The sequence below is a fragment of the Mycobacterium sp. SMC-4 genome (assembly GCF_050205565.1).
GTDB lineage: Bacteria > Actinomycetota > Actinomycetes > Mycobacteriales > Mycobacteriaceae > Mycobacterium.
Genome location: NZ_JBNMQU010000011.1, coordinates 113,962 through 221,870, shown reverse-complemented (window position 1 = coordinate 221,870; position 107,909 = coordinate 113,962). Strand labels below are relative to the sequence as shown.

Here is a 107,909-nt window from a genome sequence, read left to right as displayed (position 1 = left end):
CGTTGTTCCTCGAGAGCACGCCCATGTTGTTGTACGCCACCAGGGGTACCGGCTCGATCTTGGACTCCACGCCGCCGCAGATCGCGACGTCGGCCTCGCCGAGGGTGATCAGGCGCCAGGCCTCGGCGACCGCGGAGGCACCCGACGCGTCGCCGGTGGTCGGCGAGATCACGCCGGCCTTGGCCATCCGGTCCAGCCCGACCGCGGCGGCCGGCGCATTGGGCATGTGCATCTGCACCGCCAGCGGTGAAACCGCGCGCAGGCCCCGGGATTTGAACTCCTCGTAGCCGGTCCACAGATCGCGGGTGCTGCCGAACGCGTGGCTGATCGAGACCAGCAGGCGCCGCGTCTCGACCTCCGGCTCACCGGCGTTCTTCCACAGTTTCCGGCTGAGCACCAGCGCCATCTTCTGCATGTAGGACAGCCGACGGATTTCCACGCGGTTGAGTTCGGTGTCGAAATCCTCGGTGACGCGGCCGCCGATGCGTACCGGCAGCTCCACGTCGCCGGGCAGGAACTCGCCGATATGACCGATGCCGCTTTTCCCCGCCAACAGCTGCGACCAGGTGTTCTCGGCGTCGGTCGCCAGCGGCGTTGTGGAAGCGACAGCAGTCACCACGACGGCGGGCCGCACACCCTCCGATTCGGCCACGTTGGTCCCTCTCCGTGTCGTCTCCCGATCACTCCATCACGGAACTCTCTAATCGGCGGCTCGACACTTCGTCAAGGGATCTCCTTCCCGGCAACGAATGCGCGCGAACGCGGCAGTGCTGCTCTACAGCGCCTTCCACCATCCGACCGGCGCCGACGGCTCGTTGCGCCAGTCAGACGGGGCGGCTTGTGGTTCGCGCCGCAACGTACCGGCCAGATGCCGAACATGGTTCATCATTGCGGTGACGGCGCTGGGCAGGGCGTGCCCAGCGACACTGGACCGAGGGGCAGTCACTTCGCCTCCTGATGCCGGGGACCGGTCTCGCACCGGCCGGAGGTAAGGCGAGTACCCGCAAAAGTGGTGAGCAAACACACAAACCGGTGCGAGCCCCGTGAGGCTCGCACCGGTCCGCAGTGCGTGGAGCGCGTCAGCTGATGCCGACGACTTCCTGAGCGATCGCGGCGAGGCGCGTCTGCGCCGCCGAGACGACTCGTTGACGGTTCTTGTGCGCCTCCTCGTAGGCGATGATGACCCGGATGTCGGACGGATCGGTCAACTCCTTGACGGCGTTGCCCGCCTCGGTGACCGTCAGTTCGTCGTAGCCGGGAATCGGCAGCTCGCCGGCATCCAGGACGCCGGTCGCGCCGCGGGCGTTGTGGATCGCGTCGGCCGCATTGTCGGCGCCTTCCTCACGGGTGATCCGCTCGGCCTCCTCGAGGGCCGAATTGCGGGCCCCGGCGAGCGCCTTGGCGGCGATGTCGCCGGTCCGCGAGGTGCGCTCGGCCAGCTCATTGATCGCCGGTCGCACCGAACGCAGCGCCTCGGCGGCGCGGTCGGCGCCGCGGGTCGACAGAGTCAGCGGCAGGTTCACCAGCTTGATCGCCATTCCGGCCGCGGCCTGCATCGGTGTGCGCTGCAGGGCAGCGGGACCGCCCAGGGCGTCCTCGGCCAGTACGGTGGTCAGCCACTCGACGGTTGCCGAGTGCGCCGTGATCAGCTTGGTGGCCAGGTCCTCGACCTCGGAGTTCTTGGCCCCGACCGCGAGCGCCTTGAGGTAACGCGAGCGGTCGAGCAGCTGACCCTCGAGCGCGAGGTCGCCGAGCAACGCCTCGTCGAACGGCTCGGCCTGCTCGGTGAGGGCCTTGACCGCGGCTGCGGCGCGCCCCAGGAACGGGCCGATGACGTCGGGGAATCCCCCGAGGTTGCGAATGGCCTGCTCGATGGACTCGGCGCGGAGGCGTGCATTCTCCGCGTTCTCGGTCAACTCGCGCCGCACCGCGTCGGTGCGGGCCTGGCTGATTCGGGTTTCGGCGACCTGGATCTCGGTGTGCGTGAGATCGAGCAGGGTCCGGAGTTGGGCGATCAGCGTCGCCGTTTCATTGGTTCGGGCCTGGTTCTTGGTTGTGGTGGCCATAAGTGTGTTTCACCCCTTCGAAGTGATATTCACCTGTTCGGTGAGCACATTTCTCGTCTGCGCCTGCCTAGCGGTTACCCGTCCCGGTGCCGTCCGACGAGTGATAAGCCGAGTTGTGAGATTCCCTGCAGAATGTGTAGGGCGCCGGGGGAAGTGGGTACTGCTGCGCAACTCTTCGAAACTGTGTTTGCATTCGGTACCACTGGGTACTTAGCCCCCCGTGATGCCGACTTTGGTTCAACCTCTGCTGCCTGAGCCCCGTGGACCGATCTCGATGTCCGTGGTGGAGTTGCTGGCCGAACGCGCCCCGCTGCGTTACCTGACCCGTGTGGAGACCTCGCTGGCCGACGCCGATCCGGCGGGCATCGACGTGCAGCTGGCGCTGTACATCTGCTACGAGCTGCATTACCGGGGTTTCGCCGGGGTGGATTCCGGCTGGGAGTGGAATCCGGGACTGCTGTATCTGCGCGGACAGTTGGAGCAACTGTTCCTCGAGGAGTTGCGCCGCGGCATCGGCGATATCGACCCGGACGTCAGTGCGCTGGCCGAACTCGACGCGCTGTGTGTCGAGCCGGTGCAGGGCAACGGACCCTCGTACTTCCTGCGCGACGAGGGCAGCTGGGAGCAGATGCGCGAGTACTTCGTCCACCGCTCGGTGTACCACCTCAAAGAAGGTGACCCGCACGCCTTCGCGATTCCGCGGCTGACGGGTCAGGCCAAGGCGTCGTTCGTGGCCGTCGAGTTCGACGAGTTCGGCGCCGGCAAGGGGCCCCAGCTGCATCAGCAGCTGTTCGCCGACCTGATGGCCGCCGCCGACCTGGACACCACCTACCTGGGTTATCTGAACTCCGTGTCCGCCGAGTCGCTGGCGGTGGTCAACGTGATGTCGATGTTCGGTCTGCACCGGCGGTGGCGCGGCGCGGCGGTCGGGCACTTCGCCGCGACTGAGGTGACGTCGCCGCCCGGGTCACGGCGCATGGTGCAGGCCTTGGAGCGCCTCGGTGCGCCCGACGAGTGTGCGGGGTTCTACCGCGAGCACGTCGAGGCCGACGCCGTGCACGAACAGGTGGTACGCACCGATGTCGTGGGCGATCTCGTGGCACGCGAACCCGAACTCAATCAGGACGTGGTGTTCGGGATTCGGGCTTTCGGCCTGGTGGAGGACCGGCTGGCCGAGCACCTGATGAAGTGCTGGGTCGACGGCCGGTCGTCTCTGCGTCGCCCCCTGGAGTGAGCCGCGCATGAGGCGGGGATGACGCGCGAGTGACGCGCCACGCGGGCGGTGCCGGTCAGGCCCCGCCCGCGTTCGCTTTCTGGTCGTCGGCGCTGGTGTCGGTGCGCTGCCGGCGGCGGTGGCTGGTGTCGCACAACGGGTAGGTCTTCGACCGCCGGCAGGCGCAGATCGCCACCATGAACCGGTCGGACTCCACGGTCGTACCGTCGGGAAGCTCGACGCAGACCGGCCCCTCGACGAGCACCGGCCCGCCCGGCACGACACGTACCAGGCGGGCGGGTTGGTCGCTCATGGCGCGTCCGCGCGGACCACCACGATGCGCTCGCACCGAGCGCCGGGAGCCAGCAGCCCGGCGGCGGTCAGCCATTGCGCGCGGGCCGTCATCACCGGACCGAACGGAATCAGCTGCTGGGCAACGACTTCGGCGCGCATACCGTGGGCACGCAGCAGGCTGAGTGTCTTCCGGACGTTTGAGCACTCCGATTGCACGATCAACATGGTGCCGCCCTCGTCGAGCAGCAGGGGCGCCGCCGCGCACAACGGGTCGAGTACCAGGCGGCCGTCGGTGCCGGCGTTCCAAGCCTGCGCGGGGCCGGCGGCGGGTGGGATGTCGGTGGTGTCGTCAGCGGGGCTCTGCGGCACATATGGCGGGTTGGCCAGCACGACGTCGAACGGTCCGAATTCCACTGCGCGCGCCCACGAACCCCGGTGCACCGAGACTTTCGCTCCGGCAGCCGATGCGGAAGCGCGGGCATGCTGCACGGCCTTCGGACAGATGTCGAAGGCGGTCACCTCGTCGGCACCGGCGGTGGCGGCCGCCACCGCGACGACACCGCTGCCCGTGCAGAGGTCCGCAACCCGTGCACCCGGGGCCAGACCCGCCTGGTTCATCGCGTCGACGAGTAGGTACGAATCCTCTTGGGGCGGATACACGTCGAGTGGCGTCGCGACGGCGTCGAAATCGGTGTATGCAGTTGTCACGTGTGCTGCTCCTCGCTGAAAGTCTCGGCGACGCCTGTGCAACGTCGCTTTTCCTTTGTGCCCCATTCGTCGCAGGTCAAACCACTCGCTTGCGGAATCAAACGGACTCGAGGCCCAACCGGTGACGTTTGTCGATGGTGGGGACGGGAAACCGACCCTGCGACACCCGAGGCGAAAGGAACTCTCATGGCCATCTGCGATACGTGCGGTAACGATTACGACAAGGCGTTCACCGTCACGTGGCATGACGGTCGCTCAGCGACGTTCGACAGCGTGGAATGCGCTGCCGTGCAGCTGGCGCCGGAGTGCCGGCACTGTGGTTGCCGCATCCTCGGTCACGGGATCGAGACCGACGAAGGCATCTTCTGCTGCGCTCATTGCGCCCGCAAGGACACCAACGCTGACGTCAACGACCGCTACCCGGTGCCGGCAGGGGCCTGATCCCCTGCCGGCCTTCGGGCCTTCACAGACGCTCGACCGCGTACCGGGCACCGTCGTTGGTCATCCCGTTGATCGAGTACAGCGCGTGCGCCAGGGTCGGTCCGCCGTCGGGGGCACCGTCGCAGATCGTGTCCCCCGCGGCGCACAACTGCAGGGTCTTGCCGACGTATGCGGGTCCGATCGTGATCGCCGGCGCCTGGTACCTGCTCAGGAAGGGGCCCGACGGCGTGCCGAACAGCACCACCGCGGCAACGTGTTCGGCGATGTCGGCGGGCATCGGCTGCGGGGCGACGGCGGCCGGCACGCTCGACGGCACGACATCGGAGGTGACGAACCCGCTGACGACCGCGCCCTGCGAGTAGCCGCCGAGGATCAGGCGGGTGTCGGGGCAGTTGGCGGCCATGGCTTGGACGTGGTTGGCCTCGTCGCGGATGCCGTCGATGACGGTGAGGGCGAACGCTTCCCGCGCCGAGAAGTTGTCGCCGGCAGGGTAATTCACCGCATAGACGCCGACCGTGCGGGGCGCGGCCTGCGCGCGGACCGCGTCGACGAAGGCCTGCCCCACCCCGCCGACACCGGGCGCCTCGTTGGTGCCGCGCGCGAAGACCACTTCGACGTCGGGGCAGGTCTGCGCGTTCGCGACGGGGGACGTCCCCACCATCGCCGTCGCCATGGCCGTCCATACAGCGAACATCGCTGCGGTGGCGGCCCGGGCCCATTTTCGTCCTGCCATCTCGACTCCTTATGCCGGCATGCGCGGGGTTGACGCGCAGACCAGCAATACCCGGCGCGGCCCAGGCGAAACGAGTCGCGGGGTTGTGTATTCGAGTTGCCCGGTTCGGCGCCGGGCTATCCGGTCAGCTCGCGCAGGAACTCATGGCATCTGTGCGCCCGGGCGGCGTCCTGCGACATCACTTCCTCGAAGAAGGACGCGATGTCCTCGCGGCCGGCGTTGCGGGCGTCGCGGACGTACTGGCCGTAGTCGTGGCCGGCCTTCAACGAGTGGTACTGCACCGAGATCAAGTCGAAACTGACGTCGTCGAATCCGGTTTCTCCGCTGGGCATGAGGGCCCCCTGTGGGTGTGTATGGGTCGGACGTGGGACGAACCCCGCGATACCCGGACGCGTCACTGTGAAACGGCTTTCGTCAGATTCCTGCAGCTGGGGCCAAAGCGCGCTGCTGACAACGCAATTGCCACACCGACCCCGCAGAGGGACCTCGTTGCACACAGGTGCGCTGATGTCGGCTACGGTGCAACGATGTCCAACGTTTCGGCCAACGACCGCATCGAAGACGTCGCACCCGGAGATCTTCTCCTCGTCGACCGTGGCTCCGGTGAACGGCCGTGCAAGGTGGTTCACGTGGACCGCGTGGACCCGAACGACTCGGCTGAGGCCGTTTTCCGGATCACCTTCGAAGACGAGAACGCCGAGACCTTCCAACTGGATCTGGCGGCCGGCACCCGCGTCACCAGGTCCCTGGAATCCAAGTGGGAGTCGACGCAGAGCCCCACCCCGCACGCCGAGGGCTAGGGGTTCGTTCGGCCCGCAGCGGGTAACCGGCAGCAGACCCTCGAAAGACCTTGACAGGTCACGAAAGGAGTGCCATGCCGAACGAACTGCAAGGCCGGAAGATCGCCTTTCTCGCCGCCGACGGTGTCGAGAAGGTCGAACTCGAACAACCCCGCGACGCAGTGCGCAACGCCGGCGGCCAGGTCGAGTTGCTGTCGGTGAAATCAGGTGAGATCGACGCCCGCAACCACGACCTCGAACCGGCGGGCACCTTCCCGGTGGATCGCGAGGTCGCCGACGCCCGCGTCGACGAATTCGACGGGCTGGTGCTGCCCGGCGGGACCGTCAACGGCGACAAGCTGCGACTCGACGAGTCCGCGGTGTCGTTCGTGCGGGACTTCGTGCAATCCGGTAAACCCGTGGCGGCGATCTGCCACGGCCCGTGGGCGCTGGTGGAGGCCGATGTGGTCAAAGACCGCACGGTGACGTCGTATCCGAGCCTGCGCACCGATCTGCGCAACGCGGGCGCCACCGTGGTCGACCAGCAGGTGTGCATCGACGGCAACCTGATCACCAGCCGTTCCCCGAAGGATCTGCCGGCGTTCTGTCAGGCCATCACCGATCAGTTCGCCAACACCCCGGCCCACACCTAGACCCCGGTGTTGCCGCCGTCGGGATGCTCTCGGCCCCTGGTGAAGCCGATCAGCTTCACCAGGGGTGCGGCCACCCGGTCGGCAACAGCCGGTAGCCGACCAGCAGTGGCGCGTTCACCACGCCGACGTGCCGTTCGGCGGAGCGTTCCCGCTGCGCCGCGTCGACGATGACGGCGGCGACCTTCTCGGGCGGATCGGCCAGCGGCGGTACCCGCGGCACGCGGGCCAGATAGTTCGCGGCGTGCCGGTAGATGCCGGTCTTCACCCCGCCCGGGTGTATTCCGGTCACCGTGATTCCCGGCTGGTCGCGCAATTCCTGACGCAGGACGCGGATCAGCGCGGTGACGGCGAACTTGCTGATCACATACGGCCCGAGTAGCGGTACCGCGACGTGCCCGAACAGCGAGCCGACGATGATCAGCGCGCCGGATCCGTGCTTCTGGAACTGCTGGACCGCGGCGCGGGCGACGTAGACGGCCCCGAGCACGTCGGTCCGGATGACGGCGTCGATGACGTCGAGTGGGATCTCGGTGAGCCGGCCGACCGCCGCCACCGACGCGTTCTGCACCACGACGTCCGGCGGTCCCAGTTCGCTGACGACGCGGTCGAAAAGCCGTGCGACGTCATCGCGGTCGGCGATGTCCGTCGGCTGCGCCACCACCTGGGCAGCGCCCCGGTCCAGGCATTCGGCGGCCACCGCCGCCAATGCGTCGGCGCCGCGGGCGGCCAGGGCCAGGCGTGCGCCCTCGGCGGCGAACCGCAGCGCCACCTGCCGACCGATGCCGTCGCTGGCGCCGGTGACGACGACGATGCGCGGCGGGGTGTCGGGCACGTGCCAGCGATACCCCGGGCGTCCGCGCACAAACCGGGGCTAGGTGTGCCGGCGGTCGTGCGCGACGCCGGTGGTGCGCCCCCAGATCAGCAGCAGCGTCGCCATGCCGAGAGCCAGGACCAGGTGCAGCCAGTTGTCGGCGGTGTTCACCGGGACGACGTTGGCCGCCGAGTCCTCCGGAACGACGAACCCGTAGACGGTGAGCAGTCCGTAGACCACCACCCCGAACAGGAGATAGCCGCGGGCACCGTTGTAGGTGCCCGACAGCGCCACGCCGAGCACGCCGAAGACCAGGTGGACGACGTTGTGCAGCGCCGAGACCGCGAAGACGCCGAACAGCGCGGCGCCCGAGTGATGGCCGGCGAAGGTGAGCGCGTCGTAGTTGGTCGTGATCCCGGGGACGAAGCCCAGGATGCCGACGACGAGGAAGAGCGCCCCGACGGCGACGGACGCGTGCTGAATGGGGGCGCGCAGCGCGGTCGGGGCTGCAACCGGGGTGCCTTGGGTTCCTGGGGTGGCCATAGGTCGTTTGATAGCCGCTGCCGGGAACTCGAAACCGGGCCTGCAGCGAATTTGAGCCAACAGTTATGTGTGCTATGCATATTTGGTGCCGCCGTCCCCCTACGATGACCTCGACGACCTGTTGACGCGCATCCACATCGCGCGTCAACGGCCCACGTGGCGGCGCCGGCTGCTGGATCCGTCGGGGCCACTCGGCTCGGTCTCGACACTGCGGGTGCTGCGCGCGGTGGAACAGTGCGAACTCTCCGGCCGCGGCGCATGCGTCCGCGACGTCGCCGACTACCTGGCCGTCGAACAATCCACCGCCAGCCGCACCGTCACGGCCGTCGTCAACGCCGGTCTGCTCAGCAAGACCACCTCCCCCGACGACCAGCGCCGCTGCACCCTGCTGCTCACCGACGAGGGTCGCGCGGCGCTGTCCGCGGTCACCCGGCGACGGCGCGAACTGGTCGCCGAGGCCGTGGCCGACTGGCCACACGACGACGTCGAATCCCTGGTGTCGCTGCTCGACCGGCTGACCGAACGCTTCGAATCGGCGGCGAGCCGATGACCTCCGAGACCAGACCGGCGACCACGCCGACCACGCCCGTGCTGCGCAGCCGCGGCGCGCTGGGCCTGATGTTCGACCCGGTGTTCGGGGCACTGTTCTGGGGCAAGATGTTCTCCGTCGCCGCGGTCTGGACGCACGGCATCGTCGCCGCGATCGTGATGTACGACGCCACCCGCTCGGCGATGATGGTCGGGCTCGTCGGCGTGGTGCAGTTCGCGCCGCAGCTGATCCTGAGCCCGATGAGCGGCAAATGGGCCGACACCGGAAACCCCGCCCGCCAGATCCTGCTCGGCCGGGTGCTGTGTGTGGCCGGTTCGGGCGCCACCGCCGCCTGGTTCTTCGCCGTTCCCGACATCGCCGGGATGTCGGCCGCGGTGCCCATCCTGCTCGGTTCGGCGCTGGTCGGCTTCGGCTTCGTCGTCGGCGGGCCCGCGATGCAGTCGATCGTGCCGAACCTGATCCGCGACGGTGAACTGCCCACGGCGATGGCGCTGAACAGCATTCCGATGACCATCGGCCGCATCGTGGGACCGGCCACCGGCGCCTACCTGGCCGCGCACCTCGGTCCCGCCGTGGCGTTCGGGGTCAGCGCCGTCCTGCATCTGGTGTTCGCGGTGCTGCTCGTGATGGTGCGCTTCCCGGCGCGACCGGAACGCCGGTCCGGCGCCGACTACCGCGTGCGGGTCGCGGTGCGCTACGTGCTGCGCGACCGTCCACTGCTGCTGGCGCTGGCCGCGGTGACCACCGTCGGCGTCGCGTCGGATTCCTCGATCACGCTGACGCCGTCGCTGGCCGACCATCTCGGCGGTGACGCGGGACTGGTCGGAACGTTGTCGGCGGTGTTCGGTGTGGGGGCCGCGCTCGGCATGGGCGCGCTGGCTCTGCTGCGCGGACGCATCGCCTCGGCGATGGTGTCCTCGATCGGGCTGGTCGTGCTCGGCGTGGGTCTCGCGGTGCTCGGCGTCGGGTCCGCGGTGCCCGTGGCGATGGCCGGGCTGGCGGTCGCCGGATTCGGGTTCGGCTGCGCGATGACGGGGTTGAGCACCGTGGTGCAGGAGCGGGCGCCGGAGGAGCTGCGCGGCCGCATCATGGCGCTGTGGCTGGTCGGGTTCCTCGGGTCGAGACCCATCGCCGCGGCGGTGCTCGGCGGCACCGCGGACCTCCTCGGGGTGACGGCCGGTTTCGCGGTCGCCGCCGCGTTGACCGCGATCGTGGCGGTCCTGTGTCTGCCGCGCCGGCTCAGCGGCCCGCTGCCGGCCCTCTAGCCCAGCCGGCGCCGGCCCGTCAGCTTCTGGATGGTGTGCACCTCGGCCGGCCGGTACGGCCGCCCGCCGGGTTGCAACAGGTCGTGAAACCACAGGCCCGGCGTCCCGGTGACCGGCTTCTCCCACGAATCCCAGGGCAGGTACGTCTGCGTCTTCCCGGCCACCAGACCCCAGGTGTAGGCGCCCACCCGGCGGCGTTTGGTGATCGGCAGGATCGTCTCGACGGTGCTGTCCAGCGAGCGCGCCATGAACTCGGTGCACATCATCGGACGCCCCAGCGGGGCGAGCTCGGCGATGCGGGACTCGAACTCGCCGGGGCCGGCATAGCTGTGGAAGGTGACGACGTCGGAGTTGTCCAGCTGGATCGAGTTGATGACACCGCGGCGGGCCGGGTCACCCCAGACGCCGTCCCACACACCGCTGGTCAACGGCTGGATCGGATCCACGGCGCGGGCCCAGCCGAACGCCTGCGGCAACAGGTCGGCGACCAACTCGACCTTGTCGGCACGTTCGACCTCGGAGTACACGTCGGCGGGATTGTCCGGCTCGTTCCACAGATCCCAGGCGAGCACCCGGTCGTCGGTGCGGAACTGGCGCAGCACCCCGGTCACGTAATCGCGCAACAGCGTGCGGTAGCGCCGGTCGTCGAGGAAGTGCGCCCCGGGGCTCTGCACCCAGCCGGAGTTGTGCACCCCCGGTCGCGGCGCGCGCTGCCGGCCCAGGCGCGGCTCGGGATCCCAGCACGAGTCGAACAGCACCAGCAGCGGCTTGATGCGGTGGCGGGCGGCGATGTCGACGAACTGGCCCAGCCGCCGCTGGAAACCCGTGCGGTCCTGCAACCACAGCTGGTCGTGCAGGAACACGCGCACCGTGTTGAAGCCGAGCCACCGGGCCATGTGCAGCTCGGCGTCGATCCGTCGCGGGTCGTAGGTGCCCGGTTGGAACATCTCGAGCTGGTTGATCGCGTTGGAGGTGATGAAGTTCGCGCCGACGAGCCAGCCCTGCGCCTGATACCAGCGGTGTGCCCGGTCGGCGGGCCACCGCTGCGCCGCACCGTGCGCCGGTGCGGCCAGCGCCACACCGGCAGTGGCCAGCAACGGCAACTTGAGCGCGGTCCGACGGCCCAGAAGGTGTCGCCCGGCGACGCCACGCTGGGGTTCACGCATAGATTGCAGCATTCCTTCGGCTTGGGGGATCTCCGTCTGCGATACGGCGACGGGGTGTGTGCGGCGGCGGTGCGGCCGCGAGACCTTTCGGAGAGTGTATCGACGTGCACCCGGGTCGCTGTTACCTCTCGCACCGAGCGCCAGAAGGCCGACGCTCGAACAGGATTCGCTGCCGCCGGTGACCGACCACGCCGGAAAGCTTCAGGACTTTGCTCGGATTGCGGTCGCAAACAGGTTCTGCGCGTTGGTGATTCACGCCATGATCGGGCCGGGCCGGGCCGCGTGCGGACGGGATATCGATACCGAGTCGAAAATCGGGCTGATTTCCGTCACTATAGGTGGCGGATTCAGGCCACCGGCCGATCCGTCGGGCAGCAACGAAGCCGGCTACGGTCCACATCGAGAAGCAGGCGGTCGACAATGAACAGAATTCGTCGTTGGGGTGTCGCACTGGCGCCAGTGGTCGCGCTGGCCGGATGGCCGCTGGCCACCGCCGCGCCGGCATCCGCGGCCCCGTGCCCGGACGTCGAGGTGGTGTTCGCGCGCGGCACCTTCGAGGCACCGGGTGTCGGGTCCACCGGTCAGGCGTTCGTCGACGCACTGCGGGCGCGCACCGGCCCACGCTCGGTCGACGTCTACGCGGTCAACTACCCCGCCTCACTCGACTTCGCCACGGCCGCAACGGGTGTCATCGACGCCAGCAACCGGGTGATGGACATGGCCAACCGCTGCCCGGACACCGAGATGGTGATCGGAGGCTTCTCACAGGGCGCCGCGGTCGCGGCCTACATCACCGAGGACGCCATCCCGGAGGGCTACGTCCCGCCGCCGGGCATGACCGGCCCGATGCCGCCGGAGGTGGCCGACCGGGTCGCCGCGGTGGCGTTGTTCGGCAAGCCGTCGAGTGGGTTCCTGCAGTCCATCTACACCGGCGCCCCGCCCATCACGGTGGGGTCGCGGTATGTGGACAAGACGCTGGACTCCTGCATCCCGGAAGACCCGGTGTGTTCGCCGACCGGGGGCGACCACGGCTCGCACGGCGCCTACGTGGTGCGCGGTCTGACCGACCAGGCGGCCGACTACGTGGTGGGCAAGCTGAACGCCGAAACCACTGACGAGCCGCCCACGATCACCGTCGATGCCGCGGGCGGCTGACGCGCCTCACCCCTCGGCGTCGGGAATGCCCTCCGGAGGCGGAGTGGCGTAGGCCGGGTTCGCCGGGGGCACGTCGGTCTGCGCGTCGGTGGTGTCCGGTTCGGTCTCGGGGGCGCGATCCTGCGGTGACATGGTGACGGCGTACCCGTTCCACGGCGGCCTATTCGCCAGCCCGGTCAGAAGCCGCTGCACGCTGCGGCTCAACGATTCCGGCACCCGGTCGGGGTCCATCAGGTCGTTCTCGGCCAGCGGGCCCGCTTCGCCGGCGATGGTATCGGCCGTGAACGGGCGCAGCGTGCGTCCGTGCCCGGCCAGCGCCTGGATCGCGGCGAGGAACGATCCTTCGCGGGACACCGCCGCCACGAACTCGCCCACGGGCACCCCGAGGTGTTCGGCGAGCAGGCGGTCCCGCACCGCGGCGATGGTGCGGCGCAACTGTTCGTCGTCCGGGTCGAGTGGATCGGCCTCGACGGCCAGGTCGCATTCGCTGTCGAAACCCAGCGACCGGTTGTTCAGGTTCGACGACCCGATGCGCAGTAACCGCTGGTCGGCCACCAGCACCTTGGAATGCACGTAGATGGGGGTGCCGCCGTCGGTCACCGGCCAGAAGGCCGCGAACCGGGCGTGTTCGTCGGCAGCCCACAGCAGTCGGAGCATCTCGTAGCGGGCAGTGTCCATCGCGGTGCGTTCCAACGGGCTCTCCGAGGAGCGCGGCAGCACCACCACGATCTCGGGCCCGTCGGGTTCGCGCAGTCGGGCGGCGAGCGCCTCGGCCAGCGATCGCGACGCCAGGTACTGGTTTTCCAGGTAGAGCACGTCGCGGGCGGCTCCGATCGCGGCGAAGTTCAGCGCTTCGACCTCCCGCGCCTCGTGCGTCGGCGGCAGCGCCGGCAGGGTGCGCGCGATCGCGACGTCGACCGCGGACAGCGTCGGTTCCAAGCTGCGCGGCCAGAGATTTCCGGCGGCGGCCACCGGCGCGAGGAACTGGCCGGTGGCCGCGCGCCACCGGTTCCGGGCCAGCTCGGAAAGTGTGCGGGCGGCGGCGCCGTCCACCGCGACCGCGACCTCGTGGCGAGGTCCGTAATGCTCGTCCCCGATGCGTCGAAACGTGCTGTCGTCCGGGTGGTCCGGGGTGTCCCAGCGCTCGACGGTCAGGTCGATGCCACCGCAGAACGCCACCGCGTCGTCGACCACCACGATCTTCTGGTGGTGTACGGCGCCGGTGGGGTGGGCCCCGTCGACGGCGAACTGCATCCGCTCGCTGCTGACCCGGTTGAGCAGCGACACCGGCAACACGCCGCGCCAGATCGTCTGAAAGGTCGGCAACAGTCCCAGGTTGGACTTGAGCATGCAGATCTCCAGGCCGGAGCGCCGCCGCACGAGCCACCTCAGGAACGCGCCGAGCTGGTTCGGCCCGGCCAGCGTCTTGCCGTCGCGTTCGAACGTCATCCGGTAGTCGAAGTCCCAGCCCACCAGGATGATCCGTCGCCGCGCCCGCAGCATCGCTGCTTTGACGTGGTGGAAGTAGTCGGCGGCATCGACGATGACAGCCAGCCGGTCGGCGGTCGCGGTGCGCCAGCAGGTCTGTCCGGCGACCAGTAACCGTCCTTCGCCCATCTCACCCGCCCAGGTCCTCGATCCGACGCTCGGCGCCGGCACGTCACGCATTCGTCTGATCTCTGTGCGGTACCCGCGTTCGCGCTGGCCATCACACGGGTTTCGGGATGCGCGACAGCGCTGGACGCCTAGAGTGGCAGCACGAAGATTTCCCCTGAGCCGGTCAAGCTGCGATGCTCGGAACACGACGTGGGTGACGTCCGTGTGTGGTGCCGTGTCCCGGCTGCTGCGCGGTGTCGCCTGCATGAGGAGGTGGCATGAGGGACAACGCACCCTCGGGCACCGGCGCAGGGCTCGACGATCCGTGGACTGATGTGACCCATCCCGTTCTGGTGGTGGATTCCACGGGTGTGGTCCGCGCGGTGAGCGCCGCAGCGCAGTTGGTGTTTCCGGACGCGGCGCCCGGCCGCACCCTTGCAGACTGCGTCCCGGACTGGTTGATGCGGGCGCACGGCGAGGAGCCGATGCCGACCTCGGGTGTGGTGGACGGAGTGGGGTACCACGCGCAGCCGACGACGCTGCCGATGGACGACGTCGCTTGGTGGCTGGTGGCCGACACCGCGCCGGATGTGCTGGAGATGCGCGCGGAGTTGACGCGGGAGCGCGAACGCGCGGCCTTCCTCGACGAGGCGTCAGCGGTGCTGATGGCGTCGCTGAACATCGACCGGTGCATGGAGGCCACCGCGCGGATGGCCGCGCGTCACCTCGCCGATGCGGCCGTGGTGGTGGCTCCGGGGACCGGTGGCCGGATGCCCCTGGTGTACTGCGACGACGAGGGCGTGGTCGAGCACCGCGAGGTCGCCTCGGAGCCGACTGCGGTGGCCGGTCTCAGTGAGGCGCTGCGCGGCTTCCCGCCCGTGCCGTCGCGCTGGATCGACCCGGCTGCGGTCCCGGATTGGCTTGTGCCACAGGGTTTCACAGAGTCACTCGGGTCGGTGGTGATCACGCCGCTGCCTGGTCACGGGGTGCCGGCCGGGGCGCTGGTGTTGCTGCGCAAGAGCTCGCAGACGGTGTTCACCGCCGGCGAGGAGCTGTTCGCCCGGTTGTTCGCCGCGCGTGCCGGCGCTGCGCTGTCGGCTGCCCGGCTCTACGCCGAACAGTCCGCGATCACCCGCACGCTGATGCGGGATCTGCTGCCGCCGCAGCTGGACCGCATCGACGGCATCGAGCTGGCCGGCGGTTACCGCGCCTCCGAAGACCACGAAGCCGTTGGCGGGGACTTCTACGACGTGCACACCGGCGCCGGCGACAACGGCGAGACGCTGATCGTGCTGGGCGATGTGTGTGGCAAGGGCCTCGAAGCGGCCGTGATGTCCGGCAAGATCCGCAACACGCTGCAGGCGCTGGCGCCGCTGGCCGGTGACCACCGGTCGGTGCTCAGCCTGCTCAACAGCGCGCTGCTGTCCCCGCGCGACACCCGGTTCGCCACGCTGGTGCTGGCGTCGGTGGCCTGCCGTGACGGGCTGGTCTCGTTGCGGCTGACCAGCGCGGGGCACATGGCGCCGCTGATCGTGCGCAACGACGGGGTCGTCGAGGAGGCCGACACCAGCGGCACCCTGGTGGGGGTGCTGCCCGAGATCAAGGCCGAGTCCTTCGAGACCACGCTGGCTCCCGGCGAGACCTGCCTGCTCTACACCGACGGCGTCACCGAGGCGCACGGCGGACCGCTGGGCCGCGACATGTTCGGCGAGCACCGCCTGACCACCGCGTTGGCCAAGTGCGCGGGCCTTCCGGCCGAGGCGGTGGTCGAGCACGTGATGATGCTGACCTCGGAGTGGTTGAGCGAGCGGAGCCACGACGACATCGCTGTGGTGGCCATCACAGCGCCGCGACGAACGCATCTCAGCGCGGTCGACGGTCACACAGCGGGTAGATACATCGCATGACTTCCGACGGCGACGACCGACAAACCTGTGACGGGCTGCGCGAGCGGCTCTGGGCGGCCGCGATCGACGGCGACGAATTCACCGCGGTCGACGTCGTCTTCGGCGCGCTCGAGCAGGGGACACCCGCCGAAGACGTGCTGCTCGACGTGATCGCGCGGGTCCAGCAGCGGGTCGGCACGGAGTGGGCCGCCAACCGCATCACCGTCGCCCAGGAACACGCGGCCACGGCGATCAACGACCGGGTCATCGCCGCGCTGGCGCATCACCCAAGCGTGCGGCGACCCGCGTCGGTGGGCCGCGTGACGGTGGCCTGCGTGGACGGCGAGTGGCACGCGATGCCGGCGCGGCTGCTCGCCGAGACCCTGCGGCTGCACGGCTGGCAGGTCGACTTCCTCGGCGCGCAGGTGCCGACGCCGCATCTGGTCGCCCACATCAACCAGCACGGCCCCGGTGTGGTGGCGCTGTCGTGTTCCATCGCGACGCGGCTACCCACGGCGCACGCCGCGATCACCGCCTGCCAGTCCGCCGGGGTACCGGTGCTCGTCGGCGGGGCGGCGTTCGGGGCCGACGGTCGGTTGGCCAAGCTGCTCGGCGCCGACGCCTGGGCACCGGACGCCCGCTCGGCGGCGGCGCGGCTCGCGCAGGGGTTCGAGCCGCTGTCGGTCACCCGGGCCCATCACGTCGTCGACGACCTGCCGCACCTGGCCGACCAGGAGTACACGTTGGTCCGCGACTCGTCGACGCGACTGGTGCAGGCCACGATGGTCGCCCTCGGGGAACGTCTGCCGGACATGGCCGGATACACCGACCTGCAGCGCCAGCACACCTCCGCCGACATCGCCCACATCGTCGACTTCCTGGCCACCGCGCTCTACACCGACGACGACGACCTGTTCGCCCAGTTCATCGGCTGGACCGCCGACATCCTCGAGGCCCGCGGCGTACCCGCCGCGACGTTGGTGCCTACGCTGGACTCCCTGGCCGACCAGCTCACCGAGTTCCCCCGCGCCCGCCGGTTGTTGCACAATGCCCGTGCCGGCCTGCCCGACCCGTTGACCGCCGACCCCAAGCTTCCCGCATGAATCTCACCGTCACCGTCACCTCCGCTTCCCCGGACGCCCGCATCCGGGTCGCCGGCGACCTCACCTACGGGTCGACCGCCGCGCTGGTCGACACGATCACCTCGCTGTGCGATGCGCGTGCCGCCGTCTCGGGCGTGCACCTGGATTTCGCCGACCTGACGTTCTGCGACTCCGCGGGGCTGTCCGCGCTGCTGCTCATCCATCGCCGCGCCAGCGCCGCAGGCATCCCCCTGCATTTCCACCACCGGCCCGACCACCTGAACCGCATCCTCGACATCACCGGCCTTCTCGACCATCTGACCGCGACGCGCGCCAAGACCCCGGACGAGACCGGGATCGGCTGACGGCGCGCCGTTTTCCTCCGCGGCAGACGGGGAACAGCACGCGTATGTCTGTGCGCGTGGCGGTCACCGGGCCCACCGGGGAGATCGGCCTGTCGACCATCAGCGCCCTGGAAGCCCACCCCGAGGTGACCGAGATCGTCGGCATGGCCCGGCGCCCGTTCGACCCGTCCGAGCACGGATGGACCAAGACGACCTACCGACAGGGCGACATCCTCGACCGCGACGCCGTCGACGCCCTGGTCGCCGATGCCGACGTGGTCGTCCACCTGGCGTTCATCGTCCTGGGCTCCCGCGAGGAGAGCGCGCGCGTCAACCTCGCCGGCACCCGCAACGTGTTCGAGGCGACGGTGGCGGCCGCCCGGCCCCGCCGACTCGTGTACACCTCCTCGGTGGCCGCCTACGGCTATCACTCCGACAATCCGATCCCGATCACCGAGGACGTCCCGCCGCGCGGGTCGCCCGAGCACTACTACTCCGAGCAGAAGGCGGCCTGCGAAGCCGCGCTGGCCGACATCACCGCCGGGTCGTCACTGGAGGTGTTCGTGCTGCGACCGTGCATCGTCGCCGGCCCGAACGCCACGGCGCTGGCCGACGCCATGCCGTGGAACCAGCTGCCCGGCCCGGTGCGCCGCGTCTCCCAGGCGCTGCCGCTGCTCAAACCGCCGTTCCCGGACCCGGGCACACCGCTGCAGCTGGTCCACCACGACGACGTCGCCACCGCCATCGAACTGGCCGTCACCACGACGACCGCTCCCCCGGGCGCCTACAACATCGCCGGCGACGGAGTGCTGTCGATGTCGGCGATCGGTGACGCGCTGGGCGCCCGCCCGTTGAAGGTGCCGCGCGCCGCGGCGGTGGCCACCTCCGAGGTGATCGCGCGCCTGCCGTTCGTACCGTCGAGCCTCGAGTGGCTGCATGCCGGGCGCACGTCCGTGGTGATGGACACGAGCAAGGCGCGGGAACAGCTCGGGTGGCGACCGAAATTCACTGCGGCGGAGACGCTTTCCGCACTCGCAGCCTACGTCGGCCAGGTTTCGTGACATCAACATCGGGAGGATGCGAGCGATGACGTCTGTCGTGATCGTCGGCAGCGGGTTCACCGGCTTCGAGTGCGCGCGTCGCCTGATGCGGATCCTGCGCAAGCACGACTCCGACGTCGAGGTGACCGTGGTGTCACCGGTCGACTACATGCTCTACACGCCGTTGCTGCCCGACGTGGCCGGCGGCGTGGTCGACGGCCGGTTCGTCACCATCCCGCTCGCGAATGCGCTCAGCGGAGTCCGGCTGGTGCGCGGCCGCGCCACCGACGTCGACTTCGCCGCCAAGACGCTGTCCTACACCGACCCCGAGGACCGCGTCCGGGAACTGAGCTGGGACCGGTTGGTGTTGGCCCCGGGATCGGTGACCCGGTTGTTCGACATCCCCGGGTTGGCCGACCACGCGCGCGGCCTGAAGTCCACCGCCGAGGCGCTGTATCTGCGCGATCACGTCCTCGAGCAACTCGAGCTGGCCCATGTCGACGACGACGCGGGCCGGATCCGCGCGCGTCGCACCATCGTCATCGTCGGCGCCTCCTATTCGGGCACCGAGTTGGCGGTGCAGCTGCGGGCGCTGGCCGACGCCGCGGCACGGCAGCTGGGTTTCGACGGCTCGGACGTCCGGTTCGTGCTGCTCGACATGGCCAAGCAGGTGATGCCCGAGGTCGGCGAGAAACTCGGCGCCGCCGCGATGCGCGTGTTGCGCGAGCGCGGCATCGACGTACGGCTGGAGACGACGCTCAAGGCGGTGCATCCCGACCACGTGATCCTCAGCGACGACAGCCGCGTCGACACCCAGACCGTCGCGTGGGTCACCGGTGTCACCGGCGCTCCGCTGATCGACGGGCTGGGCCTCGACACCGAACGGGGCCGGCTGAAGGTCGGCGCCGATCTGCAGGTGCCCGGTCACCCGGATGTGTTCGCCGGTGGGGACGCCGCGGCGGTTCCCGACCTGACCAAGCCGGGCAAGCTCACCCCACCGACCGCCCAGCACGCCACCCGACAGGGAAAGGTGTTGGCGCGCAACGTCGCTGCCAGCCTGGGCTACGGCACACGCAAGCACTACAAGCACCGCGACATGGGTCTGGTGGTGGATCTGGGACCGCGCTACGCGGTGGCCAATCCCTTGAACATCCAGTTGTCCGGCCTGCCTGCCAAACTGGTCACCCGTGCCTACCACCTGTACGCGATCCCCCGGTTCGTGAACCGGTGGGCGGTGTCGCTGGCCTATCTGACCGACGCGGTGTTCGACCGGTCGGTGGTCTCGATGGGGCTCTCGACCAGTGAGGACGCGAATTTTTCCGCCGCTGAGGGCATTCCGCTGCCGAAGGCGAACTGATCCCGGGGCGCACCGCGTGATAGGCACTGGAGTGTGACTGACCCACCGCCGCTGCTGTACGTGCTGGATCTGACCGGCACCTTCGCGTTCGGGTTGAACGGCGCGCTGACGGCGGTGCGCGCGACTCGTCTGGACGTGGTCGGTGTGGTGACGCTGGGGATGATGACCGCTCTCGGCGGCGGGGTGATCCGGGACGTGCTGATCGGGGCGATCCCGCCTGCCACCTTCGTCGACTGGCGCTATTTCGCGTTGGCGGTGGCCGGCGGGGTGATCGCGTTCCTGCTCAGCCAGCGGTTGGACCGGTTGGAGACACCGATCGTGGTGCTCGACGCGATCGGGCTGAGCGTGTTCGCGGTGATCGGGGCGGCCAAAGCGGTGGAGTACGGGCTGGGCGTCGCGCCCGCGGCATTGTTGGGCGTCGTCACCGCGGTGGGCGGCGGCACGATCCGCGATGCGCTCGTCGGACAGGTGCCGACCGTGTTGCGTACCGAGCTGTACGCGATCCCCGCGTTGGTGGCGGCTGCGGCGACGGTGGCCGCGATATCGCTGGACCTCTACAGCCTGCCGGTGGCGTTGGCGGCCGCCGGGGCGTGCTTCGTGATCCGCATGGTCGGGGTGCGGTTCAACCTGCATGCGCCGCGCCCGCCGGGGAGCGCGTTGGAGAGCTAGGCGCCCACCGTGATCCGGGCCAGGGCTGCGCGGACGGAATCGGGGATCGGCACCGCGGCGCGATCCTTGCGGTCGACGAAGACATGGACGAAATGACCGTGGGCGACGGCCCGGTGGTCGTCTCGGCCGTCGCCGGTGCGGAAGATCGCGATGCCGTACCTCACCGAGCGGTTGCCGAGTTTGTCGACCCGCAACCCGGCGCGCAGCTCGTCGGGGTAGGCCACCGGCGCGCGGTAGGTGCAAGCTGACTCCACGACCAGGCCGATGACCGGTCCGGCGTGGATGTCCAGACCGCCCTCGGTGATCAGGAAGTGATTGGCGACGGTGTCGAAGTAGCTGTAGTAGGTGACGTTGTTGACGTGGCCATAGATGTCGTTGTCCATCCAGCGCGTCGTGATCGGCAGAACATAGGGGTACTCCGCCGGCGTGTGCGGGTCGGTCATCACCAGTACCGCATCGCGTGACGGAACGTGTCGGTCAGCAGCGTCTCGTCGACGTTCAGCGGCGCGTTGCTCAGCAGACGCTGTTGCGGCAGTGCGCCTTCGGCCAGTGCGCCGGCGTCGGCGCTGCTGTACCCGACACCGGACAGGCCGTTGGGCATCTTGACCGCGCGCATGATCTCGACGAGGCGGTCGGACAGGATGTCGCCCGCGTCGTCGGCGGCCACGGCGTCCATCACGTCGGCACCGAGGATGCGGGCCGCCTCGAGGTGGCGGTCCGGGTCGCTGGCCGCGGTCGCGCTGAACGCCGCGGGCGCGTTGAGGATCACCGCCATGCCGTGCGGGACAAGGGGTTCGGCGCCGGGATAGCCGGCCGGACGGTAGCGACGGACCTGGCCGGCCACGGCGTAGGACATGGCGTGCGGAAGGTGCACGCCGGCGTTGCCGAACGCGATGCCGGCCAGCGTGGCGGCCCACATCACCTGTTCTCGCGCTTCGTGGTCCGACGCGTCGGTGACCGCGCGGAGCAGATACGTGCCGAGCAGATGCATCGCTTCCTGGCTGCCGAGGTCGCTCCAGGGGTTGGCGCCCTGGCTCATCGGGCGGCGGCTGGGTTGGGGCGGTGCGCTGCGCCGGTGGTACGGCCGCGCAGTGTAGGACTCCAGTGCGTGCGACAGCACGTCGAGTCCGCTGCACGCCACCACCTGACCCGGCAGGGTGTCGGTGCTGTCGGGGTCGATGAGTGCTTCGGTGGGTCGCAGTGCGGGCGCGGCGATCCCGGTCTTGGCGTGTGCGGCGAGCAGGTCGAAGATCGCGATGCCGGTGACCTCGCTGCCGGTGCCCGACGTGGTCGGGCACGCGATGTGGGGGCGCAGCGGTCCCGGCACCGGTTTCCCGGCGCCCAGGGGGGCGTTGACGTAGTCCAGGAAATCCGCGGGGTGGGTGGCGTAGAGGTTGGCGGCCTTGGCCGTGTCGATGACCGACCCGCCGCCGACCGACACGTAGCCGTCGACCTGCGCTTCGGTGGCGAATTCAATTGCTCGACAGAAGGATTCGTCGGTGGGTTCGATGTGGACGTCGGTGTAGGTGACGGTGTCGATGCCCGCCGCGTGCAGCGACTTCAGCGCGGTGTCGAAGACGGCCAGTTGCGCCACTCCGGGATCGGAGAACAGCGCGACCCGGGTCATGCCGAGCGTGGCGGCCCGCTCGCCCACCTCGCGCAAACAGCCCCGGCCGAATGTGACGCGCGAAGCGTCGACGGTGAACGCGGTATCGCAGGAGTCGGTGACGACGTCGTGAGCGCAGCCCATGCCTCGATTCTGCCCCTCCTGGCGCGGTGCACACCCGATTCGGCACTCTGGAGCGATGGACACCGTGGAATATGCGCCTGCACGCAAGGCCGACGTGTTCGGCGATCCGGCCGATCCGGCGATCCTGGTGTGGCACGGCACGCAGACCGATGCCCGCGCCACCGTCGGCGGGCTGTGCGAGCTGCTGGCGCAGCGCGGATTCGGGGTGGTGGCCGCGGACTGGAACTCCCACGCCGACGACCGGGGACGCGCCGATCTGCTGGCCTCGGCCGAGTTCGCCCGCACCTGGTCGGCCGGTCCGGACGGTTTGGCGGTGGTCGGGTGGTCACTGGGCGCGGTGGCCGCGGCCGGACTGACCTTCAAAGCCGCCGACTACGGCGTGCCGATCACCCACACGGTGTGTCTGGCCGGGGCGTTCATGGTGCCCGACCCGATCTCCGGGGAGCCGCTGTCGACTCTGCTGGCGGCCGCACCGGTCGGCGGCGGATTCACTCTGCTGCACGGCACCGGCGACGATGTGGTGCCCGCCGAGGCGAGCCGCTCGTTCGGCGCCGACCTGCAACGCGCGGGCTGGCCGGTGAAGGTCGTGGAGTTGCCCACCGACCACGGCGCGATCGCCGGCGCCCGCTACGACGCCGCCGTCGACCGCTATTTCCCGGCGACCGACGAGCACACCCGCACGGTGGCCACCGACGTCGCCGACCAGATCCGCGACCACATCGCCGCGGCGCTGTCTTGACCGCCGAACTTGCATTCCACGCGCGTCAAACCTGCAGTTGACGCGCGTGGAATGCGAGTTCGGCGTTGGGTGCCGGGTACGTTCGGTGGAGTGGACCAACAGCAGGACAGAATCGACGCCAGCGCTCTGACCGGTGTATCGGAGACAGCGCTGCTGACGCTCAACGGCCGCGCATTCCAGGCCCGTCATCCGCAGGCCATCATCGACGACCCGATGGCGATCCGGCTGGTCGATGCCATCGACTTCGACTTCGACAAGTTCGGTCGCAAGGGCCAGGAGATGGCGCTGCGTTCGCTGGCCTTCGACCGCGCTGCCCGGCACTACCTGAGGGCCCATCCGCGCGCGACGGTCGTCGCGCTGGCCGAGGGATTCCAGACCAGCTTCTGGCGGCTCAGCGACAGCATCCCCGACCCCCAGTTTCGTTGGCTGACCGTTGATCTCGAGCCCGTCATCAGGCTGCGCGAGCGTCTGCTGCCCGCGTCGGACCGGATCACCACCCTGGCCCAGTCGGCGCTGGACTACAGCTGGATGGACCACGTCGACACCTCGGAGGGGGTGTTCATCACCGCCGAGGGTCTGCTGATGTACCTGCAGCCCGACGAGTCGATGAGCCTGATCAGCGCCTGCGCCGGCCGGTTCCCGGGCGCGCAGATGATCTTCGACCTGCCGCCGGTGCTGGTGAAGAAGATCGCCCCCAACGGCATGCGCTCGTCGGCGAGCTATCGGGTACCGCCGATGCCGTTCAGCCTGACCCCGGCGCAGCTGGCCGATCTGGCGCACACGATGCCCGGCGTCAACGCCGTGCACGACCTGCCGATGCCACGGGGACGGGGCTTCTTCTTCGAGAAGATCTTCCCCGCGTTCTGGCGGTTCAAGCCCACCAGGCAGATTCGCGGCGCCTACACGCTGCTGGAGTTCGGCACCGACGCGTCCTCGACGAACCGCGCGCGGTAGCCCGCGAGCCGCTGCGCGACCTCGCGCGGGTCCAGACCGACGTCGGCGGCGTCGTAGGTGACGCTGCCGTGTTTCCCGCGGGGATGGTCGCGGCGGAACGTCGCCATCGCGTCGCGGGCACGCTCCCCGAACGGCTGTCCCGCCAGGTCGTAGATCCGCGCGATGGTGCCTTCCTCGTCGGCCATGAAGTCGTCGAAGCGCACGTCGATGGACTGGTCGGCGGGCAACACGTCACGGTCACGGAGGCACCCGTTGAACAGGTCCTCGACGCGGCCCAGCCAGTACCGGCCGAGTTTCTCCGGGTCCGGGCGCGCCGAGGCCATGCGCGCGGCGTAGGCGATCATCGTGACCATCGACTGCGTCACCTCCACCGGGTCGCGGTGCGTGACAACGAACGTCGCGTCCGGGAACGTCTCGGCCAGCGCGGGGAACTGCTCGAGGTGCTGCGGAGACTTCAGGATCCAGCGGGTGCCGCCGCGCAACCACTGCAGTGCCTGCAGGCTGCGTTTGAGGTAGGCGTATGACGGCCGCTGGTCGTGCGCCTTGTAGTGCGCAGCGAAACTCGGTACGTGGTAGGTGGTTTCGAACAGCATCCCGGAGATGTCGTTGGCCAGCAGTTGGATTTCCTCGTGCGCGTGGTCGACGGTCATCTCGTGCATGCGTTTGAAGTCGGGCATCGACGCGTCGATGAGGTCCAGCCCGGCCGCGCAGCGCTCGCGGCGCGGCGCTTCGGTGTCCTCGTCGGCAGCGGGGAATGGTTCCAGGCTCTCCCAGTACGGCAGGTGCCGCAGATCCGGGTCCGCGGCGATCAGGTTGTGCAGGTGGGTGGTCCCCGTGCGGGGCAGTCCGCAGATGACGATCGGCCGCGTGACCGGCACGTTGGTGATCTCCGGGTGCGCGGCGATCAGCGCCTCCAGCCGCAACCGGTTGACCAGGTTGCCCACCAATTGTTCGAAGACCACCGCGACACCGACGTCGGACAGCCCGGCTTCGTCACGCAGCGCCGCGCACAGCACGTCGAGACGTTCCCGGAAACCGTTGTCACCCCAGTCGTCGAGGCCCGTGCGGGCACCGGCGGCGGCAAGCAGACCCGCCGGGGTGAGATCGAGGGTCTGGCCGTAGGCGGCCAAGGCTTCGCGCATCGGTTGTGCCGCAGGCGGATACACCGGATCCCGCAGATCGGTGAACCGCACCGGGGCCGGGCGCGTCACCGCGACACCTCGTCCAGCGCGACGACCGTGCACCGCGGACGCGCCGGTGTCTGGTCGGGCAGGAACCACCGCAGCCAGATCAGCCCGGTGGTGCGTCCCGCGGTGGACACCCAGTTCGGGTGTCCGGGGTCGCGATCGCTGATCACGATCCGCCACGACCCGTCGGGCTCGTAGGTGACCTGCGCCCCGTTGATCGTCACCCGTTCGTAGGTGTAGTCGTAGGTGTGCAGGAACGGATTCCACAGGCACAGGTTCCAGAACACGCACTCCGGCGAGGTGCCTTCGACGACGAGCGCCTGATCCGGTTGCAGCGCATAGGAACCCATGGCGTAGGCCGCGTCGGCGGCCGACCATCCGTAGGCGTGCTCGGGCACCGGGAACGGTTCGTGGATCTCGTTGGGCGGGTCGACGCGGGTGGGCAGGAACGACAGCTGTTCGCCGATCCAGGTGCGTGCGGCACGCAGCCGCCGGATCAGGTCGTCGGTGCTGTCGTGCCGGCGGGCGGGCGGGTCGACGGCCTCGATCTTCCACTGTGGCCGCCGATCGGTGCGCGGGTCCACCAGATAGTCGCGGGTCAGCGCGACGACGGCGTCGGCGTCCAACTTCAGCCAGGCACCCGGTTGCGGTGTCGGGCTCAGGTGGAACTCGAAGTTGCCGTCGGCGTCGAACTCCAGCGAGCGATCGTTCATCGTGCCCACGATGCGGTTGCTGTAGTGACCGTCGTCCGGTCCACCGTAGACGGTCATCGACAGGTACACCGCGTCGCCGCGGTTCCCGGTCACCCGGTAGGTGCGGGCCGGATCCACCGGCGCCAGTTGGTAATACGCATCCGAGTTGTCACCACCCCATTTCAGGTAGGGGCTGATGACGTCGACGAGGATCGGGTTGTCCTTGTCACCCCACACGTAGGCGTCGACGGCGACGCGCAGCAGGCTGAACGCCAGGCGGTAGCCGTCGAGCAGATCGGGTTCGGACAGCGGCGGATCGGCGTCGAGCAGTTTGCGTTCGACGGCGCGCAGTTCGTCGAGCAGCTCGCCGAAGGCCTGTGACAGTTCGCCTTTCGAGGTGTCTGCCATGGGATTCTCAGCTCTGCGCGGCCACGCGGGCACGTTCGCGCATCGAGGCGACCACTCCGCCGTCGTTGAGGATGTCGGTCCCGGTCAGGTAGCCGGCTTTGTCACCGGCGCAGAACGCGAACAGCTCGGCCATCTCCTCGGGTCGGCCCCAGCGCGGCACCGCGGCGTCGGTGACCATCGCGCCGGCGCCGGCCTGCCCCTCGAGCCGGCCCATCTCGGTGTCGATGGAACCCGGTGAGACCGACAGGATGCGCAGCGATCTGGTGTTGAACCGTTCGGCCTGAGCGCTGCTGTACCACTTCACGAACGCCTTGCTGAACGCGTAGGCGATGCCCGACCGCATCTCGTCGGGCACGATCTCGCACGCTGTGAGCATCTCGGCCAGGAACACCGCGTCGTCGTCGAGAGCGAGCGCGAACTTCGGCGTCGGGATCATCTCCTCGGGCACCAGATGGGCGGCCATCGAGGCCACGTTGACGATGGCGCTTCCCGGTTCCGCGCGGCTCAAGAATGCCTCGTTGACGTAGAGGGTGCCGAGTGCGTTGGTGCGCATCACGTAGTCGGCGTCACCCATGCTGGGGCTGACCCCGGCGGTGTGGATGACGGCGCGCACCGTGCCCAGAGCGGCTGCGCAGTCGAGCATCTCGTCGACAGCCGTGCGGTCGGTGACGTCGCAGTGCACGGTCGTCGCGGTGATCCCCGCGTCGGCGAGTTCCGCCGCGGCGGTGTCGAGGCGTTCTTTGCGGACGTCGGCCAGCACCACGCTGTGGTCGCGTCCGACGACTCGGGCCGTCGCGACACCCATGCCGCCGGCGCCTCCGGTGATCACCGTCACGTTCTGCATACCGAGACGGTATACCGAACCGGTTACCGGAGGGTCGTTCAGGTTCGCGCGGCGGCGCGGCGCGTCGCCGCGGCCAGCCCGGTGGCGCCGGCCAGTGCGGCCAGCGCGACGCCGGCCGCGCGGCGCCCCGGCTTGCGCAGTCCGCCGTCGATGACGGCGGCGTCGGGGACCGGCTCGAAGATGCTGCCGTCGCTTGTCCCGACCCACTCGGCACGCCGGAAGTAGATGTCCATCAATCGGGCCATCGCGCGGGTCATCGCGGCCGGAGCCACGACATGGGTGGCGCGGGTCAGCACTGCACTGACCCCGATCGTGGTGGTGGGTTTGGGCTTGTCGGCGAGCCGCACGATCGCGGCGGCGACACGGCGGGCGTCGAGCACCGGTGGCGGAGCGCTGATCCGGCGTCCGACGTAGTTGGCGCCGTGGCGCAGACCCGGGGTGTCGACGAAGCCGGGGTAGACGTCGCAGATGTGGATGTGCGGGTGGGCGGCGAGTTCAGCGCGCAGCGCTTCGGCGAAGCCCCGCAGCCCGAACTTCGCGGCGCTGTACGCGGCGGCGAACGGTGCTGCGGCGAAACCGCCCAGCGAGATCATGTTGATGAACACGCCGTGTCCCTGCTCGATGAAGATCGGCACCGCGGCGTGAGCGTCGTTCATGTGGCCCAGCAGGCTCGACTCGACCACCCGGTGGTGGGCGGCGATCGGCGTGTCCAGGTAGCGCCCGACCGCGCCGACACCGACGTTGGAGAACCAGACGTCGACGCCGCCGAGTTCGGTGACGGCGCGCTGCGCCAACTCCTGCACGGCACCGGAGTCGGTGACGTCGGTCGGTACCGCCGTGGCCCGCCCGCCGGCGGCGCGGCAGGCGTCGGCGACCTGCTCGAGCGCCTCGGCGTTGCGGGCGGCCAGCATCAGATGCGCGCCGTGGGCAGCGAACAGCTCGGCGGTGGCCTGGCCGATGCCGCTGGAGGCGCCGGTGATGACGACGCGCAGAGGACCGCCGGAGTTGCTCATCCCTCGACCAGCTGTTTCAGGCGATCGAGTGTCTGGTTCATGATGCGGCCGACCTGGTTGGCCGCGACCCGGTCTGCGATCAGTCCCAGGAGACCGCCGGGGGCTTCGTAGGACAGCCGGAACGTCACCTTCGTCCGCCCGTCATCGGTGGGGCGCAGGCGGAACCGGCCTCGCAGGGTGACCCCGGTGATGCCCACCCAGGCCAGGTCGCGGGCCTCGTCGAATTCCACCACTTCGACGACGCCGCCGATCGGAACCGACCCGACCTTCCAGTGCACGGTGTAGCGCGACCCGATCCCGGCCTCGTCTTCGGTGACGATCTCCCAGCGCTCCAGGCTGGCCATGAACTCCGGATAGCACCCCGGATCGCTGACGTGCTTCCACACGGCGTCGGGGTCGGCGTCGATGACGACGTTGCGTTGCAGCCTCATCCGAGCACCGGGAATCGACGTTCGGCGGCGAGTCGGTCGACGGCGGCCTGCAGTACGCCCTCCACCTTGTCGTGGACGACGTCGTCGTCACCGGCGTCGATCTCCTCGGCGGAGATCGGCTCCTGCGCTTCGACGACGATCTTCGACGGCAGCGGGAGGTGCCCGGCCAGATCGCTGATCACCAGGCCCCACGGCGGGGCGATCGCGATCGGAACGCTCTTGAGCCGAAGCAGCTTGTCGACACCGAGCAGCTTGGCCAGACCCTGCCCGCGGCTGAGGAAGAACACACTCTCCTGGCCGCCGACACTGGCGATCGGGACGATCGGCACCCCGGCCTCGCGGGCCAGGCGCACGTAGCCCTTGCGTCCCCCGAAGTCGACTTTGTTGCGTTCCCAGAAGGGACGGAACACCTCGTAGTCGCCGCCCGGATAGACCAGCAGCGCGGCCCCGGACTCGAGCGCCAGGCGGGCGTTCTCGGGGTTGGCGGCGACGGTGCCGAACTTGCGCAGCGACGCCAGCGGCGGCGCGGAGACGACGAGGTTGTGGGCGAGTTGGTAGAACGGCCGTTCGACACCGAAGTACGAGCAGAACGCCAGCGTGAACACGAAGGTGTCCGGCGGAACGTTGCCGCCGCTGTGGTTGCCGACGAGCAGAACGGGACCTTCGGCCGGGATCCGGTCCAGGCCGCGGACGTCGGCGCGGAAGTACAGCGAGGCCAGCAGCCACAGGCCCGGTAGTTGCTCGCGGATGTAGTCGGCGTCGCGTTGGTCGAGGTTTGCTTTGGGTACGCGGGCGGCCACCTGGTGTTTGACCCACTCCAGCGCGTCGTCGATGCCCGCCATGCAGGGCTTTATTGACAGCCTTCCGGTTGGGCAAACCTGTCGGCCGCACGCCCAGATCGTTGGCCGCGGCGCTGTTGGAGTTGCTCGCGGCAGGCAAATGAGGACGGAGGCTTTCAGTTCTCCCCGCGTGGCGGCTGCCACATGTACCGTGAGCAAACAACGGAAGATGCGTCGTGTCGTAGGCGCAACGTTTCTCAGGAGAAACGGCTAATGCACTGGATCAGCAGGTGGTGGCGCCAGCCCGACCACTTCGATTGGCTCAGTGGCTATCTGCAGGCGCGTGGTATGGCTCGGCCGATGCGCCGGATGATGGCGGTGGTCGCTGCGTCCTTGACCCTGGTGCCGATCAACGCGCTGTGGGGTCCGGCCTCGGTGGACAACTGGTTCACCGTCGCCCTCGCACTGGTGGCGGCCGCGGCCGGTCTCACGTTGGCGGCGCTGTGGACGAAGCGCTGGCCCAATCGGCTGGAGTCGATCATCTTCGCCGCCATCGGCAGCATCACGATCACGGTGGGTTGCCTGTGGCAGGCCGAGCCGCTGATCGGGCTGATGTCCTGCACCGCACTTGCGGTGTCGGGCGGCTATATCGCGTTCTTCCACACCCCGCGCTACATGCTGGTGAACTTCGTGGTGGCGGTGGCCGCCGGGTCCTGGCTGGCCTACCGGGTGGCGGAGACCGGTGGTGCGGTCCTGGCGCTCACGGGCTTCTTCCTGGTGCTCGAACTCAACATCGGGGTGCCGTTCGCGATTCAGGTCGTGGTGCGCGCGTTGGGGACCGACCTGCTGCGCTCGGACCGGGATCCCCTGACCGGGCTGTTGAATCGGCGAGCCTTCACCGACGCGGTCGTGGGTCGATTGCTGGCACACGGCGGCAGGTCTTACCTGGCCGTGGCGCTGCTGGATCTTGACCGGTTCAAGTCGATCAACGACGTGTACGGCCACGCCGGCGGCGACGAAGCGTTGGTGGAGGTCGCCGCCGCGTTGACCTCAGCGTGTCCGGAGACCGCGCTGGTGTGCCGGATGGGCGGCGAGGAGTTCTTGGTCGCCGACATCGTGAAGACCGAGGAGCCCACCCTCTGGGCGCAGCGGCTGTGTGCCGCCGTGGAGTCAATCTCCTACAGCGTGACGGCCAGCGTCGGGACCGCGACGGCGGCGCTGCACAACGTCAGCGTCGACGACGCCCAGCAGACGTTCCACCGGCTGGTCCGCGAAGCGGACATCGCCATGTACTCGGCCAAGCGGCGCGGCGGAAATCGGGTCCAGCACGCGAGTAGTGAAGCGGCCTGAGTCGACGCGCCGGTAACCGCCTGCCGCCAAACCCGGTGTTTTTCAATCGTTACGAAGGTTTGTCCCATTTGCCACATGGGTAACTCCAGTCACAGGTTCGGCGAGCGTACGCCGTGCTCACACCCAGAAAAGAGTCGAATGGATCCCCACCATGAACACAGTCCTCTACTTCAGCACCAACGGCGCCGTCTATGAGACCCGGGCCTACACCAAGGCCGACATCGACACCCTGATCGCCGACCAGTCGCTGCAGTCCCTGACCAGCGGTGACCGGCAGTTCGATTTCTGGTTCAGCCCCACCACCGCCCGGTGCCAGCGGCGGATCAACCGGCGCGCCACCGAACTCCTGCTCGCCACAACCACTTTCACCCCCAAGGACGTTCCGCTGCTGCGCGGCTGCGTCGTCATCGCCACCCACGACGAGGACGGCGACCTCGACGGGCTCAGCTGGCAGCAGCTCGACCTGCTCATCGAGCGCAGCCGTTCGCTGACCGCCCGCGACCAGCGTGCCCTGACCCGCCGGATCAACCGCGAGGACGCCCGCACCCGGCGCACGGTTGAGCGGGTGGCCGCCGCCCCGGTCAGCTGCGCCCGTCCGCGCACTCCCGTCCGGCACTGACCCTCACCCCGCCGCGGCCGTTACGTACGGTCGAACGGTGGACTTCGACGAATACCGTGCACACGACGCCGTCGGTCTGGCCGAGCTGGTCGCCGACAAAGCGGTGACCGCCGCCGAACTGCTCGAGCTGGCCCGGCAGCGGGCCGCGACGGTCAATCCCCGCCTCAACGCGATCGTGCGCGACGTACCCGCCGATCCCGAGGCGCCCCGCTCGGGCCCGTTCGCCGGGGTGCCGTTCCTGATCAAGGATCTCGCCCAGGATTACGCGGGCCTGCCCACATCGGCCGGATCGCGTGCGCTGGCGTCGTTGCCTGCCCCCGAGCACGCGACCGTCGTGCAGCGCTGGCTCGACGCCGGGCTGGTGATCTTCGGCAAGACCAACACACCGGAGTTCGGCGCCAAGGGCATCACCGAACCCGAGTTGTGGGGTGCCACGCACAACCCGTGGGACCTCACCCGCTCCCCCGGCGGCTCGTCGGGCGGGTCGGCCGCGGCCGTCGCCGCCGGCATCGTGCCGTGCGCCGGCGCCAACGACGGCGGTGGATCGATCCGCATCCCCGCAGCCTGTTGCGGTCTGGTGGGCCTCAAACCCGGTCGCGGGCTCACCCCGTCGGGACCGGCGGTCGGCGAGTCGATGCACGGTGCGGCCGTGCAGGGCGTCGTCTCCCGCACGGTCCGCGACACCGCGGCGATGCTCGACGTCCTCCGTGGCGGTGAACCCGGCGGACCGTATGAGCCGGGCATGCCGGCATCGACGTTCGCCGGATGCGTCGGCGCATCTCCGGGTCGGCTGCGCATCGGTGTGCGGGTCCCGTCGGCGATCAACCCGAACCCGCATCCCGAGGCCCGCGCCGCGGTGGACAGGACCGTCGCGGCGCTGACCGACCTGGGCCACGACGTCGAGGAGCTGACGACGGCCCCGTTCGACGACGCCGCGTTGGCCCGCGACTTCCTGCTGACCTGGTTCGTCTACACCGCTTGGGAACTCGCCGACGCCAAACGACGCAGCGGCGCCGGTGACGACGCGTTCGAACGCGACACCGTCCTGCTGGCCGCGCTGGGACGCGCCACCAGCAGCGTCGACTACGTCGACGCCGTGCAGCGACGCCACCACCACACCCGTCGTCTGACCACGTTCTTCGAGTCCTATGACCTGCTGCTGACGCCGGCGCTGGCCACCCCGCCGCCCCGGCTCGGCGAGTTCGACCTGCCGATCCTGCTGCAGCGCGGCTCCGATGTGCTGATCAAGACCCGCACCGCGGGCCTGTTGCGGTACACGAAGCTCGTCGACGACATCATCGACAAGAACCTCAACTGGGTGCCGTACACCCAGTTGGCGAATCTCACTGGGCGCCCGGCCATTTCGCTGCCCCTGCATTGGACCGCCGACGGCTTGCCGCTCGGTGTGCAGTTCGTCGCGCCCCTGGCCGGAGAATCCGTGCTGATCCGACTGGCTGCCCAGCTCGAAGAGGCCCTGCCCTGGGCGGACCGGTTTCCGCCGATCTGAGCGCGACCCGCTGTCAGATCGCCCACCATTTGTTGCCGGGACATGACCCGGCCGAGTCGCGTGGGTAACCTGGCCGGTGGGCCCGGTGATCGACCGGGGTCGGCGGACGAGGGAGCAGTACCCGCACAAGCCAAGACTGCCTTTTACGGAGGTGTTGTCGTGGCGTGGCTGGTTCTCGTCGGTTCCGGTCTGTTGGAAGCGGTGTGGGCGATCGCCCTGGGGGCGTCCCGCAGTTTCCGTCGGCTGATCCCCACGCTGGTCTTCGCGCTCGCGATGCCCGCGAGCATGGCCGGTCTGGCGTTGGCGATGAATTCCCTGCCGACCGGCACCGCGTACGCCGTGTGGGTCGGCGTCGGGGCGTCGGTGACGGTGCTGTGGGCCATGCTCACCCGCCAGGAGTCGGCGTCGGTGCCGCGTGTCGCGTTGCTGGCACTGCTCATCGCGTCGGTGGTCGGCCTCAAGGTGGTGAGCTAGCCATGGCGTGGCTCGTCCTGATCGTCAGCGCGGTCTTCGAAGCGGTCTGGGCCACCGCGCTGGGCCAGAGCGACATGTTCTCCGAACCGGTGCCGACCGTCGTGTTCGCAGTGGCCGCGGTCGCCAGCTTCGCCGGCCTGGGCATTGCGGCCCGGTCCATTCCGATCGGGACGGCCTATGCGGTGTGGACCGGGATCGGTGCGGCGCTGACCGTCGGCTACGCGATGGCCACCGGCGAAGAGTCGGTGTCGTTGGCCAAACTCGTGTTCCTGACGGGCATCATCGTTGCCGTCGCGGGACTGCGCATGATGTCCCGCCGTAACGGCGCCGACATCGCCCCCGAGGAATCCCGGCGGTTCGCCCACACCGCGAAGTGACGTGACGTGGTTACTGTCAGCCGCCTCCGGGTAAGGACTCAACCATGACATCATCCAACGAGAATGTAACGCCCGAGCCCCCGTCGCAGGAGGAGGAGGTGCTGGCTCCGGCCACTCCCGGCGCTGAAGGCCTGCCCCTTCCCGACGACGCGGTGGAGAAGCCCTCGGAGACCTGACCTCCGGCACGAACACTCACCCGGGCCCGGATGCAGCAGCTGCTGTAGCCGGGCTCGGTTGTGCGGGGCGCACAATCACGGCGCCTCTGATTGTCGCTTCTGCGCAAGCCCGTGGGCGGTCGTCTGCGCGACCATGAAGGAGCGCTGCTTGCGCCGCCGTCCTCCGGTGTGCGCGCGAGCACCCCTTGGACCTGTCCGCCGGTACGCCTTGGGCGACCGGACGGCTCCGACGGAGGAGAGGAGACCACCGTGCGCTCCCACGGAGCGAGAGATCAGCACGCGGCCGCTCGGCAACCGCGTGAGACCGCCGAGGTGACGACGTTCGAGCTGGGTTGGCCGCGGTGGCCCGCCGTGGTCCGGTTGCGGGGTCGCGATCCCCTGGTGCGCCGCATCGACCGAATCGAAGCTGTCGTGATGACGGTGATCGTCGCGCTGGCACTGTGTGCCCTGCCGGTCATCGGCGCCATCGGCACGGCCGTCTACGACGCGCGTCAGGACCGTTATGCGCAGGAGACCGACACGGTCTCGCAGATCGAAGCCACCGTGACCGCGGCGCCGGAACGCACCACCCTGCCTCCGCGTACCTCGGTGGTGACCGTGCCGGTGGCGTGGACCGTCGGCGGCTACGAGCATTCCGGCGAGGTACAGGTGTCCTCGGCGACCGCGCCGGGCGACGTGGTGCCGGTGTGGGTCGACGAGAACGGCGAACAGACGAAGGCACCGGGATCGACCCCGCACGCGGCCGTGGAAGGCGTCACCATCGCCGCGGTACTCATCGGGCTGACGCTCGCCGTTGCCGTGGCCGCGTCCGTGGCCACCCGTCTGGTGTGTAACCGGCTGCGCTTCGCCCGTTGGGACCACGGGCTGCGCTCGCTCGACACCGCCGGCAAGTGAGGGCGAGTACGCGCGGTGACGTCCGTTGTCACACCCGTCCTTTGAGGATCTGGTGCCAGTACGTCTGAGGCAGCACGTAGCGGTCGAACAACCACGCCGAGCGACGCGGCTTGGTGGAATCGATGAACGACGGCAGCGACGAGGCGAGTGTCCCGGAGCGGTCGAACTCGCCGGCGATGAGGTGCCGCCCGTCGGTGGCCACCGGAGCGACGGTGTAGCCGTCGTAGCCGGTCAGCTCGTGACCGCTGCGTGCTGCCAGCAGGTTGTCGGTCAGGACGGACACCTGGCGCCGCAGCGCCCCGCCGGAGGGATCGGTGTCGACCGCGGCCCCGTCTCCGGCCGCCCAGATGTTGCCGTGGGTGCGGTGACGCAGCGTCGTCGCGTCGATGTCGACCAGCCCGTACGGATCGGTGCCGGCCAGTCCGGAGTCGGCCACCCAGCCCGGCCCACGGAACGGCGGCACCAGGTGCAGCAGGTCGAAGCCCAACTGCTCGCGGGTGGCACCGCCCACCACCGTCACCGACTGCCCCTCCGGATCGACCGCCGCGACACGCGTCGCGGGCAGCACGCGAACCCCGATGTGCTGCAATGCTTCTGCGAGTCTCGCATCGAGGTCCGGCACACCCAGCAGCCGCGGCCGGTCGATCACGAGCGTCAGGTCCAGACTTGCCAGGCACCCGGCCCGGCGCCAGTGGTCGGCGGCCAGGAACAGCGGCTTGAGCGTCGTGCCCGTGCAGCTCACCGGGGCGCGGGGCACGGTGAACACCGCGCGCCCACCGGGCGGCAACCGTTGCACCAGCTTCCACGTCTTCTGCGCATGGTCGAGGTAGTTGCTCGCCACGGCAGGAGCGGCGATGGCGGCTCTGATGCCGGGGAGTTCGTCCTCGTCGGGAACCAGACCGGTCCCGACGATCAGGTCGGTGTAGCGGTAGCTGCGCCCCGAAGCGCACCGCACCGTCGACTGCTCGGGTTCCACGGCCACCGCCCGGTCCTGGATCCAGGTGCATCCGCGCGGGGTGACCGACCGCTGCGTGCGCTGTGCGGTGTACAGCTCGGCCTGTCCGCCGCCGACGTAGGACAACAGGGGCCGGTACGTGTGGACGCTCTGCGGTTCGATGACCGCGATGTCGTGCACGCCTTTGCGGATCAGCCGGGCCGCGGCGGACAGACCCGCATTGCCTCCGCCGAGGACGAGAATGTCAAAGTGGCGGTCGGCGTGAGACATTCCTTGGCGTTACCCCGGCAGGTGACCGGGTAACCGAGACCGAACTGACGAACACGTGACGGGATGGGTATGACGAACGGCAATGGGCCGGTGGGACGGGTGTCGGTGTTGCGCCGGTACCCGGTCAAGTCGATGTTGGGTGAACGGTGCGCGTCGTTGGACGTGGGCCCGATGGGCGTGGTCGGCGACCGGCGTTACGCGTTGATCGACGACGAGTCGGGCCGGGTCGCGACCGCGAAGAACCCGCGGCTGTGGCGACGGCTGCTGGAGTGCACCGCCACCACGGGTGACGGCGGCGTCGTGGTGACGCTGCCGGACGGCAGCTCCGTGCCGGTCACCGAAGCGGCATCTGCACTGACGGATCTGCTCGGCCGCACCGTGCACATGGCCGACGAGCGCTCTGCCGGGGCGGTGCTCGAACGCCCGGATCCCGACGACGTGCTCGCTCAGGGCTTGGATGCCGAAACCGAGATCGTGCTGCTCGAACTCGCACAGGGCGCGCCGGGCGGCGCGTTCGTCGACCATTCCGCGGTGCACCTGATCGCCACGTCCACGCTCGACGCCATTGGCTTCGACCTCGAGGAGTCGGTGCGCTACCGCCCCAACATCGTGATCGAAACCGTAGACGGCACACCGCCTTTCGTGGAGAACGACTGGGTGGGCACCACGGTGCACCTGGGCGAGGTGGTGCTGCGCGGCGCGCTTCCGACCCCGCGCTGCTCGGTGCCCACTCTCGAGCACGGCGACCTGCCCCGCTCCCCGCACTCGGTGCGGTATCCGCAGGAGCACAACCGTGTGCAGGCCGGTGAGTTCGGCGTGGGGCCGTGCGCGGGCCTGTACGCCGAGGTGGTCACCGGCGGAACCATCCGCGAGGGGGATACCGTCCGGATCGGCGAACCCGCCTCAGCCGATGAAGTCGCGTAGGGCTTGGGCCATCGCCTCCGGTTGATCCTCGGGGATCAGCGTCCAGGAGTCGTCGACGATCACTGTCCGCGCGTCCGGGAACAACGCGGCGAGGCGGTCCGCGTGTTCCAGCGGCATCATGCGGTCCTCGCGCGCCCACACGATGAGTACCGGGCGGTCGAAAGCCGGCAACTGCTGCGACATTTCGAGTAGTCGGCGACGCGGCGGGGATCCGGTGCAGAATTTCACCAGGTCCCGCCGGATCGCGGCGTTTTCGACGGCGGGGCGGAACCACTCGTCGAAGAGTGCGTCGGGCAGTCCGGTCTTGGCGAGTCCCCCGTAGGCCTGCCGACTGTGGCGCATGAACCGGGTGCCGAGCATCCGGCTGAGGACCCAACCGCCGCCGGGAAGTCGGCACAGCGCCATCGCCGGTCGGGCCGGTTTGGGCGGGAAGTTGTCGAAGGCTTCGCAGGAGGCGAGCACCAGACGCGCGATCCGTTTGTCGCGACCCTCGCTGATGACGAATTGCCCTCCGCCCCAGTCGTTGAGCACCAATGTGATGTCGTCGAGGTCGAGGGCGTCGAGGAAGTCGGCGACGATGTTGGCCATCCCGGTCTGCGTCAGGTCGGCGTCGGCGGTCATGGGCGTGGTGTGGGCACCCATGGGCAGGGTCGGGGTGATGCAGCGGTACCCGGGCAGCAACGGGATGACTTTGCGCCACTGTCGGCCGTCCATGAGCAATCCGTGGCCGAAGACCAGCACTGGTCCGTCGCCCCCGGTGTCTCCGTACGCGATGGGGCCGGCCGAGGTGCGCGCAGTGGGCACGTCCCCACCTCCTAGATAGATCGTTCTATTTGATCCGACGCTAGGCTGTCGTGGCACGATGCGCAAGAAGGAGTTGTGATGCCCGGACCCAGTACCCGCGACCGCATCCTGGATGCGACGGCGGAGTTGTATCGACGCCAGGGCATGCCCGCGACCGGGCTCAAGCAGATCTCGCAGGCCGCGCAGGCACCCTTCGGTTCCATCTACCACCACTTTCCCGGCGGCAAGGAGGCCATCACCGTCGAGGTCATCCGGCGGGAAGGCATCCGCTACGGCGAGTTCGTCGGTGCACAGCTGGCCGACATCGATCCCCGCACCGGCATTCCGCAGCTGTTCGCGAACGCCGGCGCGCACCTGGAAAGCCAGGACTACAGCGAGGCGTGTTCCATCGAGACCATCGCGCTGGAGGTGGCCAGCACCAACGAGACGCTGCGGTTGGAGGCCGCCGAGGTCTTCCGCGGCTGGCTGACCGGGCTGTCGGCGTGGTTCACGCAACTCGGCGTCGACGACGCCGAATGCCACCGCCTGGCGACGATCACGCTGACTGCCCTCGAGGGCGCGTTCGTGCTGTGCCGGACGTTGCGCTGTGTCGAGCCGATGCACTGCGCCGGAGCCGGCGTCGCGGCCGCGGTCGAGGCTGCGCTGCGCCCCGACTGAGAACGGTCAGGCCGCGACGGCCGTCCCGCAGATCCCGCACACCTCGAAGGTGCGCCGCTTCCACCGCGCGACCGGGATGAAGAACAGCGTGAACTGCTTGAACTCCCGTATCCGCGACCACTGCGTGGTGTTGTGGCAGCGCGGACACGTCCGAACTCCGCCGGGCCCGAGGTGTTTCTGCTTGGCGCCGTATCCGAAGAGGAAGAACACCGACGCCAGCGTAGGCCGGTTTACCAGCCGGCGTTGCGGGCCAGGTCGATGGCGTTCTGGCTCATGAAGGTGCCCGCACTCGGGAAGCCGCGGCAGGCGCCGTCGGATTCCCCGGGACGCTTGACCCACAGGAACGCGTCGATCCGCGGGTTGCCGGTGTCGGTGGTCGGCCGCGCGCCCAGGGCGCGGCCGCTCGGGTTGCACCAGTACAGGTCGTCGCCCTCGACCGGTCCGGCCCCGTTGCGCGACGTGTCCATCACGTAGTGCTTGCCGCCGGTCATGTTCGAGATCGTCTCGCCGTAGCCGGTCACTTCCGCGGTGGTGAAGAAGTTCGCGGTGTTGAGGCTGAAGCCACGCGCCTTGGCGACCCCGACCCGGTTCAACCGGTCGGCCATCAGGTCGGCCGCCACCCAGCGCGGGTGGCCCGCGTCGACGTAGACCGCCGTGCCCGGGTTGCGGCTCAGCGTGTCGACGGCGTAACCGATCAGCGCGATTCGTTCCTCCTGCTGGGCGGGAGACAGGCAGTCGATCATGGCCAGCGCGTCGGGTTCGAGGATGACCGCGGCGCGGCCCGGTCCGATCGCGGCGGCGACGCCGTCGATCCACGCCCGGTAGGCGCCGGCCGACCCGAAGCCGCCGGCGGCGTAGCTGCCGCAGTCGCGGTTCGGGATGCCGTAGAGCGCCAGCACCGGGATGGTGCCGGCGGCTTGGGCGGTCTGGATGTACTTCGCGTCGACCGACGGGGTGGAGATGTGGTCCATCCAGTACGCCGTGGGGGTGTTGACCACCGCCTCCAACAGCGGGTCGGGGTTGCTCGCCAACGCCCTCATGCCCTTCGAGTGCGGGTTGACGTAGAAGGGTTGGCCCACCAGCGGGTTGGCGTCGCTGATCAGCCGGACCTGCGGGGCGGGATCGACGTTCGTCGCAGCCACCACGCCGCCGGTGGCGGCGACGGCGGCGACGGTCAGGGCCGGGGTGATCCACCGGGTCAGGGCGCGCGATGCTCGCGAAACGGAAGTCCTCACGTCACGGAAACCTATCGGTGCGCACGCCGGCGCGGTGAGTCAGGGGTTGACCGACCGGCGACGATGGATGCATGAGTGCGGTTCAGGTCGTCACCAGCCGGGAGGTCCCCCTCGGCGGTCCGCGGGCGATGACGGTGCGACGCACGCTGCCGCAGCGCGCTCGCTCGCTGATCGGTGCGTGGTGCTTCCTCGACCACTACGGGCCCGACGACGTGGCGCGCACCGGCGGCATGGACGTGCCCCCGCATCCGCACACCGGCTTGCAGACGGTCAGCTGGCTGTTCGAGGGCGAGATCGAGCACCGCGACACCACCGGCGCACACGCGCGGGTACGGCCGGGCGAGCTCAACCTCATGACGGCCGGCGGCGGCGTGGCGCACTCAGAGGTCTCCACGGCGCAGACCTCGACCCTGCACGGCGTGCAGCTGTGGGTGGTGCTGCCCGACGATGCCCGCCACCTCCCCAGCCGCTTCGAGCATGCCGCACCCCCTCCCGTGCACCTCGACGGCGCCACGGCCCGGGTGCTGCTGGGCACCATGGCCGGACACACCTCGTCCGTCACGGCGCACACCCCGCTGCTCGGTGCCGAGCTCGTCCTCGAGCCTGGTGCGCAGGTGACGCTCGACGTCGCGCGCGAGTTCGAGCACGGCGTCCTGGTCGACGCCGGCCCGGTGGTCGTGGCCGGCACCGAACTCTCCCCCGCCGACCTGGGGTACATACCGCCGGGACGCGACCGGCTGGAACTGGTCAATCCCGGCGACCGGCCGGCGCGGGTGATGCTGCTCGGCGGCGAGCCCTTCACCGAACCGGTGGTGATGTGGTGGAACTTCATCGGCCGCACCCACGACGAGATCGCGGCATACCGCGACGAGTGGGAAGCCGGGTCCGACCGCTTCGGGACAGTCACGGGTTACCAGGGGCACGTGCAACGACTGCCGGCCCCGCCGATGCCCTCGGTGCGGCTCAAGCCGCGGATGTCGCCGCCGGCGCCCGGCGATCCCAGCGCCTGGGGTTAGCGCCGACGGTTCACGATCGCCTCGGACGGGCATGTACTCCTGTGCCCGTCGACGAAGAGGAGCACCCATGGCCGGTCCGACAGTTGATCGCCGCACGACCACCGGCTGGTTGTTGCCGGCACTCGTCGCGTTGGCGACCGCAGCCACCCTCGTGGTGAACTACCTGGCCAACAGCCTGCCGATCAACGGGCAGACCACCGGGGACGTCACCCGCCGCGTCGAGGTGTACTTCGTGCCGGCCGGCTACGTGTTCTCCATCTGGAGCCTCATCTACGCCGGGCTGCTCGCGTTCAGCGTCTACGTGTCCCTCTCCCTGGCCAAGGGCCGGGCCGACAGCGGTGCCGCGCGGGCCATCGCGCCGTGGTATCTGCTGACGGCCGTGGCCAACTGTTGCTGGCTGTTCGCGTGGCACCACAACGCTTTTCCGCTGAGCATGGCGGTGATGGTGGTGCTGCTGGGCGCGCTCATCGTGATCTACCGGATCCAGGATGCCCATCCGGCCACCTCGACCTTCGAGTACTGGACGGTGCACATCCCGTTCCGGGTGTACCTGGGCTGGATCTCGGTCGCGACGATCGCCAACGCGACCATCACCCTCGACGATGCGGGCTGGAACGGATTCGGGATCTCCGAGCCGACCTGGGGCGTCATCATGGTGCTTGTCGCGACGGCGCTGGGACTGGTGATGTCCTTGCGGCACAGCGACATCGCCTACGCGGCGGTGCTGATCTGGGCGCTGGTCGGTATCGCGGTTCGACTGAGTGACACGACGAATGTGGTGGCCGCCGCCCTTGCGGGCGCTGCTGCGCTGGTGGCGGCGGTTGTCCTCGTCGTGGTGCGGCGCAACCGCACTCCCGCCCTCAGGACGCGATCAGAGCGTCGACCTGGTTGATCGCCGACGTTGCGCCCTCGACCATGCCCATGTCGAGCACCTTCTGCAGACCCTCGGCGGACTCGTACGTGCTGGTGTAGACCGCGCGTGTCCCGCCGTCGTGCTCTGCGAAGGTGAACACGCTGCGGGACACCGGCATTGCCGGATCGGCGTTGAAGTCCAGGTCGGCGAACTTGTCGTCGAACGAGAAGCTCGTCGGCTCGTCGACGGCGGTGATCTCCCACAGGCCGGGGTACTTCTCGCCGTCGGGTCCGGTCATGAAGTAGGTGACCCGACCTCCGGGAACCAGTTCGTGATCCACCACGGTCGCCGGGAATTCCGGTGGGCCCCAGATTTTTTCGAGTTGACGCGGATCGGCGTAGATCTGCCAGATCCGGGTGACCGGGGCGGCGAAGTCCGCGGTGATGGTCAGGGTCAGGTTCTCGAGGTCGTGGGAGACATCGGTGACAGGCATGGTCAATCCTCCTTGGGGTGTTCGGATGAGATGAGTTCGTCGATACGTGCCACGCGGCCGCGCCACACCTGTTCGAGTTCACCGAGCAGGTCTGCCACCGGCCGCAGGGCGGTGACGTCCCCGCTGGCCAGTTGCTCGCGGCCGCGACGCCGCTTGGTGAGCAGGCCGGCCTTCTCGAGCACGGCGACGTGTTTCTGCACTGCCGCGAAGCTCACCTCGTACTTCGCCGCCAGCGCGGACACCGAGTGCTCGCCTGCCAGCACCCGGCGCATGATGTCGCGCCTGGTCCGGTCGGCGAGCGCGTGGAACAGGGCGTCGGCCCGGTCCTCGTCGATCACGGTCACCCAGACAACATACAACCAATCGGTTGTATGTTGTCAAGACTTAGCCCAATCTTTCTGTCTGAGAATCGATTCGACGACCCGGCGAGGGACGCGCCGGCGCTGCGTATCGTGGTGCGGTGATGAGTGCCGATCGACCCAATGCACGGGCTCGGCGTCGACGCGCGGTGAACTTCGCCCTGCGGGGGCGGCGTGATCCCGCGTCGGGCGCGGGGCAGCGCAGGCGCGCGTCCCGCGGAGCCGGTGACGCACACACCCGCAAGGTGCTCGACCTGACCATCCGGCTGGCCGAGGTGATGTTGTCGTCGGGCTCCGGCACCGCCGACGTCGTCGCCACCGCCCAAGACGTCGCCCGCGCCTATCAACTCACCGACTGCGTGGTCGACGTGTTCGTCACCACGATCTTCGTGTCGGCGCCGCCGACGTCCGACAGTGCGCCCATCACGATCGTGCGTGCGGTGCAGTCCCGCTCGACCGACTACACCCGCCTGTCCCAACTCGACGAGTTGGTGCGGCGCATCACCTCCGGCGGCGTCTCGGTCGACGAGGCACACGACGCGATGGACGAACTGAGCGAGCAGCCGCACCCGTACCCACGGTGGGTCGCCACGGCCGGATGGGCCGGCTTCGCCCTGGGCATCGCGATGCTGCTCGGCGGCAGCTGGCTGACGTGGATCCTGGCGGCGGTCACCTCGGTGCTGATCGACCGCACCCTGCGCTGGCTCAACCGGCGTGGCACACCGTCGTTCTTCCAGCAGGCCGCGGGCGCGGCGATCGCGACTCTGGTCGCCGTCGGGGCCTATCTGTTCTTCGGCCTCGGGCCGTCGGCCCTGGTGGCCACCGGCATCGTGATGCTGCTGGCGGGCATGACCCTGGTCGGTTCGGTGCAGGACGCGCTCACCGGCTACATGGTCACGGCGGTGGCACGTCTGGGCGACGTGCTCTTCCTGACCATGGGCATCGTCGTCGGCATCCTCGCGGGGCTGCAGGTGGCGTCCCTGGCGGGCATCGAGATCCGCCTGCAGGTCCAGGTGACCGAGCTTTTCGTACTGCCCAGCCAGCCCCTGACGATCGTGCTCGCAGTCGGCGGCGCGGCGCTGGCCGGCGCGTGCCTGGTCGTGACGAGTTACGCGCGTCCGCGGGCGGTGGTCATCGCCGGCCTGGCCGCGGGCTTGGCCGAGTTGGTGCTGATCGGCCTCGGGAACGCCGGGTTCGGCCAGATCGTGGCGACCGGGATCGCGGCGGTCGGGGTCGGTCTGCTCGCGACCCTGATCTCCATCCGGCGTCAGGCACCGGCATTGGTCACCGCGACGGCCGGCATCACCCCGATGCTGCCGGGTCTGGCGGTCTTCCGTGCGGTGTTCTACTTCGCCGTCGAGCGCAACTTCAGTGCCGGCATGGGGCAGGCGCTGGCCGCGGCGGCCACCGCGCTGGCGATCGGCGCGGGCGTGGTCATGGGTGAGCTGCTCGGGTCGCCGCTGCGCTACCGCGCGGGCCGGATCGGGGACTTCCTTCGGGTGGAGGGCCCACCGGGTGTGCGCCGGGCGATCGGCAAGGTGGTCGCGCTGCGGCCGACCGAGGAACAGCGCGAAACCCGACCGACCTATCAGCGGTCGTGGAGTGTCGCGATGGAGCCGGAAACGCCGCAGTCCGCCGACGACCAGAGCGCTGAGTCACCCCAGGACGAAGGCGACGCGACCGGCACACGGTAGCGCCGGGTCTGAAACCACCACATTCGGGTACATAGACCTTCCGAGCGCAACGATGCGACACGGAGGAGGATCAGGTGCAGCCCGGCGACGCCCGACAGTCCGCGACGGAGACCGAGCCACCACCAGGGGTGCTGAAGAAGGCCATCACGGCTTCGGCGATCGGCAACGCGACCGAATGGTTCGACTACGGCATCTACGCCTACGGGGTCACCTACATCTCGGCGGCGATCTTCCCCGGCGACGCCGCCAACGCAACGCTGCTGGCGCTGATGACGTTCGCGGTGTCCTTCCTGGTCCGTCCGCTCGGCGGGTTCGTCTGGGGTCCGCTCGGCGACCGGCTGGGCCGCAAGCGCGTGCTCGCCATCACGATCGTGCTCATGGCCGGCGCGACCTTCTGCGTGGGCTTGGTGCCCAGCTACGACGCGATCGGGATGTGGGCGCCGTTCCTGCTGGTGTTCCTCCGGATGGTGCAGGGCTTCTCGACCGGCGGCGAGTACGGCGGGGCCGCGACCTTCATGGCCGAGTACGCCCCCAGCCGGCGGCGCGGATTGCTCGGCAGCTTTCTGGAATTCGGGACGCTGGGCGGTTTCTCGTTGGGCGCCCTACTGATGCTGGGATGCTCGCTGGTCCTGGGCGACCAGCAGATGCACGACTGGGGCTGGCGGCTGCCGTTCCTCGTCGCCGCCCCCATGGGCCTGATCGGGTTGTACCTGAGGTCGCGACTGGACGACACCCCGGTGTTCCGGGAGCTCGCGGAGAAGGGCGAGACCGAACACGAGACCTCCTCGCAGTTCCGGGATCTCCTGGCCAAGTACTGGCGTCCGATCCTGCAGCTCGGCGGCCTGGTGGTTGCGCTCAACGTCGTGAACTACACGTTGCTGACCTACATGCCCACCTATCTGGAGACCCAGATCGGGCTCACGGCCGATCAGTCGCTGATCGTGCCGGTCATCGGGATGCTGTCCATGATGGTGTTCGTCCCGTTCGCCGGTCTGCTCAGCGACCGGGTCGGCCGCAAGCCGCTGTGGTGGTTCTCCCTGATCGGTCTCTTCATCGCCGGTGTGCCGATGTTCCTGCTGATGGGCACCGGCATCGCCGGGGCGATCATCGGCTTCGCCGTGCTGGGGCTGCTGTATGTCCCGCAGCTGGCCACGATTTCGGCGACGTTCCCCGCGATGTTCCCGACACAGGTGCGCTACGCCGGATTCGCGATCGCCTACAACGTCTCGACGTCGCTGTTCGGGGGCACGGCCCCGGCGGTCAACGACTGGCTGACCACCAGCACGGGCGACATGCTCGTCCCCGCGTACTACATGATGGGCGCGTGCGTCATCGGTGCGCTGGCGCTGCTGAAGGTGCCCGAGACCGCGCGTTGCCCGATCGGCGGGACCGTCACGCCGGGAACCGAAGAGGCGCCGGACCCCGTCCCGTTCGAGAAGTCCTCGGCCTGACCCTCTTTGACCGCCGGTCACGCTACCCGGCCGGTGTCTCACCGGTGCGCGGTGTGGCGTCGGCGCGGGGTTCCGTCGCGGTCCCGGGTGATCAGTCCCTGCTGTTCGAACGCGTCGAGCCACCCGCCCATCGGCCAACTGCCCCACCGCCGGTGGTAGACGCACGCGTTGCGCACGATGTCATCGAGGTGACGCACGGGCGGATCCTCCACCGGATGGTGCTGGTGGAATGCGTGGGCGCCGCCCACCCAGCGCATCGGAACGCCTTGTGCTGCTGCGCGGCACGCGAAGTCGGTGTCCTCACCGCCGTAGCCCTCGTATTCTTCGCAGAAGCCGCCGATGGCCTCCCAGGTGTCGCGGCGCACGGCGAACGACAGCGACCAGAACAGCGCGTAATCATCTGTGGCCACGATCGATTCGTCGTCCGGACACGGACGCGCGGGATGCGGGTCCACCTGCTCGGACAGCGTGTCGAGGTCATAGCCCGACGGTCCCGCGGCAGGCAGATAGGTGACCGGCCCGCACAACAGCGCGTCGCGGTGGTCGGAATGTGCCGCGGCCTGCCGGTAGCGTGCGATCAGCGCCGGGGACGGTATGCAGTCGACGTCGAGGAAGACCAGTAGATCGGCACCGGCGGCGAGGGCGCTGCGTGCGCCCTCGTTGCGGGCCGCAGCCAGCGGCAGCGGCGGTGCCGCTGGATACTCGACGAGCACGGCGTCGTGACCTGTTCGGCGCAGCACCGACGGCACGTCGGGATCGCCGAGCGCGACGACGACGTGGATGTCCGCCGGACGAGTGCTTCGCTGGAGTCCCCGGATCTGGTTGCGTAAGTGGACATGCCGGCCGTGCACGGTGGTGATGACCGCGGCGTTCATCATCGGCCGGCCTTTCGGCGGCAACCGGTCGCGGTGGCTTCGATCGCTGCGGCCGCGCGTGCCGCGGCGCCGTGCACCTGCCAGCGCCGCCACTGCTGGGGGTCGTGGCTCTGCGTGCGACGCAGTAGTTCCGGCCAATCCTCGGCGGCCGGCCACCCGACGGCGGCGACGGCCAGCCCGTTACGGCTCAGGACCTCTGCGGTGCAGTGTTGTTCGTCGAACGGTCGCGGTTGCGGGATGATGATGGCCGACCGTCGCGCGGCGGCGATGTCGGCGATGCTGTTCTGACCGGCATGACTGACCACGACGTCGGCGTCACACAGGTACGGCCACGGGTCGTCGACCCATGTTCCCGACGCCCCGCCGAGGGCCGTGCACGTGAAGTCGGTGAGGTCCCCACACACCTTGTCGCCGAAGGTGTCTGCGGCGCCGCCGAGCAGCAGCAGGCGCTGCTGCCGTCCGTGTGTCGGGGCGGTCGGGGTGTGGTGCTCGAACCGGCTGATCCCACCCACGTAACTGGTCTTGTGCGCGTGCGGTTTCAGCCAGTGCGGGGTGTTCAGGTCTGCCGGCCACGCGGCGATGATGTGGTCGGCGGCCTGGTGCACGAGGACATGAGGCGGGTCGGTGCGTTCGCCGGGCAGCGCCACCACGACGGTCGGGATCCCCAGAAGCCGGAGGAAGAGCGCCACCTCCACCGAGACGTCGACGACGCAGACTTCGGGCTGGGCGTCGGCGACCCAACCGGCAAGGGCCTGCATGCGCGCACTGAAGCCGCGATCGTGGTGGGGCGCCCAGTGCAGGGCACCGTGTGCGGTCGGTTCGCAAACCGCGTCGGCCTGGTCGTCACGCGGAAGCTCGACGACGGCGGCGAACGGATGTTGTTGTGGCACGGTCGCCGAGGTCAGTGCCGTCACCGGCCTGCGCAGCTGCGAGGTGATGCTGACGGCGCGGGCGAGGTGACCGTAGCCGTGATGGTGGATGTAGTACCCGATCATCGGTGGCTGAGCCTTCTCCTGAGATCATCTGTCGATACAGGTTCACGTAGGCACGCAGCATCGAGTCGGACGAACACCGGCTGACGGCATGCTCATGGACGGTGCGGCGCGGTAGCCGTGCCGCAGTCGGGATGGCCTCGGCCAGCGCCGCTACGTCGTCAGGAGGCACCAAGCGTCCGGACTCACGTGTGACCAGCTCGGGGATGCCGCCGCGCTCGAACGCGACAACCGGTGTGCCGCAACACATCGCCTCGGCGACCACCAGTCCGTAGGGCTCGTCCCAGGTCGGTGTCACGAGTGCGACCGCGGCGGTTCCGACCAGCCGGGCCAGTTGTTGTTGGGTCAGGTGCCCGGCATAGTGCACGCGCTCCCCGAGGTGCGGCGCGATGTGCTCGGCGAAGTACTGCGGATCGGAGATGGGTCCGGCCAGGGTGAGGGTGCGTCCGGCGAGCCGGGTGGCCTCGATGGCCATGTGCGGCGCCTTCTCGGGGGTGAGGCGTCCGAACCAGACGACGCGGTCCCCGCCCGGGCCCAACGGCCAATGGCGCGTGTCGATTCCGTTGCGCACCACCTCGAATTGTCCGCCGATGGATTCCCATGCGGCGGCAGTGTGTTCGGACACCGCGGCAAACCGGGTGCCGGCGCCGCCCGTCGCCTTGATCGCCGACTCGAGCCACGGCGTCGGCGGGGTGTGCACGGTGGTCAGCATCGGGGTCGACAGCGTCGGCGCCATCGCCACCGGCAGGTAGTGCAGGCTGTGGTTGTGGATCACGTCGAACTCGTCGGCGTGGGATCCGGCCAACTGCACCATCAGACTCAGGTAGGCATGGTGGTCGGCCATGAAGCTCTCCGCAGGCATCGACACATCCGAGCGGGCCGCGTCGCTGAGGTCCAGCTCGCATACCTGCAGGGCGTCGCAGTCGAGAGCCGCATCGGAGCCGGGCGCGGCGAACAGCGTCACTGTGTGGCCCTGCCCGACCAATGCGCCGGCAAGGTGCCAGACGTGCGCTTCCAGCCCGCCGGCGAACGGTTGGCGGATCGGGTGACGGCAGGAGGCGATCAGGGCAATACGCAGCGCATCCCTCATCGCAGAACTGACTCGTACACCGCGCGGTGGGCATCAGCCAGCAGCACGCGTTCGGCCTGCCGATCCTCCCACGTTGCCCGCGGCGCCGGTATCCCGTCGACCCATCGGTGGTATGCGGACTCCACGGCCTCGCGCAACGACGCGGGGTCGAAATCGTCCTCGGTGAAGGTGAACTCACCAACCGGGCGTTGCTCGGCGTAGAACCCGCAGCTGGGGGCGATCACCGCGGTGCCGAGGTCATAGCACGCCTCGAGCCACCCGGAGTGGGTGCCGAACCGGTAGGGCAACACGGACACCGACAGATCAGCCAGGTAGTCCCACAGTTCGTCGTCGGTGAAGTACGGGTGCACACGGACGTCGACGTGCGCGTGGCGACCGAAGGCCAGCACCGCGGCGCCGACCTCGGGCGCGTACCAGTGGTTGCCGTGGTCGAAGACCTCGTCGTGAATGTTGATCTGCAGCACAGTATTCGGCAGTGCGGCCGTGATGTCGCACAGCGCGGCCAGCACGGGCAGCGGATCCATGTTGGCCCGCAGGCTCTTGCAATGGACCCCCACGACGAACTGCTCCCCGTGGCGGCGCGGTGCTTCGATGTACGCGCGGTCGAGCACATGGGGATGCGGCAACACCAAGGCGTGCTTGTCCCAACGGCGTCGAATCTCCTGCGCCGCACCGGATGTGAGAGTGATCAGCGCATCTGCCACGGCGATCAGCACGTCTTGCTGCAGGATGTGCGCCTCGGGCTCGGGGTGATGGGGATTGCGCAGGTCGTGCACCGTGTAGACCATCGGCTTGTCGTGGGCTTTGCACTCCTGCATGACCTCGGTCAACACGTCGGCACCGATCGCGTCGAAACCGAAATGGACGTGGAACACGTCGAACAGTTCGTGATTGCTGCTCACCCAGCCCGGCTCGAGCATCAGCGGGGGCCACCATCCCCCGGGGACCTTCCTGCCGTCGGCGGGCACCGGGTCCGCCAGCCGCACGGTGGCGTCGTCTCCGGTTGGATCTGCGAGGTGACGCACATAGACGTGGGAAGCCGGGACAGACGCCACACGCAGCAACGTACGACTCCTCACGGTCGAGGGTGGGGCGCGGCGGCCACCGCGGACCGCGTTGTCCGCAGGTGTGCACTACGCGCCGTAAGAGACTCACTCTCTTTACCCCGCCGCTGATCGCGGCCAAACCTCGTCGCGGGTCAGGCGCGGTAAGCCGCCGACTCAGCGGCCAGTTCGTCGAGAAGGGCCTGGTTCAGACGGAACGCGATCTTCACCTCGTCGACCACCCGGGCAATATCGTCGGCATCCAGCCCCAGATCGTCGAGCCGGGCGCGGTAAGCGTCCTTGTACGGTTTGATGCGCACCGCGAAATCGTAGAACGCCAGGCCCTGTCCCTCGAGCCCGAATTCCCGGTCCAGGAGGGTGGCCATCGCCTGACCGCCGGACAGGTCACCGAGATAGCGGGTGTAGTGGTGGGCCACCACCGCACCGCCCCAGCTCAGGCCCGCCAACCGGGACCGGTATTGCTGCAGCGCAGGCGAATTCACCTCTTCGGCACCCGGCGCCCAGTACTCGAGGTCGGCGTCGAGGGCAGGCAACCGTTCGAGCACCGGATCGTAGACCGCGGCGACCAGCGGGTCGTCGCGATGCGCCCGGACGGTTCGTTCGAGCGCTTCGTAGACCGGCCGCAGGCGCAGCAGGTAGGCGGCGTAGCCGCGGCGGCCCACCCGACCCGACAGCAGGTCGGTGAAGAACACCGAGTTTTCGGCGGCGTCGTGGTCGGCGGCCGAGCCCACACTGATCGCGACCGACAGCGACCTGGTCGGATCGGCGTGGTGGCGTCGCATGTTCAGCTCGGGACTGCGGCCTGCAGAGACGCCAGCGCGGCACTGCTGAGCCGGGCGAGTTCTGAGACCTCTGCCGGATCGAGCGCGGCGGTCAGGATCTCGGTCATCCGGCGGTTGGTGGCCTGCTCGGCATCGTCGTAGCGGTCCTTCTTGTCGGCGCCGTCGGCGTACGGTTCGGGCCAGCCGAACATCGCCGCGTACTGTGGGCCCTTGTTGAGCATGTGCGCTTCGATCGGTGCGATCCCCGCGAGCGCCAGAGCCCCGAAGTGCAGGCCGGCACGCAGCTCACGCAGCACGAACATCACCTGCAGCGCCCGGGCCGGGCCGTCCTGGGCGAGCGGCATCTCGCGCCAGCCCGCGTACAACGGCAGGCCCGCGGTCGGGGTGTGCGCGATGACCTTCTCCCCCAGTGCCGCAAGGCGTTCGAGATCGTCGGCGCCGGACAGATACTTGCGGCCGAACTCGGCTGTCTGTTCCCAGTACAGCTGCGCGGCGCCGGCGGCACCGCGCACCGCGACACCTTCGTCCCACATCGCGGACAGGCCGGTCGGCTCGAACACCGCGAAGATCGCGGCAACGCTGGTGCCGGACGCTTCGCCGAGCACTCCGCCACGGCCGGCGACGTACCCGGAGAGCGGATTCTCGTAGCCTGCAGCGGCACTGCCGCCGAAGGTCTCGGGGTGCAGCATGAACACCGCCACGGCATGTTCGATGGCCGCGCCCGCGTCGGCTACGGCTTCCTGCAGATCCGTATCGCTCATGTGGCTCCTCTTCACCTCACGCCTTCGGCCGGCACGCCGGGGGCGTCCCTCCCGAAGAGTAGCCGTCGCGGTGATGTCGCGGGCTCAGGCTCCCACCATCATCAGGCCACCGTCGACGGCGATCAGCTGTCCGGTGATGAACCGTGCCGCGGGACTGCTGAGGAACAACAGTACCGGGGTCAGGTCGGCTGCGGGGTCGCCGAGCTTGCCTCCCAGGGGGATGCTCGTCTGCAGCTGCTTGTCGATCAGCGGCGCTGCATCGGGACCGAGGAAGCCACGCAGCCGGTCAGCTCCGGGGGTCTGGACGGCCGGTGCGATCGCGTTGACCGTGACGCGGTCGTGCGCCCAGGCTCGGGCCGCTGACCGCGTCCACGCCTGCACGGCGCCTTTCGCCGCCGCGTACACCGCCGACAGCGGACTGCCCATGGCGGCTTCGGCGGACCCGAAGTTGATGATCTGGCCGCCCATCTCTCGCATGGCCGCGTGTGCCGCCTGGTTGACGAAGATCGTCGACTTGAGGTTGGTGTCGAGTTGGTCGTCGATGTCATTGCCGGTGATCGTGCCCGGTATGCCCGGCTGCCATCGGCCCGCCGCGTGGATGACGACATCGAGTCCGCCGAGCATGCGCGCCGCCGTGGCCACGACGTGGTCGACGGCCTCGGCGTCGCGCACGTCGCACTGCTCCCACTGCGCCGGAACATCTTTCAGTGGTTCCGATCGGTGGTATGTCGCGACCACCAGCGCATCGGCGTCCGTCAGCGCGCGCACCGCCGCGGCGCCGATGCCGGTCGCGGCGCCGGTCACCAAGATCCTGCGTCCGGCGACCTGTGAGTTCCGCTCGGTCATGTCCCCTCCTCGATGGTGTCGTCAGAACGTGACGACGACCTTGTCCGCGGCACCCGGTGTGCCGGCCAGCTCGAAGGCCGACGTGACGTCTTCGAACGGCACCGTGTGGCTGACGATGACCGCGTACTTTTCCCAGTTCTCGACCAAATCCTCGGTCACGTCGAAGAATTCGTCCGGATATCCCATGGAGCCGACGATGGTGATCTCATTGCTCATGATGTTGGTGAACTCCACCGCCACCGGTTCCTTGTGCACACCGACGATCCCGAGGGTCGCACCCTTCTTCGCCGCTGCCAGGGCGGTGTCGACGACCGACGGCGCCCCGGCCGCGTCGAGGAAGATGTCGGTGCCCGCCCTGCCCGGGAACAGCGCCTCACCGGGGCCGTGCAGGTCGATCAAGCGAGCGACCACGTCCTCAGCACCGACGTCGAGCACCGCATCGGCTCCCACCCGAAGCGCCTTTTCCAGTCGCGCCGGAACGAGATCGGCCACCACGATGTGTCCGGCACCCATCGAGCGGAACGCGAGCACAGCCCCGAGGCCTACCGGCCCGGCGCCGAAAACGACGACTTTGTCGCCCGGTTTTGGCCGGCATTGGTTGGCGCCGTGGCGGGCGACAGCCATGGGTTCGTTGAGTGCGGCCACTTCGAACGGGATGTGTTTCGGGATGACCTGCAGCGCTTCGCCGCGGACAGCGCGCTCGACCAGCAGGTACTCGGCCAACGCGCCGTAGGCGCCGCCGTTTCCGATGATCCCGCTCGGTGCGGCCATCGGGTTGATCACCACGTGGTCGCCGACGGCGATGCCCTCGACCTCTGCACCGACCTCGACGACCTCACCGGCAGGCTCGTGCCCCAGCGGGGTGGCACCCTCGCGCGGAGGGATACCCCCGAGCGCGATGTAGAGGGCGTCTGAACCGCAGATGCCACAGGACCGCATCCGCACCAAGACGTCGCGCGATCCGACTGCGGGTGTGGGCACCTCCAGCACCTCGGCGCTGCCGGGGCGCGTGACCATCACGGTCTTCACGCCGACATCATCTCGAGGAAGGCCGGCCAGTCCGGGAACAATGCCCGATCGACGATCTCGATCCTGATCCCGGTGTCGTCGATGTAGTAGGCGAAAGAAGTCAGCGTCTCGCCGGCAGGCCGCGCCTCCAGGCGGTAGCCGGCATCCTCGAGTTTGCGCGCAGCGGTGGCCAGATCATCGACCCAGTAGCCCAGATGGTGCGCCGCCGCGCCGACGGGAGCCGACCATACGGTGCCCGGCACCTCCTGAACGACTTCCAGATGCGGGGCCTGCAACGAGTAGACGAACTTGAAGGGCACGTCGACGTCACCGGCGGATGTGGTCACCTTCAAGTTGGCCTCGACCGGTTTGGTCCACGTGTAGCCGGCCGCGGCGCTCAGTCTCCTTGTGGCAGCATCGATGTCGGACACGATGAGCCCGGTGTGGTAGAGCTCCCCGGTTGCCAGGACAGGTGCGGTCACGGTGCCGCCTCCAGTTCGATGTCGAAGGTGTCGAGGTACTCCGCGAAGACCGGCTCGAGCTCGTCGACCGTCAACCCGTACTGCTCCAGGCTGTAGGAATTGAGCCCGTATCGGTCCTGCGGATGTTCGCCCAGCCAATTCTGCATGCGTGCTTCGGTGTCCGGCGTCAGGGAATCGCCGGCCCAGTCGTAGAGTCGCCGCATCACGTCCATGGGGTCGCGCATCATTTCGGAGTAGTACATGTGGAAGAAGCGGTCGTCGCCGATGCGGTCGCGGGCCCGCAGTGGGCGCTCCACGTGCACCCCCATCTGAGCCTTCGCATATCGTCCGATGGCGTGCAGATCGACCGCTTCGCTGTTGTGGCTCATGCTCTTCGGCAGTTTCAGTAGGTTGCCCAGCGACCCCGTGGCCTTGTACGGGTCGCGGTGGGCCCACACCAGCCGAGCGTCGGGGAAGACCTTCAGCAGCGCCTCGATGTGCACCGAGTGTGACGGCATCTTCAGACTCCAGGTGCCGGGCGCGGTCGACTGTAGGACCTGCAGATAGCGCTTCTGATACTCGTAGGTGGTGGTCATGTCAGCCTCGCTGAACAGCCACTCGTAGTACCGCGAGGTGTGCAGGAAGGCGTCCCAGGACAGCGCCTTGAAGTCCTGGTTGTGGATGAACATGTCCTCGGTGGGCCCGTCGGCGTCTTCCCAATGCGGCAGAGCAACTTTCGCTGCCGCCACCATCTCCAAGGTTCTGCGCTGCTCGTCGAGCATGTCGAGGCATCGTTGATCGGTGCGCAGCGCGTCTGCCGCCGCCGGTGGGACGGGATGCATGCACTGCCACAGTAACAACGAACGGCGAGCCGGATCCCGATCGAGGAGGTAGCTGACCACGGTGGTGCCGGTCCGCGGCATGCCGAGGACGATCAGCGGGTTCTCGACCGGGGTGTCGAGCACCTCGGGGTGAGACCAGATGTAGTCGTGGACCTGCAGGCGTCGGGCCAGGGCGTCCACGGCATCCGTCAGGATTCGCTCACGTCCATACGGTGAGAACGCGGGGCACGTGTTGACCTCGTCGACGATGATCTCCAAGCCCTCGCGCCAGGAATCCGAGTCGATCTCGGACAAGCCGGTGCGCTTGGTGGCGAGGTCGAAGACGTCGTCGGCGCCTGCGACAGAATCGAATTCACCCATTTTCAGGCCCCTTTCAGACTGTGAGGTATCCGCCGTCGACGGCTACCGTCGTCCCTGTGACGTAACGTGCTGCGTCGCTGCACAGGAACAGGACCGCCGGTGAGATCTCGTCGGGCATGCCCATGCGGCCCATCGGCGTGTGGCGCATCTCGATCTCCAGAAGCTCGGGGATCTCGAGTACCGGGTGGGTCATCCTGGTGTCGATCAGCCCGGGCGCCACCGCGTTGACCCGGATACCGTCGTCCACCCAGCGGCGGGACAGGTTCTTGGTGAAAGCGACCATGCCGGCTTTCGAGGAGCTGTAGGCGGGGACCGCCACTGCCGAGACGAACGCCGACATCGAGATGATGTTGACGACGCTGCTGCCACCGGCGGCTGTGCTCGACTTCAACCGGTCATGGCATGCCATGGTCAGACGCATGTGGGCGAGCATGTTGACCGCCACCGAGCCCGCGTAACCATCGGGATCCCACTCGTCCTTGTGGGCGGCGTAAGGTCCGCCGGCGTTGTTGACGAGCACGTCGAGGTCGCCGAGCGAGTCGGCCAGCGCGTCGATCGAGTCGGTGTCAGAAGCCTGGCACTGCCGGTAGGTGAGGCCGCCGAGGTCGGTCTCGGGGTAGTCGGCCACCGATCCCCTGGTACCGGTGATGGTGACCTCGGCGCCGGCCTTGGCGAAGTCGGTGGCGATCGCGTTGCCGATACCGCTGGTGCCACCGGTGACGAGGACTTTGGTGCCGGTGAAGTCGAAGTTGACGGAGTTCATGACGGTGTCCTCAGTTGGTTGACGGAGTTGGTGAGCCAGGCCTTTTCCCAGAAGTTGTCGGTGCCCGCCAGAAGGGCCTCGTGGGCCTCGATGGCGGCGTCCCGGGCCCCCCGGTTCTGCGGCTCGGCGCTCAACACGAGGTCGGTGAGGTGCAGGGCTTGTACGGGATCGCCGTTCGCGGTGTGGTTGCGCGCAGTGCGAATCAGCGCGTCGGCGCCGGCCGCTGCCACCACGTCGGCTGCGACGGACCACGGGGCCACGCCGTAGAGCTCGGTGGTCGAACGGTGCTGGAACCAGCCGGCGTACATCTCCCAGATGGCCCGGACGTTCCACGACGTCTTGCCGTATCCCTCGCCGACGTCGAGGTGAGCGGGTGCCCGTATCTCGCGCATCGCGGCGTAGACGTCCTTGCCGCCGTTCATGTAGTCGATGACCTCGTCGTGCACCGCCTGCATCGCGTCGCGCATCGCGGTGACTTCTTCGGCGATGCGGTCGGCACCGTCGATCGGGTCGAAATGGCCGGTGATCAGTCGCCGCGGTGCGAGCTCGAGCACCTTGGTGAGCGATTCGATGTAGAGGATCGGATCCCGATACCGGTCACCGCGGATCGTCATCAGATTCGGCACGTGGCCGAACAGCGGCCCGAAGAGGTTGCCGGTGAACACGATCCGGTCTTCGGGAAGCCACACCGCCAGGGAGTCGGTGGTCTCGCCGCCCGGCGTCCAGATCAGTTCGACCCGGCGGTCACCCACCGTGAACTCGTGGTGGTGGTCAAAAGTCGTTGTCGGCTCGGGAAAGGAGAAGTCGATCGTCGCGGGATCGATGTCCTTGAGAGATTCCGCGATGGCGTCGGTGAACTTCTGAAAAGCGAACATGGTTTTGGGCGCCCGGTAGCCGCCCAGCCGTTGTGTGTCGTCGCGCCAGTACCGGTAGTTGGCGTGCATGATCACGTCGGTGTCGGGCTCGCGCAGGGCGTAGACGCCACCGAAGTGGTCGGCATGGCCCTGGGTCACAACTATCGCTCTGGTCGGTCCGGGGATCTCCGCGAATGCTCGCCGCCGCAGCTCCCCTTCGAAGAAGAGCCCTCCGTTGATGATCAGCCGGCCATCCCCCGACCCGAGCGCATACGAGTTGGACACACCGGGTGACATCCAGACGTCGTCGCCCAGCGAGATGGCCGGCTCTCCGGTTGCCGCTGCCAGGTCGTGTGCACCCGGGCGTTGTCGATGAATGCCTGCCATCTGCCCTCCCGCCACCATCCTCTATAAACTTAGAGGAATGCTCTACGGTCATAGAGGTAAAGTCAATGGTCCATACGGAAGTGAGTTGCCATGACCATGCGCGGGCTGTCGGGCTCGGTCGTCGTCGTGGCCGGCGGTGCCACCGGCATCGGCGCGGCGACCGCCTCCCGACTCGCGGAGGAAGGGTGCTCCGTCGTCGTCGGAGACCTCGCCATCGAGGCGGCCCGGCGCACTGCAGACCGGATCACCACCACCGGCGCGGCGGCGAAGGCGGTCCAATTCGACCTGGCCGCGCCTGAATCGGTCGCTGACTTGATGTCGAGCGCCATCAGTGCGTACGGCGGCATCGACGGCCTGTTCGTCGTCGGCGCCGACATGGCGGCTCTACGAGGCGACACCGACGTCGTCGACATCGATCTCGACTTGTGGGACCGGGTGATGGCGGTCAATCTCCGCGGATACGTCGCCGCGCTGAAGTACGCCATTCCGCCCATGCTCTCGCGAGGTGGCGGCGCCATCGTGATGATGTCGTCGGCGGCCGCATTCCAGGGAGAGCCGGCGCGTCCGGCCTACGCCACCGCCAAGGCGGGTATCGGTGCCCTGACCCGTCACGTCGCATCGCGCTACGGCAAAGAGAACGTCCGCTGCAACGCGGTGGCACCGGGATTCACTGCGACCGAGACGATTCGGGCCGCGCCGCAGTGGCCCGAACTCGAAGCCTCGGCGCTCAAACGCATCCGCGGCCCGCGCGTCGGGGAGACCACCGACATCGCGTCACTGGTGTCGTTCCTGCTCTCCGCGGAGGGCGCGTGGATCAACGGGCAGGTTGTCAACATCGACGGCGGAACCGTCCTACGCTGAATGCCATGACCCCCTCCGCACCGCGCAAACGTGACGGCGCTGCTCGCCGAAAACTGTTGTGCGACGCAGGCATCCAAGTGCTGGCCGAGCACGGTTCGCGTGGCCTGACACATCAGCAGGTGGACCGCGCCGCCGGCGTGCCTCCCGGCACCACGTCGTACTACTACCGCACCCGCGACGCACTGGTTCGTGGCGTGGGGCAACGTGTCGCCGAGATCGACCTGGCCAATCTGGCATCCCTGGCCGAACCTGCGCAGCCGGGCCGGTCACCGTTGGGGCGGTTGACCGAATTGGTGATGCTGCAGGCCGATGGTCGAGGTCTTCTGCTGAATCGAGCGCGCCAGGAACTGATGCTCGCGACGATGCGGGATCCCGAATTGGCCGCTATTTCCGGAAAACTCGTGTCCCGCGTGATCACCATGACCCATGACGCCGTGGCCGCGCTCCAGCCGGAATCCGATGATCCGGCCTTGCGAGAGGCACAGAGCGACGCGGTCACCACCTTCATCGCCGGGCTGTTTGCCAGATTCGCCGCGGGCGACCGCCCCGTCTCCGACGCCGCCCACCTCGAACGCATGCTGCAGGCCATCGTCACGGCGGTCACCATCGAGCGCGACCAGCATTGACACGTCGGTCTACTCCACGGCCTGATTGGGATCGTGTGTCACCGCCGGCGGCTCGTGGGAAAGGACACTGTCCGTGCCGGGCAGATTGTCGTAGCGGCGCATGTAGGTGTCTATGTCAGCAACGATCTCAGCCCCGGGCACGCCCCAGCCGTCCCGGTAGCCGTACACCTCGGTCAGTGGCCGGTGGCCACGGTCACCGTCGAGGATCTCCACTGCGTTCGGTCCCAGCATGGCGGGGTGACGGACACCGGCGGCTTCGGCGACCTTGATCAGGTCACGCCGCAGCGTCAGCACGTAGTTGGCCAGCCGGTGCGACTTCTGTTCGGGATCGAGTCCCCCTGCCAGCCACTGGTTCTGGGTCGCGACGCCGGTCGGGCAGCGGTCGGTGTGGCACTTCTGCGCCTGGATGCAGCCGATCGCCAGCATCGCCTCGCGTGCGACATTGATGAGGTCGACGCCCAGGGCGAACGCCACTATCGCATTGCTGGGCAGCCCGAGCTTCCCGGAGCCGATCCAGGTCACCCGATCACAGAGTCCGCGCTCGGCGAACAACCGGAACACCGCGGCGAAGCCGAGCCGGAACGGGAACGACACATGGTCGGCGAACACCAGCGGTGCGGCACCCGTGCCACCTTCACCTCCGTCGATCGCGATGAAGTCCACGCCGCGTTGTCCGTCGGTCATCCGGTCGGCCAGGTCGTGCCAGAACGCCATATCCCCGACCGCGGACTTGATTCCGACCGGTAGCCCGGTGGCGTCGGCGATCCGTTCGACGAAGTCGAGCATCTCGTCGACGTTGCGGAACGCCGTGTGCCGGGACGGACTGATCACGTCCTTGCCCGGCTCGATGCCGCGGATGCGGGCGATCTCCGCGTTGACCTTGGCACCTGGAAGATGGCCGCCCAGACCGGGTTTGGCGCCCTGGCTGAGTTTGATCTCGATGGCGCGGACGGGTCCGGCGTCGACCACCTCGAGTAGCCGGTCGAGGTCGAATCGACCGTGCCGGTCGCGGCACCCGAAGTAGCCGGTGCCGATCTGGTAAACGAGGTCGCCGCCCTGCAGGTGGTGCTCGGACAGGCCGCCCTCACCCACGTTGTGCAGGAAGCCACCGAGCTTGGCGCCCTTGTTGATCGCCTCGATCGCCGGGCCGCTGAGCGAGCCGAACGACATCGCCGAGACGTTGACCACCGACGCCGGGCGGAACGCATGTCGGCGCCCCCGCGGTCCGCCGAGCACCTTCGCTCCGGGAACCTCGATGTCGTGTCCGTGGATCGGGGAGGCCGGGGCGACGTCGGAGAACGTCGCCTGCTTGATGATCGGATAGCTCGCGTTCTCGGTGTCGTTGTCCGTGCCGAACGAGAAGTAGTTGTTCTCCTTCTTGGCCGAGGTGTACACCCAGCGCCGCTGGTCGCGACTGAACGGCCGCTCGTCGTCGTTGCTGGTGATGATGTACTGCCGCAACTCGGGACCGACGGACTCCAGCAGGTACCTCGCTCGGGCGATCACCGGGAAGTTCCGCCGCAGCGCGTGTTCCTTCTGGAGGAGGTCCTGCAGCGCCAAACCGGCCAGGGTCGCGGCGGGAGCCAGGGCGGCGGCGATCGTCCGCTTCTTCATGTCTCCCACCCTGCCATGCGGCTATGGTCGACGAGGCGAGGAGGAAAAGATCATGCGCGTGCACGTCGACCGTGATCGCTGTGAGGGCAACGCCTTCTGCGTGCGGATCGCACCCCTGGTGTTCGAACTCGACGAGGACGAATATGCCGTTGTCATCGCCGATCCCGTGCCGGACGGTCAGCAGGCGCTCGCCACACAGGCCGTCGCCGACTGCCCCCGTGCGGCAATCTCGAGCAGCGACTGAAGAGCCTCACCGGCACAGCGCCGGCCGCAGCCGCTCCGGCGGAACCTCGTTCCCGGTTGCGCAGACGTCGGCCAGGTCGGTCGCCCAGGTGATCAGACCGTCGGCGTCGACCGCGTGCGGTACCGGGCGGGCGGCTTCGTAGAGGCGCGCGGCGCCCCGGCGCAGCAGGGTGGCGGCGCCGGGACGGTTCCCGCGCTGGATGTGGGTGACGCCGACCGCGAGCTGCGCCAGGCCCTGCCAGAGCGGCCGTTCGTGCTCCGGCCGGTCTTTCCAGGCGGCCTCGAGTACCTCGTGCGCGTGAAAAGCCAGGCCCTGGTCCAACAGGTCCTGGGCGTAGGCGAGGAACTCTGCCGGTGTCAGCTGCAGGTCGTCCGGGATGCGGGGGACGCCCTGGCTGCCGGGCGGCAGGGGCCGGCCCAGCGCGTCGCGGGGACGGGCGTTGCGGGGCCGGCCGGACTCGTCGCGGGCACGTTCGACCATGTCTTCATGATGCCGTCAGCCGGCGCGGGTCATCCGTCGCCGCCGGCCAACAGCCCACGGGACGCGAACTTCAGGCCGGCGCGCAGTTCGTCGAGGCGGATGGGGTCGTCGGATTCGATGTAGCGCATGGTGGTGGCGACGGCCATGTTGAAGAACAGCCAGGCCAGCGCGCTGGGGCTCAGCTCGTCGCGGTAGTGGCTCCGGTAGTGGCTCATGTGCAGGGTCGCCATGGCCAGCAGCGTGGCGTGCAGACCCGAGATGTTGTCGAAGGTGCGGGTGTAGTCGGGCCGCTCGGCGAGGTAGCGGAGGAGTCGGCGGTTGGCGATCGTGTAGTCGATGAGGATGTCGATCGAAGACTCCATCGCCGACTCCGGCGCATCGAGCGTCACCGATCGCAGCGCGCGTTCGATCACCGGCGCCTGGTCGGCGGCGAGCTGTTCGATCGCCGCGTGGATGATCTGGTCCTTGTCGGTGAAGTACTGATAGATCGAGCCCTTGCTGACGCCGGCCTTGTCGGCGATCAGGTTGGTGGTGACCTGCTTGGGATCGTGGGTGTGCAGCAGCCGCGCGGTGGTCGACACGATTTTTGCGACCATGGCACGAGAACGTTCCTGCACTGGCCTCTTGCGGGGCGCTGAACTGCCCTTTTCCCGAGCCACAGAGTCTCCTGACGCGACTTGAATGCGACCTTTCGGTCATATTAGCGTCGCGCCATGACCATCAGCGCCGACGTTCGCCCCCAGCGCCAGGACACCGACGAGATCGAACTGGTCCCGATGGACTCCCTGACCGCCGAGCACACCGGCCGGTGGACGTTCCTGATCCTTGACGGTGCGGCCTTCATGATGCAGGCCATGCACCCGGTGATCGCCGAGGTCACCGGCCGTTACTCCGCCTCGTTCAACGGCGACCCCGGTGGGCGGGCCATCCGATCGATGGACTCGGTGCTGCGCTGGACCTACGGCCTGCACGAGTCCGCCGCCGAAGGCAATCGGGTGCGGGCGCTGCACAAGCCGATCACCATGACCAGCGAGCACACCGGCAAGCAGATCAGCGCGCTGGACAAAGAGGCCTATCAGTGGGTGATCGCCACCGGTTACATCGTGACCGAGCAGGCGGGCCGATTGTCGATGGGCCGGCCGTTCACCGAGGCCGAGCGCGCGGAACTGCTGCGGGACAACCGGCGTCTGGCGCGCCTGCTGCACACACCGATGCGCGACTACCCCGAGACGCACGAGGAGATGACCGCGTTCTACGAGCGGATGATCACCGAGCGGTTGGAGGGCACGCCGCAGGCCAAGCAGCTGATCGAGGAAATGCGTACCGGCAAGGTCGATCTCGGACCGTCGGTGCCGAAGGCGTTGGTGCCGTTGATCCGGCCGGCGCTGCGGCCGTTCGCGCGGTTCGGCTACCTGTCGATCGTCGGCCTGCTCGACCCGCGCCTGCGGGAGAAGCTCGGGGTGACCTGGAGCGCCGCCGAGGAGCGCGAACTCGTCCGCATCTACACCGTGATCCGGACTCTCTACCGGGTGCTCCCGGACCGCCTGACGTACTTCCCGCTGGCCTACCACGCCCGTAAGCACCATGAGTGCCTGCGGAAAATGGAGCAGCGCCAACAGAAGTCGTTCGCCTACAACCTGCCGAACGCGGCCCGGTAGTCGGCTGCGCTCACGCCACCACGACCGGTGCGCAGCCGCTGTGCGTACGTATGGCATTGATGCTCCTCGCGAACGGGTATAGGCAGCCCACGCGAAGGAGGTTCTGATGGACGAGACGTGGGAGGTCGTGGTCGCCGACGCCTACGACCGCGGCGACCCGAGCCACGGCGCCCAAGAGAGGTCCGTGGTGCGGGGATCCGAAGAGGAGGCCCGCCGGGTCTATGCCGACACTGTCGCCGAGGCGGCCGACCACGGACACGAGTACGTGCGGCTGCGCCGCAACGGCACCGACGTGGAGACGTGGCCGCAAGAGACCGGCTGGACGGTGTAGCCGCGCCTATGGCGCAACCCCGCAGCGTGACATCGGAGACCCTGGGTGCGTGGGTGATCAAGTGTCACCCGCGCCGGACACCGGTGACCGCTATGCGCGCCGCCGGGGCGGCCGGACCGGCGTGGTGCGTCGCGGCCAACTACCGGTCCCGGCTGATCCGGCCGGGTCAGCGCGTGCTGTTCTGGGTCTCGGCACACCCGCAGCGTGGAATCTGGGGTGCCGGGTACATCACCGGGTACCCGTCCGACGACGGCACCGGGCTGCGGGTGCCGGTGCGGATTCCGTTGTTCGACGAGCCGCTGACGGCAACGGAGTTGGCCACCGTCGCGGGGCTGCGCTCGATGGAGCCGTTCCGGGCTCCGCAGCAGTCCAACCCGTCCTGGGTGAGCACGACCGAACTGGCATTGATCGACCAGTTGTTGCATCGGAACGCGGGGAATACGGATGAACCGACGATCATTGGAGACAACGTGAGCGAACAAGCAGAGTTGAGTCCCACCGACTGGGTCCGTGAACAGACCCAGCGCATTCTCGAGCAGGGCACCACAGACGGCGTCCAGGTGTTCGACCGTCCGATCGTCCTGTTCACCACCACCGGCGCGCAGTCCGGCAAGAAGCGCTACGTGCCGTTGATGCGCGTCGAGGAGAACGGCCGCTACGCGATGGTCGCCTCCAAGGGCGGCGACCCGAAGCACCCCGCGTGGTACTTCAACGTCAAGGCGAACCCGGCGGTGACGGTCCAGGACGGCGAGACAGTCATCGAGGGCACCGCGCGTGAGCTCGAGGGCGACGAGCGTGCGCACTGGTGGGAGCTCGCGGTGGCGGCCTACCCGCCGTACGCCGAATACCAGACCAAGACCGATCGGCAGATCCCGGTGTTCATCGTGGAATAGACCGCCCGCGGTCGCGTCGAATAGACCGCCCGCGGTCGCGTCGAACCCGCCTGACCTACAGCTCGGCGACCTGCCCGTCGCCCACTCGCCACGACCGGTCCAACCGGATGTTTCGCAGCATCCGGCGGTCGTGGGTGACCAGCAGCAGCGCTCCGTCGTAGGTCTCCAGCGCTTGCTCGAGCTGCTCGATCGCCGGCAGGTCCAGATGGTTGGTCGGTTCGTCGAGTACCAGCACATTCGTGCCGCGCGCCTGCAGCAACGCCATGCCGGCGCGGGTACGTTCGCCGGGCGACAGGTCGTCGACCGGCCGTTCGACATGGTCGGCGCCGAGCCCGAACTTGGCCAGCAGTGTCCGCACATCTGCGGTGGGCCAGGTCGGCACCCGTTGCTCGAAACGGTCCAGAAGTCGATCGGCTCCGGTGAAATACGCCCGGGCCTGGTCGATTTCGCCGATCTCCACGCTCGCGCCCAGGCTCGCGCGGCCCTCGTCGGGCATTCGGCGACCCAGCAGCAGACGCAGCAATGTCGACTTGCCCGCGCCGTTGGGTCCGGTGATGCCGATCCGCTCGCCTGCGGCGACCTGTAACGACACCGGGCCCAGCACGAATTCGCCTTGGCGCACAACAGCGCTGTCCAATGTCGCGACCACCGCGCTGGAGCGTGGCGCCGACCCGATGGTGAACTGCAGCGTCCACTCCTTGCGCGGCTCCTCGACCTCCTCGAGCCGCGCGATTCGGCTCTCCATCTGCCGGACCTTCTGCGCCTGCTTCTCGCTGGACTCGGTGGCCGCGCGTCGGCGGATCTTGTCGTTGTCAGGCGCCTTGCGGATCGCGTTGCGGGTGCCCTGGCTCGACCACTCCCGTTGCACACGGGCACGCGCCACCAGGTCGGCCTTCTTCTCCGCGAACTCCTCGTATTGTTCGCGCCGGTGCCGACGGTTGACTTCGCGCTCTTCGAGATAGCTTTCGTAGCCGCCCCCGAAAACCGTCGTGGTGTTCTGCGCCAGGTCGAGCTCCAGCACCCGGGTCACGGTGCGCGCCAGGAACTCCCGGTCGTGGCTGACCAACACCACACCGCCGCGCAACTCGGAGACGAACCGCTCCAGGCGGGCCAGCCCGTCGAGGTCCAGGTCGTTGGTCGGTTCGTCGAGCAGCACGATGTCGAACCGCGACAACAGCAGTGCCGCCAACCCGACCCGTGCGGCCTGGCCGCCCGACAGTGCCGTCATCGGCATCGAATCCGGGCCCACCGCATCGAAATCCAGGCCCAGATCGGCCAGTACCGCGGGTAGCCGTTCGTCGAGATCGGCGGCGCCGGTGGCCAGCCAGTGGTCCAGCGCGGCGGCGTACGCGTCGGCTCCGTTGCCGGCGTCGTCGAGGGCGGCGGCCGCGGCGTCCATGACGCGGGTGGCCTCGGCGCACCCCGTGCGACGCGCGACATAGCCGGCCACAGTCTCGCCGGGGATCCGTTCGTGTTCCTGCGGCAGCCAGCCGACGAACGCATCAACGGGCGCCAGGCTGACAGTGCCCTCCAACGGGTCCAGCTCACCGGCCAGGATGCGCAGCAGGGTGCTTTTGCCCGCGCCGTTGACGCCCACCACTCCGACGACGTCTCCGGGGGCGACGGTCAGGTCGACGCCGGAGAAGAGGGTTCGGTGCGCGAACCCGCCGGCGACGTTCTTCGCGACGAGCGTTGCGGTCATGTGTCCATCTCACACCACCGCGTCGGGCGGCTCGCGGTCCCTCTCAGGAGAAGTCGAGCACCAATCGGCCGCGGATCCCACCCTCCTCCAGCATTCGGTGCGCTCGCGATGCATGGTCAGCGGGCAGTACTTGGGCGACACGCAGTGTCAGCGTGCCGTCCTCGACCTGTCGCCGAAGTGCGTCGAACCGGCGCGCTTCGGTGACGTGGTCACCGACCATCACCGGGCAGACACGGATACCCCGTTCGACCGGGCCGCTGAATCCCCGAACCTCGATCAGCGTCCCGCCGTCCGAAACTGCCGGAACCACTTGCGTGGTTTGCATCGAAGCGTCCACGAGACCCGGCACGCCGTCAGGGGCCAGTGCGCGGATGCGCTTCGCGACGCCACTTCCGCGTTCGACGACGTGGTCCGCCCCGAGGTCGCGGACCAGTTCGACGTCCCGCGGTGCCGCATCTGCGATGACGGTCAGCCCTTCGGCTTTCGCCAGTTGCACCGCGTAACCACCGACGGCTCCCGCTGCTCCGGTCACCGCGATGGTGGAACCTGGCGGCAGTGCCATCTCGTCCAGCGCGAGACGAGCGGTCATGGCGTTCATCAACAGAGTGGAAGCCGCGAAGAGATCCACCCCGTCCGGGGCCTCTACCACCGACGCGGCCGGTACGACGACCTGTTCGGCATACGCCCCACCCCGGGGACCGGTGAAGAGCACCATCGCCATCACGCGTTGACCTATGGCGAAGCGGTCCTCGGTTCCCGGTCCGAGCTGATCAATGATCCCGGCCGCATCCATGCCGGGCACATACGGCGGCCGGCTATGGGGCATGCGGATCGCATGTCCACCGGTACGAAGTAGCACGTCGGTGGCGTTTACTGCGGCGCCGTGGACACGAATACGCACCTCGTCTGGACCGGCCTGTGGCGGCGGCAGCTCCAGCACCTGCAGAACATCCGGTCCGCCAAAGCGAAACAGGCCGACTGCCTTCATGAGACCGAATGTCGAGCAGGAGCGACCGGGAGTGCACCGAGCACATCGTTCATGGCGGTTCCTTGAATAGTATGTGGAGGATGTCTCCGGTAAATATACGGAGATATTCTCCGCTTGCCTACAGGAGGATCGATGAGCCCTGCTCGACCGATGCGCGCGGACGCGGTGCGCAATCGGCGACTCCTCCTCGACGCCGCCCGCGAAGCATTCGCTCGCGGCGGCGTCACGGCATCACTCGACGAAGTCGCCAAGGCAGCCGGCGTCGGCGCTGGCACCCTCTACCGCCATTTCCCCACCCGGGACGCGCTGGTGTTGGCCGTCATCGACGACGGCCTCATGGAGTTGCACCGTCTCGGTAGGGACCGGATGACCGTCGCTGAACCGCTTGCCGCGCTGAGGGACTGGCTGCAGGCCTACATCGCGCAGGCCCGGATGTTCGACGGGCTCGCCAAGACACTTGCGTGTGCCCGTCCGGAGTCGAGCGAAGCGTGCCGCTTGTCACGAGAATCGGGAGCCGAACTGGTGTCGCGCGCAGCTGCTGCGGGCCTCATCCGGCCCAACGTCGACATCGGCGACGTGCTGGACCTGGCCGCCGCCATCGCGTGGGTGGGTGAACAACCTGGCCGCGACGAGGCCCAGCGCAGGCGCCTGTTGGACATCGTCATCGACGGCATCCGCCCGACCTGATGCGCAGAGCCGTTCCCTCAGCCGTCGATCGCTGACGACCCCGGCCAGCCCGCCAGGGCCTGATCGGCCACCGCGTGCAGTTCGGCTCGGCCGGCTCCGCTGCGGGCCTGGACGGCGATGCCCTGGCAGACCGCGGCGACCCAGCGCGCCAGCACCACGGTGTCCACGGCCGGCAGGTCACCGTCGCGCACCGCCGCATCGAACCGCTCCGCGAGCCGGTGCACGGCGGCCTCGCGCAACTCGGGTAACCCCGGCGCGTTACCGACCGTCAGGCATCCCTGCGGTTCCCCGCTGACGGTGTCGGCCGCGCCGTGCACCATCGCCTCGGCGACGGCGTGGGCCGTCGGACGGGTCAACGCATCGACGACGTAGTCGCCCGGGCCGGCGAGGTAACGCAACGTGGCGCGTTCGAACAACTTGTCCTTGGACCCGAACTCGGCGTAGATGCTGCGGCGGTTGACGCCGGTCGCCGCGGTCACATCCGAGATCGATACGCCATCGAAACCGCGCTCCCAGAACAGCTCCATGGCGACCTGCTCGACGTGCTCGGGGTCGAATTCGCGTGGTCGTCCGACGGCCATGTCCGAGGGCCTCCTTCCCTGTGTCGCCGACAGATCGGGAATGATTCGCGCTTCCTGCGGCTTGACCTCAGCGTACTAAGTAACACTCCGGTTCGAAATGACGTGAGAGGACCCCTGATGAGCACCGCACCCCTGACCGGAAAACGAGCACTGGTGACCGGAGGATCGCGCGGCATCGGCGCCGAGATCGTGCGGCGCCTCGCCGCGGACGGCGCCGCCGTGGCCTTCACCTACGCCGCCTCGGCGACCCACGCGCAGAAGATCGTCGCCGACCTGACCGCCGACGGCGCCACCGTCGTGGCCATCGCGGCCGACTCCGCCGATCCTGCGCAGGTCACCCGTGCGGTCGAGCAGACGGTCGCCGAGTTCGGCGGACTCGACATCCTGGTCAACAACTCGGCGGTCGCGCACATTGCCCCGATCGACGAATTCCCTGCCGAGCAGTTCGACCGTCTGGTCGCGATCAACATCGGCGGCGTGTACTGGGCGGTGCGCAGCGCGGTCGGCCACCTCGGCGAGGGTGCCCGCATCATCAACATCGGCAGCATCAACGCCGACCGGATACCCGGACCCGGGTTGTCGGTCTACGGCATGACCAAGGGTGCGCTGGCTTCGTTCACCCGGGGGCTCGCCCGCGACCTCGCCCCGCGCGGCATCACGGTCAACAACGTGCAGCCCGGCCCGATCGACACCGACGCCAACCCCGACCACGGCGACTTTGCCGAAAGTCTCAAACAGGTTGTCGCGCAGGGCCGTTACGGGCACACCAGCGATGTCGCCTCGCTGGTGGCGTTTCTGGCCGGCCCGGAATCCGGCTACATCACCGGTGCGCACCTGAACGTCGACGGCGGCTTCACCATCTAGCGTCGCTACGCGGGCTCGACAGCGAGTCGGACGGCCTCGTTGGTCGCACCGTGGACGCCGAGCCCGCTCGTCGCGGCGTGCCTGGCCGCAAGGAGATGCGTCCGCATCACCGACTCCGCCCATTCGGAATCGCGAGCGCGCGCTGCGGCGACAAGCTCGAGATGATGAGCCATGCTGCGCTGCAGCTGTTCTGGCGAGTAGCGGTGAAATGTCCGGTAGACGACGGCCGGCCGGACCACCGCCGAGACCGCCGACGCCAACGCACGGTTGCCGCTGCCGTGCAGGATCCGGTCGTGAAAGTCGCGGTTGAGCTCACCGAGTTCGCGGAGGTCCGGATCGCGGGCCACCAGGGAGGCCATCCGGTTGGCGAGCTCGTCGAGCTCGTCGATCTGGTCGTCGGTGAAGCGCGGCACCGCCGACGCGGCGGCCTGGGGTTCGAGAATGACCCGCACCGAGAAGAACGCGTCGATCTCGTCGGCGGTGTACGAAACCACCTGCGCGCCACGGTTCGGCAGCACGACGACCAGCCCGTCGGCCGCAAGGCGGCGCAGCGCTTCGCGGATCGGCGTACGGCTGAAGCCCAACGACTCGGCCAACGCCGATTCCTTGAGCCGGGTCCCCGGCGTCACCTCCCCGGCAGCGATCTTCTCCGACAGCAGTTGGTAGGCCTGTCCTGCCGCGTCGAGCCTCTTTGTCGCCATGTCACTCCGGCCAGGCGGCACGGGCCAATTCATTGCGGGTCCCGCCCCGCGACACAAAGGACACCGACGGCCGACGGGTCTGCTCCGCCATCAACTCCACGACGTCAAGATAACGGGTCAGGTCGATACCCGTATCCACACCCAACATGTCGCAGGTGTGCACCAGGTCTTCGGTCGGGGCGTTGCCGAGAACTTCCGGCGCGCCCGGAAACCACATATCCCCGCCGAGCCCGCCGAAGGCCGTTTCCAACCAGTCCGCTCCGGCCGTCATGGCAGCGATGGCGTTGGCCATCGCCAGCCCGTTGCGGTTGTGCAGGTGTACACCGACCGCCAGGTGCGGATGTCGTTCGCGCACAGCGCAGATGCCCGGCACCACCTCGTAGGGGTGTTCCATGCCGGAGGTCGCCGCGAGGTACACGCCGGTCGCTCCGGCGTCGGCAGCGGCGTCGAGCACCGCGACGGTACGCTCCCACGCGACCGGCCCGTGCGCCGGAGCGAAGAACGCGCACGCGATGCCCACGACCAGGTCGGCTCCGGAATCCCTGACCAGCGGGCCGATTTCGGCGAGCTCCTCGAGCACCTGGGCAGTGGAGCGGTTCTGGTTCCGCTTGCTGACTTCCTCGTCTGCCGACACGACGACGACGATCTCGTCCAGCCCCGTGTCCACCGCGCGCTGCGCACCGCGCAGATTGGGAACCAGACCCCGGTATCGAACCCCTTCGGGGCGCGGCACCTTCGCCATCACCGCGGCCGCGTCGGCCAGCTGCGGTAGGACGGCCGGGTGCGCGAACGAGACCGCCTCGATCTCGCGGACACCGGCGTCGATCAGCCGCTGCACCACCTCGACCTTGGTCTCTGTCGCCAGGATCGGGTCATAGACGGCCTGCAGCCCGTCGCGCAGTCCGACCTCGACGACGCGGATCCGGTCCGGCAGCGCGGGCAGTCCGGTCACGCCACACCCTTGTCCCGCAACTGCGCGAGTTCCTCTGCAGTCAATCCGAGTTCCTGCAGCAGGACCTCCTCGGTGTGCGCACCGAGGGTGGGCCCGGCCCAACGGATCCGGCCCGGAGACCGGGTCAATCGCGGCACCACGTTCTGCATCGCCACCGGCCCGAGCCGGTGGTGGTCGACCTCCACGATCGACTGCCGCGCCCGGTAGTGCTCGTCGGCCAGCATCTCGGGAGCTCGATAGATCTGGCCGCACGGCACGCCGTTCGCCTCCAACAGCTTCTCGACTTCCGAAACCGTGAGTCCCCGAGTCCATTCCGCGATCAGGGCATCGAGTTCGGCCTGGCGCTCACCGCGGGCACCGTGGCTCACGAACCGTTCGTCGTCGGCCAGCTCCGGCTGGCCCATCGCCTGTGCCAGCCGCCGGAATACGGTGTCCTGGTTCGCCGCGATCAGCACCCATGCGTCGTCGCTCGTCGGATACACGTTGCTGGGGGCGACGTTCGGCAGTACCGCGCCGGTGCGCTCGCGGACATACCCGGTCTGTTGATACTCGGGCACAGTCGATTCCATCATCGCCAGCACGGCCTCGTAGATCGCCGAGTCGACGACCTGCCCGAGGCCTGTGCGGCTGCGCTCGTGCAGCGCCGCCAGCGCTCCAAGTGTTCCGTAGGTGGCTGCCAGCGAGTCGCCGATCGAGATGCCGACCCGACTGGGCGGGGTGCTCGGGTCACCGACGATGTAGCGCAGTCCGCCCATGGCCTCGCCGATCGCGCCGTACCCGGCACGGTTCGCGTACGGACCCGTCTGACCGAAGCCGGACACGCGCACCATGATCAGACCCGGGTTTTCCGCCGCGAGTTCCTCATAGCCCAGGCCCCACCGCTCCAGAGTGCCGGGACGGAAGTTCTCGACCACGATGTCGGCGCCGACCGCCAGCCGGCGCGCGAGCGCCTGGCCCTCGGCGGTGCGCAGATTGCAGGTGACCGAGCGCTTGTTGCGCGCCACCACCGACCACCACAGCGACTCGCCGAGCGGACGCTGATGGCCCCACTCGCGCATGGGATCTCCGCGCTGCGGGTCTTCGAGCTTGATGACGTCGGCACCGAGATCGCCGAGCAGCTGACCGCAGAACGGTCCGGCGATGAGCTGTCCCATTTCCACCACACGGATACCGGCCAACGGCCCCGTCGCCGATGCGTCGGACATCGTCGTGTCCTGGCGTGTCGTGTCCTGACTACTCACCACGTGCTCCTCGATCTTGTGTGAATCGGTCATTTGATGCCCACTCTTGCTTTGACCCGTCGTTCCACGGCGAGCAGCGCCAGTACCGGACCCAACGCCAGCAGGCCGATGAACAGCACCTGACCGGCGATCTGCCCGACGCGCACGTTGGCGACGTTGTTGACCAGCTCGCGTCCCAAACCGATGTCGGCACTGAACATCTCGGCAAGGACCAGACCCAGGAAGGTCAGCCCGAAGCTGATGCGCAGCGCCACCAGCACCGTGGGCAGCAGTGCGGGCAGTACGACCTTGGTGGTGCGCTGCCACCACGACAGCTCGAGAGCATCAGCGAGCCGCACCAGCTTCTTGTCGAGCGTCGCCGTGGCGCCCATGACGAGCAACGCGACCGGGAAGACGCCGTGCAGGAAAGCGAAGACGATGCGGCTGGGTTCGCCGAGTCCGAGCAACAGCAGGAAGATCGGATACAACGTCACCTTCGGGATGCTGTACAGCGCGAACAGGGGCGTCTGGAACACCTTCGACCAGAACTGCGACTGGCCGAGCACAAAGCCCACGACCGCACCGACGATCGCTGCCAGGGCCCACGAAACAGCCAGCAGCCGAACCGATGTGAGCACGCTGTCCCGGTATGCGGGCCGCTGCAGGTCGTTCAGGAGATCTTCGACGGCCTGCACCGGTCCGGGGAACACCAGGCTGTCGAGCGCCGCAGCGACGATCGCCCAAATCACGAGGAGCACAGCCGGCACCACCAACAACCCGAGGACCGTGCGGCCCGCACTGGCCGCCTGTGACCGGGAAGCCTTCGTGGCCGGCGTCGGGGCTGCGGCCTGTTCGGTTGTCGCACTCATGAGGCCACCCCTGGTTGGCGCTTGGCCACGAACCCGAAGATCGCGTTGACCAATCCGGCGAGAATGAAGACCAGCAGGACCCCGGCGTACATGTCGGCGAACGCGAAGTCGTTGTACGCGCGGGAGATGAAGTGGCCCAACCCTGAGGTGGACAGCACGAACTCACTGGCCAGTACACCGATCAGGGCGTAGGACAACGCCAGTCGCGATCCCGTGAGTATGTGCGGTAGCGCGGCGGGCACCAGAATCTTCGTGGCCCGCGAGAACCTGCTCATCTGCAGGGAGGTGGCCAGCCGGATGACGGTCGTCGACGTCGCGTCCAGGCCGGTCAGCGTCGAGGTGACGACCACGACGATGGCGAACATCGTGCCGAGCAACACGATTGGCAGGAGTCCCACTCCGAGTACCGCCACGATCAGCGGATAGAGAGCGAACGTGGGGATCGCGTAGTAGATGGTCAGCCACGGCTCGACGAGGCCGCGCGCCGACGGAACCTCCCACAGCGCGATACCCACGATCACGCCGAGCACGATCGCCAGGACGAACGCCAGGCCGATGGCCGACAGGGACGGGATCAGCGCGGACGACCAGAACTCACCGGTGGCCAGGAGCTCACCGAGTTGGGCGACCATCTCGCTCAACGGAATGACCGAAAAGGGGTCCACCAGACCGATTCTGGGTGCGAGCTCCAGAAACAGCGCCGTGGCCGCGGCGATCACGAGCGTCCATCCGCGGACGGTCAGGCCTGCCCGTCGCTCGATCACTGCCGACGTCACGTCGCGGCCTGTTCGGCCATGGCACGCTCGGCCTCGCCGCGGATCTTCTGCCAGACCTGCTCGACCAGTCGTGCCGCCTCCGGGGCGCCGAGGAGGTCGGGGCTCCGCTCGGGCGGAAGGTCGACGGTGAAGTCGTCCAGGATGGTTCCCGGCCGGGCGCTCATCACCAACACCCGATCGGAGAGCAGGACCGCCTCCGAAATGCTGTGTGTCACGAACAGCACGGTCGTGCCGCTGTCCCGCGCCACTTTCAACAGCTCCAGCCCGAGGACGGTGCGGGTCTGTTCATCGAGCGCGCCGAACGGCTCGTCGGCCAGGATCAGATCCGGTTGAGTCGAGAGGACCCGCGCGATGGCCGTGCGCTGCCGCATGCCTCCGGACAGCTGGTGCGGGTACGCGCGGGCGAACCGGGACAGCCCGACCCGGCGCAGCGTGTCCTCGGCGATTTGGCGCCGCTCCCGCTTCGGAACCCCCTGTGTCTCGAGAGCGAACGCCGCGTTGTCGAGCACGGTGCGCCACGGGAGTACGGCGGCCTCCTGGAAGACGATGCCGGTCTGGCGCCGGGGTCCGACCTGCCGGACGCCGTCGAAGGTGACTTCACCGGCCGACGGCGTCTGCAGTCCTCCGATGATGTCGAGCAGCGTGGACTTGCCGCATCCGGAGGGTCCGACCAGGGCGGTGAACGTACCTGCTTTCAGCGTGAGATCGGTTTGGGCGAGAGCGTGTACGTCGCCGAAGCGTCGTTCGACCCCCTTGATCGCGACTTCGGTGCCGCCGGTGGTCGACCGGTTCTCGGGGCGGGTCATGGAAGTTCACCCTTGCTGTCGTCGGGCAGGTAGTCGGTGGTGGCCAGGCCCTTCCAATCGACGGACTCGATTCCGTCGGTCAGTGACAGCCCCTTCGCCGCCGCCTGGAGTGCCTCCGGACTGAAGCTGACGCTCCAGTGCTTCGCCGCCACGGCATTGGTGACCAGTTGGTCGGCGACCTGCGGGTCGATGTCGGTGGATTCCGCCCACAGTGCGGCAGCGTCGGCGGGGTTGTCGGTGATCCACTCGACCGACTTGCTGTAGCCGTCCAGCAGTGCGCGTGCCTGCTCGGGGTTCTTCTGGGCGTAGTCGCGTCCGCTGACGATGACGGTCTGCTGGTAGACCGGAACATAATCGGAGCTGTCGACGACGACTTTGAGGCCGTCCTGCTGCTCGGCGGCCGTCCGCGGCGAGGCGTAGGCGACGTCGACCTCGTTGGCTTCGAGCAGCGCGATTCCCGCTCCGGATCCGCCGGTCGACTTCCGCTCGACGCCGGCGATTCCCGCGGCTTCGGGAACCATGAAGGACATCGCCTCGGTGACCGAGCCGGGGTTGGTGAATCCCCACCGCGAATTCGCGGTCTGCTCAACGGATGTGAGCGGGGAATCTTTCAAGGCCACCCAGAGCACATCGGAGACCGACTGCACGCCGCCACCGATGGCCTGGACCGGTGCGCCTTCCTGGAAGCCCTTCACCACCGCTCCGGTGGCGACCTCGCCGAACGGGAGTCGGCCGGCCACCACGTTCTGCAGTGTCGTGCCGCCTCCTTCGGCAGGGACGATCTTGCTGATCTCCACGCCGGCGTCCTTGAAGAAGCCCTGCGCCTGACCAACCTTCCAGGGAAGCCCGTACAGGTCGTCGGGGTGTGTCACGGATATCTCGATACCCGCCGCCCCGTCGGCAGACTCGGATCCGGATCCGCAGCCGCTGAGTACGAGCGCTGTCGCGCCGACTATCGCGAGCATGCCGATGCCTCGACGCATGACAAACCTCCAAAGTGTGACCTGAGCCATATCGTAGAATAATCTTGCATACAATCGTGCGCTCGGTCAAACGACTTCCTCAGTGAATCCCGCCATCAGGCACGATCTTGTACACAACCATCGCTGGATCGTTCGGCGAAGTCCGCGCGCGTTAGTGTGCTTGAGTCGGCCTCCACGACCAGCCGGCGGAAGAGTTGAGCACATTCATGACTGCAGCAGCAGAGACGTCACCCCTGGAAGCGCGGGTTGGCCACCACTATCAGATGGACGGCACCTACCTGGTCGGTCGGGAGAAGCTCCGCGAGTACGCCCGCGCAGTCCAGGACTACCACCCCGCGCACTGGGACGTCGACGCCGCCCGTGAGCTCGGATATCCGGACGTCATCGCGCCGCTGACCTTCACCTCGGCGCCCGGGATGCAGTGCAACCGGCGCATGTTCGAAGAGATCGTGGTGGGCTACGACACCTATCTGCAGACCGAAGAGGTCTTCGAACAGCACCGCCCGATCGTGGCGGGCGACGAGCTCGTCATCGACGTCGAGTTGTCGTCGGTGCGGCGGACAGCCGGCCGGGACTTCATCACCGTCACCAACACGTTCACCGACACCCACGGCGAGCGGGTGCACACCCTGCACACCACGGTCGTCGGCGTGACGGCCGAGGACATCGACGCCGGGGTCAAGACCGCCGTGCAGAACGCGATGATGCACGACATGAACATTCTCGACATCGGCGGCAACGACGCCGACTACGAGAAGACCGTCCGTCCCGCCGGCGACATCCGGATCTCCGACGGCACGCAGACCCGCACGCCGGGCACCCCGATCTTCGACGACGTCAAGGTCGGCGACGCACTGCCGGTGCACCACGCCCGGCTGTCGCGCGGCGACCTGGTGAACTACGCCGGTGTGGCCGGTGACGCCAACCCGATCCACTGGGACGAGGAGATCGCCAAGCTGGCCGGTCTACCGGACGTCATCGCCCACGGCATGCTGACCATGGGTCTGGGCGCCGGGTTCGTGTCGGCGTGGTCGGGCGATCCGGGCGCGGTCAGTCGTTACTCGGTGCGGCTGTCGCAGCCGGCGGTCGTGTCGGCCAAGGAAGGCGCCGACATCGAGTTCAGCGGCAAGGTCAAGTCGTTGGATCCCGAAACCCGCAGCGGCGTCGTGCTGGTGGGCGCGAAGGCCGGCGGCAAGAAGATCTTCGGACTCGCCACGCTGCACGTGCGCTTCCGCTGACGGCGGCTAGCGAGCCGACAGCAACGTCTCGAGCTTGTCGAGCTGCGCCTTGTAGCCCCACTTCATGCCGAACGCGGCCATCTTCGCCTTGGGGCCGATCTTGGTGATGGTGACGCGCAGCGTCACGGTGGTGGCGCCGGCACGTTCGGTCAGCGTCACCTCGTTGGCGTGATGGATTGTGCTGCCGGCTTCTTCGCCCTCGGTCCACGACCGGGCGTCGTACGCGAGTAGCGCGTGCTCCTCGATTCGGGTGAACTGGCCGGCCATCGGCCACCGGGTGCCCTGGTATTTGCCCATGCCCTCGCCGGCCTCCATGACGATGTAGAGCTCGCCGCCGACGCGCAGGTCGACACGACACTCCGGCACGAACGTCTTCTCGGGTCCCCACCACTGCCGCAGCATGTCGGGGTCGGTCCAAGCGCGCCAGACGGTGTCCAGCGGAGCCTGATAGGTCCGCTCGAAGTTGAGATTCTTGGGCTTGAGCAACTGCAACAGCATCGAGGTCTCCTAGTCGTCGTGCTCGGTGATCGAGTCGAGGTAGCCGGCCAGCGAATCGAGCCGGGCCTCCCATAACTGTTCGAATGATTCGAGCCAGTCCGCGATCTGCTCGAACGGTTCCGCTTCCAAGTGGTAGATGCGTTGGCGGGCCAGCGCTTCCCCACTGACAACCCCTGAATCACTCAGTACCCGAAGGTGTTTGCTCACCTGTGGTTGCCGGATACCGAGTGCTTCGGAGATCTGGCCGACCGACATCGGACCGGCTTTCAGCAGTTCGACAATCCTCAGGCGACTGGGCTCGCCAAGCGCTCCGAAGACTTTCGACTGCATGGTCGGACGGTAACCACCACGACGTATTCCTGTCAAGGAATATTTCCGTTCCCTTCCCTAGTTCTACGACGCGTCGTAGTATTCGGTTATGCGGGTCGGCGTCATCGGTGCAGGCTTCGCCGGTCTGTCGACAGCGATCGCGATGCGTCAGATGGGCCATTCGGTCACGGTCTTCGAACGCTCCGACGGTCCGCTCACCGGCGGCGGTGCGATCGCGTTGTCTCCGAACGGATTGGCGTGCCTGGACGCGCTCGGTGTCCGCGACCGCGTCGACACCCGGGACTGGGCCGCGCGATCGGCGACGATCCGCAACCGTCACGGCCGGATCCTGGTGCGCAGCACGCTCGGTCAGATCGCCGGCGGTGCAGAGTTCGCCGTCGTACCCCGCGCCGAGCTGACCAGGATCCTCGCCGAGCGGCTGCCCGGCGACTGTGTGCAGTACTCGGCTGCCGTGACCCGGGCGACCGTCGACGGCTACGTCGAGGTCGACGGCGCGGCCCAGCGCTTCGATCTGCTGGTCGCCGCCGACGGCGCGCACAGCAGCGTGCGGGCGTCGATCTGGGCCGACGCGCGGCCCATGCGCACGACCGGGATCACGGCCTGGACGTGGATCGTCGACAGACCTGTCGAAGAACTCACCGACAAACCGGTCGACGGCTACGGCGCGATCTGGGGCAGCACAGCGGAATTCGGAGTGCTACCACTGCACGACGGACGGACGTACGTGTGGGGCGGCGCCCGCTTCGGGCACGCCGACCTTTCGCGCTATCGAGACTGGCCCGATCCACTGCCGGCATTGATCGACGCAGTCGACACCGACACGCTGCCGTCGGTGCAACTGGTCGAGTCCCGGCCGCCACGGCGTCTCACCCGGGGCCGCGTGGTCCTCATCGGTGACGCGGCCCACGCGATGCGCCCGACCTTCGGGCAGGGCGCGGCGCTGGCGATGGAGGATGCGCTCACCTTGGCCCGGGCAGGGTCCAAGCAGTTGGACCGCAGGCGCCGACGAATACTCAAACTGTACTGGGGTTCGCGGCTGGGATCTTTTGCGGCGCTACCCAGAAGCGTTGTTGCCGAACCACTTCGCGACCTCACGTTCCGCATGGTTCCCGACGCGCTGTTCGGCGGCGTCATGGCGCGGGCGAGTCGTTGGCAGCCGCCCGTCGCATGTTGACCAGTTCATAGGTGCGGACGGGGCCGGCGACCGTGGCGCTGCACTGGGACAGCAGCGGCTCGGACATCACATCGCGAACCGTCACCTCCACCGAGCCGCCGTCACACGCCAGGACGACGCGCGTCGTCCCGTCGCCCGCGTCGACCTCCAGCGGAGCGTAGGCCTCGATGCGGTCGTCGCCGAATTCGCCACGCGCGTAGTGCTGGGCGGCCTGCACGGCATGGGGCAGCGAGGTGCGTCCCCGCAGAAACCGGTCATCGAGCCGTCCCTCGAGATACTTGGCGATCAGACCGGCCGCATCGGTGGAGTCGACGCGGCCGTAGCACAGACCCTCGGGCAGGATGAGCATCGTCGCCGCGAACCTGTCCCCACCCAGATGTGAGCATTCCCAAGTGGATTCGGGATAGGCTGCGGAGATCGCAGAGACCGCGGCGCGGCCGCGGACCGCGCAGCACTGGTCGTGCTTGCCGTGCGCGCACACCGCGACCAGCGGGCCGTCGACCCGCCGGCCGTCCGAGCCGTCGAGGGCGAGCTCCAGGTACTCCCGCGGCTCGCTCACCTCACCGTGATACAGCGCCTCGGCACCCAGTCCCGCGTGCGCGATGTACCAGCGCCACCGCGGGGAACCGGAACGCCGGCCGTGACGCCGGATCGCCGCGATGCGCATCTTGGCGGCCTCGGCGCGCTTGACCACCGCACGACCCAGTTGCGGGTCGATGATGCCGGGCGACTGCAGGAACGCCATCGGCCCCCAGGCGCCCTCGAGCTCCAGCAGCAGCCAGGTGTTGCCGGCTGAGGCGGTGCCATGTATCGGATCGTCACGCGCGAGGGACTGGTCGCTGCAGGGCAATTGCTTCACTGGGTCGGTCATGGGCAACCAACCGGCACGACCACTGCTTCCCGGAGCAGGCGGCGGATCACCACCGCGCCGTCGGCGGCATCCAGGCCCGGCAGGGAGCCGGCACTGACCACGCTCCCACGGCGTAGGGCGGTCAGCGCGTCGGTGCACACACCTGGAAATTCGATGGTCCGGTCAGGCAGACGCAGACGAACGCGACCCTCGCTGTGCTCGACGGTGGCGACCAGACCGTGCCGCCAGCGCACCGCGACGGTGCCGGCGTTCTCGGCGGCATCGAAGGAGGCCAGCGGACGCACCGCCACCGGGCGGGTGCGTTCAGCGTGCCCTCGCGCGAGCCGGGTCGCGACAGCCTCCCCCAGCTCTGACATGCCGTCGCGTAAGGCCCCGGTCAGCTCGGCAAGGTATTTCGTTGCGGTAGCGGTCATCTCGTCTCGGTCAGCCGGATCGGGGCCCATCGGCAGGGAGGCGCGGAAATGCTCGGAGCCTTCCAGCTGGTCGACCAGAGCACGCAGGATGTCGAGCGGTGTGGTGGGCGAGACCCCGACCGTCAGGTGGATCGACACCGTGTCCTCGGCGCGTGCCGAATGCACCCACCCGCGGGGTAGATACAGCGCATCGCCCGGCGAGAGCACCGTGTCGATGACCGGGTCGTCGTCGGCGGCACGGCGTGCGACGGCGTCGCGGTGATCGGTCCACGGCTGCGACGGCAATGGATCGACGTGGACCGGCGCATGGACGGTCCAGTGCTTGTGTCCCGCGGTCTGCAGGACGAACACGTCGTGGACGTCGTAGTGCGGCTCGAAGCCGCGGTTCGACGGCGGCGTGATGTAAGCGTTGGCCTGCACCGGATGGCCCAGGTCGTCGACCATGGCTCGCACGAAGTCGATCATCGGCGGCCACAGCCGGTGCAGGCCCTGCAACACGATCGACGCCCCGGATGCGAACTGCGCCAAGACCTTCGCCGAGTCCACCTGATCGGTGACCTCGGCGCCGAACCCGGCCGGACCCAGGTAGCAGTCGCGAGCCAGGACGCTGCCGTCGCGGGCGAGACGGATGAACGGCGCGCGAACCCCGCGCTCGGCGAGCAGCTCGTCGACGGCGGTCGTCGACAGCAGGTCGTCGAAGTCGCGGGGCAGCGCGCCGGACCGAGTGAGCAGCGGCTGTCGACCCCAGTAGGTCGTCGCGAACTCTGCGGGATCGACGCCGACGCAGCGACTCAGCATCGGCGCGTGTTATGCGGTGCCGTCGGCCCCGCCGTCGTGACCCTCCGGGTTCGAGCCGCCGTCAGCGGTACCCTCGCCACCCGCGGTGCCGTCCGCGCCGCCGTCGTGGCCCTCGGGATTGGAACCGCCGTCGGCGGTGCCTTCGCCGCCGCCGCCCGGTGTCGTGGTGATGTCGTCGTCGTTGATCGCCATGAAACTCTCTCCTTCGTCGACCCGCGTCGGTTCGAGCGGCCGCTCGGACGCGGTCTGGGCGAGAGTTTCCCCGGTCGGCCGGCTGGTAAACGGAAGCCTTGGCTCACCTCACCGCTGAACGGCCTCTGGGCGTGGCAGCGATAATCGGCGGAATGACCGTCGCCTTGTGGATCGTGATCGCCCTCGAGACCGCCGGACTGATCACCCTGGGCATCGTGCTGATGGTGTCGCGGCGCCGGCTCACACTGACGCGGCGGGAGCTGGAGCGTCAGCGTGTCCAGGACCGACCGCGCCGGCGTCGCAAGCCGATCGGGGTCGCGCCGCTGGCCGTCCGCGCAGTGACCAACACGGTGCAGACCGCCGATGCCATCCTGCGGAAGGGCATCGGCGGGCAGGTCCGCAGCTCGATCGAGGATCTGGCGGGTTGGGCCCGAATCGAGCGTCCGGACCTCGCGAGGATCACCGCGTCGGGGACCGTCGCCCTGGTCTTCTCCGATATCGAAGGATCCACCGAACGCAACGAGTCGATGGGCGATCGCGCGTGGGTGCAGCTGCTGGAACGCCACAACAAACTCGTGGAACGGCTCGTCGCCGAACATCGCGGCTATGTCGTCAAGAACCAGGGCGACGGATTCATGATCGCGTTCGCCGAACCGTCCGACGCCGTGCGTTGCTGTGTGAAGGCGCAGCGCGCCCTGTCCGCCGACGAGGCGCGGTGGGACGGGATCCGGGTGCGGATGGGTGTCCATGTCGGGACGTCGGTGCGCCGCGGCGACGACCTGTTCGGACTCGACGTGGCGACTGCGGCGCGTATCGCGGATCTGGCCGACGGTGGTCAGATCCTCGTCAGCGAGGCGGTGCGGTCCGCGGTCGCCGGGCTCGACGACGTGGCGTTCGGCGCTCCGCAGGCGGTGGAGTTCAAGGGGATTCGGGGTTCGCAGACCGTGTATCCGGTGGCCTCGTGAGCGCCGCGTCGACCATCTGTTCGGCCAGCCGACGCGCTCGTGCCACCGGGGCGGGATCGAGGCCGATGGCCTGTGCGTTGAGCATGCCGTCGTAGATCAACGCCACGTCGCGAGCCAGTTCCCGCGGCTGCGACGCGCCGGCTGCCTCGGCGAGTTCGGTCAGGCGGTCGATCAGCCGGCGCTTGTGGTCGACGGCCGCCACCACCCCGACGTGGTCGTCGGGAAGCTGGGTGGCCGCGGCGACGTGGGCGCAACCGCGCCGCGCCCCGGTCTGCCGTGTCCAGGTTTCGTGCGTGGCGAACAGTGCGAGCAGGCGGGTACGCGCATCGGGAGCGTCGTCGATGTGGGCCTCCCACAACTCGGCGAAACGACGGTCCCGGTCGGCGAGGTACGCGGCGACCAGGTCGGCCTTGCCGCCGAAGTTCTTGTACAGCGAGCCGGTTGCCACGCCGGCTTTTTCGATGACGGTGTCGACGCCGGTGGCGGCGATGCCGTGGGTGTAGAAGAGTTCGTCGGCCGCGCGCAGGAGTCGCTCACGGGCAGGTTGCGTGCTTCGCGGCATGCTGCCATCCTAGCCGAGTGCAACGAACGTTCTATTCACTCGTGGCTGCGGGCACCGCGCTGATCGGCTGCTGCTACGGCTTCGCGCGCTTCGCGTACGGGTTGTTCGTGCCCACGTTCACCGAGGAATTCCACTTGAGCCCGACCGCGATCGGTGCGATCGGGGCGGGCAGCTACGTGGGTTACTGCGCGGCGATCGTGGTCGCCCTGGTCGCCTCCGACCGCATCGGCGCGCGGCGCACCGCGGTGCTCGCCGGTGTCGTCGCGACCATCGGCCTGGCGGTGATCGCCGCGGCGCCCGCGGCCTGGGTGCTGGCCGTCGGGATCCTGATCGCCGGTGCCAGTACAGGACTGGTCTCCCCACCGCTGGCGGCCGCCGTCGCGCAGCGGCTGACCGGCGCCGTGGCCGACCGCGCGCAGACGTTCGTCAATGCGGGCACCGGGGTGGGTGTGGTGGCGTCCGGACCTGTGGCTTACCTGCTGACCGATCAGTGGCGGGTTGCGTGGGCGGTGTATGCGGTGGTCGCGGCGTGCGTGACCGGATGGGTGGCGGTCACTCTGCGCGGCGACCCGCAGGAGCAGACGCGGCGCGCGAAGTTCGGCCGCTGGCTGCGGCCCGGAACGGTCACACTGCTGACCGCCTCGGCCCTCGGCGGGGTCGGCAGTATCGCGATCTGGAACTTCGGTCGTGACGTGATCAGTGCTGCTCACACCGACGGTTTCGCGACGGCGGCGTGGATCGCGCTCGGCGCGGCCGGCGTCGCCGGCGCTTTGGGCGGCGACTTGGTGCAGCGACTGGGTTTCCGGCCGGCCTGGATCGCGGTGCTCCTCGCCATGGCCGCCGCGACGGTCCTGCTGGCCGTGGCCACCCGACAGTCCGCGACGGTCCTGTTGGCGGTGAGCGTGTTCGGCGCCGCCTACATCGCCATGACCGGGCTGTTGCTGATCTGGAGCATCCGCGTGTATCGGGAGTCCGCTTCCTTCGGTGTCGGTCTGTCGTTCTTCGCGGTCGCAGCCGGGCAGGCAGTCGGTGCGCCACTCACCGGCGCGCTCACCGAATCCTTCGGATACACAACCGCGTTCACCGCTGCCGCGGCCGTCGGCTGCCTCACACTGCTGCTGCGCCCCACCTCTTCCCCGCGAGCAGACGCGAACTCGCACGATTTGGCCGTCCGGAGTGCGAGTTAGTGTCTGCTCGCGTGGGGACAGGGACCGTCAGGAATACTTCTGTGATGCCCGATTCAGGTTCTGAGGCGTTCGAAGCGCTGGTGTCTTTGCTGGACTATCCGATGTTCGTGGTCACCACGCGCGCCGGCGACGAAAGATCCGGGTGTCTGGTCGGCTTCGGTTCGCAGACCTCCATCAACCCGCCGCGATTCTTGATCGGGCTGTCGAAGAAGAACCGCACCTTCCGGGTCGCACAGGACGCGACGCACCTCGGCGTGCACGTCGTGTCCCGCGACCACGTCGACGTGGCCCGCCTGTTCGGCAGCGAAACAGGAGACAAAACCGACAAATTCGCGCGGTGCGACTGGCATGACGGGCCCGAAGGCATCCCAGTCCTCGACGCCGCCGGCGCCTGGTTCGTCGGCAGCATCCTGCATCGCTTCGACGTCGGCGACCACGTGGCCCACATTCTGGAACCGGTCGCGGGCAACGCACCGGAGGATGTCACCAACTGGGTCACCTTCTCCGACGTCCGCGACATCGAACCGGGACACGAGGCTTAGCCCATGCCCCATCTCGGTACCGTCGAGGACCTCGACCAGCTGCTCGACTTCTACGCCACACCGCCCGCGGGTGTCCGGGCCAACATGATCTTCTCGGCCGACGGCGCCGCCGCCTTCGCCGGACGCGCCGGGCCGCTGTCCGAGCCCCTCGACCAGGCGTTGCTCCGCGAACTGCGCGGCTTTTCCGACGTGGTGCTCGTCGGCGCCGGCACCGCACGCGCCGAGCGGTACGGCCCGGTGCGCCTGCGTGACACCACCCGGCGTCCCCTGCCCCCCATCGCCGTCGTGAGCCGGTCCGGCGCACTGCCGGAGTCCCTGTTCGCCGACCCCGGCCAGCGCCACATTCTGGTCACCACCGAGCGTGCGGTGGCCGAACAGGGACTCACTCCTGATGACCGCCGCGACATCCTGGTCGCCGGAGACGACACCGTCGACGTCACCGTCGCCGTCGCGGAGTTCCGCCGACGCGGTCTGGAACGAATATTGTGCGAAGGCGGTCCGACGCTGCTGGACGCGATGGCAGCCGCGGACGTCATCGACGAACTGTGCGTGACGCTGTCACCGACGATGGCCGGTGTCCAGGACATCGGGCACGGCAGTGAGGCGCTCGAGCACCCTCGCCCCATGACGCTGCAGCACGTGCTCAGCCACGCCGACTACCTGTACTTGAAGTACACGCGGCAGCGCTAGCCGTACGCGGAGTCGAGGAAGCGGCTGCGCACCTCAGGTGGCGGGATTGGGCACGTATCGTACTGTCCACCAACGTGATACCGGAATGCGGCGAACCGGTCGTACATCCAGTCCCGGAGGCCCGACGGAATCACCCCGGCGGCCAGCGTCAGCCTCCAGTAGCCGCCGAGGTATTGCGCCACCTGCAACAACGCGGCCGTCCGGATGTCCACCCGTTCATCGGGCCGGCCGGGATTGCGGACGTAGACCACCGAATCGACACCCTGCAGTTGCGGATGCCGCGCGAGTACGTCGCGCGCGAAGTCGCTGTCCAGAGCAGCGAAACGCAACGTGCCCCGGCGGTCGAAGCGCAGAATCGTCCGCACCGCGGTGTTGCACACCCCGCAGACCCCGTCGTACAGCAGCACCGGAGGTTGCTCGCTCATCCCTCCACGCTACGCGCGCGGATCACCGCAGTGGATCTGCCGACGCGCGGCGGCCAGCATCGCGGTGTCGGCTTCGCCCAGATACCAGCGCAGCACTGTCTGCCCGATGGCCGGCATGTTCAGCAGCGCGAACAGCGGCAGGCTCGCCAGGCGGAGCGCCCCCAGGACCGGGTCGCCGACCGCCGGCAGCCGGTGCAGCCGACGCGATGGGCGCGGCAAGGCCGCGTAGGCGACCAGTGCGCTGCCCATCAGGACCAGATCCGCAAGGGTCCGCATCAGGTCGCTGCGCCCGTCGGGAATCATCAGCGCTGCAGCGGTTTTCATCTGCGCCACGCGGAAACCCGGGTGCGTGGTGAACTTGTCGCTGATGGCGGCGTAATACGCAGCCACCTGCGCACTGGTGATGGGTACCTGCTCGGCGGGCACGCCCATCAACACAGCCAGCTGTGCCATCTCGGCGAAGTACCGGTCCCGGCGCGGTGGGTCGAGGCGCCGGGGTGGACGCCCGCCGCGAAAGGCGAACCGTTCGTAGGCCAGCAGCGCGGCGTGGGCGATGGTGACCGCGGCGAACAGCATTGCCTCCGGAGCAGTGGCACAGTACGGTCCAGCCGGACCGACACCGGACATCGGGCGATGGTAGTCGACAAGGCGCTTGGCGCATGCCACGGCAGAGTCGCTGTCGCCGAACACAATCGGCAGCGGCACGCTCAACGTGCGGCGCAGACGGTCGTGGAAGTGCCCGTCCTTGCGGCGGGCCCGCCGCCGTCCGCGCTGCCGCTTGGCGTTGGTCGGGAACAGCGGATCGTGGTCGAGCAGCACCGCCTGGAAGTCGAGGTGCGGAACCTCCAGCAGGTTGGTGATCTGCGCGATCATCAACGCGGTCGCCGGCGCCGTCAGTACCTCCCAGGTCACCGAGTCCGGCGCAAAGAAGCCCTCAGGGCGCTCGAACCGTTCCATCGACATGGGACACGAGTGTGTCCGGTGACGGTGTCCGTGTCAACCGGCGTCGAGGGACAGCAGCGCCACCGTCGCCGAGGTGCAATAGGCGACCAATTCACGTCGGGTGAAACTTGCTGTCCCCGAGAGCCATTCGGTGAACAAGGCCGCCAGACCGCCGGCGAGCATCATGGTCTGCAGCTCTGAGGGCCCACTGTGACCGGGGGCGACGGCCACGCCGTACACCGCGCGCAGGAATCCGGGCAGCACCTGCACGGCCCGGTCGCGGAGGCGGGCGTGCGTCAGCGCTTCGGAGAAGATGAGCCGGCCTTGCAGCGGGTGGCGTTGCAGAAAGTCGGTGGCGGCGTCGAAGCTGTCGCGCAGCGCGGTCGACGGGTCACCGCCCTCCGGGATCGCCGCAGTGACGCCGGCGAGCAGCTCCCCCACCGCGCGTTCGTAGGTCGCGACCAGAAGCGTGTCGACGTCGGCGAACAGTTCGTAGAAGTACCGGTGGCTGACGCCGGCCTGACGACAGACCGCCCGCACCGCCAGGGCGCCGGCGCCGTCGGAGCCGACCAACTCCAGGCACGACGTCAGCAGACGGTCGCGACGGTCCTCGGAACGTTCCTCGGGCGAGGTGCCCCGCCACTGACTGTCGTTCTCAGCCATGGCGCGCAGGCTACCGCGCTGGTATCTCAGGCCAGCCGAAGAGCACCGCAACGTCCATCCGCGTCATGCTGCGAGCCCGGGTCACATCGCTGACGGACGGAGATCGAGTCGGCGCAGGAGCTGCGCGTTGAGTGCGACCACGATGGTCGACAACGACATCAGGACGGCCCCTACCGACATCGGCAGGACGAACCCGACCGGTGCGAGGACGCCGGCGGCCAGGGGCACGGCAATCAGGTTGTATCCGGCGCCCCACCAGAGGTTCTGGGTCATCTTGCGGTAGCCGGCACGCGACAGTTCGATCACCGAAAGCACCGAACGCGGGTCGGAACTGGCCAAGATGACCCCGGCTGAGGCGATCGCGACATCGGTGCCGGCGCCGATCGCGATACCTACGTCGGCTTGCGCCAGCGCGGGTGCATCGTTGACGCCGTCGCCGACCATCGCGACCTTTTTGCCTTCCCGTTGCAGCTCAGCGACTTTCGATGCTTTGTCTTCCGGCCGGACGCCGGCGAACACCCGGTCGATGTCGAGTGCACCGGCGACGGCGTTCGCGACAGCTGCCGCGTCACCGGTGATCATGACAACCTCGATGCCCAGGCCGTGCAGCGACTCGACCGCGGCACGGGACTCCGGTCGCACTTCGTCGGCCAGGCTGAGCCCACCGATCACCACGCCGTCGCGGACGACATGCAAGATGATGGCCCCCTCTTCTCGCCACTCCGCGGCGGCGCTGACTTCCTGCACGCCGAGTTCTGCGAGCAGATGAGGACCACCCACCCGAATCTCGTGTCCGTCGACGGTCGCGGTCACACCGACCGCGGGCGAGGACGCGAAGCCACTCGCACCCGGCACGACCACCCCGCGATCGCGCGCGGCTCCGACGATCGCCCGCGCCAAAGGGTGCTCACTGTCGGTTTCGGCGGATGCCGCCAGCGCCAGCACCGTATCAGCGTCGACGCCGCCGACCGGACGTACCGCGGTGGCCACGGGTTCTCCCTTGGTCAAGGTGCCGGTCTTGTCGAACAGCACCGCGTCCACCGTGCGCATGCTCTCCAGGGCGAGGCGGTCCTTGATCAGCACGCCGGCCCGCGCTGCCCGTTCGGTGGCGATGGACACCACCAGCGGGATGGCCAGACCGAGCGCGTGGGGACAGGCGATGACGAGCACCGTGATCGCGCGCACCACGGAGGCGTCGGGATCGCCGACGACGGCCCACACCACGGCGGTGATCGCGGCGGACGCCAGCGCGAACCAGAACAGCCATCCGGCTGCCCGGTCCGCGAGGCGCTGGGCACGCGATGACGAATTCTGCGCCTCGGCCACCAGACGCTGGATGCCGGCCAGTGTGGTGTCGTCGCCGATGGCGGTGATCTGCACCCGCAATCCGGAATCGGTCGCGACCGTCCCGGCCGTCACCATCTCGCCGCTGCCGCGGGTGATCGGACGGGATTCGCCGGTCACCATCGACTCGTCCATGTCCGCGACGCCGTCGACGATCCGCCCGTCCGCGGGCACGCTGCCGCCGGGGCGGACCACCACGACGTCCCCGACCCGAAGATCAGCCGGCGCGACTGTGACCGTGTGCTCACCGACGACCTTTTCGGCTTCGTCCGGCAGCAGCTCGGCCAACGAATCGAGCGCCGAGGTCGTCTGTGCCAGCGAGCGCATCTCGACCCAGTGGCCGAGCAGCATGATCACGACCAGCAGCGCCAGCTCCCACCAGAACTCCAGCTCGTGGTGCAACCAACCCAGGCTCGCGCCCCACGACGCGAGGAACGCGACCGTGAGGGCGAGCGCGATCAACAGCATCATTCCCGGTTTGCGCGAACGGATCTCGCCGACCGCCCCGGTCAGGAATGGTCGACCGCCCACGACATACATGACCGTGCCGAGCAACGGGGCGATCCAGCGGGCACCGGCGAAATCGGGGACGTCGTATCCGAGCAGCATCGCGAACATGCCCGAGAACGCGACGGTCGGTACCGCGATTACCAGGTTGAGCCAGAAGAGTTTCCGGAACTCCGCGACGTGGTCGCCATGGTGCGCATGGCCGGCGTGCTCGTCGTGATCGGGCTCGATGGCCAACGACTCTTCGTGGTGCAGGTGTGCCATGGCGCTCCTTCGGCGCTGCCGAGTGCGTATCCGCGTGGCCACCACGCTAACCGCTGGGCCCCTCCGACAAGGGCACTGACGGCACGTCAGCAGTCGGCAAGCTCGGCCAGCAGGACGTCGAGCAGTTCGGCGGCCGTGCGCGCGGCGGCGTCCACATCGCCGGCGGCGATGTGGTCCAGCAGCACACCATGATCGACGATCCGGGCCGGGGACTCGAGCCCCGTGGCGACGCTGGCGGCGATGGCCTCCATCAGTCCGCGGTACAGCTCGGTGAGCGTCGGATTGTGCGAGGCGGCCACGATCGCGAAGTGAAATTGTGCGTCTGCGCGGGCGAATTCGTCGGTGTTTCCCGCAGCCAGACACGCGTCGCGGTGGGCGAGGACGGCGCGTAACTGGCTGAGGTCGTCTTCGGTGCGGCACGCTGCGGCGGCCCGGGCACCCTCGACCTCGAGCGCGCGCCGCACCTGTAGCACGTCGCGCAGTTCGCTGCCGCACAGCCGGCGCAACGCACCCGATACCTCACTGGTGGCGCGCACGTAGGTCCCATCACCCTGCCGCACCTCCAGGATTCCGGCGTGGGCCAGCGCCCGCACCGCCTCACGCACGGTGTTGCGGCCCACGCCCAGCGACTGCACCAGGACGGTCTCGTTGGGGATGCGTTGCCCGATCGGCCACTCCCCACTCCTGACCGACATCCGCAACTGTTCGATGACCTGGTCGACCAGGCCCGATCGTCGCGCAGTGGTCAAAGGCACAGGAAAACCCTTTCAACCAATCATGGGATGTATGGCACATTAGCAGGATGGCACGAGGTCCGCAGGGCAACGACGGGATGGCTTCGGAGGCCCAACATGCCTCCGTCCGAGCCGCCGCCATCGAGTTGGACCGCAATCCCGTACCGCTGTTCGCCGGAAGTGCGCTGTTGGCGTTCGCCGTCGTGTTGACCGCACTGAACCTGCGGCCCGCCGTCACCAGCGTGGCCCCACTGTTGGACCCGATGCGTGCCGAGTTGGGGGTCTCGGCGACATGGGCCGGTCTGCTGACCACCGTGCCCACGCTGTGCTTCGCGGCCGCCGGCTTGACGGCCCCGCGCCTGGCGTCCCGCATCGGGCTCGACCGCACGATCTCGCTGGCGTTGGCGGCGGTGACCGTCGGACTCTTCGCCCGCACCCTCGACGGCCCGCACGTGGTGATCGCGGCGACACTGGTCGCCTGCGGCGGGATCGCACTGGTCAACGTGCTGATCCCGGTGGTCATCAAAAGCTCGTTTCCGTTGCGGGTCGGACTGATGACCGGCATCTACACCGCTGCGCTGCAGGGCGGCGGTGCTCTCGGATCCGCGGTCACGCCGAGCCTGGAGGGCCCGCTGGGCGGATGGCGGGTGGCGCTGGCGGCGTGGGCTGCTGTGGCGTTCATCGCCCTGCTGGTGTGGCTGCCCGCGTCGCGCCGACACGGCCGGGCCTGGGCCGCCGAAGCCACCCCGGTGACCGGTCGCCGATCGTTGTTGCGCAACCGGCTGGCATGGACGGTGACGTTGTTCTTCGGCTGCCAGTCCTTCCTCGCCTACATCGTGATGGGCTGGCTCCCACAGGTTTTCATCGACAACGGCATCGACAGCGTTCGAGCGGGACTGCTCGTCGGAGTGACCTCCCTCGTCGGCGTCCCGATCGCGCTGGTGATCGCACCGTTGGCCGCGCGCAGTACCAGCCAGAGCGCATGGATCGTCGGACTGGGCGCGGTCGGGCTCATCGGTGCGCTGGGCCTGACGATCGCGCCAACTGCGCAACCGTTGCTGTGGAGCATGTTGCTGGGTGTCGGCATGGGCGTGTTCGCGCTGGCGCTCGCGGTGATCGCGCTACGCGCCCGCAACGCCGAGGACACCGCCCAGCTGTCCGGTATGGCACAGGGTTTGGGTTATCTGTTCGCCGGTATCGGGCCGTTTCTGTTCGGCCTGTTGCACGATCTGACGCACAGCTGGACGGTGCCGTGGTTGATGTTTCTCGGGGTCTATCTGACGCAGATCGTCGTCGGAGCACTGGCCGGCCGGGCCAGGTACGTCTGAGCGTCAGGTCATGACCTGCATCTGCGCGTCAGGGTGCGAACTCATGGTGACGACGATGGTGCCGCTGCCCGTGACGAATGTGGTGCTGGCGTAGCCGATGAAACCGTAGTGTCCGTCGATGGTCGACACCGCGGTGATGTCGCCGGCCCCGGTCGCCCCGGTGTCGAGGTTGGTCCAGGTTGCCGTGACGGTGATGGCGCAGTTGCCGTCGTAGACGCCCGCATCGTAATTGACCGCCACCCGCACGCCGCGCTCGGTCAACACGGCGCCGGTCTGCACCGTCGTCGTCTGGGCTTCGGCGCTGATCCGTCCGCCGCAGCTCGGGGACGCCGCCACCGGGACGGGCTCGAGGCGAGCGAACGCCTGGGCATGCGCGGTCGGCGCCATCAGCGCGACCACGCCCACCGCTCCGGCCAGGGCGCCGAACCGGCGCAACCACGTCATACCGCGCATATCGCCGCGAAGGCGTGCGCCGTTAGCACGGGCGAAGGGCCCGGGCTGTTCCCAAAAGGTCGCCCAGGGCCCATGATCGTGGGACGACGTCGACACGGTGAGGGGACCAGGTGGAAGCGATCGATCCGGCATACGGAACTGCCACACTTCTGTTGATCGCGGCGGGCGCGGTCGCGCTGCTGTTGTTTCTGATCATCAAGGTGAAGCTGCACGCGTTCGTCGCGCTCGTGTTGGTCAGCCTGTTGACCGCGCTGGCGGCCGGAATCCCGGTGGGCGATGTTCCCGACGCGCTGTCGTTCGGCTTCTCCAACACTCTGGGCTCGGTGGCATTGCTGGTCGGGTTCGGCGTCATGATCGGTCGGCTTCTCGAAATCACCGGTGGTGCACAGGTTCTCGCTGATACTCTGATCGGCCGATTCGGAGAGAAACGCGCACCGTTCGCGCTGGGCGTGGCAGCGCTGCTCTTCGGCTTCCCGATTTTCTTCGATGCCGGCCTGGTGGTCTTCCTGCCGATCATCATGACGGTGGCACGCCGCTTCGGCGGATCGCTGCTGTTGTATGCGTTCCCCGCCGCCGGCGGTTTCGCGGCGATGCACGCGTTGGTCCCGCCGCATCCGGGGCCCGTGGCGGCGGCCGAATTACTCGGCGCCAGCATCGGTCTCACGCTCATCGTCGGCGTCCCGGTCGCGATTGCATCGTGGTATCTCGGCGCGTTCCTCGTGTCACAGGTGATCGGCAGGCGGGTCCACGTCGACATCCCGACCACGCTGTTCGGTGAGCTCAACGACGGCCGCGACGACTCCGACGTCGCCGGATCCGGCGACGGTGACGGCTCCGGCCTCGGCGGCGCGACCACTGTCACACGGACCGCGCCGTCCTTCGTCACCGTCCTCGGCGTGCTGCTGCTGCCCTTTGTGCTGATCTCGTTCAATACCGTCCTGGACACCTTGATGACCGCGGGCGTGATCGAAGAGGGTGCCACCTGGGCCGAGTACCTGATGATCCTGGGCACCACCTCGGTGGCCCTGTTGATCACCGTCATCGTCGCCACGCTGACTCTGGGATTGCGCGGTCGATCGATGGCCACGGTCAGCGACATTCTGGACAAGTCGCTGGGCCCGATCTGCGCGATCATCCTCATCACCGGCGCGGGCGGAATGTTCGGCGGTGTGTTGCGGCTCAGCGGCATCGGTGACGCGTTGAGCGGATCGCTGTCGAATCTCGGGATCTCACTGATTCTGCAGGCGTTCATCATCTCCACGCTGCTGCGCGTCGCGCAGGGTTCGGCCACGGTCGCGCTGACCACGACCGCCGGTCTGCTCAGTGCGGCGGTCGCCGCGGCGGACCTGGGCAACCTGCAACTCACTGCGCTCGTGATGGCGATTGCCGCCGGTGCCACCGTCCTCTCGCATGTCAACGACTCGGGCTTCTGGTTGGTCAGCCGGTTCTTCGGCATGGACGTCAAGACGACGCTCAAGACGTGGACGGTGATGGAAACGACGTTGGGGCTCAGCGCGTTTGCGATCAGTTTGGGATTGTGGGCGCTGGGCTGAGGCGGCCCGCCGGAAGGCCATGCACTCTCTGAAAAGCTCGTCCCACTCTCACTATATGGCCGAGGTGGGGGCTTGCGGCAAGACCCCGGCGCTCGTGCAGAATCGCACGGCCACTGAGACAGAGGGGGTTGATCACCGCATGAGCGACACGTCAGAGTTCTTCACCGTGCACGAGTCAGGCGCGTTCTTCCACGGCACGAAAGCCGACCTGAAGGTCGGGGATCTGCTCGTGGCGGGGCATCCGTCGAACTTCGAAGCCGGACGCGTCTCCAACCACGTCTACATGACGAAGGTGTTGGCGACCGCGATCTTGGCCGCAGAACTCGCGCCGGGGCCCGGCCGAGAACGCGTGTACATCGTTAAGCCGCAGGGCTCCGTCGAGGACGACCCGAACGTCACCGACAAGAAGTTCCCGGGCAACCCGACCCACTCGTACCGCACCCGGGAACCGGTGCGAATCGTCGGGGAGCTCACCGACTGGGTGGGCCATTCACCCGAGTTCCTGCAGGCTTACCGCGAGAACCTCGACGACCTGCGCCGCCGAGGACTCGCGGTCATCTACGACTGAGACGGCGCCTCAGCCGATCGGCGTGAACTCGATGTTGATCTCTTTGAGCCCACGCAGGATGAACGTCGGTTCGTACTCGTAGCGGCGCGCGTCGATCGGTCCGTGCTTGTCCTCGCTGACCGTGATGTCGCCGAGCCGATCGAGGAGGCGCTCGATCGAGACGCGGCCCTCCACCCGGGCCAGCGGCGCTCCCGGGCAGGAGTGGATGCCGCGGCTGAACGCGATGTGCTCGCGAACGTTCTTGCGGGTGAGCTGGAATTCGTGCGGATCGTCGAAGCGGCTGGGGTCACGGTTGGCCGCGCCGGGGCTGACCATCACCGTGGTGCCGGCGGGGACCGGGGTGTCCCCGAGAGTGGTGGTCTTGCGGGCCATCCGGAACACGCTCTTGACCGGGCTGTCCATCCGCAGGCACTCCTCGACGAACACCGGGATCAGGCTGCGGTCGTCGCGCAGCTGCTGCTGGATGTCCGGCCGGTCGCTGAGCACACGCATCGCGGCGCCCAGCAGTTTGGCGGTGGTCTCCTGCCCGGCGGCGAAGAGGAAGGTCGCGGTGCGCACCACGTCGACCACCTCGGGCGTGGAGCCGTCCGGGTACTTCGCGGTGGCGATCGAGGTCAGCACGTCGTCGCGCGGGTTCTCCCGGCGTTCTTCGATGTAGCGCGCGAACTTCTCGTCGGCCCACTCCAGCGGGTTGGCGGAGATGACCTCGTGGTCGAGGCCGCCGATGTTGGTACCGGGGCGCTCGGCGCCGAACGCCTCGCGGAAGTCTTCGTGGTCTTCCTCGGGGACCCCGAGCAGGTCGGCAACGACCAGCAGCGAGAACGGCTTCGCATATGCGGCCAGGAACTCGCATTTGCCGTCGGCGATGAACTCGTCGATGTGCCGGTCGGCCAGCCGCCACATGAAGTCTTCGTTTTCCTTGAGCCGCTTGGGCGTCAGCAGCCGGGCCAGGATCGAACGCGCGTCGGTGTGTTGCGGCGGGTCCATCGTGACCATGTGCTCGAACATCGGGATCTCGGTGCGGTGCTTCTCGAGCAGTTCGCTGATGTCGTCGCCCTCGGCGGTGAACGGCATCGGCGTGAAGGGACCCATGACGGCGACGCACGAGGAGAAGTTCTCGCTGTCCTTGTACACCGTGTTGGCTGCTTCCCATCCGGTGACCGCGAGGACACCGTTGTTGATCGGACAACACACGGGATCCTTGGCCCGGATGTGGTCGTAGTACGGGTGCGGATCGGGGACCAGCGAGGGATCGGTGAAGTAGTCGACCGTGTCGAAGTCAGTCATGAGTGCGGCTCCTCCCGGGCGGCCAGGATCGTGGCGTACATCACCGTTACAGTATCAAGTACTTTTGACAAGGCCCGCACGGACCGTCGGGTGATCGTCGACCAGCTGTTGCGCGAGTTGGCGCATGCGGACCCGAGCTTCGGGCGGATCCAGGACGGTCAGGCTGCCGGCGAACGGCAGCAGCTGCCGGACATCTTCGAGGTCGCGGCACGCGACCTCGATCCGGTACGAGCGGTCGTCGACGGGCACCACGTCGGTCAGCCTCGAGCCGAGGATGCGTCGGGCGCGGTCCAGGTGAGCGGCGCCCAGCAGCGCGCGGACCGGGAAAGTCTCGCCGGTCTCCCAGTGTTCCGTCAGCGCGCCCGCGACCTCGGCGAGTGTGCCGTGGTGCAAACGGCGGGGCGCTTCGAGCACGCGCCAGTCGGCGAGCCGTTCCAGGGAATACAGGCGGGGCTTGCGGCGCGACTCGGCGACCAGGTACCACCGCCCCGCCTTCGCGAGCAGCCCGTAGGGGTCGACGACCTGCCAGGTCGGTTCCGGCTCGGTGGAGCGCCGGTAGTGGATACGCAGCCGGACTCCGCGCCGGATGTCGCCGATGAGGGTGCTCGGGTTCGCGCCGTGCACCTCTCCGCCGAACCACGGCGTGTTGTCGGACGTGACGACGGCGCTGATCGGCAGGACGTCCGTCGGGCCATGGGCCAGGAGTTTCGCGCGGGCCCGACGGTCGTCGGCCGCTCCACCCAGCTGGCGGCGCTGCGAATCGTCGAGCCCGGGCAGTGCGAGCTGGTCGCGTTCCGTGGGGGTCAGCCGTGTGGTGTCCAGCGCGCCCCCGGGCAGCAGCCGCACTCCACCATGGCGACCGCGCTGCACCAGTACCGGCAGCCCGGCTTCCTGGAGCCACTGCAGATCGCGGAGCACCGTGCGTGTGGAGACACCGAGTTGTTCGGCGAGAGTTTCGCTCGTCACGTTTTCGCGGGTCTGCAGCAGAAACACCAGCGAGAAGAAGCGGTCCGGCGTCATGGGCTCAGCATGGCAGAAAATATGACAGTTTCAGTCATGTATTCACCGCATCCTGAGAAGCCCCTATTTCCGACGACCGGAGGTTCTCATGCCCAAGCCGAACATGTTCATCGTCTACGTGTCCGATGCCGCAGCGTCAGCGCGCTTCTATTCCGAACTCTTCGAGATGGAACCGAGTTTCGAAAGTCCCGCGTTCATCGCCTTCGACCTCGCGCAGGATGTTCAGCTGGCCCTGTGGTCCAGGGGCACAGGTGATTTCGCGGCCGGTCGCACCAGCGAGGTGTCGCTGAACCTCGCCGGCGGGCCGGAACGAATCGACGAGCAGTACCGCCGGTGGGCGCAGAAGGGAGTCACTGTGATCCAGGCGCCGCACGACGACGTCTTCGGTCGTACGTTTCTCATCGCCGACCCGGACGGCAATCTGATCCGGGTGGCCCCGCTCGACTGATGACCGCATACGTGTGAGGGCACCCCCGGCGGGGGTGCCCTCACACGATCGAAGAGAACTAGTTGCGGACCGACGTGTCGACCGTCGGGACCTTGACGTTCGGGTACAGCTTGTCGAGCCACGGATTGTTGCGGTCGTCCAGGCCGTATCCGTTGTTGTAGGCCCAGCTGTTGCCGGTACCACCGAATGTGTAATCCAAGCCACCGTCGTCCGCATACGCCGGGGAGGCGAAGCCGAGTACGCCGGCGATCGTGCCTGTGGCGACAAGTCCGCTCAGAGTGACTTTCTTCACAAGATCACCTCTTCCTTTGGAAATAAACGAATTTCATCAGGAGCGGCTATGCCGCATCCTGTCCTGCGCAACGGGTGACGACGCTGGAACATTCCCTCGGTGGGCGCACAGGCAGGATGGAGGCATGGACGTCTTGGTGGTCGGCGGAGGCCCCGCAGGGATGGCGCTCGCCGGGGCGTGTGCACGCCGCGGCCTGGACACCGGGTTGATCGATCCTGCGCCGGAGCGGCCCTGGCCGTCGACATACGGGATGTGGAGCGCAGAGTTGCCGGACGATCTGCCCGAGTCGGTGGTGGCGGCGCGGGCCGCCGGCCGGGCGATCGCGGTGACCGAGCACCATCTGGGTTGGGAATACGCCGTACTCGACATTCCGGCTCTGCACGCGCATCTCACCGAAGGTCTGTCCGGCGTGCGAGTGCACACCGGGCGGGTCGTCGACTCCTCACAGCGCGGCGCGGTCACGCTGGCCGACGGATCGGTGTTACGCGCCCGGGTTCTCGTGGACGCCGCCGGCCGCGGGCGCCCTCTCGCTGCGCCGTCGTCACGACGAATCCCGGCAGAACAAACGGCTTACGGGCTGGTTCTCGACGCGGACCTCGCCGCGCCCCTGGTGGCGCCCGGGGAAGCGCTGTTCATGGACTGGCGTGCCGATCACGGAGAGACGGGCTGGCCGACGTTCGTCTACGTCATTCCGTTGGGAGGCGGCCGAGTGCTGGTCGAGGAGACATCGCTGGCCCGACGTCCCGGCCTGCCGCTGTCCACCCTGCGTCGGCGACTGCAGGCCCGGCTCGCACACCACGGTATCGATGCTCCGAAAGGTGCTCGGAGCGAGAGGGTTTCGTTTCCGGTGGACCAACCGCGTCATCGCGGGTCGGGTGTGGTCGGCTTCGGAGCCGCCGCGCCGTTGATCCATCCGGCGACGGGGTTCAGCGTGGCCACCTCGTTGACGCTGGCTCCGCGGGTCGCTGCTGCGCTCGCCGCCCACCTGCCCGGCGATCCGGATGAGGCGTTGGCGACCGCCCGAGGGGTCGTCTGGTCGCCGGCCGCGCGGGTGGTCCATCGCCTGCGCAGGATCGGCTTGGAGGCCCTGCTGCGCATGCCGCCGAGCGAAGTTCCCGGCTTCTTCGAGCAGTTCTTCGCTCTGCCCGACGCGCATCGCTGGACCTACTTGACATCTCGTGACGACATCCGGGCCAACGTCGCCACGCTGGCTCACCTGTTCCGGGTGTCAGACGGTCGGATGCGGCGTCGGCTCGTCACCCCGGCGGTGCTCCCGCCGCTGCGTACCAACGTCAGTCCTGAACAGCTTTGGCGAGGGTGATCAGCTTCGTCACCTCGTGAGGGTCGTCGAGAACCTGCGTCGCGCGGTGCACGAGCCGTACGACTGTGAAGGCGCGGGCCCGGTCCTCGTCGAGGCCGGCGGAGTCGATCAGGGCGTAGAACCGGCGCTGCGTTGCGAATCGGACGTTGTCTGCGATGTCATCCCACCGGTGCCAGAGCATCGGAGCGATCTCGTACGCAGGGTCACCGTTGATCGGGGTGGGCGAGATGGCGAGCCATGGTGACCGTTCGGCGGCAAGGACATTGGCGTAGTGCAGGTTTCCGTGCAGCAGTGCGTCGCTCGGCTCGTCCCGAAGCTCGCCGCACAGGGTGGCAGCCTGCTCGATCAGCCGATGTGGCAGCGGCGCGTTGTTGGGTAGCGCGGTGAACTCCTCGGCCCATTGCTCGAAACATATTGCCAGAGAAGACAACTGCGGCAGAGCCTGGACGTGGAGTTGCGCATAGAGCCCGCCGATCACCTCGCAGGCCTGCGCGTCGAACAGGGACTCGAGCGACGTGTCACCCAGCCGTTCGACGAGCACCGCGTTGCGACGTGGGTCGGCGCGCAGCAGACGCACCGCTCCGTCACCGTTCCAGCGGCGCAGCGCCAAATGCGCCTGCTCGGAGCCACCCACCTTCAGGACGGCCGGGCTGCCGTCGGCGCGCACGGGCAGGACCGCGGTGCGGCCGCTGCCACGTGCGTCTCCGTCGGGCACGAGGCCCCAGTCGGCGACCAGATCGTCGAGGACGGTCACCCATCCAGGATGGCAGGTCGGGTTCAGCCCAGTTCGGCCAGCTTCGGCACCGCGGGCGCGATCGCGTCGATCCAGGATGCGGGGGCTCCGCCGGTGGGCATGACGATCGCCGTGTGAACACCCAGTGCGGCGTAATCGGCCATGGCACGGACGAATTCGTCGACGGTGTCCGGGCCGAGGGCGGGGTCGCTGCCCAAGATCGTCACGCGGATGTCGTTGAAGTCGCGGCCGACGTCGTCGCAGTGCCGTCGCAGCACGTCGAGTTTGTGGGCGACGTCGGCGGGCGAGGAGCCGAACAGGTTGCAGGCGTCGCCGTACTGCGCGACGAGCCGCAACGTCTTGCGCTCGCCGCCGCCACCGATCAACACCCTCGGTCGGTTGATCGGTTGCGGCGCACACAACGTCTCTGCCAGCTGGTAGTGCTTGCCCTCGTAGGGTCCGTTGTTCTGCGGATCCCACATCTGCGCGCAGATCTGCAGTGCCTCCTCGAGACGCTCGAAACGCTCCGACAGCGCGGGATACGGCACTCCCAGGCCGAGGTGTTCGCGCTCGAACCAGGCGGCGCCGATGCCGAGCACGGCGCGGCCCCCGGACAGCACGTCGACGGTGGTGACGATCTTGGCCAGCAGCCCGGGGTGCCGGTAGGTCACGCCGGTGACCAACAGCCCGAGGTCGAGGCGCTGGGTGTGTGCCGCCAGGTAGCCCAGCGTGGTGTAACCCTCGAGCATGTTCGCCTCGGCCGGCAGACCTGTGGGCTCGATCTGGAAGAAGTGGTCCATGAAGGACAACCAGGTGGCGCCGCTCGCTTCGGCAGCCTCACCGACACGGGCGAGCTCGCCGGCGATCGCGGTGGTGCCGCCGTCGATGTCGAAGACAGGTACGTGAAATCCGAGTTCCATGTCGAGTCCAAGCCTGGTGGTTGCGACGGGCATTCCGGGATCTGCACAGTTGGCACGATGTCGGCGCGGAGTCGGATGCTGCCAGCTTCTCGTCCTCGAGGGCCCGGCCCATCATCGATGGGTCAGGCGTGCCGACCGCATCGTGGTCGGACCCGTACGTTCCGGCGCCCGGCGGCGGTCGGGGACATCGGACTCACGCAGCGCGGCGGCCCGGTCCCAGCGCCGATTCAGCAGCCGGCACAGCAGTAGCACGGACGCCGGGACGGCCATCACTCCCAACAGCTCGACAAGATCGATCCATGACGATTCCATCGCGGTCTCACCTGATCCGCATCGTGATTGCCATGCCCCCATTGCATCTGGAGCATTCCCGCGGGCGCCACCGTCTTTACGGAATCAAGACGGACCTTGGCCTGCTCTCATACGAAGCGCATCTGCCGGCAAGTGTCGGTAGTCTCCGATGACACAACGCAACGCCTCGGTCGGAGGACTCTTTGGGCATCGTTCATGTCGCCTCGCAATGGGGCGGCGCCTCGCAAGCCGTACTCCATTGAGGGTCGCGCGGCGCGGCAGCGAACGGTCCCACCCCCAGAACGGTGCAGGACAGGCCGCCCTGGTTCTCGGCGTCGTGGCCATCGTGTTCGTCTTCGTTCCCGTCATCGGCGATTTCGTCTCCATTCCCGCGGCGATCGGGGCTGTCATCACTGGCATCGCCGGATTCGATCGCGCAGACCGTGGTCGAGCCACCAATCGACTGGACGCGGTGATCGGTGGCGTCCTCGGCTTGGTGGCGCTGCTGGTGACGCTGCTCATCTTCGCTGCCGTCCACGGCGGCGAGTGAGGCCGTCTCGGCTATTGATTCGTGCGGTCGCTCAGCAGTACGGTGAGCCGGACCGATGACGAAGGCGGGCCACGATGACCGATCGGAACCGACTGACGACAGTGCGGATCGGAGGTCTGGCCCTCGCCGTCGGAGCGGGCGCCGTCATCGCCTGCAGTGCCGCCGCGCCGGCTTCGGCCGACGGGAACGACACCGGGCGAGGCACCCAGTCATCCGTGTCGACGCCGTCCCAACCGCGGTCCTCGGACGCGCCCTCCCGACGAGCCACCGCAGAGACCCGATCGCGCACCGCCGACCGATCTGCGACCAACAGCAGCCGCCACCCCGCAGTCGACGAGGTCGACACGGCACCCGACGTCGATGTCCTCGACGAAGAACCAACGCCGGCTCCCGCGGAGGCGCAGCCGGAGCCGGACATCGAGGCGGTCGCCACCACCGGCACCCCTGCTGTTCGGCCGATCTCCGACACGCCCGCGCGGCGGGTGGCCGAGGGCACCACCACCCCGGCGGAGCCGCCCAGTGTGGCCCCGGGGATATGGACGCTACTCGGTTCGGCTCGCCGGCAGTCCGTCGAAACACCCACGGCGGCAACACAACCCGAAGCAGCCGATACCCGGGAAGCGGGCGTCGCCACCACGACTGCGCCGTCGGATCCGCTCGAGGACGTGGCAGACCTGTACACGGGCGAGCCCTCCTTCGTTCACAACGTGGTGACCGCCGGGTTGTACGTCTTGCAGGCCGTGCTGAAGCCGTTCGGTGGCCTACTCGCGTTCACCAGCCTCAAGGTCCCGTTCTTCACCGACGGGATCCCACCGTTCTTCCTCAGGGCGGGTCTGAACGTCGAGCGTTCCGAGTTCGAAGGCATGAAGGTCTGGACTCTGACGCCGCGGAAGAACCCCACGGACAAAGCCATCGTCGCTCTGCACGGCGGCGCCTACATGGCCACGGCGAGCATCTTCCACTGGTGGACCTACGTCGATATGGCCCGCGATACCGGAGCGACGGTCATCGTGCCGCTGCAGACCCTCGTCCCCGCCGGAGGTACCGCTGCCAGTGAAGTACCGCGCACCGCCGACTTCATCACGGCGGTGATCGACGAGCGGGGCGCCCGGAATGTCAGCGTCATCGGCGATTCCGCCGGTGGCGGATTGGGGCTGGCCGCGGTCCAGGAGCTGGTCCGCCGTAACTCCCGCCTCCCCTCCCGGCTGGTTCTGTTGGCGCCGTGGTTGGACGTGTCGATGAGCGATCCGCGCAGCGCGCGGATCCCGGACCCGCTGCTGGACCTCACCAATCTCATCCGTGCGGGTGAAAAGTGGGCTGGGACGGCCGGCGCCACGAACCCGCAGGCCAGCCCGCTGTTCGGCGCCCTCGAGGGATTGCCGCCGACGTATGTGTACAGCTCGTCACTGGATCTGATCACTGTGGACACCCTGCGGTTGCGCGATCGCGTGCTGGCCGAACAGATTCCGGATGTTGAGTTCCGGCTGCGCAAAGGGCTGATTCACGACTGGTTCACCTTTCCGTTCCTACCGGACGCGCACGAGGACCGCGCCAGCGTGTACCAGGACTTGCTGGGAACCGGCGATCGACCGCGGGTGCGCCGCCACGCCGCGTAGTCGAGTCCGCAATCACGCCACACCGACCAGGTGAGACGGTTGAGTAGGCTGGGTAACCAGTGGGCGCAGCGTGGACCCATTCGCTGATTCAGCGATCTACCCGGAGGAGACTCATGCGTCGGCGGCTACTCAAATCTGCCCTGGCCACCAGCGCGACTGTTTGTGCAGCGCTGCTGGTCAGTGCATGCGCTGCCGAGGTGCAGGGCGCTCCCCCGACGGACGGTCAGCGTCCGCAGGCCCCGGTCATCGCGCCCCAGGCCCCGCCGACCGAAGCCCCGTTCGTCCAGCAGGCTCCGTTCGACGGTCTCGAGGCCCGCATCGGGCAAGCTACCGCGCAAGCGGCCGAATCCGGCGCCGACATCGAGCTCGTCGTCATGGACCGCACCACCGGTCAGACGCTCTCCAATGGCGACAACAGACCGTTCCCCATCGCGTCAGTGGTGAAGCTCTTCATCGCCGACGACCTGCTCCTGCAGGTGGCCGAAGGTAAGACCGAGCTTTCTCCCGCCGACCGCGCATCGCTCGACTCGATGTTGAGCGCTTCCAATGACGGTGCCGCTCAGACGTTTTGGAATCGCAACGGCCGCAGCGCAATAATCTCGCGCATCGTCGCCCGCTACGGGTTGACCGGCACGACGGCGCCCTACGACAACAGCAAGTGGGACGTCACGCAGAGCACCGCAGGTGATCTCGTCCGCTACTACGACATGCTGCTGGCCGGCCGGGGCGGGTTGCCTCCCGAGCAGGCCGAGATCATCGTCGGCAATCTGGCACGATTCACGCCGACCGGACTCGACGGGTACCCCCAACGGTTCGGCATACCCGACGGCCTCCCGGCTGAGACGGTAGCGGTCAAGCAGGGCTGGTTCTGCTGCTGGAACGGCGGCAACCAGCTGCATGTGTCGACCGGCATCATCGGACCCGACCGCCGCTATGTCATGGCAATCGGCTCGCTGGACCCTACTGGTGCGGCCACCGCCCGCGACAACATGACCCGGGCGGTCAAGACGATGTTTCCGGCCGGGCGGATTTGACCGCGCCGAGTTGCGCGGCCAGATATGGTGCCGTGCGGCTGATTTCGTGCGCGGCGACCACCCCGGGCGGGCCGGCCACCACCACCGTCCCCCCGTCGTCACCACCGCCCGGTCCGAGATCGATGACGTGGTCTGCTCGCGCCACCACCGACATGTCGTGCTCGGCGACCACTACAGTGTTACCGGCGTCGACCAGGCGGTGCAGCTGACGTTCGAGCAACTCGACGTCGGCTGGATGCAGTCCCGTGGTGGGCTCGTCGAGCACGTACAGGGTGTGCCCACGTTTGGCGCGTTGCAACTCGGTGGCCAGCTTGATGCGTTGCGCCTCACCGCCGGACAGTTCGGTCGCCGGTTGACCGAGGCGCAGATACCCGAGTCCGACCTCCCGCAGAGTCGCCAAACTGCGTGCAGCCCCAGGCAATTCGACGAGGAATTCGGCAGCCTCGTCGACGGTCTGGGCCAGCACGTCGGCGATGGTGCGGCCACGGTAGGTGACGTCCAGCGTCTCATCGGAGTAGCGGGCCCCGTTGCACGCAGGGCAAGTGGCGTAGGTGCCGGGCAGGAACAACAGCTCGACGGCCACGAAACCCTCACCCTGGCAGGTGGCGCACCGGCCCTCGGCCACGTTGAACGAGAAGCGACCGGCGGTCCAGCCGCGCCGGCGTGCTTCGTCGGTGTCGGCGAAGGCTTTCCGGACGGCATCGAAGAGCCCGGTGTAGGTGGCCAGGTTCGACCGCGGGGTGCGTCCGATCGGTCGCTGATCCACGGTGACGAGACGGTCGATCAGCTCGGCGCCGTCGACGGTCACGCCGGCACTGGAGTCGATGTCGATGTCGAGGAGTTCGGCGTCGCTGTCGGTGCCGTCGTCGGCGGGCTCGACGGCCCTGCCCAGTTGCCGGGCCATCACATCCCCGAGCACTTTGCAGACCAACGTCGACTTGCCGGACCCTGACACCCCCGTGACAGCGACGAACGCGCCCAACGGGATATCGACATCGACATCGTGCAGGTTGTGGAACGTGATGCCCCGCAATCGCATCACCCCGACGGGTGCGCGGACGGCGCGCTGGTCAGACGGACCTTCGGCGAACAGGTAGCGCCGGGTGACGGAGTCCTCGACCTCGGCCAGGCCGGCGACCGGTCCGCTGTAGAGCACCTCGCCACCCAGCTCTCCCGCGCCGGGCCCCACATCGACGATCCAGTCCGCGCGGCGCACCACGTCCATGTCGTGCTCGACCACGAACAGCGAATTCCCTGCGCGGCGAAGGCTGTCCAGCACATCGAGCAGCGGTTCTGCGTCGGCCGGATGCAGGCCGGCCGAGGGTTCGTCGAGCACGTAGAGGACACCGAACAGGCCGGCCCGCAGCTGGGTCGCCAGCCGCAGGCGTTGCAGTTCCCCGGGCGACACCGTCGGGGTGCGGCGGTTCAAGCTCAGGTATCCCAGGCCCAGGTCGACCAGGACGCCTATGCGTGCCACCAGATCGGCGGCGATCATCGTTGCCACTTCGGTGAATTCGCCGGACTCCGTGGATTCGAAGGCGGCGGCGAACTCCGTCCTGGTGGCCGCCGGGGTCAGAACACCGGCCAGCGTCGTCAGCGGCAGAGCCACCAGTTCGGCGATGGTGGCGCCGGCGAACGTCACCGCCAGTGCTTCGGGTCGCAGGCCGGAGCCGTCGCACACCGGGCAGTCGGTGCTGTTGACGTATTGCAGCACCCGGCGCCGCATCGCGGCGCTCTGCGAGTTGGCCAGCGTGTGACGAACGTGGCGCTCGGCACTGGAGAACGTGCCGTTGTAGTAGTAGTCAGCGGTGACCGGGTGCCGGCTCGGGTCGATCTCGACGGTGGGCTGGTCTTCGGTGAAGAGAATCCAATCGCGTTGCCGCTTGGGGAGTTTGCGCCACGGCTTGTCGATGTCATAGCCCAGCGTGATGAGGATGTCGCGCAGGTTCTGCCCCTGCCAGGCTCCCGGCCAGGCCGCTACCGCACCTTCGCGAATGGTCAGCGACGGGTCGGGCACCAGCGTCTGTTCGGTCACTTCGTGGATGCGCCCCAGGCCGTGGCACTGCGGGCACGCACCGATCGTGGTGTTCGGGGAGAACGCGTCGGAGTCCAGCCGCTCGGTCGCGTCGGGCGGATATGTTCCGGCGCGGGAGAACAGCATGCGCAACAGGTTCGACAGCGTGGTGACGGTGCCGACGGTCGACCGTGACGTCGCGGTGCCGCGGCGCTGCTGCAGTGCGACCGCGGGTGGCAGTCCGGTGATGTCGTCGACTTTGGGCGCGTCCTGCGGCAGCAGCAACCGGCGGGCGTAGGGCGCCACGGATTCGAAGTACCGGCGCTGCGCCTCTGCGTAGATGGTTCCGAACGCCAGCGACGACTTGCCGGACCCCGACACCCCGGTGAACGCGACGAACGAATCGCGCGGGGCGGCGACGTCCACGGTCTTCAGGTTGTGCACCCTGGACGCGTAGACGCGGATGTGCGGGTCCGGTTCGTGTCCGCTCACGCCAGTACCGTCATCCACCTGACCCATTGTGTACGAGCGTCCAGGCAGTCCGCGCGCCGCGCGGCGACGCCCGGGCCTCAGCGCTCAGGTGTTGAAGTCGGGCGGCGTACCGACGGGGGCGTCGCCACCGGACGATTCCTGGATATCGGTTCCGTCTTCCTGCGCGTCCTTCTGCACTTCGGCGGCGTGGCGAAGATTGTCGCCGGTGTTCTCTGCGTGATCAGGCGTACTCACGAAGCTCCTTCGATCGGGGTCGGTCTTGCATACCCGCAGAGATGTGGTTTCTCACCATTGATCACTGCACTGGTGCGATGTCAATACGGATAGCCGGAAGAACCGGGTACGGGGAAGCCCAGCGCCGGTTGGAGGACAACCACGTCGACGCGGCAACCGGGAAACGCGAGAGTTGGTTCATCCCAGCATGACACCTCACCGAGGGGATCCGAGATGACGATCATCCAGTGCCGTAGGGATATCGATGTTCCATCGGGTGACATGCCCACGGTGATCGACAAGCTCTGCGCGTTGTCGGACCGCGAATGCCGCGCGCGCCGGACACCCCTGTCGGGAGCAGTGCTCGACTACGCGGCGACGTTGGAGGTGTTCGACGTCGTCGCCACGGGACGAGTACTCGCGGTGTGGACCGCGGCTCTCACGATGCCCCGGCCTGACCCCGAAGCCGTGCGCGCGTACCGCGACGCGGCCTTCGCAGATTTCCTCGACCAGTTACGTTGCACGACCGGCTCCACTCCGGCCGGGCCGTTTCCCTAGCCGGTGAAGGTCTCACCCTCGACCGAGCGGTCGTGGTGGCTGTAGGTCAGCGGGATCTGCCGTCTCTGGGCGATCTTGCTCAGCATGGCGATTCGAGCGCGCGCATCCGCCCCGGTCTTTTTCCGGTGTTCCCGGATCGGATTGGAGAACGGCAGTCTGTCGGTGACCATGGCGATTCCGACGTTGAGCTGGGTGAAGTTCTTGAACATCTGCACCCGGCGCTCGAAGTTGTAGCCCAGCGGCTCGAAAAGCGTCCCTTCGATCATCGCCTCGATCTGCCGATACCCGAACACGACTCCGGCGGGGGCCAGCGCAATGGTCGCTGTGATCTGGTTCGCGTAGCGGGCCACCAACTTCTTCACCCAGTCGGGTTGCGCGTCGGTCAGGGTCTGGATGTGGTCCGGACCGGCGATGGCGTCGACGAGTTCGGCCCGCCAGGGCGACGGGTTGCCACCCCTGGCCAGCACGTAGTTCAGCGACTTGATGAGCTCCACCGCGTCGGCCGAGTGCAGACGTTCGGGGGCGCCCCACAAGCGGCCGGAGTACGACGAGTACTCGGCCAGGTCGTCGAGTTGTTGGCGAGTCAGCTTGCGCCCGAACGCGTGATCGACGAGTCGTCCGAGCAGCATGCCGCTGCCGAAACCGAGCAGCGACGTCACGGGGATGGGCTCGCCGAACTTGAGGTAGACCTTGTCACCCCACTTGCGTCGCAGCCCCCGGCTGACGATCGCGTGCATCAGCCGCACCCGCACCACGTCCTGGAAGGCTTCCGAGTGCCGGTCGAAGATGTCTGGCAGAGTGAATTCCGAGAAGACTCGCGCCGTCTCGATGAACCGGCGCGGACCATCATCGGCGAACCGCCCGGTGGCCCCGGTGGACGCGGAGATATCGCCGGTCATCGCGGTCTCGTAGAACGCCCAGCCCTGGATGATCGTGCTGGCGGCCTTGGTGGCTGACATGGCCAGCATTCGGCCCCGTTCGGCGGCGACGAGATCGAATTGGTCACCCAGGTTGTCGAGATGCTCGAAGAGTTCGACGAACTCCTGCGGCGGATCTTCGAGGGTGTCGATGCCCTGGGTCAGCGCCTGCTCGAACAACGCGCGGCCCCGCTCGTGGCCGAGGCGCTCGAACGCGTCGACCGCACCGATCATGTGCTCGTCGGCCTGCCAGAAGTAGTCGTCCCGCAGACGCGTGATCGTGTTGGGTTGGACCTCTTTGTCGATGTCGATCCACTGGCCGAACATGAACTCACGCATCTGCCGCCACTGGTCGGCGAAATGGTCACGGCCTGGCGGGATGGGCCGCAGCGGCCGCTCGGGATGGTCGCGTCGATTGAAATCCACGTCGTCGACCAGGATTTCTGGACGCTCACCGGTCACAGTCATGAAGCAGTCCTAACGCAGTGATACAGGGCACTGATTACGACGTTAGCTCACGACCACTGTGATGTGAATGGCTGTTCCGACTCGCGGACCGATTCGCCGCAGGTGACGAGGCACGATGTGGTCACCGCTTCGAGCGCGGAATTCCCGTCGCCCACAGCGCCCATGCGATGAGGACCGGCTGGAAAAGCAGCCGGATGAAGCGGCTGGTGTCGCTGTTGAGTCCGAAGCCGTCGACCTGGTCGACGAATTGCGCGATGTTGCCGGGGAAGATCAGGACAAAGAACACCGCCAGCAGCCGGCCGACCAGCACGCGGTCCCGGCTCAACAGGACGAGACCGAGCCCGAGAGTGATCTCGACGCCTCCCGAAGCCATGACCACGCCGTCGGCGTCCATCGGCACCCACTGCGGGACCTGCGCCTGGAATTCCTCTCGGGCCCAGAACAAGTGGCTGAGCCCGGCGTAGATCATCGCGGCCGCGAGCACATACCGGGCGATGGTCCTGGCGCGGGTGGTCGGCGGCGGCGGCGGGAGTTCGGACAAGATGTCCTGCCTTTCGTAGGCGATCATGCGTTCTGGCGAGCGTGCAGCTCCGCGGTGATCAGATTGAGGGCGTCGCGAAGCGCTGCGAGATCCGCTGCGACCGTGTCCGTCGATCCGTGCAGCCGATCGGGGATGCACGCCGCACGCTCTTCCAGTGCGCGACCTTCGGACGTGAGCGTGACGGCGACCCGCCGCTCGTCGCTTGCGCTGCGCTGCCGGCGAACCAGACCAGCCGCTTCGAGTCGTTTGAGGAGCGGCGACAGCGTGCCCGAGTCCAGGTGCAGCCGCGCCCCGAGCCGGCCGACTGTGCAGGGTTCTTCCTCCCACAGCACCAACAGCACCAGGTACTGCGGATAGGTGAGGTTCAGTTCGTCGAGCAGCGGGCGGTACGCCGCGGTCACTGCCCGCGACGCCGAGTAGAGCGCGAATCAGAGTTGTTCGTCCAGACGCGGGACTCGCACCGCGCGACTGTATCGTGCACTTTTCAATTGTGCACAACAGAGAATCCGGAAGGCGTTGACCTGCGATTCTTCTGCTGTATCGGGAGTTCACCTCGCTGTGTCGGCATCGTGATCGCCGCCGACCGCGCGTCGCCCGATGTTGTCGGTGCTCCCGTCTACGATTCCTGCGGCACCCCTCTCGGCATCGACACAAAGGACCAAGTAGTGAGCTACACCGCCGCCGACATCACCGAGCTCGACGATGTCCAGCACACACGCCTGCGGCCGGCGGTGAACCTCGGGCTCGACGTGCTCAACACAGCGTTGCGCGAGCTC

General features: G+C 68.3%; 125 protein-coding genes, 1 pseudogene and 1 riboswitch (2 of these 127 only partly in view). Of the genes and pseudogenes, 53 read left to right on the top strand and 73 right to left on the bottom strand.

Translation table 11 applies throughout. From position 1 onward, the window contains the following. From ACQI46_RS20025 to ACQI46_RS20015, 3 genes are all read right to left on the bottom strand, one after another. Positions 1-652 carry the 5' portion of a KasA/KasB family beta-ketoacyl-ACP synthase gene (locus ACQI46_RS20025; protein ID WP_427095783.1) on the bottom strand. 593 nt of this gene lie to the left of the window's left edge, so only the first 652 of its 1,245 coding nucleotides appear in the window; its start codon is at positions 650-652; its stop codon lies off the left edge, out of view. A gap of 123 nt (positions 653-775) precedes the next feature. Continuing rightward, positions 776-946 carry a hypothetical protein gene (locus ACQI46_RS20020; protein WP_427095782.1) on the bottom strand — a complete coding sequence of 57 codons (171 nt, stop codon included), beginning with the start codon at positions 944-946 and terminating at the stop codon, positions 776-778. A gap of 133 nt (positions 947-1,079) precedes the next feature. Further along, positions 1,080-2,066, bottom strand: coding sequence for a ferritin-like domain-containing protein (locus ACQI46_RS20015; RefSeq protein WP_427095781.1), 987 nt, complete (start codon positions 2,064-2,066; stop codon positions 1,080-1,082). Positions 2,067-2,289: 223 nt separating this feature from the next. On the opposite strand from ACQI46_RS20015, the gene ACQI46_RS20010 reads away from it, so the two are divergent. After that, a complete protein-coding gene (locus ACQI46_RS20010; RefSeq protein ID WP_427095780.1) occupies positions 2,290-3,300 on the top strand; it encodes an iron-containing redox enzyme family protein in 1,011 nt (336 codons plus the stop codon). Between the two features lie 55 nt (positions 3,301-3,355). On the opposite strand, the gene ACQI46_RS20005 is transcribed toward ACQI46_RS20010, so the two are convergent. Continuing rightward, on the bottom strand, positions 3,356-3,592 hold the full coding sequence (locus ACQI46_RS20005) for a CDGSH iron-sulfur domain-containing protein (RefSeq protein ID WP_427095779.1): 237 nt from the start codon (positions 3,590-3,592) through the stop codon (positions 3,356-3,358). Next, positions 3,589-4,281: a HemK2/MTQ2 family protein methyltransferase gene (locus tag ACQI46_RS20000; RefSeq protein WP_427095778.1), complete on the bottom strand. Its 693-nt coding sequence runs from the start codon at positions 4,279-4,281 to the stop codon at positions 3,589-3,591. The genes ACQI46_RS20005 and ACQI46_RS20000 overlap by 4 nt, the downstream gene beginning before the upstream one ends. Before the next feature lie 186 nt (positions 4,282-4,467). Here ACQI46_RS20000 and ACQI46_RS19995 point away from each other — a divergent pair, with 186 nt between their 5' ends. After that, the gene (locus ACQI46_RS19995) at positions 4,468-4,722 is read left to right on the top strand and encodes a hypothetical protein (RefSeq protein ID WP_427095777.1); all 255 of its coding nucleotides are present in this window, start codon (positions 4,468-4,470) and stop codon (positions 4,720-4,722) included. Between the two features lie 22 nt (positions 4,723-4,744). Here ACQI46_RS19995 and ACQI46_RS19990 read toward each other — a convergent pair whose 3' ends face one another. Beyond that, positions 4,745-5,455 carry a cutinase family protein gene (locus ACQI46_RS19990; RefSeq protein WP_427095776.1) on the bottom strand — a complete coding sequence of 237 codons (711 nt, stop codon included), beginning with the start codon at positions 5,453-5,455 and terminating at the stop codon, positions 4,745-4,747. Between the two features lie 116 nt (positions 5,456-5,571). Beyond that, a complete protein-coding gene (locus tag ACQI46_RS19985) occupies positions 5,572-5,787 on the bottom strand; it encodes an acyl carrier protein (protein WP_427095775.1) in 216 nt (71 codons plus the stop codon). 195 nt (positions 5,788-5,982) lie between these two features. On the opposite strand from ACQI46_RS19985, the gene ACQI46_RS19980 reads away from it, so the two are divergent. Further along, a complete protein-coding gene (locus ACQI46_RS19980; protein WP_427095774.1) occupies positions 5,983-6,255 on the top strand; it encodes a hypothetical protein in 273 nt (90 codons plus the stop codon). Positions 6,256-6,329: 74 nt separating this feature from the next. Beyond that, complete coding sequence (locus ACQI46_RS19975) at positions 6,330-6,887, top strand: type 1 glutamine amidotransferase domain-containing protein (RefSeq protein WP_427095773.1); 558 nt, start codon at positions 6,330-6,332, stop codon at positions 6,885-6,887. Positions 6,888-6,942: 55 nt separating this feature from the next. Here the strand turns inward: ACQI46_RS19975 and ACQI46_RS19970 are convergent, their stop codons facing one another. Together ACQI46_RS19970 and ACQI46_RS19965 are read right to left on the bottom strand one after the other, a co-directional pair. Next, positions 6,943-7,719 carry an SDR family NAD(P)-dependent oxidoreductase gene (locus ACQI46_RS19970; protein ID WP_427095772.1) on the bottom strand — a complete coding sequence of 259 codons (777 nt, stop codon included), beginning with the start codon at positions 7,717-7,719 and terminating at the stop codon, positions 6,943-6,945. 39 nt (positions 7,720-7,758) lie between these two features. Next, positions 7,759-8,241, bottom strand: a complete 483-nt coding sequence (locus ACQI46_RS19965) for a DUF4383 domain-containing protein (protein WP_427095771.1) — start codon at positions 8,239-8,241, stop codon at positions 7,759-7,761. Positions 8,242-8,308: 67 nt separating this feature from the next. On the opposite strand from ACQI46_RS19965, the gene ACQI46_RS19960 reads away from it, so the two are divergent. Both ACQI46_RS19960 and ACQI46_RS19955 read left to right on the top strand, forming a co-directional pair. Beyond that, a complete protein-coding gene (locus ACQI46_RS19960) occupies positions 8,309-8,791 on the top strand; it encodes a MarR family winged helix-turn-helix transcriptional regulator (protein WP_427095770.1) in 483 nt (160 codons plus the stop codon). After that, on the top strand, positions 8,788-10,056 hold the full coding sequence (locus ACQI46_RS19955; RefSeq protein WP_427095769.1) for an MFS transporter: 1,269 nt from the start codon (positions 8,788-8,790) through the stop codon (positions 10,054-10,056). The genes ACQI46_RS19960 and ACQI46_RS19955 overlap by 4 nt, the downstream gene beginning before the upstream one ends. Here the strand turns inward: ACQI46_RS19955 and ACQI46_RS19950 are convergent. Continuing rightward, positions 10,053-11,183 (bottom strand): 1,4-beta-xylanase, encoded by a 1,131-nt coding sequence (locus ACQI46_RS19950; RefSeq protein WP_427095802.1) that lies wholly within the window; start codon positions 11,181-11,183, stop codon positions 10,053-10,055. The two genes, ACQI46_RS19955 and ACQI46_RS19950, sit on opposite strands and share 4 nt — an antisense overlap. Positions 11,184-11,400: 217 nt before the next feature. Between ACQI46_RS19950 and ACQI46_RS19945 the strand changes: the two genes are divergently transcribed. Both ACQI46_RS19945 and ACQI46_RS19940 read left to right on the top strand, forming a co-directional pair. Further along, positions 11,401-11,646: a hypothetical protein gene (locus ACQI46_RS19945; RefSeq protein WP_427095768.1), complete on the top strand. Its 246-nt coding sequence runs from the start codon at positions 11,401-11,403 to the stop codon at positions 11,644-11,646. Further along, positions 11,643-12,377 carry a cutinase family protein gene (locus ACQI46_RS19940; RefSeq protein ID WP_427095767.1) on the top strand — a complete coding sequence of 245 codons (735 nt, stop codon included), beginning with the start codon at positions 11,643-11,645 and terminating at the stop codon, positions 12,375-12,377. Before ACQI46_RS19945 ends, ACQI46_RS19940 begins: the two co-directional genes overlap by 4 nt. A gap of 6 nt (positions 12,378-12,383) precedes the next feature. On the opposite strand, the gene ACQI46_RS19935 is transcribed toward ACQI46_RS19940, so the two are convergent. Further along, positions 12,384-13,994: a phospholipase D-like domain-containing protein gene (locus ACQI46_RS19935; RefSeq protein WP_427095801.1), complete on the bottom strand. Its 1,611-nt coding sequence runs from the start codon at positions 13,992-13,994 to the stop codon at positions 12,384-12,386. Between the two features lie 257 nt (positions 13,995-14,251). Here ACQI46_RS19935 and ACQI46_RS19930 point away from each other — a divergent pair, with 257 nt between their 5' ends. The 6 genes from ACQI46_RS19930 to ACQI46_RS19905 are packed head-to-tail and all read left to right on the top strand — an operon-like array spanning position 14,252 to position 20,351. Beyond that, complete coding sequence (locus ACQI46_RS19930) at positions 14,252-15,880, top strand: PP2C family protein-serine/threonine phosphatase (protein ID WP_427095766.1); 1,629 nt, start codon at positions 14,252-14,254, stop codon at positions 15,878-15,880. Next, complete coding sequence (locus ACQI46_RS19925; RefSeq protein WP_427095765.1) at positions 15,877-16,962, top strand: cobalamin B12-binding domain-containing protein; 1,086 nt, start codon at positions 15,877-15,879, stop codon at positions 16,960-16,962. Before ACQI46_RS19930 ends, ACQI46_RS19925 begins: the two co-directional genes overlap by 4 nt. Beyond that, positions 16,959-17,306: an STAS domain-containing protein gene (locus ACQI46_RS19920; protein WP_427095764.1), complete on the top strand. Its 348-nt coding sequence runs from the start codon at positions 16,959-16,961 to the stop codon at positions 17,304-17,306. Before ACQI46_RS19925 ends, ACQI46_RS19920 begins: the two co-directional genes overlap by 4 nt. Before the next feature lie 44 nt (positions 17,307-17,350). Continuing rightward, positions 17,351-18,346, top strand: a complete 996-nt coding sequence (locus ACQI46_RS19915) for an NAD-dependent epimerase/dehydratase family protein (RefSeq protein ID WP_427095763.1) — start codon at positions 17,351-17,353, stop codon at positions 18,344-18,346. A gap of 25 nt (positions 18,347-18,371) precedes the next feature. Then, the gene (locus ACQI46_RS19910) at positions 18,372-19,682 is read left to right on the top strand and encodes an NAD(P)/FAD-dependent oxidoreductase (RefSeq protein ID WP_427095762.1); all 1,311 of its coding nucleotides are present in this window, start codon (positions 18,372-18,374) and stop codon (positions 19,680-19,682) included. A gap of 33 nt (positions 19,683-19,715) precedes the next feature. After that, entirely contained in the window at positions 19,716-20,351 is a 636-nt protein-coding gene (locus tag ACQI46_RS19905) for a trimeric intracellular cation channel family protein (RefSeq protein WP_427095761.1), read from the top strand. Here the strand turns inward: ACQI46_RS19905 and ACQI46_RS19900 are convergent. Next, complete coding sequence (locus ACQI46_RS19900; RefSeq protein WP_427095760.1) at positions 20,348-20,794, bottom strand: acyl-CoA thioesterase; 447 nt, start codon at positions 20,792-20,794, stop codon at positions 20,348-20,350. The genes ACQI46_RS19905 and ACQI46_RS19900 overlap by 4 nt on opposite strands. Further along, positions 20,794-22,101: a hydroxyacid-oxoacid transhydrogenase gene (locus ACQI46_RS19895; protein WP_427095759.1), complete on the bottom strand. Its 1,308-nt coding sequence runs from the start codon at positions 22,099-22,101 to the stop codon at positions 20,794-20,796. The genes ACQI46_RS19900 and ACQI46_RS19895 overlap by 1 nt, the downstream gene beginning before the upstream one ends. A gap of 55 nt (positions 22,102-22,156) precedes the next feature. Here ACQI46_RS19895 and ACQI46_RS19890 point away from each other — a divergent pair, with 55 nt between their 5' ends. Beyond that, on the top strand, positions 22,157-22,840 hold the full coding sequence (locus tag ACQI46_RS19890) for an alpha/beta hydrolase family protein (protein ID WP_427095758.1): 684 nt from the start codon (positions 22,157-22,159) through the stop codon (positions 22,838-22,840). Between the two features lie 90 nt (positions 22,841-22,930). Next, a complete protein-coding gene (locus tag ACQI46_RS19885; RefSeq protein WP_427095757.1) occupies positions 22,931-23,794 on the top strand; it encodes a class I SAM-dependent methyltransferase in 864 nt (287 codons plus the stop codon). Here ACQI46_RS19885 and ACQI46_RS19880 read toward each other — a convergent pair. From ACQI46_RS19880 to ACQI46_RS19855, 6 genes are read right to left on the bottom strand one after another with little or no spacing between them, the layout of a single operon-like run. Next, on the bottom strand, positions 23,740-25,005 hold the full coding sequence (locus ACQI46_RS19880) for a sulfotransferase family protein (RefSeq protein ID WP_427095756.1): 1,266 nt from the start codon (positions 25,003-25,005) through the stop codon (positions 23,740-23,742). The two genes, ACQI46_RS19885 and ACQI46_RS19880, sit on opposite strands and share 55 nt — an antisense overlap. Then, positions 25,002-26,081 carry a DUF1214 domain-containing protein gene (locus tag ACQI46_RS19875; protein ID WP_427095755.1) on the bottom strand — a complete coding sequence of 360 codons (1,080 nt, stop codon included), beginning with the start codon at positions 26,079-26,081 and terminating at the stop codon, positions 25,002-25,004. Before ACQI46_RS19875 ends, ACQI46_RS19880 begins: the two co-directional genes overlap by 4 nt. 7 nt (positions 26,082-26,088) lie before the next feature. Next, positions 26,089-26,925 carry an SDR family oxidoreductase gene (locus ACQI46_RS19870; RefSeq protein ID WP_427095754.1) on the bottom strand — a complete coding sequence of 279 codons (837 nt, stop codon included), beginning with the start codon at positions 26,923-26,925 and terminating at the stop codon, positions 26,089-26,091. Positions 26,926-26,963: 38 nt separating this feature from the next. After that, positions 26,964-27,938, bottom strand: coding sequence for an SDR family oxidoreductase (locus tag ACQI46_RS19865; RefSeq protein WP_427095753.1), 975 nt, complete (start codon positions 27,936-27,938; stop codon positions 26,964-26,966). Next, entirely contained in the window at positions 27,935-28,369 is a 435-nt protein-coding gene (locus tag ACQI46_RS19860; RefSeq protein ID WP_427095752.1) for an SRPBCC family protein, read from the bottom strand. Before ACQI46_RS19860 ends, ACQI46_RS19865 begins: the two co-directional genes overlap by 4 nt. Next, positions 28,366-29,211 (bottom strand): lysophospholipid acyltransferase family protein, encoded by an 846-nt coding sequence (locus ACQI46_RS19855; RefSeq protein ID WP_427095751.1) that lies wholly within the window; start codon positions 29,209-29,211, stop codon positions 28,366-28,368. The genes ACQI46_RS19860 and ACQI46_RS19855 overlap by 4 nt, the downstream gene beginning before the upstream one ends. A 210-nt stretch (positions 29,212-29,421) precedes the next feature. Here ACQI46_RS19855 and ACQI46_RS19850 point away from each other — a divergent pair, with 210 nt between their 5' ends. From ACQI46_RS19850 to ACQI46_RS19820, 7 genes are all read left to right on the top strand, one after another. Continuing rightward, entirely contained in the window at positions 29,422-30,498 is a 1,077-nt protein-coding gene (locus tag ACQI46_RS19850) for a GGDEF domain-containing protein (protein WP_427095750.1), read from the top strand. A 151-nt stretch (positions 30,499-30,649) separates the two neighbouring features. Then, positions 30,650-31,117 carry a hypothetical protein gene (locus ACQI46_RS19845; protein WP_427095749.1) on the top strand — a complete coding sequence of 156 codons (468 nt, stop codon included), beginning with the start codon at positions 30,650-30,652 and terminating at the stop codon, positions 31,115-31,117. A 37-nt stretch (positions 31,118-31,154) separates the two neighbouring features. Beyond that, positions 31,155-32,624 carry an amidase gene (locus tag ACQI46_RS19840; protein WP_427095748.1) on the top strand — a complete coding sequence of 490 codons (1,470 nt, stop codon included), beginning with the start codon at positions 31,155-31,157 and terminating at the stop codon, positions 32,622-32,624. A gap of 76 nt (positions 32,625-32,700) precedes the next feature. Then, positions 32,701-32,769, top strand: a riboswitch (guanidine-III (ykkC-III) riboswitch). Positions 32,770-32,783: 14 nt separating this feature from the next. Next, positions 32,784-33,098, top strand: a complete 315-nt coding sequence (locus tag ACQI46_RS19835) for a DMT family transporter (protein ID WP_427095747.1) — start codon at positions 32,784-32,786, stop codon at positions 33,096-33,098. Between the two features lie 2 nt (positions 33,099-33,100). Beyond that, positions 33,101-33,475: a DMT family transporter gene (locus tag ACQI46_RS19830; protein WP_427095746.1), complete on the top strand. Its 375-nt coding sequence runs from the start codon at positions 33,101-33,103 to the stop codon at positions 33,473-33,475. Between the two features lie 44 nt (positions 33,476-33,519). Continuing rightward, positions 33,520-33,651, top strand: coding sequence for a hypothetical protein (locus ACQI46_RS19825; RefSeq protein ID WP_427095745.1), 132 nt, complete (start codon positions 33,520-33,522; stop codon positions 33,649-33,651). 249 nt (positions 33,652-33,900) lie between these two features. Next, positions 33,901-34,545 (top strand): Rv1733c family protein, encoded by a 645-nt coding sequence (locus ACQI46_RS19820; protein WP_427095744.1) that lies wholly within the window; start codon positions 33,901-33,903, stop codon positions 34,543-34,545. A gap of 28 nt (positions 34,546-34,573) precedes the next feature. On the opposite strand, the gene ACQI46_RS19815 is transcribed toward ACQI46_RS19820, so the two are convergent. Next, positions 34,574-35,770, bottom strand: a complete 1,197-nt coding sequence (locus ACQI46_RS19815; RefSeq protein WP_427095743.1) for an NAD(P)/FAD-dependent oxidoreductase — start codon at positions 35,768-35,770, stop codon at positions 34,574-34,576. Between the two features lie 69 nt (positions 35,771-35,839). On the opposite strand from ACQI46_RS19815, the gene ACQI46_RS19810 reads away from it, so the two are divergent. Next, on the top strand, positions 35,840-36,694 hold the full coding sequence (locus ACQI46_RS19810) for an MOSC domain-containing protein (RefSeq protein ID WP_427095742.1): 855 nt from the start codon (positions 35,840-35,842) through the stop codon (positions 36,692-36,694). Here ACQI46_RS19810 and ACQI46_RS19805 read toward each other — a convergent pair. Continuing rightward, positions 36,674-37,498: an alpha/beta fold hydrolase gene (locus ACQI46_RS19805; protein ID WP_427095741.1), complete on the bottom strand. Its 825-nt coding sequence runs from the start codon at positions 37,496-37,498 to the stop codon at positions 36,674-36,676. The two genes, ACQI46_RS19810 and ACQI46_RS19805, sit on opposite strands and share 21 nt — an antisense overlap. Before the next feature lie 78 nt (positions 37,499-37,576). Here ACQI46_RS19805 and ACQI46_RS19800 point away from each other — a divergent pair, with 78 nt between their 5' ends. Then, positions 37,577-38,155, top strand: coding sequence for a TetR/AcrR family transcriptional regulator (locus ACQI46_RS19800; protein ID WP_427095740.1), 579 nt, complete (start codon positions 37,577-37,579; stop codon positions 38,153-38,155). 6 nt (positions 38,156-38,161) lie between these two features. Here ACQI46_RS19800 and ACQI46_RS19795 read toward each other — a convergent pair whose 3' ends face one another. After that, positions 38,162-38,365 carry a zinc-ribbon domain-containing protein gene (locus ACQI46_RS19795; protein ID WP_427095739.1) on the bottom strand — a complete coding sequence of 68 codons (204 nt, stop codon included), beginning with the start codon at positions 38,363-38,365 and terminating at the stop codon, positions 38,162-38,164. 20 nt (positions 38,366-38,385) lie between these two features. Beyond that, a complete protein-coding gene (locus tag ACQI46_RS19790) occupies positions 38,386-39,390 on the bottom strand; it encodes a glycoside hydrolase family 6 protein (RefSeq protein WP_427095738.1) in 1,005 nt (334 codons plus the stop codon). Positions 39,391-39,461: 71 nt separating this feature from the next. On the opposite strand from ACQI46_RS19790, the gene ACQI46_RS19785 reads away from it, so the two are divergent. Then, on the top strand, positions 39,462-40,406 hold the full coding sequence (locus ACQI46_RS19785; protein WP_427095737.1) for a pirin family protein: 945 nt from the start codon (positions 39,462-39,464) through the stop codon (positions 40,404-40,406). A 67-nt stretch (positions 40,407-40,473) separates the two neighbouring features. Next, positions 40,474-41,298, top strand: a complete 825-nt coding sequence (locus tag ACQI46_RS19780) for a tryptophan-rich sensory protein (protein ID WP_427095736.1) — start codon at positions 40,474-40,476, stop codon at positions 41,296-41,298. On the opposite strand, the gene ACQI46_RS19775 is transcribed toward ACQI46_RS19780, so the two are convergent. Then, the gene (locus ACQI46_RS19775; RefSeq protein WP_427095735.1) at positions 41,267-41,752 is read right to left on the bottom strand and encodes an SRPBCC family protein; all 486 of its coding nucleotides are present in this window, start codon (positions 41,750-41,752) and stop codon (positions 41,267-41,269) included. The two genes, ACQI46_RS19780 and ACQI46_RS19775, sit on opposite strands and share 32 nt — an antisense overlap. A gap of 2 nt (positions 41,753-41,754) precedes the next feature. Beyond that, positions 41,755-42,096 carry an ArsR/SmtB family transcription factor gene (locus ACQI46_RS19770; RefSeq protein WP_427095734.1) on the bottom strand — a complete coding sequence of 114 codons (342 nt, stop codon included), beginning with the start codon at positions 42,094-42,096 and terminating at the stop codon, positions 41,755-41,757. 119 nt (positions 42,097-42,215) lie between these two features. Here ACQI46_RS19770 and ACQI46_RS19765 point away from each other — a divergent pair, with 119 nt between their 5' ends. After that, positions 42,216-43,805, top strand: coding sequence for a threonine/serine ThrE exporter family protein (locus ACQI46_RS19765; RefSeq protein ID WP_427095733.1), 1,590 nt, complete (start codon positions 42,216-42,218; stop codon positions 43,803-43,805). 74 nt (positions 43,806-43,879) lie between these two features. Next, positions 43,880-45,256 (top strand): MFS transporter, encoded by a 1,377-nt coding sequence (locus tag ACQI46_RS19760; protein ID WP_427095732.1) that lies wholly within the window; start codon positions 43,880-43,882, stop codon positions 45,254-45,256. 38 nt (positions 45,257-45,294) lie between these two features. On the opposite strand, the gene ACQI46_RS19755 is transcribed toward ACQI46_RS19760, so the two are convergent. From ACQI46_RS19755 to ACQI46_RS19700, 12 genes are all read right to left on the bottom strand, one after another. Beyond that, the gene (locus ACQI46_RS19755) at positions 45,295-46,131 is read right to left on the bottom strand and encodes a glycosyltransferase family 2 protein (RefSeq protein ID WP_427095800.1); all 837 of its coding nucleotides are present in this window, start codon (positions 46,129-46,131) and stop codon (positions 45,295-45,297) included. Next, entirely contained in the window at positions 46,131-47,021 is an 891-nt protein-coding gene (locus ACQI46_RS19750) for a glycosyltransferase (protein WP_427095799.1), read from the bottom strand. The genes ACQI46_RS19755 and ACQI46_RS19750 overlap by 1 nt, the downstream gene beginning before the upstream one ends. Further along, positions 46,975-48,213, bottom strand: coding sequence for a glycosyltransferase family 4 protein (locus ACQI46_RS19745; protein WP_427095731.1), 1,239 nt, complete (start codon positions 48,211-48,213; stop codon positions 46,975-46,977). Before ACQI46_RS19745 ends, ACQI46_RS19750 begins: the two co-directional genes overlap by 47 nt. Continuing rightward, on the bottom strand, positions 48,210-49,277 hold the full coding sequence (locus ACQI46_RS19740) for a glycosyltransferase family 1 protein (protein WP_427095730.1): 1,068 nt from the start codon (positions 49,275-49,277) through the stop codon (positions 48,210-48,212). The genes ACQI46_RS19745 and ACQI46_RS19740 overlap by 4 nt, the downstream gene beginning before the upstream one ends. 134 nt (positions 49,278-49,411) lie before the next feature. Continuing rightward, positions 49,412-50,059 carry a heme oxygenase (biliverdin-producing) gene (locus ACQI46_RS19735; RefSeq protein ID WP_427095729.1) on the bottom strand — a complete coding sequence of 216 codons (648 nt, stop codon included), beginning with the start codon at positions 50,057-50,059 and terminating at the stop codon, positions 49,412-49,414. Positions 50,060-50,061: 2 nt separating this feature from the next. Further along, on the bottom strand, positions 50,062-50,820 hold the full coding sequence (locus ACQI46_RS19730; RefSeq protein WP_427095728.1) for an SCO6745 family protein: 759 nt from the start codon (positions 50,818-50,820) through the stop codon (positions 50,062-50,064). Between the two features lie 84 nt (positions 50,821-50,904). Then, complete coding sequence (locus tag ACQI46_RS19725; protein WP_427095727.1) at positions 50,905-51,666, bottom strand: SDR family NAD(P)-dependent oxidoreductase; 762 nt, start codon at positions 51,664-51,666, stop codon at positions 50,905-50,907. A 21-nt stretch (positions 51,667-51,687) separates the two neighbouring features. Beyond that, a complete protein-coding gene (locus ACQI46_RS19720) occupies positions 51,688-52,695 on the bottom strand; it encodes a zinc-dependent alcohol dehydrogenase (protein WP_427095726.1) in 1,008 nt (335 codons plus the stop codon). Beyond that, positions 52,692-53,156, bottom strand: coding sequence for a VOC family protein (locus ACQI46_RS19715; protein ID WP_427095725.1), 465 nt, complete (start codon positions 53,154-53,156; stop codon positions 52,692-52,694). The genes ACQI46_RS19720 and ACQI46_RS19715 overlap by 4 nt, the downstream gene beginning before the upstream one ends. Further along, a complete protein-coding gene (locus ACQI46_RS19710; RefSeq protein ID WP_427095724.1) occupies positions 53,153-54,337 on the bottom strand; it encodes a sulfotransferase family protein in 1,185 nt (394 codons plus the stop codon). Before ACQI46_RS19710 ends, ACQI46_RS19715 begins: the two co-directional genes overlap by 4 nt. A gap of 13 nt (positions 54,338-54,350) precedes the next feature. Beyond that, positions 54,351-55,100 (bottom strand): SDR family NAD(P)-dependent oxidoreductase, encoded by a 750-nt coding sequence (locus tag ACQI46_RS19705; RefSeq protein WP_427095723.1) that lies wholly within the window; start codon positions 55,098-55,100, stop codon positions 54,351-54,353. Further along, the gene (locus ACQI46_RS19700) at positions 55,097-56,341 is read right to left on the bottom strand and encodes an alkyl sulfatase dimerization domain-containing protein (protein ID WP_427095722.1); all 1,245 of its coding nucleotides are present in this window, start codon (positions 56,339-56,341) and stop codon (positions 55,097-55,099) included. Before ACQI46_RS19700 ends, ACQI46_RS19705 begins: the two co-directional genes overlap by 4 nt. Before the next feature lie 90 nt (positions 56,342-56,431). Between ACQI46_RS19700 and ACQI46_RS19695 the strand changes: the two genes are divergently transcribed. Together ACQI46_RS19695 and ACQI46_RS19690 are read left to right on the top strand one after the other, a co-directional pair. After that, entirely contained in the window at positions 56,432-57,202 is a 771-nt protein-coding gene (locus tag ACQI46_RS19695) for an SDR family NAD(P)-dependent oxidoreductase (RefSeq protein WP_427095721.1), read from the top strand. A gap of 5 nt (positions 57,203-57,207) precedes the next feature. After that, positions 57,208-57,828, top strand: coding sequence for a TetR/AcrR family transcriptional regulator (locus ACQI46_RS19690; protein ID WP_427095720.1), 621 nt, complete (start codon positions 57,208-57,210; stop codon positions 57,826-57,828). Between the two features lie 9 nt (positions 57,829-57,837). Here the strand turns inward: ACQI46_RS19690 and ACQI46_RS19685 are convergent, their stop codons facing one another. Continuing rightward, positions 57,838-59,442: an FMN-binding glutamate synthase family protein gene (locus tag ACQI46_RS19685; protein WP_427095719.1), complete on the bottom strand. Its 1,605-nt coding sequence runs from the start codon at positions 59,440-59,442 to the stop codon at positions 57,838-57,840. A 52-nt stretch (positions 59,443-59,494) separates the two neighbouring features. Between ACQI46_RS19685 and ACQI46_RS19680 the strand changes: the two genes are divergently transcribed. Further along, positions 59,495-59,686, top strand: a complete 192-nt coding sequence (locus tag ACQI46_RS19680) for a ferredoxin (protein ID WP_427095798.1) — start codon at positions 59,495-59,497, stop codon at positions 59,684-59,686. A gap of 6 nt (positions 59,687-59,692) precedes the next feature. Here ACQI46_RS19680 and ACQI46_RS19675 read toward each other — a convergent pair whose 3' ends face one another. After that, positions 59,693-60,166: a DUF309 domain-containing protein gene (locus ACQI46_RS19675; protein WP_427095718.1), complete on the bottom strand. Its 474-nt coding sequence runs from the start codon at positions 60,164-60,166 to the stop codon at positions 59,693-59,695. Between the two features lie 29 nt (positions 60,167-60,195). Further along, the gene (locus ACQI46_RS19670; protein WP_427095717.1) at positions 60,196-60,762 is read right to left on the bottom strand and encodes a TetR/AcrR family transcriptional regulator; all 567 of its coding nucleotides are present in this window, start codon (positions 60,760-60,762) and stop codon (positions 60,196-60,198) included. Between the two features lie 117 nt (positions 60,763-60,879). Here ACQI46_RS19670 and ACQI46_RS19665 point away from each other — a divergent pair, with 117 nt between their 5' ends. The 3 genes from ACQI46_RS19665 (at position 60,880) to ACQI46_RS19655 (ending at position 63,048) form a co-directional block, all read left to right on the top strand. Then, a complete protein-coding gene (locus ACQI46_RS19665) occupies positions 60,880-61,824 on the top strand; it encodes an oxygenase MpaB family protein (protein WP_427095716.1) in 945 nt (314 codons plus the stop codon). A gap of 106 nt (positions 61,825-61,930) precedes the next feature. Then, positions 61,931-62,155 (top strand): hypothetical protein, encoded by a 225-nt coding sequence (locus ACQI46_RS19660; protein WP_427095715.1) that lies wholly within the window; start codon positions 61,931-61,933, stop codon positions 62,153-62,155. A 470-nt stretch (positions 62,156-62,625) separates the two neighbouring features. After that, entirely contained in the window at positions 62,626-63,048 is a 423-nt protein-coding gene (locus ACQI46_RS19655) for a nitroreductase family deazaflavin-dependent oxidoreductase (RefSeq protein ID WP_427095797.1), read from the top strand. Between the two features lie 55 nt (positions 63,049-63,103). Here ACQI46_RS19655 and abc-f read toward each other — a convergent pair whose 3' ends face one another. Both abc-f and ACQI46_RS19645 read right to left on the bottom strand, forming a co-directional pair. Then, the gene (gene abc-f, locus ACQI46_RS19650) at positions 63,104-64,750 is read right to left on the bottom strand and encodes a ribosomal protection-like ABC-F family protein (RefSeq protein WP_427095714.1); all 1,647 of its coding nucleotides are present in this window, start codon (positions 64,748-64,750) and stop codon (positions 63,104-63,106) included. A 43-nt stretch (positions 64,751-64,793) separates the two neighbouring features. Next, positions 64,794-65,738, bottom strand: a complete 945-nt coding sequence (locus tag ACQI46_RS19645; RefSeq protein WP_427095713.1) for a quinone oxidoreductase family protein — start codon at positions 65,736-65,738, stop codon at positions 64,794-64,796. A 132-nt stretch (positions 65,739-65,870) separates the two neighbouring features. On the opposite strand from ACQI46_RS19645, the gene ACQI46_RS19640 reads away from it, so the two are divergent. Then, complete coding sequence (locus ACQI46_RS19640; RefSeq protein WP_427095712.1) at positions 65,871-66,425, top strand: TetR/AcrR family transcriptional regulator; 555 nt, start codon at positions 65,871-65,873, stop codon at positions 66,423-66,425. 17 nt (positions 66,426-66,442) lie between these two features. Here ACQI46_RS19640 and ACQI46_RS19635 read toward each other — a convergent pair whose 3' ends face one another. Next, entirely contained in the window at positions 66,443-67,006 is a 564-nt protein-coding gene (locus ACQI46_RS19635; protein ID WP_427095711.1) for a TetR/AcrR family transcriptional regulator, read from the bottom strand. A 117-nt stretch (positions 67,007-67,123) separates the two neighbouring features. Between ACQI46_RS19635 and ACQI46_RS19630 the strand changes: the two genes are divergently transcribed. Next, entirely contained in the window at positions 67,124-67,870 is a 747-nt protein-coding gene (locus tag ACQI46_RS19630; RefSeq protein ID WP_427095710.1) for a 3-oxoacyl-ACP reductase family protein, read from the top strand. Between the two features lie 5 nt (positions 67,871-67,875). Here ACQI46_RS19630 and ACQI46_RS19625 read toward each other — a convergent pair whose 3' ends face one another. The 7 genes from ACQI46_RS19625 to ACQI46_RS19595 all read right to left on the bottom strand — a co-directional run bounded on the left by ACQI46_RS19625 (position 67,876) and on the right by ACQI46_RS19595 (position 74,177). Next, positions 67,876-68,571, bottom strand: coding sequence for a GntR family transcriptional regulator (locus ACQI46_RS19625; protein WP_427095709.1), 696 nt, complete (start codon positions 68,569-68,571; stop codon positions 67,876-67,878). A 1-nt stretch (position 68,572) separates the two neighbouring features. Further along, positions 68,573-69,523 (bottom strand): hydroxymethylglutaryl-CoA lyase, encoded by a 951-nt coding sequence (locus ACQI46_RS19620; protein ID WP_427095708.1) that lies wholly within the window; start codon positions 69,521-69,523, stop codon positions 68,573-68,575. Continuing rightward, positions 69,520-70,728, bottom strand: coding sequence for a CaiB/BaiF CoA transferase family protein (locus ACQI46_RS19615; RefSeq protein WP_427095796.1), 1,209 nt, complete (start codon positions 70,726-70,728; stop codon positions 69,520-69,522). The genes ACQI46_RS19620 and ACQI46_RS19615 overlap by 4 nt, the downstream gene beginning before the upstream one ends. Positions 70,729-70,793: 65 nt before the next feature. Next, a complete protein-coding gene (locus tag ACQI46_RS19610; RefSeq protein WP_427095707.1) occupies positions 70,794-71,612 on the bottom strand; it encodes an ABC transporter permease in 819 nt (272 codons plus the stop codon). Continuing rightward, a complete protein-coding gene (locus tag ACQI46_RS19605; protein ID WP_427095706.1) occupies positions 71,609-72,388 on the bottom strand; it encodes an ABC transporter permease in 780 nt (259 codons plus the stop codon). The genes ACQI46_RS19610 and ACQI46_RS19605 overlap by 4 nt, the downstream gene beginning before the upstream one ends. Continuing rightward, positions 72,385-73,194 carry an ABC transporter ATP-binding protein gene (locus tag ACQI46_RS19600; protein ID WP_427095705.1) on the bottom strand — a complete coding sequence of 270 codons (810 nt, stop codon included), beginning with the start codon at positions 73,192-73,194 and terminating at the stop codon, positions 72,385-72,387. Before ACQI46_RS19600 ends, ACQI46_RS19605 begins: the two co-directional genes overlap by 4 nt. Then, positions 73,191-74,177: an ABC transporter substrate-binding protein gene (locus tag ACQI46_RS19595; RefSeq protein WP_427095704.1), complete on the bottom strand. Its 987-nt coding sequence runs from the start codon at positions 74,175-74,177 to the stop codon at positions 73,191-73,193. The genes ACQI46_RS19600 and ACQI46_RS19595 overlap by 4 nt, the downstream gene beginning before the upstream one ends. 206 nt (positions 74,178-74,383) lie before the next feature. Here ACQI46_RS19595 and ACQI46_RS19590 point away from each other — a divergent pair, with 206 nt between their 5' ends. Next, positions 74,384-75,415: a fused (3R)-hydroxyacyl-ACP dehydratase subunits HadA/HadB gene (locus ACQI46_RS19590; protein WP_427095703.1), complete on the top strand. Its 1,032-nt coding sequence runs from the start codon at positions 74,384-74,386 to the stop codon at positions 75,413-75,415. A 6-nt stretch (positions 75,416-75,421) separates the two neighbouring features. On the opposite strand, the gene ACQI46_RS19585 is transcribed toward ACQI46_RS19590, so the two are convergent. Then, positions 75,422-75,913 (bottom strand): SRPBCC family protein, encoded by a 492-nt coding sequence (locus tag ACQI46_RS19585; protein ID WP_427095702.1) that lies wholly within the window; start codon positions 75,911-75,913, stop codon positions 75,422-75,424. Between the two features lie 9 nt (positions 75,914-75,922). Beyond that, positions 75,923-76,243, bottom strand: coding sequence for an ArsR/SmtB family transcription factor (locus ACQI46_RS19580; RefSeq protein WP_427095701.1), 321 nt, complete (start codon positions 76,241-76,243; stop codon positions 75,923-75,925). An 88-nt stretch (positions 76,244-76,331) separates the two neighbouring features. On the opposite strand from ACQI46_RS19580, the gene ACQI46_RS19575 reads away from it, so the two are divergent. Then, on the top strand, positions 76,332-77,417 hold the full coding sequence (locus tag ACQI46_RS19575) for an FAD-dependent monooxygenase (protein ID WP_427095700.1): 1,086 nt from the start codon (positions 76,332-76,334) through the stop codon (positions 77,415-77,417). Here ACQI46_RS19575 and ACQI46_RS19570 read toward each other — a convergent pair. The 3 genes and pseudogenes from ACQI46_RS19570 to ACQI46_RS19560 all read right to left on the bottom strand — a co-directional run. Further along, on the bottom strand, positions 77,374-78,288 hold the full coding sequence (locus ACQI46_RS19570; protein WP_427095699.1) for a sucrase ferredoxin: 915 nt from the start codon (positions 78,286-78,288) through the stop codon (positions 77,374-77,376). The two genes, ACQI46_RS19575 and ACQI46_RS19570, sit on opposite strands and share 44 nt — an antisense overlap. Then, positions 78,285-79,499, bottom strand: coding sequence for a cupin domain-containing protein (locus ACQI46_RS19565; RefSeq protein WP_427095698.1), 1,215 nt, complete (start codon positions 79,497-79,499; stop codon positions 78,285-78,287). The genes ACQI46_RS19570 and ACQI46_RS19565 overlap by 4 nt, the downstream gene beginning before the upstream one ends. 12 nt (positions 79,500-79,511) lie before the next feature. Further along, positions 79,512-79,691: pseudogene (locus ACQI46_RS19560) on the bottom strand (hypothetical protein); the annotation flags it as partial. Positions 79,692-79,843: 152 nt separating this feature from the next. Between ACQI46_RS19560 and ACQI46_RS19555 the strand changes: the two are divergent. Beyond that, the gene (locus tag ACQI46_RS19555; RefSeq protein WP_427095697.1) at positions 79,844-80,656 is read left to right on the top strand and encodes an adenylate/guanylate cyclase domain-containing protein; all 813 of its coding nucleotides are present in this window, start codon (positions 79,844-79,846) and stop codon (positions 80,654-80,656) included. Here ACQI46_RS19555 and ACQI46_RS19550 read toward each other — a convergent pair. Beyond that, positions 80,610-81,218, bottom strand: coding sequence for a TetR/AcrR family transcriptional regulator (locus tag ACQI46_RS19550; RefSeq protein WP_427095696.1), 609 nt, complete (start codon positions 81,216-81,218; stop codon positions 80,610-80,612). The two genes, ACQI46_RS19555 and ACQI46_RS19550, sit on opposite strands and share 47 nt — an antisense overlap. Positions 81,219-81,235: 17 nt before the next feature. Here ACQI46_RS19550 and ACQI46_RS19545 point away from each other — a divergent pair, with 17 nt between their 5' ends. Genes ACQI46_RS19545 through ACQI46_RS19535 form a run of 3 tightly spaced genes read left to right on the top strand, consistent with a single transcriptional unit; the run spans position 81,236 to position 83,637 of the window. Continuing rightward, entirely contained in the window at positions 81,236-82,405 is a 1,170-nt protein-coding gene (locus tag ACQI46_RS19545) for an MFS transporter (protein WP_427095695.1), read from the top strand. Positions 82,406-82,449: 44 nt separating this feature from the next. Next, on the top strand, positions 82,450-82,947 hold the full coding sequence (locus ACQI46_RS19540; RefSeq protein ID WP_427095694.1) for a flavin reductase family protein: 498 nt from the start codon (positions 82,450-82,452) through the stop codon (positions 82,945-82,947). A gap of 3 nt (positions 82,948-82,950) precedes the next feature. Then, positions 82,951-83,637: a pyrimidine reductase family protein gene (locus tag ACQI46_RS19535; protein ID WP_427095693.1), complete on the top strand. Its 687-nt coding sequence runs from the start codon at positions 82,951-82,953 to the stop codon at positions 83,635-83,637. On the opposite strand, the gene ACQI46_RS19530 is transcribed toward ACQI46_RS19535, so the two are convergent. The 5 genes from ACQI46_RS19530 to ACQI46_RS19510 all read right to left on the bottom strand — a co-directional run bounded on the left by ACQI46_RS19530 (position 83,634) and on the right by ACQI46_RS19510 (position 88,537). Then, a complete protein-coding gene (locus ACQI46_RS19530) occupies positions 83,634-84,062 on the bottom strand; it encodes a thiol-disulfide oxidoreductase DCC family protein (RefSeq protein WP_427095692.1) in 429 nt (142 codons plus the stop codon). The two genes, ACQI46_RS19535 and ACQI46_RS19530, sit on opposite strands and share 4 nt — an antisense overlap. A 9-nt stretch (positions 84,063-84,071) precedes the next feature. Then, entirely contained in the window at positions 84,072-85,025 is a 954-nt protein-coding gene (locus ACQI46_RS19525; RefSeq protein WP_427095691.1) for an oxygenase MpaB family protein, read from the bottom strand. Between the two features lie 33 nt (positions 85,026-85,058). Next, positions 85,059-85,667, bottom strand: a complete 609-nt coding sequence (locus ACQI46_RS19520) for a TetR/AcrR family transcriptional regulator (protein WP_427095690.1) — start codon at positions 85,665-85,667, stop codon at positions 85,059-85,061. Positions 85,668-85,748: 81 nt separating this feature from the next. Continuing rightward, positions 85,749-87,782 carry a heavy metal translocating P-type ATPase gene (locus ACQI46_RS19515; RefSeq protein ID WP_427095689.1) on the bottom strand — a complete coding sequence of 678 codons (2,034 nt, stop codon included), beginning with the start codon at positions 87,780-87,782 and terminating at the stop codon, positions 85,749-85,751. A gap of 86 nt (positions 87,783-87,868) precedes the next feature. Beyond that, positions 87,869-88,537, bottom strand: coding sequence for a FadR/GntR family transcriptional regulator (locus ACQI46_RS19510; protein ID WP_427095688.1), 669 nt, complete (start codon positions 88,535-88,537; stop codon positions 87,869-87,871). Between the two features lie 47 nt (positions 88,538-88,584). Between ACQI46_RS19510 and ACQI46_RS19505 the strand changes: the two genes are divergently transcribed. After that, the gene (locus ACQI46_RS19505) at positions 88,585-89,844 is read left to right on the top strand and encodes a CynX/NimT family MFS transporter (RefSeq protein WP_427095687.1); all 1,260 of its coding nucleotides are present in this window, start codon (positions 88,585-88,587) and stop codon (positions 89,842-89,844) included. Between the two features lie 3 nt (positions 89,845-89,847). Here the strand turns inward: ACQI46_RS19505 and ACQI46_RS19500 are convergent, their stop codons facing one another. Further along, positions 89,848-90,288, bottom strand: coding sequence for a hypothetical protein (locus ACQI46_RS19500; RefSeq protein WP_427095686.1), 441 nt, complete (start codon positions 90,286-90,288; stop codon positions 89,848-89,850). A 119-nt stretch (positions 90,289-90,407) separates the two neighbouring features. Between ACQI46_RS19500 and ACQI46_RS19495 the strand changes: the two genes are divergently transcribed. Beyond that, positions 90,408-91,850 (top strand): GntP family permease, encoded by a 1,443-nt coding sequence (locus ACQI46_RS19495; protein ID WP_427095685.1) that lies wholly within the window; start codon positions 90,408-90,410, stop codon positions 91,848-91,850. A gap of 139 nt (positions 91,851-91,989) precedes the next feature. After that, positions 91,990-92,418, top strand: coding sequence for an NAD(+)--rifampin ADP-ribosyltransferase (gene arr / locus ACQI46_RS19490; protein ID WP_427095684.1), 429 nt, complete (start codon positions 91,990-91,992; stop codon positions 92,416-92,418). Positions 92,419-92,427: 9 nt separating this feature from the next. On the opposite strand, the gene ACQI46_RS19485 is transcribed toward arr, so the two are convergent. Together ACQI46_RS19485 and ACQI46_RS19480 are read right to left on the bottom strand one after the other, a co-directional pair. Beyond that, the gene (locus ACQI46_RS19485) at positions 92,428-93,705 is read right to left on the bottom strand and encodes a cytochrome P450 (protein WP_427095683.1); all 1,278 of its coding nucleotides are present in this window, start codon (positions 93,703-93,705) and stop codon (positions 92,428-92,430) included. A gap of 54 nt (positions 93,706-93,759) precedes the next feature. Next, positions 93,760-94,725: a helix-turn-helix transcriptional regulator gene (locus ACQI46_RS19480; RefSeq protein ID WP_427095682.1), complete on the bottom strand. Its 966-nt coding sequence runs from the start codon at positions 94,723-94,725 to the stop codon at positions 93,760-93,762. An 88-nt stretch (positions 94,726-94,813) separates the two neighbouring features. Between ACQI46_RS19480 and ACQI46_RS19475 the strand changes: the two genes are divergently transcribed. Beyond that, positions 94,814-95,173: a VOC family protein gene (locus ACQI46_RS19475; RefSeq protein WP_427095681.1), complete on the top strand. Its 360-nt coding sequence runs from the start codon at positions 94,814-94,816 to the stop codon at positions 95,171-95,173. A gap of 58 nt (positions 95,174-95,231) precedes the next feature. On the opposite strand, the gene ACQI46_RS19470 is transcribed toward ACQI46_RS19475, so the two are convergent. Further along, positions 95,232-95,465 carry a hypothetical protein gene (locus ACQI46_RS19470; protein WP_427095680.1) on the bottom strand — a complete coding sequence of 78 codons (234 nt, stop codon included), beginning with the start codon at positions 95,463-95,465 and terminating at the stop codon, positions 95,232-95,234. A gap of 124 nt (positions 95,466-95,589) precedes the next feature. Here ACQI46_RS19470 and ACQI46_RS19465 point away from each other — a divergent pair, with 124 nt between their 5' ends. Then, positions 95,590-96,786, top strand: a complete 1,197-nt coding sequence (locus ACQI46_RS19465) for a lycopene cyclase family protein (protein WP_427095679.1) — start codon at positions 95,590-95,592, stop codon at positions 96,784-96,786. Here ACQI46_RS19465 and ACQI46_RS19460 read toward each other — a convergent pair. The 3 genes from ACQI46_RS19460 to ACQI46_RS19450 all read right to left on the bottom strand — a co-directional run bounded on the left by ACQI46_RS19460 (position 96,758) and on the right by ACQI46_RS19450 (position 98,751). Next, on the bottom strand, positions 96,758-97,540 hold the full coding sequence (locus tag ACQI46_RS19460) for an aminoglycoside phosphotransferase family protein (protein WP_427095678.1): 783 nt from the start codon (positions 97,538-97,540) through the stop codon (positions 96,758-96,760). The two genes, ACQI46_RS19465 and ACQI46_RS19460, sit on opposite strands and share 29 nt — an antisense overlap. A gap of 23 nt (positions 97,541-97,563) precedes the next feature. Further along, the gene (locus ACQI46_RS19455; protein WP_427095795.1) at positions 97,564-98,439 is read right to left on the bottom strand and encodes an LLM class F420-dependent oxidoreductase; all 876 of its coding nucleotides are present in this window, start codon (positions 98,437-98,439) and stop codon (positions 97,564-97,566) included. Positions 98,440-98,550: 111 nt separating this feature from the next. Further along, on the bottom strand, positions 98,551-98,751 hold the full coding sequence (locus ACQI46_RS19450; RefSeq protein ID WP_427095677.1) for a hypothetical protein: 201 nt from the start codon (positions 98,749-98,751) through the stop codon (positions 98,551-98,553). 238 nt (positions 98,752-98,989) lie between these two features. Here ACQI46_RS19450 and ACQI46_RS19445 point away from each other — a divergent pair, with 238 nt between their 5' ends. The 3 genes from ACQI46_RS19445 (at position 98,990) to ACQI46_RS19435 (ending at position 101,930) form a co-directional block, all read left to right on the top strand. Next, positions 98,990-99,280: a hypothetical protein gene (locus tag ACQI46_RS19445; RefSeq protein ID WP_427095676.1), complete on the top strand. Its 291-nt coding sequence runs from the start codon at positions 98,990-98,992 to the stop codon at positions 99,278-99,280. A gap of 74 nt (positions 99,281-99,354) precedes the next feature. Next, positions 99,355-100,896, top strand: coding sequence for an alpha/beta hydrolase fold domain-containing protein (locus tag ACQI46_RS19440; RefSeq protein WP_427095675.1), 1,542 nt, complete (start codon positions 99,355-99,357; stop codon positions 100,894-100,896). A gap of 113 nt (positions 100,897-101,009) precedes the next feature. Beyond that, positions 101,010-101,930, top strand: a complete 921-nt coding sequence (locus tag ACQI46_RS19435) for a serine hydrolase (RefSeq protein WP_427095674.1) — start codon at positions 101,010-101,012, stop codon at positions 101,928-101,930. Here ACQI46_RS19435 and ACQI46_RS19430 read toward each other — a convergent pair. Both ACQI46_RS19430 and ACQI46_RS19425 read right to left on the bottom strand, forming a co-directional pair. Continuing rightward, a complete protein-coding gene (locus ACQI46_RS19430; RefSeq protein WP_427095673.1) occupies positions 101,899-104,463 on the bottom strand; it encodes an ABC transporter in 2,565 nt (854 codons plus the stop codon). The genes ACQI46_RS19435 and ACQI46_RS19430 overlap by 32 nt on opposite strands. A 57-nt stretch (positions 104,464-104,520) precedes the next feature. Then, entirely contained in the window at positions 104,521-104,670 is a 150-nt protein-coding gene (locus ACQI46_RS19425; RefSeq protein ID WP_427095672.1) for a hypothetical protein, read from the bottom strand. A gap of 261 nt (positions 104,671-104,931) precedes the next feature. Here ACQI46_RS19425 and ACQI46_RS19420 point away from each other — a divergent pair, with 261 nt between their 5' ends. Next, a complete protein-coding gene (locus ACQI46_RS19420; RefSeq protein ID WP_427095671.1) occupies positions 104,932-105,207 on the top strand; it encodes a hypothetical protein in 276 nt (91 codons plus the stop codon). Here ACQI46_RS19420 and ACQI46_RS19415 read toward each other — a convergent pair. From ACQI46_RS19415 to ACQI46_RS19405, 3 genes are all read right to left on the bottom strand, one after another. Beyond that, on the bottom strand, positions 105,204-106,592 hold the full coding sequence (locus ACQI46_RS19415) for an oxygenase MpaB family protein (protein ID WP_427095670.1): 1,389 nt from the start codon (positions 106,590-106,592) through the stop codon (positions 105,204-105,206). The genes ACQI46_RS19420 and ACQI46_RS19415 overlap by 4 nt on opposite strands. A 121-nt stretch (positions 106,593-106,713) precedes the next feature. Then, positions 106,714-107,160, bottom strand: a complete 447-nt coding sequence (locus ACQI46_RS19410; protein WP_427095669.1) for a DoxX family protein — start codon at positions 107,158-107,160, stop codon at positions 106,714-106,716. Beyond that, entirely contained in the window at positions 107,157-107,534 is a 378-nt protein-coding gene (locus tag ACQI46_RS19405) for a MarR family transcriptional regulator (RefSeq protein WP_427095668.1), read from the bottom strand. The genes ACQI46_RS19410 and ACQI46_RS19405 overlap by 4 nt, the downstream gene beginning before the upstream one ends. A 264-nt stretch (positions 107,535-107,798) precedes the next feature. On the opposite strand from ACQI46_RS19405, the gene ACQI46_RS19400 reads away from it, so the two are divergent. Beyond that, positions 107,799-107,909, top strand: partial view of a toprim domain-containing protein gene (locus ACQI46_RS19400; RefSeq protein ID WP_427095667.1) — the 5' portion only. Its footprint extends 1,923 nt past the window's final position; 111 of the gene's 2,034 nt are visible here — the first part of the coding sequence; its start codon is at positions 107,799-107,801; its stop codon lies beyond the right edge, outside the window.

Excerpts from the sequence above, each read along its gene's own strand:
- ACQI46_RS20015 (WP_427095781.1), bottom strand. The coding sequence starts at position 2,066 with ATGGCCACCACAACCAAGAACCAGGCCCGAACCAATGAAACGGCGACG.
- ACQI46_RS20010 (WP_427095780.1), top strand. The coding sequence starts at position 2,290 with ATGCCGACTTTGGTTCAACCTCTGCTGCCTGAGCCCCGTGGACCGATC.
- ACQI46_RS20005 (WP_427095779.1), bottom strand. The coding sequence starts at position 3,592 with ATGAGCGACCAACCCGCCCGCCTGGTACGTGTCGTGCCGGGCGGGCCG.
- ACQI46_RS19995 (WP_427095777.1), top strand. The coding sequence starts at position 4,468 with ATGGCCATCTGCGATACGTGCGGTAACGATTACGACAAGGCGTTCACC.
- ACQI46_RS19990 (WP_427095776.1), bottom strand. The coding sequence starts at position 5,455 with ATGGCAGGACGAAAATGGGCCCGGGCCGCCACCGCAGCGATGTTCGCT.
- ACQI46_RS19985 (WP_427095775.1), bottom strand. The coding sequence starts at position 5,787 with ATGCCCAGCGGAGAAACCGGATTCGACGACGTCAGTTTCGACTTGATC.
- ACQI46_RS19980 (WP_427095774.1), top strand. The coding sequence starts at position 5,983 with ATGTCCAACGTTTCGGCCAACGACCGCATCGAAGACGTCGCACCCGGA.
- ACQI46_RS19975 (WP_427095773.1), top strand. The coding sequence starts at position 6,330 with ATGCCGAACGAACTGCAAGGCCGGAAGATCGCCTTTCTCGCCGCCGAC.
- ACQI46_RS19965 (WP_427095771.1), bottom strand. The coding sequence starts at position 8,241 with ATGGCCACCCCAGGAACCCAAGGCACCCCGGTTGCAGCCCCGACCGCG.
- ACQI46_RS19955 (WP_427095769.1), top strand. The coding sequence starts at position 8,788 with ATGACCTCCGAGACCAGACCGGCGACCACGCCGACCACGCCCGTGCTG.
- ACQI46_RS19940 (WP_427095767.1), top strand. The coding sequence starts at position 11,643 with ATGAACAGAATTCGTCGTTGGGGTGTCGCACTGGCGCCAGTGGTCGCG.
- ACQI46_RS19935 (WP_427095801.1), bottom strand. The coding sequence starts at position 13,994 with ATGGGCGAAGGACGGTTACTGGTCGCCGGACAGACCTGCTGGCGCACC.
- ACQI46_RS19930 (WP_427095766.1), top strand. The coding sequence starts at position 14,252 with ATGAGGGACAACGCACCCTCGGGCACCGGCGCAGGGCTCGACGATCCG.
- ACQI46_RS19925 (WP_427095765.1), top strand. The coding sequence starts at position 15,877 with ATGACTTCCGACGGCGACGACCGACAAACCTGTGACGGGCTGCGCGAG.
- ACQI46_RS19920 (WP_427095764.1), top strand. The coding sequence starts at position 16,959 with ATGAATCTCACCGTCACCGTCACCTCCGCTTCCCCGGACGCCCGCATC.
- ACQI46_RS19915 (WP_427095763.1), top strand. The coding sequence starts at position 17,351 with ATGTCTGTGCGCGTGGCGGTCACCGGGCCCACCGGGGAGATCGGCCTG.
- ACQI46_RS19910 (WP_427095762.1), top strand. The coding sequence starts at position 18,372 with ATGACGTCTGTCGTGATCGTCGGCAGCGGGTTCACCGGCTTCGAGTGC.
- ACQI46_RS19900 (WP_427095760.1), bottom strand. The coding sequence starts at position 20,794 with ATGACCGACCCGCACACGCCGGCGGAGTACCCCTATGTTCTGCCGATC.
- ACQI46_RS19895 (WP_427095759.1), bottom strand. The coding sequence starts at position 22,101 with ATGGGCTGCGCTCACGACGTCGTCACCGACTCCTGCGATACCGCGTTC.
- ACQI46_RS19890 (WP_427095758.1), top strand. The coding sequence starts at position 22,157 with ATGGACACCGTGGAATATGCGCCTGCACGCAAGGCCGACGTGTTCGGC.
- ACQI46_RS19875 (WP_427095755.1), bottom strand. The coding sequence starts at position 26,081 with ATGGCAGACACCTCGAAAGGCGAACTGTCACAGGCCTTCGGCGAGCTG.
- ACQI46_RS19870 (WP_427095754.1), bottom strand. The coding sequence starts at position 26,925 with ATGCAGAACGTGACGGTGATCACCGGAGGCGCCGGCGGCATGGGTGTC.
- ACQI46_RS19865 (WP_427095753.1), bottom strand. The coding sequence starts at position 27,938 with ATGAGCAACTCCGGCGGTCCTCTGCGCGTCGTCATCACCGGCGCCTCC.
- ACQI46_RS19860 (WP_427095752.1), bottom strand. The coding sequence starts at position 28,369 with ATGAGGCTGCAACGCAACGTCGTCATCGACGCCGACCCCGACGCCGTG.
- ACQI46_RS19855 (WP_427095751.1), bottom strand. The coding sequence starts at position 29,211 with ATGGCGGGCATCGACGACGCGCTGGAGTGGGTCAAACACCAGGTGGCC.
- ACQI46_RS19850 (WP_427095750.1), top strand. The coding sequence starts at position 29,422 with ATGCACTGGATCAGCAGGTGGTGGCGCCAGCCCGACCACTTCGATTGG.
- ACQI46_RS19845 (WP_427095749.1), top strand. The coding sequence starts at position 30,650 with ATGAACACAGTCCTCTACTTCAGCACCAACGGCGCCGTCTATGAGACC.
- ACQI46_RS19830 (WP_427095746.1), top strand. The coding sequence starts at position 33,101 with ATGGCGTGGCTCGTCCTGATCGTCAGCGCGGTCTTCGAAGCGGTCTGG.
- ACQI46_RS19825 (WP_427095745.1), top strand. The coding sequence starts at position 33,520 with ATGACATCATCCAACGAGAATGTAACGCCCGAGCCCCCGTCGCAGGAG.
- ACQI46_RS19815 (WP_427095743.1), bottom strand. The coding sequence starts at position 35,770 with ATGTCTCACGCCGACCGCCACTTTGACATTCTCGTCCTCGGCGGAGGC.
- ACQI46_RS19810 (WP_427095742.1), top strand. The coding sequence starts at position 35,840 with ATGACGAACGGCAATGGGCCGGTGGGACGGGTGTCGGTGTTGCGCCGG.
- ACQI46_RS19800 (WP_427095740.1), top strand. The coding sequence starts at position 37,577 with ATGCCCGGACCCAGTACCCGCGACCGCATCCTGGATGCGACGGCGGAG.
- ACQI46_RS19785 (WP_427095737.1), top strand. The coding sequence starts at position 39,462 with ATGAGTGCGGTTCAGGTCGTCACCAGCCGGGAGGTCCCCCTCGGCGGT.
- ACQI46_RS19780 (WP_427095736.1), top strand. The coding sequence starts at position 40,474 with ATGGCCGGTCCGACAGTTGATCGCCGCACGACCACCGGCTGGTTGTTG.
- ACQI46_RS19775 (WP_427095735.1), bottom strand. The coding sequence starts at position 41,752 with ATGCCTGTCACCGATGTCTCCCACGACCTCGAGAACCTGACCCTGACC.
- ACQI46_RS19765 (WP_427095733.1), top strand. The coding sequence starts at position 42,216 with ATGAGTGCCGATCGACCCAATGCACGGGCTCGGCGTCGACGCGCGGTG.
- ACQI46_RS19755 (WP_427095800.1), bottom strand. The coding sequence starts at position 46,131 with ATGAACGCCGCGGTCATCACCACCGTGCACGGCCGGCATGTCCACTTA.
- ACQI46_RS19745 (WP_427095731.1), bottom strand. The coding sequence starts at position 48,213 with ATGAGGGATGCGCTGCGTATTGCCCTGATCGCCTCCTGCCGTCACCCG.
- ACQI46_RS19735 (WP_427095729.1), bottom strand. The coding sequence starts at position 50,059 with ATGCGACGCCACCACGCCGATCCGACCAGGTCGCTGTCGGTCGCGATC.
- ACQI46_RS19730 (WP_427095728.1), bottom strand. The coding sequence starts at position 50,820 with ATGAGCGATACGGATCTGCAGGAAGCCGTAGCCGACGCGGGCGCGGCC.
- ACQI46_RS19725 (WP_427095727.1), bottom strand. The coding sequence starts at position 51,666 with ATGACCGAGCGGAACTCACAGGTCGCCGGACGCAGGATCTTGGTGACC.
- ACQI46_RS19710 (WP_427095724.1), bottom strand. The coding sequence starts at position 54,337 with ATGGGTGAATTCGATTCTGTCGCAGGCGCCGACGACGTCTTCGACCTC.
- ACQI46_RS19705 (WP_427095723.1), bottom strand. The coding sequence starts at position 55,100 with ATGAACTCCGTCAACTTCGACTTCACCGGCACCAAAGTCCTCGTCACC.
- ACQI46_RS19700 (WP_427095722.1), bottom strand. The coding sequence starts at position 56,341 with ATGGCAGGCATTCATCGACAACGCCCGGGTGCACACGACCTGGCAGCG.
- ACQI46_RS19695 (WP_427095721.1), top strand. The coding sequence starts at position 56,432 with ATGACCATGCGCGGGCTGTCGGGCTCGGTCGTCGTCGTGGCCGGCGGT.
- ACQI46_RS19690 (WP_427095720.1), top strand. The coding sequence starts at position 57,208 with ATGACCCCCTCCGCACCGCGCAAACGTGACGGCGCTGCTCGCCGAAAA.
- ACQI46_RS19685 (WP_427095719.1), bottom strand. The coding sequence starts at position 59,442 with ATGAAGAAGCGGACGATCGCCGCCGCCCTGGCTCCCGCCGCGACCCTG.
- ACQI46_RS19680 (WP_427095798.1), top strand. The coding sequence starts at position 59,495 with ATGCGCGTGCACGTCGACCGTGATCGCTGTGAGGGCAACGCCTTCTGC.
- ACQI46_RS19675 (WP_427095718.1), bottom strand. The coding sequence starts at position 60,166 with ATGGTCGAACGTGCCCGCGACGAGTCCGGCCGGCCCCGCAACGCCCGT.
- ACQI46_RS19670 (WP_427095717.1), bottom strand. The coding sequence starts at position 60,762 with ATGGTCGCAAAAATCGTGTCGACCACCGCGCGGCTGCTGCACACCCAC.
- ACQI46_RS19665 (WP_427095716.1), top strand. The coding sequence starts at position 60,880 with ATGACCATCAGCGCCGACGTTCGCCCCCAGCGCCAGGACACCGACGAG.
- ACQI46_RS19660 (WP_427095715.1), top strand. The coding sequence starts at position 61,931 with ATGGACGAGACGTGGGAGGTCGTGGTCGCCGACGCCTACGACCGCGGC.
- abc-f (WP_427095714.1), bottom strand. The coding sequence starts at position 64,750 with ATGACCGCAACGCTCGTCGCGAAGAACGTCGCCGGCGGGTTCGCGCAC.
- ACQI46_RS19645 (WP_427095713.1), bottom strand. The coding sequence starts at position 65,738 with ATGAAGGCAGTCGGCCTGTTTCGCTTTGGCGGACCGGATGTTCTGCAG.
- ACQI46_RS19640 (WP_427095712.1), top strand. The coding sequence starts at position 65,871 with ATGAGCCCTGCTCGACCGATGCGCGCGGACGCGGTGCGCAATCGGCGA.
- ACQI46_RS19635 (WP_427095711.1), bottom strand. The coding sequence starts at position 67,006 with ATGGCCGTCGGACGACCACGCGAATTCGACCCCGAGCACGTCGAGCAG.
- ACQI46_RS19630 (WP_427095710.1), top strand. The coding sequence starts at position 67,124 with ATGAGCACCGCACCCCTGACCGGAAAACGAGCACTGGTGACCGGAGGA.
- ACQI46_RS19625 (WP_427095709.1), bottom strand. The coding sequence starts at position 68,571 with ATGGCGACAAAGAGGCTCGACGCGGCAGGACAGGCCTACCAACTGCTG.
- ACQI46_RS19615 (WP_427095796.1), bottom strand. The coding sequence starts at position 70,728 with ATGTCCGACGCATCGGCGACGGGGCCGTTGGCCGGTATCCGTGTGGTG.
- ACQI46_RS19610 (WP_427095707.1), bottom strand. The coding sequence starts at position 71,612 with ATGAGTGCGACAACCGAACAGGCCGCAGCCCCGACGCCGGCCACGAAG.
- ACQI46_RS19600 (WP_427095705.1), bottom strand. The coding sequence starts at position 73,194 with ATGACCCGCCCCGAGAACCGGTCGACCACCGGCGGCACCGAAGTCGCG.
- ACQI46_RS19595 (WP_427095704.1), bottom strand. The coding sequence starts at position 74,177 with ATGCGTCGAGGCATCGGCATGCTCGCGATAGTCGGCGCGACAGCGCTC.
- ACQI46_RS19590 (WP_427095703.1), top strand. The coding sequence starts at position 74,384 with ATGACTGCAGCAGCAGAGACGTCACCCCTGGAAGCGCGGGTTGGCCAC.
- ACQI46_RS19585 (WP_427095702.1), bottom strand. The coding sequence starts at position 75,913 with ATGCTGTTGCAGTTGCTCAAGCCCAAGAATCTCAACTTCGAGCGGACC.
- ACQI46_RS19580 (WP_427095701.1), bottom strand. The coding sequence starts at position 76,243 with ATGCAGTCGAAAGTCTTCGGAGCGCTTGGCGAGCCCAGTCGCCTGAGG.
- ACQI46_RS19575 (WP_427095700.1), top strand. The coding sequence starts at position 76,332 with ATGCGGGTCGGCGTCATCGGTGCAGGCTTCGCCGGTCTGTCGACAGCG.
- ACQI46_RS19570 (WP_427095699.1), bottom strand. The coding sequence starts at position 78,288 with ATGACCGACCCAGTGAAGCAATTGCCCTGCAGCGACCAGTCCCTCGCG.
- ACQI46_RS19565 (WP_427095698.1), bottom strand. The coding sequence starts at position 79,499 with ATGCTGAGTCGCTGCGTCGGCGTCGATCCCGCAGAGTTCGCGACGACC.
- ACQI46_RS19555 (WP_427095697.1), top strand. The coding sequence starts at position 79,844 with ATGACCGTCGCCTTGTGGATCGTGATCGCCCTCGAGACCGCCGGACTG.
- ACQI46_RS19550 (WP_427095696.1), bottom strand. The coding sequence starts at position 81,218 with ATGCCGCGAAGCACGCAACCTGCCCGTGAGCGACTCCTGCGCGCGGCC.
- ACQI46_RS19540 (WP_427095694.1), top strand. The coding sequence starts at position 82,450 with ATGCCCGATTCAGGTTCTGAGGCGTTCGAAGCGCTGGTGTCTTTGCTG.
- ACQI46_RS19535 (WP_427095693.1), top strand. The coding sequence starts at position 82,951 with ATGCCCCATCTCGGTACCGTCGAGGACCTCGACCAGCTGCTCGACTTC.
- ACQI46_RS19530 (WP_427095692.1), bottom strand. The coding sequence starts at position 84,062 with ATGAGCGAGCAACCTCCGGTGCTGCTGTACGACGGGGTCTGCGGGGTG.
- ACQI46_RS19525 (WP_427095691.1), bottom strand. The coding sequence starts at position 85,025 with ATGTCGATGGAACGGTTCGAGCGCCCTGAGGGCTTCTTTGCGCCGGAC.
- ACQI46_RS19520 (WP_427095690.1), bottom strand. The coding sequence starts at position 85,667 with ATGGCTGAGAACGACAGTCAGTGGCGGGGCACCTCGCCCGAGGAACGT.
- ACQI46_RS19515 (WP_427095689.1), bottom strand. The coding sequence starts at position 87,782 with ATGGCACACCTGCACCACGAAGAGTCGTTGGCCATCGAGCCCGATCAC.
- ACQI46_RS19505 (WP_427095687.1), top strand. The coding sequence starts at position 88,585 with ATGGCACGAGGTCCGCAGGGCAACGACGGGATGGCTTCGGAGGCCCAA.
- ACQI46_RS19500 (WP_427095686.1), bottom strand. The coding sequence starts at position 90,288 with ATGACGTGGTTGCGCCGGTTCGGCGCCCTGGCCGGAGCGGTGGGCGTG.
- arr (WP_427095684.1), top strand. The coding sequence starts at position 91,990 with ATGAGCGACACGTCAGAGTTCTTCACCGTGCACGAGTCAGGCGCGTTC.
- ACQI46_RS19485 (WP_427095683.1), bottom strand. The coding sequence starts at position 93,705 with ATGACTGACTTCGACACGGTCGACTACTTCACCGATCCCTCGCTGGTC.
- ACQI46_RS19480 (WP_427095682.1), bottom strand. The coding sequence starts at position 94,725 with ATGACGCCGGACCGCTTCTTCTCGCTGGTGTTTCTGCTGCAGACCCGC.
- ACQI46_RS19475 (WP_427095681.1), top strand. The coding sequence starts at position 94,814 with ATGCCCAAGCCGAACATGTTCATCGTCTACGTGTCCGATGCCGCAGCG.
- ACQI46_RS19465 (WP_427095679.1), top strand. The coding sequence starts at position 95,590 with ATGGACGTCTTGGTGGTCGGCGGAGGCCCCGCAGGGATGGCGCTCGCC.
- ACQI46_RS19455 (WP_427095795.1), bottom strand. The coding sequence starts at position 98,439 with ATGGAACTCGGATTTCACGTACCTGTCTTCGACATCGACGGCGGCACC.
- ACQI46_RS19450 (WP_427095677.1), bottom strand. The coding sequence starts at position 98,751 with ATGGAATCGTCATGGATCGATCTTGTCGAGCTGTTGGGAGTGATGGCC.
- ACQI46_RS19440 (WP_427095675.1), top strand. The coding sequence starts at position 99,355 with ATGACCGATCGGAACCGACTGACGACAGTGCGGATCGGAGGTCTGGCC.
- ACQI46_RS19435 (WP_427095674.1), top strand. The coding sequence starts at position 101,010 with ATGCGTCGGCGGCTACTCAAATCTGCCCTGGCCACCAGCGCGACTGTT.
- ACQI46_RS19430 (WP_427095673.1), bottom strand. The coding sequence starts at position 104,463 with ATGGGTCAGGTGGATGACGGTACTGGCGTGAGCGGACACGAACCGGAC.
- ACQI46_RS19420 (WP_427095671.1), top strand. The coding sequence starts at position 104,932 with ATGCCCACGGTGATCGACAAGCTCTGCGCGTTGTCGGACCGCGAATGC.
- ACQI46_RS19415 (WP_427095670.1), bottom strand. The coding sequence starts at position 106,592 with ATGACTGTGACCGGTGAGCGTCCAGAAATCCTGGTCGACGACGTGGAT.
- ACQI46_RS19410 (WP_427095669.1), bottom strand. The coding sequence starts at position 107,160 with ATGATCGCCTACGAAAGGCAGGACATCTTGTCCGAACTCCCGCCGCCG.